Annotated in this window: 104 protein-coding genes, 1 riboswitch and 1 other annotated feature (1 of these 106 only partly in view); of the genes, 21 read left to right on the plus strand and 83 right to left on the minus strand. The window is 48.3% G+C overall.

The genetic code is table 11. The features are described 5' to 3' along the window. Positions 1 to 1,204 carry the 5' end (the start) of a S8 family serine peptidase gene (locus ACFVS2_RS11525; protein WP_390233905.1) on the minus strand. 2,528 nt of this gene lie to the left of the window's left edge, so the window shows 1,204 of its 3,732 coding nt (coding positions 1–1,204); its start codon is at positions 1,202 to 1,204; its stop codon lies beyond the left edge, outside the window. Between the two features lie 189 nt (positions 1,205 to 1,393). Between ACFVS2_RS11525 and ACFVS2_RS11530 the strand changes: the two genes are divergently transcribed. Then, positions 1,394 to 1,837, plus strand: coding sequence for a MarR family winged helix-turn-helix transcriptional regulator (locus ACFVS2_RS11530; protein WP_390233908.1), 444 nt, complete (start codon positions 1,394 to 1,396; stop codon positions 1,835 to 1,837). 507 nt (positions 1,838 to 2,344) lie between these two features. Here the strand turns inward: ACFVS2_RS11530 and sdhB are convergent. From sdhB to ACFVS2_RS11545, 3 genes are read right to left on the minus strand one after another with little or no spacing between them, the layout of a single operon-like run. Continuing rightward, on the minus strand, positions 2,345 to 3,094 hold the full coding sequence (sdhB, locus tag ACFVS2_RS11535) for a succinate dehydrogenase iron-sulfur subunit (protein WP_007722466.1): 750 nt from the start codon (positions 3,092 to 3,094) through the stop codon (positions 2,345 to 2,347). Between the two features lie 18 nt (positions 3,095 to 3,112). Then, the gene (gene sdhA, locus ACFVS2_RS11540) at positions 3,113 to 4,867 is read right to left on the minus strand and encodes a succinate dehydrogenase flavoprotein subunit (protein ID WP_007722462.1); all 1,755 of its coding nucleotides are present in this window, start codon (positions 4,865 to 4,867) and stop codon (positions 3,113 to 3,115) included. 19 nt (positions 4,868 to 4,886) lie between these two features. Continuing rightward, positions 4,887 to 5,498 (minus strand): succinate dehydrogenase cytochrome b558 subunit, encoded by a 612-nt coding sequence (locus ACFVS2_RS11545; RefSeq protein ID WP_390233911.1) that lies wholly within the window; start codon positions 5,496 to 5,498, stop codon positions 4,887 to 4,889. A gap of 429 nt (positions 5,499 to 5,927) precedes the next feature. Between ACFVS2_RS11545 and ACFVS2_RS11550 the strand changes: the two genes are divergently transcribed. Continuing rightward, entirely contained in the window at positions 5,928 to 6,380 is a 453-nt protein-coding gene (locus tag ACFVS2_RS11550) for a YslB family protein (protein ID WP_390233913.1), read from the plus strand. A 53-nt stretch (positions 6,381 to 6,433) separates the two neighbouring features. Here the strand turns inward: ACFVS2_RS11550 and ACFVS2_RS11555 are convergent, their stop codons facing one another. The 18 genes from ACFVS2_RS11555 to ACFVS2_RS11640 form a co-directional block, all read right to left on the minus strand. Then, the gene (locus ACFVS2_RS11555; protein WP_173619064.1) at positions 6,434 to 7,675 is read right to left on the minus strand and encodes an aspartate kinase; all 1,242 of its coding nucleotides are present in this window, start codon (positions 7,673 to 7,675) and stop codon (positions 6,434 to 6,436) included. A gap of 230 nt (positions 7,676 to 7,905) precedes the next feature. After that, positions 7,906 to 8,093: riboswitch (Lysine riboswitch) on the minus strand. A 103-nt stretch (positions 8,094 to 8,196) separates the two neighbouring features. Beyond that, on the minus strand, positions 8,197 to 9,978 hold the full coding sequence (gene uvrC / locus ACFVS2_RS11560; RefSeq protein WP_390233916.1) for an excinuclease ABC subunit UvrC: 1,782 nt from the start codon (positions 9,976 to 9,978) through the stop codon (positions 8,197 to 8,199). 38 nt (positions 9,979 to 10,016) lie between these two features. After that, entirely contained in the window at positions 10,017 to 10,268 is a 252-nt protein-coding gene (locus tag ACFVS2_RS11565; RefSeq protein WP_173619066.1) for a DUF2164 domain-containing protein, read from the minus strand. A 125-nt stretch (positions 10,269 to 10,393) separates the two neighbouring features. Further along, the gene (locus tag ACFVS2_RS11570) at positions 10,394 to 11,107 is read right to left on the minus strand and encodes an ABC transporter ATP-binding protein (RefSeq protein ID WP_390233920.1); all 714 of its coding nucleotides are present in this window, start codon (positions 11,105 to 11,107) and stop codon (positions 10,394 to 10,396) included. Between the two features lies 1 nt (position 11,108). Continuing rightward, the gene (locus ACFVS2_RS11575) at positions 11,109 to 11,870 is read right to left on the minus strand and encodes an ABC transporter ATP-binding protein (protein WP_390233924.1); all 762 of its coding nucleotides are present in this window, start codon (positions 11,868 to 11,870) and stop codon (positions 11,109 to 11,111) included. A gap of 1 nt (position 11,871) precedes the next feature. Next, the gene (locus ACFVS2_RS11580) at positions 11,872 to 12,843 is read right to left on the minus strand and encodes a branched-chain amino acid ABC transporter permease (RefSeq protein WP_173619068.1); all 972 of its coding nucleotides are present in this window, start codon (positions 12,841 to 12,843) and stop codon (positions 11,872 to 11,874) included. A 5-nt stretch (positions 12,844 to 12,848) separates the two neighbouring features. Continuing rightward, a complete protein-coding gene (locus ACFVS2_RS11585) occupies positions 12,849 to 13,715 on the minus strand; it encodes a branched-chain amino acid ABC transporter permease (RefSeq protein ID WP_173619069.1) in 867 nt (288 codons plus the stop codon). 147 nt (positions 13,716 to 13,862) lie between these two features. Then, positions 13,863 to 15,050, minus strand: coding sequence for an ABC transporter substrate-binding protein (locus tag ACFVS2_RS11590; RefSeq protein WP_390233927.1), 1,188 nt, complete (start codon positions 15,048 to 15,050; stop codon positions 13,863 to 13,865). 182 nt (positions 15,051 to 15,232) lie between these two features. Then, positions 15,233 to 15,550: a thioredoxin gene (gene trxA / locus ACFVS2_RS11595; protein ID WP_007722428.1), complete on the minus strand. Its 318-nt coding sequence runs from the start codon at positions 15,548 to 15,550 to the stop codon at positions 15,233 to 15,235. 140 nt (positions 15,551 to 15,690) lie between these two features. After that, positions 15,691 to 15,957, minus strand: coding sequence for a hypothetical protein (locus ACFVS2_RS11600; protein WP_173619071.1), 267 nt, complete (start codon positions 15,955 to 15,957; stop codon positions 15,691 to 15,693). A gap of 108 nt (positions 15,958 to 16,065) precedes the next feature. Then, positions 16,066 to 17,025, minus strand: coding sequence for an electron transfer flavoprotein subunit alpha/FixB family protein (locus tag ACFVS2_RS11605; protein ID WP_173619072.1), 960 nt, complete (start codon positions 17,023 to 17,025; stop codon positions 16,066 to 16,068). Between the two features lie 20 nt (positions 17,026 to 17,045). Next, a complete protein-coding gene (locus tag ACFVS2_RS11610; protein ID WP_390233931.1) occupies positions 17,046 to 17,813 on the minus strand; it encodes an electron transfer flavoprotein subunit beta/FixA family protein in 768 nt (255 codons plus the stop codon). A 52-nt stretch (positions 17,814 to 17,865) separates the two neighbouring features. Beyond that, positions 17,866 to 18,639: an enoyl-CoA hydratase gene (locus tag ACFVS2_RS11615; protein ID WP_173619073.1), complete on the minus strand. Its 774-nt coding sequence runs from the start codon at positions 18,637 to 18,639 to the stop codon at positions 17,866 to 17,868. Positions 18,640 to 18,756: 117 nt separating this feature from the next. Beyond that, on the minus strand, positions 18,757 to 19,347 hold the full coding sequence (locus ACFVS2_RS11620; RefSeq protein WP_173619074.1) for a fatty acid metabolism transcriptional regulator FadR: 591 nt from the start codon (positions 19,345 to 19,347) through the stop codon (positions 18,757 to 18,759). 151 nt (positions 19,348 to 19,498) lie between these two features. After that, positions 19,499 to 21,199, minus strand: coding sequence for an AMP-binding protein (locus ACFVS2_RS11625; protein ID WP_390233934.1), 1,701 nt, complete (start codon positions 21,197 to 21,199; stop codon positions 19,499 to 19,501). A 204-nt stretch (positions 21,200 to 21,403) separates the two neighbouring features. Then, a complete protein-coding gene (locus ACFVS2_RS11630) occupies positions 21,404 to 22,393 on the minus strand; it encodes an LCP family protein (protein WP_390233936.1) in 990 nt (329 codons plus the stop codon). A 53-nt stretch (positions 22,394 to 22,446) separates the two neighbouring features. Beyond that, entirely contained in the window at positions 22,447 to 23,622 is a 1,176-nt protein-coding gene (locus tag ACFVS2_RS11635; RefSeq protein ID WP_390233939.1) for an acetyl-CoA C-acetyltransferase, read from the minus strand. Between the two features lie 64 nt (positions 23,623 to 23,686). Beyond that, entirely contained in the window at positions 23,687 to 24,610 is a 924-nt protein-coding gene (locus tag ACFVS2_RS11640) for a 50S ribosomal protein L11 methyltransferase (RefSeq protein WP_173619078.1), read from the minus strand. A gap of 430 nt (positions 24,611 to 25,040) precedes the next feature. Here ACFVS2_RS11640 and csaB point away from each other — a divergent pair, with 430 nt between their 5' ends. Then, positions 25,041 to 26,138, plus strand: a complete 1,098-nt coding sequence (csaB, locus tag ACFVS2_RS11645) for a polysaccharide pyruvyl transferase CsaB (RefSeq protein WP_173619079.1) — start codon at positions 25,041 to 25,043, stop codon at positions 26,136 to 26,138. A 24-nt stretch (positions 26,139 to 26,162) separates the two neighbouring features. Further along, positions 26,163 to 27,014, plus strand: coding sequence for a class I SAM-dependent methyltransferase (locus tag ACFVS2_RS11650; protein WP_390233943.1), 852 nt, complete (start codon positions 26,163 to 26,165; stop codon positions 27,012 to 27,014). Between the two features lie 57 nt (positions 27,015 to 27,071). Here the strand turns inward: ACFVS2_RS11650 and ACFVS2_RS11655 are convergent, their stop codons facing one another. Then, positions 27,072 to 28,724: a putative polysaccharide biosynthesis protein gene (locus ACFVS2_RS11655; RefSeq protein ID WP_173619081.1), complete on the minus strand. Its 1,653-nt coding sequence runs from the start codon at positions 28,722 to 28,724 to the stop codon at positions 27,072 to 27,074. A 246-nt stretch (positions 28,725 to 28,970) separates the two neighbouring features. Between ACFVS2_RS11655 and ACFVS2_RS11660 the strand changes: the two genes are divergently transcribed. Continuing rightward, positions 28,971 to 30,347 (plus strand): phenylacetate--CoA ligase family protein, encoded by a 1,377-nt coding sequence (locus ACFVS2_RS11660; protein WP_390233946.1) that lies wholly within the window; start codon positions 28,971 to 28,973, stop codon positions 30,345 to 30,347. On the opposite strand, the gene murJ is transcribed toward ACFVS2_RS11660, so the two are convergent. Then, positions 30,322 to 31,848, minus strand: a complete 1,527-nt coding sequence (murJ, locus tag ACFVS2_RS11665; RefSeq protein WP_390233948.1) for a murein biosynthesis integral membrane protein MurJ — start codon at positions 31,846 to 31,848, stop codon at positions 30,322 to 30,324. The genes ACFVS2_RS11660 and murJ overlap by 26 nt on opposite strands. A 188-nt stretch (positions 31,849 to 32,036) precedes the next feature. Between murJ and ACFVS2_RS11670 the strand changes: the two genes are divergently transcribed. The 3 genes from ACFVS2_RS11670 to ACFVS2_RS11680 are packed head-to-tail and all read left to right on the plus strand — an operon-like array spanning position 32,037 to position 35,743. Further along, positions 32,037 to 33,299, plus strand: a complete 1,263-nt coding sequence (locus ACFVS2_RS11670) for an O-antigen ligase family protein (RefSeq protein ID WP_390233950.1) — start codon at positions 32,037 to 32,039, stop codon at positions 33,297 to 33,299. Positions 33,300 to 33,303: 4 nt separating this feature from the next. Then, the gene (locus tag ACFVS2_RS11675) at positions 33,304 to 34,932 is read left to right on the plus strand and encodes a hypothetical protein (RefSeq protein WP_390233952.1); all 1,629 of its coding nucleotides are present in this window, start codon (positions 33,304 to 33,306) and stop codon (positions 34,930 to 34,932) included. Then, positions 34,925 to 35,743, plus strand: a complete 819-nt coding sequence (locus ACFVS2_RS11680) for a hypothetical protein (protein ID WP_390233955.1) — start codon at positions 34,925 to 34,927, stop codon at positions 35,741 to 35,743. Before ACFVS2_RS11675 ends, ACFVS2_RS11680 begins: the two co-directional genes overlap by 8 nt. A gap of 150 nt (positions 35,744 to 35,893) precedes the next feature. Here ACFVS2_RS11680 and ACFVS2_RS11685 read toward each other — a convergent pair whose 3' ends face one another. Next, positions 35,894 to 37,243, minus strand: a complete 1,350-nt coding sequence (locus tag ACFVS2_RS11685) for a glycosyltransferase family 4 protein (RefSeq protein WP_390233957.1) — start codon at positions 37,241 to 37,243, stop codon at positions 35,894 to 35,896. Positions 37,244 to 37,454: 211 nt separating this feature from the next. On the opposite strand from ACFVS2_RS11685, the gene ACFVS2_RS11690 reads away from it, so the two are divergent. Together ACFVS2_RS11690 and ACFVS2_RS11695 are read left to right on the plus strand one after the other, a co-directional pair. Continuing rightward, positions 37,455 to 38,588 (plus strand): glycosyltransferase, encoded by a 1,134-nt coding sequence (locus ACFVS2_RS11690; protein WP_390233960.1) that lies wholly within the window; start codon positions 37,455 to 37,457, stop codon positions 38,586 to 38,588. A gap of 162 nt (positions 38,589 to 38,750) precedes the next feature. Next, positions 38,751 to 39,578, plus strand: coding sequence for a M55 family metallopeptidase (locus tag ACFVS2_RS11695; protein WP_173619089.1), 828 nt, complete (start codon positions 38,751 to 38,753; stop codon positions 39,576 to 39,578). A gap of 253 nt (positions 39,579 to 39,831) precedes the next feature. Here the strand turns inward: ACFVS2_RS11695 and ACFVS2_RS11700 are convergent, their stop codons facing one another. From ACFVS2_RS11700 to ACFVS2_RS11725, 6 genes are all read right to left on the minus strand, one after another. Further along, positions 39,832 to 40,032: a cold-shock protein gene (locus ACFVS2_RS11700; RefSeq protein ID WP_007728493.1), complete on the minus strand. Its 201-nt coding sequence runs from the start codon at positions 40,030 to 40,032 to the stop codon at positions 39,832 to 39,834. Between the two features lie 106 nt (positions 40,033 to 40,138). Then, positions 40,139 to 40,906 carry a DUF4179 domain-containing protein gene (locus tag ACFVS2_RS11705; protein WP_390233962.1) on the minus strand — a complete coding sequence of 256 codons (768 nt, stop codon included), beginning with the start codon at positions 40,904 to 40,906 and terminating at the stop codon, positions 40,139 to 40,141. Continuing rightward, the gene (locus ACFVS2_RS11710) at positions 40,885 to 41,472 is read right to left on the minus strand and encodes a sigma-70 family RNA polymerase sigma factor (RefSeq protein ID WP_390233964.1); all 588 of its coding nucleotides are present in this window, start codon (positions 41,470 to 41,472) and stop codon (positions 40,885 to 40,887) included. The genes ACFVS2_RS11705 and ACFVS2_RS11710 overlap by 22 nt, the downstream gene beginning before the upstream one ends. 146 nt (positions 41,473 to 41,618) lie before the next feature. After that, a complete protein-coding gene (locus tag ACFVS2_RS11715; RefSeq protein WP_390233967.1) occupies positions 41,619 to 42,917 on the minus strand; it encodes a nucleotide sugar dehydrogenase in 1,299 nt (432 codons plus the stop codon). Positions 42,918 to 43,197: 280 nt separating this feature from the next. Then, positions 43,198 to 43,608 carry a DUF350 domain-containing protein gene (locus tag ACFVS2_RS11720; protein ID WP_007728502.1) on the minus strand — a complete coding sequence of 137 codons (411 nt, stop codon included), beginning with the start codon at positions 43,606 to 43,608 and terminating at the stop codon, positions 43,198 to 43,200. Positions 43,609 to 43,625: 17 nt separating this feature from the next. Then, entirely contained in the window at positions 43,626 to 45,983 is a 2,358-nt protein-coding gene (locus ACFVS2_RS11725) for an endonuclease MutS2 (protein WP_390233970.1), read from the minus strand. A gap of 245 nt (positions 45,984 to 46,228) precedes the next feature. On the opposite strand from ACFVS2_RS11725, the gene ACFVS2_RS11730 reads away from it, so the two are divergent. Next, positions 46,229 to 46,603: a phage holin family protein gene (locus tag ACFVS2_RS11730; protein ID WP_390233973.1), complete on the plus strand. Its 375-nt coding sequence runs from the start codon at positions 46,229 to 46,231 to the stop codon at positions 46,601 to 46,603. 96 nt (positions 46,604 to 46,699) lie between these two features. Here ACFVS2_RS11730 and zapA read toward each other — a convergent pair whose 3' ends face one another. The 3 genes from zapA to pheS all read right to left on the minus strand — a co-directional run bounded on the left by zapA (position 46,700) and on the right by pheS (position 50,530). Next, positions 46,700 to 46,975, minus strand: coding sequence for a cell division protein ZapA (gene zapA / locus ACFVS2_RS11735; RefSeq protein ID WP_007728510.1), 276 nt, complete (start codon positions 46,973 to 46,975; stop codon positions 46,700 to 46,702). An 81-nt stretch (positions 46,976 to 47,056) separates the two neighbouring features. Beyond that, a complete protein-coding gene (pheT, locus tag ACFVS2_RS11740; RefSeq protein WP_390233977.1) occupies positions 47,057 to 49,480 on the minus strand; it encodes a phenylalanine--tRNA ligase subunit beta in 2,424 nt (807 codons plus the stop codon). A 15-nt stretch (positions 49,481 to 49,495) separates the two neighbouring features. Further along, positions 49,496 to 50,530 carry a phenylalanine--tRNA ligase subunit alpha gene (gene pheS / locus ACFVS2_RS11745; RefSeq protein ID WP_390233979.1) on the minus strand — a complete coding sequence of 345 codons (1,035 nt, stop codon included), beginning with the start codon at positions 50,528 to 50,530 and terminating at the stop codon, positions 49,496 to 49,498. A gap of 485 nt (positions 50,531 to 51,015) precedes the next feature. On the opposite strand from pheS, the gene ACFVS2_RS11750 reads away from it, so the two are divergent. Continuing rightward, the gene (locus ACFVS2_RS11750) at positions 51,016 to 51,735 is read left to right on the plus strand and encodes a DUF2225 domain-containing protein (protein ID WP_390233981.1); all 720 of its coding nucleotides are present in this window, start codon (positions 51,016 to 51,018) and stop codon (positions 51,733 to 51,735) included. On the opposite strand, the gene ACFVS2_RS11755 is transcribed toward ACFVS2_RS11750, so the two are convergent. Then, a complete protein-coding gene (locus tag ACFVS2_RS11755) occupies positions 51,732 to 52,559 on the minus strand; it encodes a TrmH family RNA methyltransferase (RefSeq protein WP_173619096.1) in 828 nt (275 codons plus the stop codon). The two genes, ACFVS2_RS11750 and ACFVS2_RS11755, sit on opposite strands and share 4 nt — an antisense overlap. A gap of 4 nt (positions 52,560 to 52,563) precedes the next feature. Next, a complete protein-coding gene (locus ACFVS2_RS11760) occupies positions 52,564 to 53,217 on the minus strand; it encodes a potassium channel family protein (protein ID WP_007728524.1) in 654 nt (217 codons plus the stop codon). 170 nt (positions 53,218 to 53,387) lie between these two features. Here ACFVS2_RS11760 and sspI point away from each other — a divergent pair, with 170 nt between their 5' ends. Then, positions 53,388 to 53,624, plus strand: coding sequence for a small acid-soluble spore protein SspI (gene sspI, locus ACFVS2_RS11765; protein ID WP_390233984.1), 237 nt, complete (start codon positions 53,388 to 53,390; stop codon positions 53,622 to 53,624). A gap of 43 nt (positions 53,625 to 53,667) precedes the next feature. On the opposite strand, the gene ACFVS2_RS11770 is transcribed toward sspI, so the two are convergent. The 10 genes from ACFVS2_RS11770 to ACFVS2_RS11815 all read right to left on the minus strand — a co-directional run bounded on the left by ACFVS2_RS11770 (position 53,668) and on the right by ACFVS2_RS11815 (position 64,428). Continuing rightward, positions 53,668 to 54,798: a GerAB/ArcD/ProY family transporter gene (locus ACFVS2_RS11770; protein WP_390233986.1), complete on the minus strand. Its 1,131-nt coding sequence runs from the start codon at positions 54,796 to 54,798 to the stop codon at positions 53,668 to 53,670. A gap of 13 nt (positions 54,799 to 54,811) precedes the next feature. Beyond that, the gene (locus tag ACFVS2_RS11775) at positions 54,812 to 55,942 is read right to left on the minus strand and encodes a Ger(x)C family spore germination protein (RefSeq protein WP_390233987.1); all 1,131 of its coding nucleotides are present in this window, start codon (positions 55,940 to 55,942) and stop codon (positions 54,812 to 54,814) included. Next, positions 55,935 to 57,095, minus strand: a complete 1,161-nt coding sequence (locus ACFVS2_RS11780) for a GerAB/ArcD/ProY family transporter (protein ID WP_390233989.1) — start codon at positions 57,093 to 57,095, stop codon at positions 55,935 to 55,937. The genes ACFVS2_RS11775 and ACFVS2_RS11780 overlap by 8 nt, the downstream gene beginning before the upstream one ends. After that, a complete protein-coding gene (locus ACFVS2_RS11785) occupies positions 57,092 to 58,630 on the minus strand; it encodes a spore germination protein (protein ID WP_390233992.1) in 1,539 nt (512 codons plus the stop codon). Before ACFVS2_RS11785 ends, ACFVS2_RS11780 begins: the two co-directional genes overlap by 4 nt. Before the next feature lie 124 nt (positions 58,631 to 58,754). After that, complete coding sequence (gene kynU, locus ACFVS2_RS11790) at positions 58,755 to 60,035, minus strand: kynureninase (protein ID WP_390233995.1); 1,281 nt, start codon at positions 60,033 to 60,035, stop codon at positions 58,755 to 58,757. Between the two features lie 95 nt (positions 60,036 to 60,130). Continuing rightward, positions 60,131 to 60,514 (minus strand): DUF1294 domain-containing protein, encoded by a 384-nt coding sequence (locus ACFVS2_RS11795; protein WP_007728533.1) that lies wholly within the window; start codon positions 60,512 to 60,514, stop codon positions 60,131 to 60,133. A 3-nt stretch (positions 60,515 to 60,517) separates the two neighbouring features. Beyond that, on the minus strand, positions 60,518 to 61,135 hold the full coding sequence (locus tag ACFVS2_RS11800; RefSeq protein WP_173619104.1) for a DedA family protein: 618 nt from the start codon (positions 61,133 to 61,135) through the stop codon (positions 60,518 to 60,520). A gap of 173 nt (positions 61,136 to 61,308) precedes the next feature. Beyond that, complete coding sequence (locus tag ACFVS2_RS11805) at positions 61,309 to 61,977, minus strand: DNA alkylation repair protein (RefSeq protein ID WP_390233997.1); 669 nt, start codon at positions 61,975 to 61,977, stop codon at positions 61,309 to 61,311. Positions 61,978 to 62,020: 43 nt separating this feature from the next. Continuing rightward, positions 62,021 to 63,799: a B12-binding domain-containing radical SAM protein gene (locus ACFVS2_RS11810; protein ID WP_390234000.1), complete on the minus strand. Its 1,779-nt coding sequence runs from the start codon at positions 63,797 to 63,799 to the stop codon at positions 62,021 to 62,023. A 122-nt stretch (positions 63,800 to 63,921) separates the two neighbouring features. Continuing rightward, positions 63,922 to 64,428 (minus strand): MogA/MoaB family molybdenum cofactor biosynthesis protein, encoded by a 507-nt coding sequence (locus ACFVS2_RS11815; RefSeq protein ID WP_390234003.1) that lies wholly within the window; start codon positions 64,426 to 64,428, stop codon positions 63,922 to 63,924. A 177-nt stretch (positions 64,429 to 64,605) separates the two neighbouring features. Here ACFVS2_RS11815 and ACFVS2_RS11820 point away from each other — a divergent pair, with 177 nt between their 5' ends. Beyond that, on the plus strand, positions 64,606 to 66,048 hold the full coding sequence (locus ACFVS2_RS11820) for an aminotransferase-like domain-containing protein (RefSeq protein WP_173619107.1): 1,443 nt from the start codon (positions 64,606 to 64,608) through the stop codon (positions 66,046 to 66,048). Between the two features lie 86 nt (positions 66,049 to 66,134). Further along, on the plus strand, positions 66,135 to 67,481 hold the full coding sequence (locus tag ACFVS2_RS11825; protein ID WP_390234006.1) for a TrkH family potassium uptake protein: 1,347 nt from the start codon (positions 66,135 to 66,137) through the stop codon (positions 67,479 to 67,481). A 70-nt stretch (positions 67,482 to 67,551) separates the two neighbouring features. Here the strand turns inward: ACFVS2_RS11825 and leuB are convergent, their stop codons facing one another. From leuB to ACFVS2_RS11875, 10 genes are all read right to left on the minus strand, one after another. Beyond that, the gene (gene leuB / locus ACFVS2_RS11830; protein WP_173619109.1) at positions 67,552 to 68,646 is read right to left on the minus strand and encodes a 3-isopropylmalate dehydrogenase; all 1,095 of its coding nucleotides are present in this window, start codon (positions 68,644 to 68,646) and stop codon (positions 67,552 to 67,554) included. A gap of 78 nt (positions 68,647 to 68,724) precedes the next feature. Beyond that, positions 68,725 to 70,263 (minus strand): 2-isopropylmalate synthase, encoded by a 1,539-nt coding sequence (locus tag ACFVS2_RS11835; protein ID WP_390234008.1) that lies wholly within the window; start codon positions 70,261 to 70,263, stop codon positions 68,725 to 68,727. Positions 70,264 to 70,319: 56 nt separating this feature from the next. Beyond that, positions 70,320 to 71,342: a ketol-acid reductoisomerase gene (gene ilvC, locus ACFVS2_RS11840; RefSeq protein ID WP_390234011.1), complete on the minus strand. Its 1,023-nt coding sequence runs from the start codon at positions 71,340 to 71,342 to the stop codon at positions 70,320 to 70,322. Between the two features lie 56 nt (positions 71,343 to 71,398). After that, on the minus strand, positions 71,399 to 71,905 hold the full coding sequence (gene ilvN / locus ACFVS2_RS11845; RefSeq protein WP_173619111.1) for an acetolactate synthase small subunit: 507 nt from the start codon (positions 71,903 to 71,905) through the stop codon (positions 71,399 to 71,401). A 1-nt stretch (position 71,906) separates the two neighbouring features. Continuing rightward, a complete protein-coding gene (ilvB, locus tag ACFVS2_RS11850) occupies positions 71,907 to 73,643 on the minus strand; it encodes a biosynthetic-type acetolactate synthase large subunit (RefSeq protein WP_173619112.1) in 1,737 nt (578 codons plus the stop codon). Positions 73,644 to 74,320: 677 nt separating this feature from the next. Continuing rightward, positions 74,321 to 75,460, minus strand: a complete 1,140-nt coding sequence (gene sat / locus ACFVS2_RS11855) for a sulfate adenylyltransferase (protein WP_390234015.1) — start codon at positions 75,458 to 75,460, stop codon at positions 74,321 to 74,323. Continuing rightward, a complete protein-coding gene (locus ACFVS2_RS11860; protein ID WP_390234017.1) occupies positions 75,442 to 76,143 on the minus strand; it encodes a phosphoadenylyl-sulfate reductase in 702 nt (233 codons plus the stop codon). Before ACFVS2_RS11860 ends, sat begins: the two co-directional genes overlap by 19 nt. Before the next feature lie 237 nt (positions 76,144 to 76,380). Then, a complete protein-coding gene (locus tag ACFVS2_RS11865) occupies positions 76,381 to 76,614 on the minus strand; it encodes a hypothetical protein (RefSeq protein WP_390234019.1) in 234 nt (77 codons plus the stop codon). A 160-nt stretch (positions 76,615 to 76,774) separates the two neighbouring features. Further along, positions 76,775 to 77,014, minus strand: a complete 240-nt coding sequence (locus ACFVS2_RS11870; protein WP_173619116.1) for a hypothetical protein — start codon at positions 77,012 to 77,014, stop codon at positions 76,775 to 76,777. 157 nt (positions 77,015 to 77,171) lie between these two features. After that, complete coding sequence (locus ACFVS2_RS11875; protein ID WP_304502533.1) at positions 77,172 to 78,065, minus strand: R2-like ligand-binding oxidase; 894 nt, start codon at positions 78,063 to 78,065, stop codon at positions 77,172 to 77,174. 212 nt (positions 78,066 to 78,277) lie between these two features. Here ACFVS2_RS11875 and ACFVS2_RS11880 point away from each other — a divergent pair, with 212 nt between their 5' ends. Further along, entirely contained in the window at positions 78,278 to 78,964 is a 687-nt protein-coding gene (locus ACFVS2_RS11880) for a helix-turn-helix transcriptional regulator (RefSeq protein WP_390234022.1), read from the plus strand. A 407-nt stretch (positions 78,965 to 79,371) separates the two neighbouring features. Here ACFVS2_RS11880 and rplT read toward each other — a convergent pair whose 3' ends face one another. The 9 genes from rplT to ACFVS2_RS11925 all read right to left on the minus strand — a co-directional run bounded on the left by rplT (position 79,372) and on the right by ACFVS2_RS11925 (position 89,016). Further along, positions 79,372 to 79,731, minus strand: coding sequence for a 50S ribosomal protein L20 (gene rplT / locus ACFVS2_RS11885; RefSeq protein WP_007728568.1), 360 nt, complete (start codon positions 79,729 to 79,731; stop codon positions 79,372 to 79,374). A gap of 91 nt (positions 79,732 to 79,822) precedes the next feature. After that, positions 79,823 to 80,020, minus strand: a complete 198-nt coding sequence (rpmI, locus tag ACFVS2_RS11890; RefSeq protein WP_007728569.1) for a 50S ribosomal protein L35 — start codon at positions 80,018 to 80,020, stop codon at positions 79,823 to 79,825. A 30-nt stretch (positions 80,021 to 80,050) separates the two neighbouring features. After that, positions 80,051 to 80,557 (minus strand): translation initiation factor IF-3, encoded by a 507-nt coding sequence (gene infC, locus ACFVS2_RS11895; protein WP_035984450.1) that lies wholly within the window; start codon positions 80,555 to 80,557, stop codon positions 80,051 to 80,053. Between the two features lie 263 nt (positions 80,558 to 80,820). Continuing rightward, positions 80,821 to 81,840 carry a GTP 3',8-cyclase MoaA gene (gene moaA / locus ACFVS2_RS11900; RefSeq protein ID WP_390234025.1) on the minus strand — a complete coding sequence of 340 codons (1,020 nt, stop codon included), beginning with the start codon at positions 81,838 to 81,840 and terminating at the stop codon, positions 80,821 to 80,823. Between the two features lie 171 nt (positions 81,841 to 82,011). Further along, positions 82,012 to 84,066, minus strand: coding sequence for a methyl-accepting chemotaxis protein (locus ACFVS2_RS11905; RefSeq protein ID WP_390234027.1), 2,055 nt, complete (start codon positions 84,064 to 84,066; stop codon positions 82,012 to 82,014). Positions 84,067 to 84,200: 134 nt separating this feature from the next. Then, a complete protein-coding gene (gene thrS, locus ACFVS2_RS11910) occupies positions 84,201 to 86,114 on the minus strand; it encodes a threonine--tRNA ligase (RefSeq protein ID WP_007728574.1) in 1,914 nt (637 codons plus the stop codon). 60 nt (positions 86,115 to 86,174) lie between these two features. Beyond that, positions 86,175 to 86,411, minus strand: a binding site (T-box leader). Positions 86,412 to 86,436: 25 nt separating this feature from the next. Further along, positions 86,437 to 87,357, minus strand: coding sequence for a sporulation protein YtxC (gene ytxC, locus ACFVS2_RS11915; RefSeq protein WP_390234029.1), 921 nt, complete (start codon positions 87,355 to 87,357; stop codon positions 86,437 to 86,439). Positions 87,358 to 87,539: 182 nt separating this feature from the next. Beyond that, positions 87,540 to 88,646, minus strand: coding sequence for a cyclic dehypoxanthinyl futalosine synthase (mqnC, locus tag ACFVS2_RS11920; protein WP_173619122.1), 1,107 nt, complete (start codon positions 88,644 to 88,646; stop codon positions 87,540 to 87,542). A gap of 145 nt (positions 88,647 to 88,791) precedes the next feature. Beyond that, positions 88,792 to 89,016, minus strand: a complete 225-nt coding sequence (locus tag ACFVS2_RS11925; RefSeq protein ID WP_173619123.1) for a hypothetical protein — start codon at positions 89,014 to 89,016, stop codon at positions 88,792 to 88,794. Between the two features lie 243 nt (positions 89,017 to 89,259). On the opposite strand from ACFVS2_RS11925, the gene ACFVS2_RS11930 reads away from it, so the two are divergent. Continuing rightward, positions 89,260 to 89,826: a YqaA family protein gene (locus tag ACFVS2_RS11930; protein WP_390234032.1), complete on the plus strand. Its 567-nt coding sequence runs from the start codon at positions 89,260 to 89,262 to the stop codon at positions 89,824 to 89,826. Positions 89,827 to 89,878: 52 nt separating this feature from the next. Here the strand turns inward: ACFVS2_RS11930 and ACFVS2_RS11935 are convergent, their stop codons facing one another. From ACFVS2_RS11935 to ACFVS2_RS11945, 3 genes are read right to left on the minus strand one after another with little or no spacing between them, the layout of a single operon-like run. Beyond that, positions 89,879 to 91,690, minus strand: coding sequence for an acyl-CoA dehydrogenase family protein (locus ACFVS2_RS11935; protein WP_390234033.1), 1,812 nt, complete (start codon positions 91,688 to 91,690; stop codon positions 89,879 to 89,881). Further along, positions 91,687 to 93,258, minus strand: a complete 1,572-nt coding sequence (locus tag ACFVS2_RS11940) for a class I adenylate-forming enzyme family protein (RefSeq protein ID WP_390234035.1) — start codon at positions 93,256 to 93,258, stop codon at positions 91,687 to 91,689. Before ACFVS2_RS11940 ends, ACFVS2_RS11935 begins: the two co-directional genes overlap by 4 nt. Then, positions 93,255 to 93,671 (minus strand): MerR family transcriptional regulator, encoded by a 417-nt coding sequence (locus ACFVS2_RS11945; RefSeq protein ID WP_390234037.1) that lies wholly within the window; start codon positions 93,669 to 93,671, stop codon positions 93,255 to 93,257. The genes ACFVS2_RS11940 and ACFVS2_RS11945 overlap by 4 nt, the downstream gene beginning before the upstream one ends. A 167-nt stretch (positions 93,672 to 93,838) precedes the next feature. Here ACFVS2_RS11945 and ACFVS2_RS11950 point away from each other — a divergent pair, with 167 nt between their 5' ends. The 3 genes from ACFVS2_RS11950 (at position 93,839) to ACFVS2_RS11960 (ending at position 95,190) form a co-directional block, all read left to right on the plus strand. Next, entirely contained in the window at positions 93,839 to 94,261 is a 423-nt protein-coding gene (locus ACFVS2_RS11950) for a cell wall hydrolase (RefSeq protein ID WP_173619128.1), read from the plus strand. A gap of 32 nt (positions 94,262 to 94,293) precedes the next feature. Further along, positions 94,294 to 94,746, plus strand: coding sequence for a spore coat protein GerQ (gene gerQ, locus ACFVS2_RS11955; protein WP_173619129.1), 453 nt, complete (start codon positions 94,294 to 94,296; stop codon positions 94,744 to 94,746). A gap of 126 nt (positions 94,747 to 94,872) precedes the next feature. Further along, positions 94,873 to 95,190 (plus strand): hypothetical protein, encoded by a 318-nt coding sequence (locus ACFVS2_RS11960; protein ID WP_047070940.1) that lies wholly within the window; start codon positions 94,873 to 94,875, stop codon positions 95,188 to 95,190. Here the strand turns inward: ACFVS2_RS11960 and ACFVS2_RS11965 are convergent. From ACFVS2_RS11965 to ACFVS2_RS12030, 14 genes are all read right to left on the minus strand, one after another. Further along, positions 95,187 to 96,329 carry a DUF2087 domain-containing protein gene (locus ACFVS2_RS11965; RefSeq protein WP_173619130.1) on the minus strand — a complete coding sequence of 381 codons (1,143 nt, stop codon included), beginning with the start codon at positions 96,327 to 96,329 and terminating at the stop codon, positions 95,187 to 95,189. The genes ACFVS2_RS11960 and ACFVS2_RS11965 overlap by 4 nt on opposite strands. 116 nt (positions 96,330 to 96,445) lie before the next feature. Next, entirely contained in the window at positions 96,446 to 96,922 is a 477-nt protein-coding gene (locus tag ACFVS2_RS11970) for a PilZ domain-containing protein (RefSeq protein ID WP_173619131.1), read from the minus strand. A 77-nt stretch (positions 96,923 to 96,999) separates the two neighbouring features. Next, on the minus strand, positions 97,000 to 97,173 hold the full coding sequence (locus tag ACFVS2_RS11975) for a hypothetical protein (protein WP_007728597.1): 174 nt from the start codon (positions 97,171 to 97,173) through the stop codon (positions 97,000 to 97,002). Positions 97,174 to 97,263: 90 nt separating this feature from the next. Continuing rightward, a complete protein-coding gene (locus ACFVS2_RS11980) occupies positions 97,264 to 98,514 on the minus strand; it encodes a GNAT family N-acetyltransferase (protein ID WP_390234041.1) in 1,251 nt (416 codons plus the stop codon). Positions 98,515 to 98,661: 147 nt separating this feature from the next. Next, positions 98,662 to 100,098, minus strand: a complete 1,437-nt coding sequence (locus ACFVS2_RS11985; RefSeq protein WP_390234043.1) for an MDR family MFS transporter — start codon at positions 100,096 to 100,098, stop codon at positions 98,662 to 98,664. A 155-nt stretch (positions 100,099 to 100,253) separates the two neighbouring features. After that, the gene (locus ACFVS2_RS11990; RefSeq protein WP_390234045.1) at positions 100,254 to 100,883 is read right to left on the minus strand and encodes an NUDIX hydrolase; all 630 of its coding nucleotides are present in this window, start codon (positions 100,881 to 100,883) and stop codon (positions 100,254 to 100,256) included. A 132-nt stretch (positions 100,884 to 101,015) separates the two neighbouring features. Beyond that, complete coding sequence (locus tag ACFVS2_RS11995) at positions 101,016 to 102,590, minus strand: glutathione ABC transporter substrate-binding protein (RefSeq protein ID WP_390234047.1); 1,575 nt, start codon at positions 102,588 to 102,590, stop codon at positions 101,016 to 101,018. Positions 102,591 to 103,431: 841 nt separating this feature from the next. Beyond that, the gene (locus ACFVS2_RS12000) at positions 103,432 to 104,655 is read right to left on the minus strand and encodes an amidohydrolase family protein (RefSeq protein WP_390234050.1); all 1,224 of its coding nucleotides are present in this window, start codon (positions 104,653 to 104,655) and stop codon (positions 103,432 to 103,434) included. A gap of 35 nt (positions 104,656 to 104,690) precedes the next feature. Further along, positions 104,691 to 106,262, minus strand: a complete 1,572-nt coding sequence (locus ACFVS2_RS12005; protein WP_390234052.1) for a glutathione ABC transporter substrate-binding protein — start codon at positions 106,260 to 106,262, stop codon at positions 104,691 to 104,693. Positions 106,263 to 106,361: 99 nt separating this feature from the next. After that, positions 106,362 to 107,948 (minus strand): glutathione ABC transporter substrate-binding protein, encoded by a 1,587-nt coding sequence (locus ACFVS2_RS12010; RefSeq protein WP_390234054.1) that lies wholly within the window; start codon positions 107,946 to 107,948, stop codon positions 106,362 to 106,364. A gap of 316 nt (positions 107,949 to 108,264) precedes the next feature. Beyond that, a complete protein-coding gene (locus tag ACFVS2_RS12015; RefSeq protein WP_390234056.1) occupies positions 108,265 to 109,869 on the minus strand; it encodes a glutathione ABC transporter substrate-binding protein in 1,605 nt (534 codons plus the stop codon). 225 nt (positions 109,870 to 110,094) lie between these two features. Further along, a complete protein-coding gene (locus ACFVS2_RS12020; protein ID WP_390234059.1) occupies positions 110,095 to 110,727 on the minus strand; it encodes a sterol desaturase family protein in 633 nt (210 codons plus the stop codon). A 25-nt stretch (positions 110,728 to 110,752) separates the two neighbouring features. Next, the gene (locus ACFVS2_RS12025; protein WP_390234061.1) at positions 110,753 to 111,469 is read right to left on the minus strand and encodes a GntR family transcriptional regulator; all 717 of its coding nucleotides are present in this window, start codon (positions 111,467 to 111,469) and stop codon (positions 110,753 to 110,755) included. A gap of 241 nt (positions 111,470 to 111,710) precedes the next feature. Next, positions 111,711 to 112,784 (minus strand): branched-chain amino acid aminotransferase, encoded by a 1,074-nt coding sequence (locus ACFVS2_RS12030; RefSeq protein WP_173619142.1) that lies wholly within the window; start codon positions 112,782 to 112,784, stop codon positions 111,711 to 111,713. 231 nt (positions 112,785 to 113,015) lie between these two features. Here ACFVS2_RS12030 and ACFVS2_RS12035 point away from each other — a divergent pair, with 231 nt between their 5' ends. Continuing rightward, positions 113,016 to 113,798 (plus strand): SDR family oxidoreductase, encoded by a 783-nt coding sequence (locus tag ACFVS2_RS12035; protein ID WP_390234064.1) that lies wholly within the window; start codon positions 113,016 to 113,018, stop codon positions 113,796 to 113,798. A gap of 57 nt (positions 113,799 to 113,855) precedes the next feature. On the opposite strand, the gene ACFVS2_RS12040 is transcribed toward ACFVS2_RS12035, so the two are convergent. Beyond that, complete coding sequence (locus ACFVS2_RS12040; RefSeq protein WP_390234066.1) at positions 113,856 to 115,325, minus strand: amidohydrolase family protein; 1,470 nt, start codon at positions 115,323 to 115,325, stop codon at positions 113,856 to 113,858. Positions 115,326 to 115,343 lie beyond the last annotated feature (18 nt).

Consider the following 115,343-nt stretch of genomic DNA (forward strand, 5'->3'; position numbering starts at 1 on the left):
AGACAGAAACAGCCGGGATTTGTTTGGCATGCTCTGCACTGATAATGAGTGGTCCCATTTCATTGTTGTAGATGATTGCACCAACTGCTCCTGCTTCTTTGGCAAGGCGCAGCTTATCGTCGAATGAAATGTCGCCTCGCTCGAGCAATACCACCTTATCTTTTACGGAAACATTGTAGTCTTCCTTCTTCCCTTTCCCCATATAGACAAGCGGATACGGCTTCATCAGTGTCATGACTGGGTTTATTGCCCCCCCGCCTTCCACGTATCCCGATAAATACACGACTTTCTCCATACTGGGTACCCCTTGCACCGTGAAGCTATAGCCAGCAAGTGCTGTAGCATTGACAGAAGCAACTGAAAACGCATCAGGACTCAAGCCTGGAGAACCGATCATGGCGATATCCGGATTCTGTGCTCGTACCTTATCACTGCCGAAATACGCATCATTACCCGCGGCTGCCACTACTACGATCCCATTATCGACTGCTCGCTTTACTGCCATTTGCTCCACATTGGTTTCATCCACATAGCCCGCTGAGGAACCGAGACTCAAGTTGATGACATCTGCTTTTTTCGTAATGGAATCATTGATCGCAAATAAAATCGATTCACCTAGCCCAGGAACTTCGCTTTGATAATTGGAAAATACTTTTTGGCTGAGGAGCTGGGCTTCAGGAGCAACCCCTTTTACTTTTCCGTTCGCACCAATAATTCCCGCCACATGGATACCATGCTGAGATTCCGATACGTCTTCCGTTGTTTGCGTACGATCAGCCCAGTTAAAGCCAGGGATCACCTTCTGGGAAGAGCCTGACTTTTGCATGGCTGAACGCTTATCATGCGGGGCAGGCAAATCGGGATGGCGCGGATTGACGCCCGTATCGATCACAGAAACGAGCATCCCTTCCCCTTTTACCCCCGATTCCTCCCAAGCCTTAGTCGCCTCAATCATTTCCAGCGAATCGACAGGCGCGGATTTTAATTGCTCACCTCGCAGTAGCAGTTCTTGCCGTTGCCATTCATCTGCCTTTGTTTTATATTCCTTGTCCACCTTGCCTGTATGTAATGGCTCGTGCATTTCCGCGAGATCCTGCAAAATCTGCGTACGAATGGTCGCCGTTCCTTCAAACGCTGTTGTGCTGACAGTCGTTGCGGGAAGCAAAGCCAATATCAATCCAATGCTGCATACCTTTTTCTTCATCGTTTGCCCCCTTGCTGGAAGTCATTCCATTATGTTTTCAGTTTTCACTAGGAATCGCTTGGGTATTCCCTTCTTTTCGCAAAGGTTGACAAACGAAGTATTTTCAGCCTATATTTAAGTGCGTTAAATATTACATATCAAATATTCCCGATAACGAAGAAATAGATCAAATAAGGAGAAGATACGAGCATGCCCTCCCCCTTAACAGATACGCTTGAGCGCCTGCAGGAGGCGTTTCGTACCATTATGCGCACGATGGGAACGCAATTAGCCGAACCTGTCTCTGGTTTAACTGGCCCGCAATTTTACATTCTTCATCAGTTGGAACAGAAGGAAAAATGCACCGTTGGAGAATTGGCTGAATCAATGGGGGTCAAACCGAGCGCAATCACAGCGATGGTCGACCGTTTGGATAAACACGGCTTCGTCGCCCGTGATCGTGATGAGGAAGATCGCCGAGTGGTTTACATCAGCTTGCGCGATTCTGGCAAAAAAATTCTGCAAGTAGCCAAGCAGAATCGGAGAGAAAAGCTAAATAAAATGTTCTCTCACCTCAGCGAAGATGAACTCCAGCACTTCGTCCTCATTTTTGAAAAGCTGGCGATGGCGGCGGTCATCGAGACGAGTGAATAAACTCCTTGTGCGTTGCTGTTGTGGTGGGGAGAAAACAGGAGAAAACGCTCAGCTTCTAGGGCCACCCCCTAGGGGATTGACTGCACGACTCCATGCAAAAAGCGAAACCGCGTCCAAAGTGGTCCTTTCAGGATGCTTCTCAGAGGTGGACGCTTAAGAACGTGTTTCGCTTTTTGCATTGCGTCTCGGTCGGTGTACCAAAGATCTTCGCTTTTTTCTCCTGTTTCTTCTACGATCTTTCCATGTGATCCGATTTTTTAAATCCTTCAAAGAATGAAATACCTCATCTGTTACGACAGAGAAGAATATTTCCTGGCGTAGCGACTTGTGGAGTCCTACCGAGCGGACAGTCTTATCCCCCAGCAGGACGGAGCCTGGAGCCTAGCCTGGAAATATTCTTCTCTCCACTACAGCCACATATAAAGAAAGCACTTAAACAAACTTTTCTAAACTGAAAAAAGGCGTGCATTCCGGATCACCGGTGCACGCCTTTTCTATTGCAAACAATTAGGAGAAGAAGAACTTCTTCACTGCATGTTTGGTTGTTTCTTTGTTCATGTGAGCGATCGAGGTTGTCAGCGGAATGCCTTTTGGACATGCTTGTACGCAGTTTTGCGAGTTACCGCAATCACCGATACCGCCATCTTCCATCAGGGCTTCCAGACGCTCATGCTTGTTCATCATACCCGTTGGATGCTGGTTGAACAGACGAACCTGCGAAATCGCGAACGGACCGATGAACTCAGCCTTTGCATTCACGTTCGGGCAAGCTTCCAAGCAAACACCGCACGTCATACACTTCGAAAGCTCGTACGCCCATTGACGCTCAACTTCCGGCATGCGAGGACCAGGTCCCAGATCATGCGTACCATCGATCGGAACCCACGCTTTTACGCGTTTCAGCGCATCGAACATGCGGCTGCGGTCAATCGACAAGTCACGTTGTACAGGGAAGGTGCTCATTGGCTCAAGACGAATCGGCTGTTCCAGTTTATCAACCAGTGCCGAGCACGCTTGGCGCGGTCTTCCGTTAATAACCATCGAGCACGCACCGCATACTTCTTCCAAGCAGTTCGATTCCCAGTTTACTGGAGACGTTTTTTGACCTTGTGCGTTGAGTGGATTACGTTGAATCTCCATCAAAGCACTAATCACGTTCATACCAGGACGGTAAGGGATTTTGAACTCTTCCTTGTACGGAGTGCTGTCAGGGCTATCTTGACGAGTGATAATCAAATGAATCAATTTTTCTGCCATGATCAGTTTCCTCCTCTCTTATTTCTTGTCAGACGTATAGTCACGTTTACGTGGTGCGATCAGGGATACGTCGATGTCTTCATAGTAGATTTCAGGCGCAGTCGTTTCAGCATTGTACTTCGCCATTGTCGTCTTCATGAAGTTCTCGTCATCACGCTCAGGGAAATCAGGCTTGTAGTGAGCACCGCGGCTCTCGTCGCGCTTGAGAGCACCGATCGTGATCGCGCGGGACAGTGCGAGCATGTTCCAGAGATGACGGGTAAACGCAGCACCAGAGTTGCTCCATTTATTTGTATCGTTGATGTTGATTTTCTTGTAGCGTTCCATCAGTTCAACAATCTTATCATCCGTTTTTTGCAGACGGTCGTTGTAACGTACTACCGTTACGTTGTCAGTCATCCACTCACCCAGTTCCTTGTGGATCAGGTAAGCATTTTCTGTTCCGTCCATTTTCAGGATGCTGTCGTATTTCGCTTGCTCTTGGCTAGCAAAGCCGTCGAAGAGCGTGGAAGACAGATCATCAGAGGATTTGTTCAAGCCTTTGATGTACTCGATTGCTTTTGGACCTGCTACCATACCGCCATAGATCGCGGACAGGAGGGAGTTCGCACCCAAACGGTTTGCACCGTGCTGAGAGTAATCGCACTCACCTGCTGCAAACAGACCAGGGATATTGGTCATTTGGTTGTAGTCTACCCACATACCGCCCATGGAGTAGTGAACCGCAGGGAAAATCTTCATTGGAACTTTACGTGGGTCATCCCCAACGAATTTTTCGTAAATCTCGATAATACCGCCCAATTTTACATCCAGTTCTTTTGGATCTTTGTGGGACAGGTCGAGGTATACCATGTTTTCGCCGTTGATACCCAGCTTCATATCTACGCAAACGGAGAAGATTTCGCGAGTCGCGATGTCACGCGGAACCAGGTTTCCGTATGCAGGGTATTTATCTTCCAGGAAGTACCAAGGCTTACCGTCTCTGTACGTCCATACACGGCCACCCTCACCACGAGCAGACTCGGACATCAAACGCAGCTTGTCGTCGCCAGGGATTGCAGTTGGGTGAATTTGGATCATCTCACCATTGGAGTAGATAACCCCTTGTTGATACGCCGCAGACGCTGCTGTACCTGTATTGATAATCGAGTTCGTCGATTTACCGAAGATGATACCAGGTCCGCCTGTTGCCAAAATAACGGCATCCGCACGGAAGGATTGAATTTCACCGGAACGCATGTTTTGCGCAGTAATCCCGCGACAGGTTCCTGTATCGTCCAAAACGGCTCCGAGGAAATCCCAATATTCGTACTTGGTTACCAGACCTTCAGCTTCATAACGGCGTACTTGTTCGTCCAATGCGTACAAAAGCTGTTGTCCAGTGGTCGCACCCGCAAAAGCGGTACGGTGATGTTTGGTTCCCCCGAAACGACGGAAGTCCAACAGACCTTCTGGCGTACGGTTAAACATAACGCCCATACGGTCCAACATATAGATGATGCCAGGTGCTGCATCGCACATTGCTTTAACTGGCGGTTGGTTTGCCAAGAAGTCTCCGCCATATACTGTATCGTCGAAGTGCTCCCATGTGGAGTCGCCTTCCCCTTTGGTATTTACCGCACCGTTAATACCGCCCTGCGCACAGACAGAGTGGGAACGTTTTACCGGAACCAGGGAGAACAGCTGAACAGGAACGCCTTTTTCTGCTGCTTTGATGGTAGCCATCAAGCCGGCCAAACCTCCACCGACAATGATCAGTTTACCTTTTGCCATGTGTTTTGTCCCCCTATCCCTACAAAATGAAAGCCGACATCGCACGCAAGCCGATGAAGGTTACAATTACGAATACGCCCAAAGTCAGGAATGTTGCAATGCGTTGGGAACGCGGCCCAACTGTAATTCCCCAGTGAACCAGGAACGACCACAGTCCGTTGGAGAAGTGGAAAGTCGTGCTAATAATCCCGATTGTGTAGAATACGATCATTGCAGGACTGCTCAAAATGTTTGCCATCATGTCATAATCCACGTGTGCACCCAGTGCTTTTTGGATACGGGTTTCCCAAACATGCCAAACAATAAAAATGAGGGTAATGACTCCTGTAACGCGTTGCCACAAGAACATTTGGTTTCGGAAGTAACCGAAGTTCCCTACGTTATGCTTCGCTTGGAACGCAATGTAGAGACCGTAAACTGCGTGAAACAGGATCGGGAGGTAGATCAAGGCAAATTCAAGTACTAACAGAAATGGAAGGTTTTCAATGAAGCCTACTGCCTGGTTGAAAGCTTCAGGTCCACGAGTCGCTTGATAGTTGGCGGTCAAGTGGAACACGAGGAAGAGCCCGATCGGAAACAAACCAAGAAGTGAGTGTAGCTTGTGACTGAGAAAGCTATGGCCTTTCGCCATACAATGGTCCCCCTTTCAATGTATGTAACTCTCAATTCTGTGAAAAACGTCAAGCATCACCGCAAGCGGTCCAAAACGGTTTTCGTCCGTTTTGATAGACCTTTCCCCAATATCCTAACCCATTGCCTCACCCATTAGACATAGCAAAACCGCCACGATCATTTTATGAAGAGCATCTTGACGCTGTTCACAAAAAGACTGCGTTTGCTAGATCATATGAATTTGTCGGAATGTGTCAAAATTCGAGAAAAAGTTGGGCAAAACTTTGACCAAATCCAATTGTACTCTTGTCGACACAGAGCGTCAAGACAATCAATGTACTAAATACATTGATAGAATAACTTTGTTTAGTCTAGCTATTTTTTCTATTAAGATGTCATAAATGTGAGCCCCTCCTCATAATCTAGTACAGACAGGAGGGAGGCACATATGAAAGAGAAGGATCAGCTTGCAGCACTGTTGCCGCCGGAGACCATTCCCTATGCGGAAAGAATGAACATGCCCTATCTTGGCTATCATCTTCTACGCGAAACGCTGACCAGCACCCTGCTAGGTGATAGTGAAAACCATATTCTCTATTGGATAGGAAAAAATATGGGCCGCCAAATCCCCATCCAATCTGCAACTGGCCCGATTATGCCTTTTATTCGGCTCGGATTAGGCCAACTAGACATCGTGGAGGAGACCAGGCAAACTATCGTCTATTCGCTCACTCATTCTATTTTTAGCTATCAGTCTATAGAGAGACTAGGATGTAGTCTTTCTTTTGAGGCTGGGATCATAGCTGGTATGATTGAGCAGTGGAAAGCAAGAGAAGCGTTTAGCAAAATCGAAATGGAAAGCCCTTCAGACATACGTATATCTGTACAAGTAGCGTCATGAAGAAAATGCCCCCTCTACCTGTAACAAAGGGAGAGGGAGCATCCATCCATGTTTTATACTCCGTGCACGACCGCGGTTTCCTCGACATCCAGACCATATGCCGAATGAAGACTGCGAACAGCCAGCTCCGTCAAAGCTGCGGGAATAACGCAAGAAACCTTGATATCAGACGTAGATACCATTTTAATAGAAATTTCTTTTTCTGCCAGGACGCGGAACATTTCGGCAGCTACCCCTGGATTGTTGATCATACCTGAGCCAACAATTGATACCTTGGTCAAGCCTTCCTCGAAATCGACTTTTTCAAAGCCAAGCTCGGTTTTGTTTCTGTCCAGCGTATCCAGTGCTTTTTTCAGATCATCCGCTGCAACGGTAAAAGAAATGTTCGTAACAGACGCATCATAGGAGCTTTGGATAATGATATCGACGTTCACCTGATTGTCCGCCAACGTATTAAACAAACGGGAGAGCGTCCCGACCTTGGCAGGCATGCCGACAACCGTAATTTTGGCTACATCTTCATCGTGTGCAACTCCACTTACTACTCTTCCTGTTTCCATGTTGGCAACCTCCTCAACGTACGTACCATCTTCGGCAGTAAAGCTGGAGCGGACGACCAGCCTTACCTTGTATTTTTTCGCAGCCTCTACTGACCTTGGATGAAGAACCCCTGCACCGAGGTTCGCCAGCTCCAGCATCTCATCATACGAGATCGTATCCAGCTTGCTCGCAGCTGGAACCATTCGCGGATCAGCTGTGTATACCCCGGACACGTCCGTAAAGATTTCGCATTTCTCAGCGTTCAAGCTCGCTGCGAGTGTAACCGCAGATGTATCCGATCCACCGCGGCCGAGCGTCGTAATTTCACCTTCGTCACTGATCCCTTGGAATCCTGCCACAATCACCACACGACCACGGCCGAGCTCGGATTGAATCCGCTCTGGATCAATCTGCTTGATCCGTGCTCTTCCGTGAATCGCCTCTGTGGTAATTCCAGCCTGCCAGCCCGTCAGAGAAATGGCGTCGTAGCCTTTTGTATGCAAGGCCATCGACAAAAGCGCGATCGATACCTGCTCCCCCGTGGTCAGCAGCATATCCATTTCACGCTCGGATGGGTATGCGCTAATCTGCTTGGCCATGTCTACCAATACGTCAGTAGATTTCCCCATTGCAGAAACAACGACTACCACATCATGCCCTTCCTCTTTGTAGCTGATAATTCGATCCGCAACTCGTAAAATTCGCTCAATGGTACCTACAGAGGTGCCTCCGTATTTCTGCACGATCAACCCCATGCGGCTTCTCTCCCTTTTCTCATATCCAATGTTGGTATTTATCTCGTATCGTATGGTTTTTCACTATTCTCTCTATAAGGAAAAGTCTTACATTTTTATTTTACAAAAAAGGCACCGACAAGGAATAAGACCTGCCGCTGCCTATTGTTTCGACATACCGGTTCCTCCCTCCCAATACACGCGGACAACGAAGATTGACAGTAAACACCATCAAAACTCACATTGACACACCGTGAGATAGCTCTCCATCTGACAATTGGTCATTGTACAGATGACAGTCCTGCATTTGTTCAACGCAGACCCAGCATGGAGAAAAGCGGGTTTCCCTCCACACTTCGGCGAATTCCCCTTTCCCGTCCCCTTCACAGATACCCGATCTCAGGGTGGTACTCTTGGTTTTCGCGCCTCTACCTCACTCCATAATGGAAGTGAGGCTAACTATTCTGTTTGAATCGGATTATATCATGAGTCTAAAAATGGATCAATTCCTTTTTAAGAGGATGTTCCAAAAGTTACATTTGCTATGTGTCCAGCTTGCGCAGATGCCCGATGATTTCTTTTGCCAGCTTGTCGCCGATCCCTAATTGGCGGAAGTCTTCTACCGTCGCCTCTCGCATTTTTTTCAGCGAGCCAAAATGAGAGAACAACAGCTTGCGTCGCTTCTCACCGATACCCGGGATCTCATCTAATTGCGAAGAGAGCATCGTTTTCGTCCGGGATTGTCTGTGGAACGTAATAACAAAACGGTGGACTTCATCTTGGATGCGCTGCAACAAATAAAACTCATAGCTATCACGCCTAAGATTTACAGGCTCTGGCGGATCTCCGTACATGAGCTGAGCAGTGCGGTGCTTCTCATCCTTCGCGAGTCCACAGACGGGAATATAGAGACCCAGCTCGTTTTCCAGCACGTCCATAGCGGCACTGATTTGACCTTTTCCACCATCGATCACAATCAGGTCGGGCATCGGCTGGTTTTCTTTCAGCAGACGAGAGTATCGACGGAGAACGACTTCGCGCATGGAGCCGTAATCATCTGGTCCCTCGACGGTTTTGATCTTGAATTTGCGGTACTCCTTTTTGTCAGGGCGGCCGTCTGTAAACACAATCATCGCAGACACAGGCTCTGTTCCCTGAATGTTGGAGTTGTCAAACGCTTCAATTCGATGAGGAACCGGAATCCCTAAAATGTGACCGAGATTGTGTACCGCTTGGACCGTACGAGCATCGTCCTTGGACATCAGCGCGAACTTCTCCTGCAAAGCAATACGGGCGTTCTCGGAAGCCATGTTCACGAGCTCATGCTTTTTGCCTCTTTTGGGAGCGTGGACTTTGATGCCCAGCCACTCACTCAAAAGCTCCGGTTCACTCTCTTGCGGGAGCAAAATTTCTTTTGGCAGCGCATTTTGCTTGTCGTAGTAGAACTGGCTCACATAAGACATGAAGTCTTCGGTTTCGCTACCGTAGTATGGAAAGGAAGTCGTCTGACGCTCGATCATCTTCCCTTTTCGCATATAGAACACCTGAATGCACATCCAGCCTTTTTCCACAGCAAACCCGATAATGTCGCGGTCTACCGTATCAGCGAACGTGATCTTCTGCTTCTCCATCACCGCTTCGATGCTCTTGATCTGATCGCGATATTCCTTGGCGCGTTCGAACTCCATGTTTTCTGCGGCTTGCAGCATTTTTTCCGTGAGAGTTTGCTTCATTGCATCATGGCCACCATCGAGGAACCGGCTGATTTCATCCACCAAACGCTGATTTTCCTCTGCCGATACCTCGTACACACAGGGCGCTAGACATTGTCCCAAATGGTAGTAAAGACAAACCTGCTTGGGCATATTGCGGCATTTGCGCAACGGATAGAGGCGATCCAGCAGCTTCTTCACCTCGGAGGCATCTCCGGCATTCGGATACGGACCGAAATACTTGGCTTTATCTTTTAATACCTTACGGGTAATCTCCAGGCGAGGCTGCGCCTCATTCGTAATTTTGATGTACGGATACGTCTTGTCGTCGCGGAGCATGACATTGTAACGCGGATCGTGCTCTTTGATCAGGTTGCACTCGAGGATGAGCGCCTCAATCGCTGAGGATACCACAATGTACTCAAAGTCCACGATCTCACTGACCAACAGCTGCGTCTTCCCGTTATGACTGCCTGTAAAATAAGAGCGGACGCGGTTTTTCAGAACCTTGGCTTTTCCTACGTAAATGATTTCCCCGCTCGCATTTTTCATCAGGTAGCAACCTGGCTTATCTGGAAGGACGGCCAGTTTATCTTTTAAGGAGCTGTTCATGGCTGCTCCCTCCTCTTTGCTCTATATCTGCCTTGTATCTATTTGTTCTTGTGGATTGGCTTTTCCAATACATACAGTTCATCTTCTAAGGAACTCATTCGTTCCATCAGCAGCTTGCGGCTGTCTTGTACCCCTTGATTGTAATAGAAGGGGCCGAGCTCTTTTGAGAAAAAGGCAATCAACTCTTCCGTCTCCAAATTGCCGAGTGTCTCCGACCGTTCTTCTATAAAATAGCGCTGTACTTGATGAACAAGATATTCCATTTGCTCTCTCGTCAATTTGGTTGGCATCGTATCCAGCTTCCTTCCCTTTTTCGCATCATAAGAGAATATACGTTCTACCCTTCATAGTACCATGGAATCAATACGAAAAAAACTGCCGCCTCATTCCATAGCGACAGTTTTTTATAGGTAGACTAGTGCTTGCGACCGCCCAAATATGCTTCTTTTACACGCTCGTCGTTTAACAATGATTCTCCTGTGCCGTCCAATACGATTTGCCCTGCCTCCAGTACATACCCGTAATCAGCGATTTTGAGGGCCTGTTTGACATTTTGCTCTACAATGAGGACGGTTGTACCTTCCGCATTGATTTCTTTGATCACCTTGAAAATGTCCGCCACTACGATGGGAGCCAAGCCCATCGACGGCTCATCCAAAAGTAACAGCTTCGGTCGAGACATCAATGCGCGGGCAATGGCTAGCATTTGCTGCTGACCGCCAGACATCGTCCCTCCCAATTGAGAAAGCCGTTCCTTGAGGATAGGGAACCAGGTCATCATCTTTTCCATGTCGTCCTTGATTCCTTGTGCATCGTTGCGCTGGAATGCACCCATCTCCAGATTTTCCAGCACGGTCATCTTCCCGAGGATCGCACGCCCTTCTGGTACCAAAGCCAGTCCAGCTTTTACGATCTGATGAGGTCTCGAACCCTCTATACGTTGACCACAAAACGTAATCGTCCCTGCTTCAGGCTTCAGTTGACCTGCGATCGTACGCATGGTTGTGGTTTTGCCCGCTCCGTTTGCCCCGATTAGCGAGACGATTTTGCCCTCAGGCACTTCCAACGTGATCCCACGAATTGCCTTGATTTGACCGTAGGAGGTCGTCAAGTTTTGTATGTTCAGCATCTTATTCGTCCTCCTTGCCGAGGTAGGCTTCAATCACATCTGGATTGTTTTGTACCTCTGCCGGGGTGCCGTCAGCAATTTTGACCCCAAAGTTGATACATACGACCTTTTCACACAGGTTCATGACCAATCCCATATCATGTTCGACCAACAGGACCGTCGTCCCGTCATCGCGAATTTTTTTGACCAGCTCCATGAGCGCTTTTGTCTCAGTCTCGATCATTCCGGCAGCAGGCTCGTCCAAAAGTAAAAGCTTTGGCTCAGTAGCCAGTGCCCGTGCAATCTCCAGGCGCCGTTGTTGACCGTAGGCCAAAGTATCCGAGCGCACATCTGCAATGTCAGACAAGCCTACGAATTCGAGAAGCTCCTCTGCTTTTTTGGTAACCGCCTTTTCTTCCGCACGTTGTCCGGGTGTTTTCAAAAGGGATGCCCAGAAGCCCGCCTTCATGCGCGAATGGCAGCCTACCTTCACGTTGTCCAGCGCACTCATGTGACCGAAGAGGCGAATATTTTGGAACGTCCTCGCAATCCCCATTTCGGTAATTTTGTTCGGCGCTATTCCATTTAGCTTTTGTCCGGCAAACGAAAAAGTACCCGTCGTTGGTTCGAATATACCCGTTGCCATATTGAAAATGGTCGTTTTCCCCGCACCATTCGGTCCGATCAAGCCGACAATTTCGCCCTCTCTGACGGAAAAAGAAACGTCACGAAGAGCGGTGATGCCGCCAAAGCTTTTTCCTACGTTCGCAAGTTCCAGCAACATCCTATACTCCCCCCTTCGCTTCCTTATCCGATGACTTGCCCCGACGACGCTTGAACAGCTTTTGGAACGTATCGGCACCGATCAAGCCATGCGGGCGGAACGCCATTACACCGACCATGATCAAACCGTACATGAGCATTTTGTACTCGGCCAAACCACGCAGTACCTCTGGCAATGCCGTGAGAACCAAGGCACCAAACAGCGGCCCCCATACGACTTCGCTGCCTCCGATCACGGCATAAGACAGAATTTCTACAACTTTATGGTAGTTAAAATCATCTGGCGTAATGGTCGTCGTAATGTGAGCGAACAATCCTCCACACACCCCTGCCAAAATTGAACCGATCACAAAAGCAAGCATTTTATAATAGTTGACTTGCAATCCCATCGCTCGTGCCGCCGTTTCATCTGCTTTGATCGCTTCAAAAGCACGCCCGAGACGCGAACGGTTCAAACGCAGCGTCAGGAAAAGAACGAAGGCAAACAGGAGTAGCATAAACACAAAGGTCGATAATGACTTCATTTGCATGACCGAAATGCCAAAGGTTTGTGCTTTTAACCCCATTGCTTTTTCAAAATCGTACAAGTAATTGCCAATCGATTGAAGTCCGGTCAATCCGAGGGCGCCATTCGTAATTTCCATATTAAGAAAAATAACGCGGATCACTTCACCAAAGCCAAGCGTAGCAATAGCCAGGTACAAGCCATGGAGCTTCAATGTCGGAGCACCGATCAAGAGTGCAATCAGCCCCGCCGCTAGTCCTCCGATTATGATGGCGATAAACAGAGGCATGTCCGCTTGCTTTGTCAAAATACTCGCCGTAAAAGCACCAATGCTCATAAACCCCGCATGGCCCAAGGAAAGCTGGCCCGTCGAGAGCGTAATGTAAATACTGATCGCTAAAATACTGTTTAACAAGATAAAAGTCAGTACCTGTAAGTTATATGGATTGAGAATGTCCAATGTCTGCACCTCCCTTACGCTTTGCGTCCAAATAGTCCTTCCGGCTTCAAGAGCAAAATGAGAATGATCAAGCCAAAAGCAACCGCATCCCGATACGACGAGTCTCCGTACGCGACGGTAAACACCTCGATAATCCCGAGCAATACGCCACACACCATGGCTCCAGGAATGCTGCCTACTCCGCCTAATATCAAAACAGCCAAACCTTTGAAGCCAAGCGTCATCCCCATCGTCGGAATGAGAGCAGAGTACGCCATCCCGATCAATATTCCGGCGACGCCTCCCAATGCCGAAGCAAGCATAACGGTCACGACAATGACCATGTTCGTGTTAATCCCCAAAAGATTTGCCGTATCCGTATTTTCAGCCGTCGCGCGAATGGCTTTTCCCATTTTCGTTTTTTGAATCCAGAAATGCAGGACAAACATCAGCAACACAGAAATCCCCAAAATAACGAGATCGACGCTGCGAATTTGAATGAGCCCCAAGTCAAAAGTGGTATCCCCAAAGGATTGTGGGAACGCACGGGAGTCAGCACCGAAAAACTTGTGCATGGCTTCCTCCATCAAAATGGCAAATCCGATCGTACTGATCAAGGATGCCAGATGGGGTACATTTTTTTTACGAAGGGGGCGAAGCGCTGTATACTCCAGCACGAGACCCAAAATGGCCGATATCACGATCGCCACGATCAGCGCTACCCCTAAAGGCATATTCAGGCTGGTCATCAATACCAAGCCAACCAGTGATCCAAAAATAAAAATTTGGCCGTGTGCCATATTAATGATTCCCAAGACACCAAAAATGAGCGTATAGCCCAATGCAATCAATGAATAAGTGCTACCAACTGTCAAACCGTTGACTAATTGCTGCCAAAACAAATGCCTCACCTCACTGTTAAGTGGTTAACATCCAACGATGATTGAGTTATTCTCGCTGGATCAGCAAGCGAAGAACTTCATCTGGTACTTTCTGATCCAGCGAGATAACTATAGAAAAAGAAGCCCGGAGCGACCCCGGGCACGATCCTATTCAAACGGGACGAATTTGCCTTCTTTTGCGACAACGACAACCGCATCACCAATCGGATTGCGTTTCTCGTCAAAAGACAGTTTGCCGGATACACCCGTGAAGTCTTTCAGCTGAGCCAATTGTCCACGCAACTCTTCGCGATCTGCTTTTCCTGCGGCAAGCAGTGACTGCGACATGATATACAGCGAGTCGTATGCTTGGGCAGCGAACTGGTCAGGCTTTTTGTTATATTTGGCTTCGAATGCTTTTACGAAGGCTTGTACTTTATCATCTTTCTTTTCAGGGCTGAATGGTGTCGCAACGATTAAGCCTTCAGCAGCTGGACCTGCAATTTCAAAAACTTTCGGATTATTAAAACCATTTCCACCAAGAATTGTCCCTGTAAAGCCCAGCTCACGTGCTTTTTTCACAACCATAGAGCCTTCTTTGTACAAAGCGGACACTAGCAAAGCATCTGGGTTTGTTTGCTTCAGCTTGGTCAATTGTGCCGAGAAGTCCACATCTCCATTTGCGAAAGTCGCTTCACTGGTAATCTCCAAGCCTAGCTTCTCAGCCGTTGCTTTCATGACCTTGTAGCCATTCACGGAGAAGTCATCGTTGGAAGCATGGATGAGTGCTACTTTTTTCAATCCATTTTTCTCAACGGCTGCTTTCATAGCTGTCGGGATCGCAATGGATTCAGGCAAAGAATTGCGGAACACGTACTCCCCGATATCATTGATTCCTTCTGAAGTGTTGGAGATACCAAAAATCGGGGTTTCCGCCTCGTTTGCAACAGGTCCTGCTGCAAACATTTCACCGGAAAGCGTCGGTCCGATGATCGCTACGACATTATCCTGATTAATCAGTTTATTTACCGCATTAATCGCGCCTTCTTTTTCTCCGGCGGAGTCTTCAAACTTCAATTCGATCTTGAGCTTGCCTTTGTTCGCTTCATTCAGCTCGCCCAACGCCAGCTCCAATCCTGCTTTTTGTGCTTCTCCATAGGCTGCGCCAGATCCTGAGAGGAAACCAACGACACCGATTTTTGCTTGAACCTCTTGTCCATCGGCGCTAGCTGCTTGTCCAGAGCCACCTTCTCCTGCTGCAGGAGCACTTGTATTTCCTCCGCTCGAACATCCGACCATCAATACCGCCCCTAGCGAGATCGCCGCCAGCGAGCGCATCAAATGAAATCCCTTCATTAGAAAAGCCCCCTCTATTTTCGAAATAAATTGAATACAAGAAGTTTAATCAAAGTATTCTAAAAACGCAATTATTTTCGCTCAAGTAAACTTAATTTTTTGACAAACGATCGTTCAGAATTCCGCATCTAACCATAAAAAAAAGCGGCACATTACATGCCGCTTTACTCATTGCATTGCTCTTACAGATGTTTGCCTACAGTTGCCATGAGCGCTTCTTTTGGTTGGAAGCCGATCACTTTGTCAACTGGTTGACCGTCTTTGAATACGATCAGCGTTGGGATGGACATTACGCCAAAACGACCAGCAGAATCTGGGTTGTCATCCACGTTTACTTTGACGATTTTGAGCTGGGAACCCACTTCACCGTCGATTTGCTCCAGTACAGGAGCGATCATTTTGCAAGGGCCGCACCATGGAGCCCAGAAGTCAACCAGGACTGTACCGCCTTGCTCTACTTCCTGGGAAAAGTTTTGGTCGGTAGCATTTACAATTGCCATAGAAGTTACCTCCTTGAATTTCAATTACTAAATAAAGGTTCCTAACGGTTATCAGTATATCATTCAAACAACAAATTGACTACGCCGCTCCACACTTTGCCCTGCACTTCTCGCTATAGTCTGTCCAGTCTGGCCGCACCTTATTGCCCGACTTGTTTGATCCGGTTGATCTCCCGTTCGTGGTCACTAACTTTCCGATGCAGCAGATCAAGGTCTGCATCGATATGTTTATTTTGGCGTTCCACTCTGTCTAAACGGCGCGTAGCGTCATCGCGGAATTCGTACATCTCATCCCGAAAATCATACATTTCTTTCTTAAACTCGCGTAGCTCCTCCTGCGTTTCTTTAACCAATCGGTTATTCTCCGCCACCATGTGTATCAGTTGTTGCAAAAGCTGTTCGCTCATCCCGCTCACCTCTCCATACTGCCTATTATACCAAGCAAGGAAAGAATAAAGTAAGCCTTGCGGACAAAAAAAGCGCCCCAAAAGGAGCGCCTTGTTACTGTCTTTCTGTTACACCAATACTTTTTTAAACTCTGCCGTCAGCAATGGCAGCACTTCGAACAAGTCACCTACGATACCGTAATCAGCCACTTGGAAGATTGGCGCTTCCGGATCTTTGTTGATGGCTACGATGACTTTCGAGCTGGACATACCAGCTAAGTGCTGAATCGCTCCCGAAATCCCGCATGCGATATACAGATCAGGTGTAACAACCTTACCTGTCTGTCCGATCTGCATGGAGTAATCGCAATAGTCTGCGTCGCAAGCGCCACGAGATGCACCAACAGCTGCACCGAGTACTTCCGCCAGATCGTACAACGGCTGGAAGCCTTCTGCACTCTTCACTCCGCGTCCACCGGAAATCACGACTTTTGCTTCGGAAAGATCTACTTTGCCGCTTGTTTTTCTTACAACATCTTTTACGATCGTGCGCAAATCCTTGATATCCAATTCAACTGGTACCACCACTGCCGTTTTCGAAGGGTCAGCAGCGCCGATGGCAATGTTGTTTGGACGAATCGTAATAAATGTTGTTCCATCAACGAATTTGCGTGATTGCGTCGCTTTTCCTGCATAGATCGGGCGAACGAAGACAGGGCCCGCTTCTACACTTGTTACGTCCGAAACCAGACCATAACCGAGTCTCGCTGCTACGCGAGGTGCGATATCACGACCGATCGCGGTGTGACCCAAAACAACTGCGTCTGGAGAAGCCAGTTCAATCAACTGCGCGAGTGCCTGCACATACGCATCTGGCGTGTACTGTGCCAACGCTGTATGATCAGCCGTATATACCGTGCTCGCACCGTGATGACCCAATGTCACTGCATGCGTTGCTGCATTTGCTCCGAATACACCTGCTACGATTTCGCCGCCCTCAGCCAATGCTTGTGCTGCAGTCAATGCTTCCAGCGACACGTTGCGAAGTTGTCCGTCACGTACTTCTGCCAATACAAGTACTTTTTTCATGGATATCCTCTCCCTCTCGCTTAGATCACTTTCGCTTCATTGCGCAACAGTTGCACCAATTCCGACGTTTGAGCTGCCAATTCGCCAGAGAGAATGCGACCCGCCTGCTTTTTCGGAGGCAATGTCTGATCGACGATTTCTGTCTTTGCTTTTACCTCATCCGCAGTAATTCCCAAATCGTCTGCGCCGAGTCTATCCAATGGTTTTTTCTTCGCTTTCATAATACCTGGGAGAGAAGGATAGCGCGGTTCGTTGAGTCCTTGCTGAGCCGTAATCAAAACAGGAAGGCTCGTCTCCACAACTTCCAGGTCCCCTTCTACATCGCGCTCTAAGCGTACGTTCGTCCCGTCCACCTCTAGCTTCACAGCAGTCGATACATGGTTAATTCCCAGTTCTTCTGCCAGACGAGGACCGCCTTGGCCAGCCCCGGAGTCTACAGCCATTTGTCCACCAATGATGATATCGAAGCCAACCTTTTTCGCTACTGCAGCCAATACTTTGGCGATCGTGAATTCGTCTCCGAACAGAGACTCGTCATCCACCAAAACAGCCTTGTCTGCTCCCATTGCCAAAGCAGTGCGCAGTGCACTTTCCGCACGGTCTGGGCCGACGCTGATTACGGTTACTTCGCCGCCGTGATCTTCCTTGAGCTTGATCGCCTCTTCTACAGCGTACTCATCGTAGGGATTAATGATGAATTCAACGCCATCTTCGGAAATTTGTCCGTTTTGGATGACGATTTTTTCTTCTGTGTCAAACGTTTGTTTCAACACAACCACGATATTCATCAGGATGCCTCCTCCTTAGTGGTACCTCATACTTGTGAAGCTATATGCTTAACTACCGATCTGCGAATTGCGGCTTGCGCTTCTCGAGAAAAGCAGTCACGCCTTCTTTTACGTCCTCCGTCGCAAATGCATCGCCAAATAGCTTTGCTTCTTGCTCCAAGCCTTGTGACAACGAAAGCTCCGTTGTGTTATGGATGGACGCTAGGGCAAGCTTCAGGGTAATCGCGCTCTTACTTGCGAAAACAGCCGCCAGCTTTTGCGCTTCTGCAAGCAACTGCTCTACGGGATAAACCGCTTCCACAAGACCGATACGCAGAGCTTCCTCGCCACCGATCATCTCAGATGTAAGAATCATTTGTGTCGCTTTGCCACGACCAACCAGACGTGGTAGACGTTGCGTACCACCGTAGCCAGGAATGAGTCCGAGATTCAACTCAGGCAGCCCGAGTTTGGCTTCAGGTGCTGCAAAGCGGATATGGCATGCCAACGCAAGCTCCAATCCTCCCCCAAGGCAAGCACCGTTAATTGCTGCAACGATTGGCTTCGGGAACGTTTCCAAGCGATTGAACAATGCTTGACCCTTCTTCGCCAGTTCTTCCGCATTATCCCGATTCAGTTGGGTAAATTCTTTGATGTCCGCTCCTGCAATGAAAAACCGACCTTCGCCAGTCAAAACGATTGCTTTGATTTCATCGTTATTTTCCCACTGGTCCAAAAGTTCACTCAATTGACCGAGTACTGCTTGACTGAGTGCGTTAGCAGGCGGGTTGCTAATCGTAACCGTAGCAACGCGATCAACGATTTCTACATTCCAATGCGACGCCATTCCTCTCCCCCCAAACTCTCCCCATATATAAAAACAGCTACTTTTTAATCCGAGCGATCGCTCAGTCTTACTGTTTCCATTGTAACAAACGTTTTCATGCAAAAAAAGCTTTTCTTTTCATTCTTTTCCCTTCATACCAAGCAGGAAGAGGTTATGAATGGAATCAACATAAGAGACAAGGTCGTACTTGCACTGTTTCATCACCCAAGATGTCGTCACTTCGTCCAGCGTTCCAAAAATCATTTTTCGCGTAATCCGCACCTCAAGATCGGATCGGAATACGCCCTGTTCCATACCCTCTACGATCACTTCGTCAATGAGGTTGAAATACTGCTTCATCACGTTGCCGATTCCTTCACTAATGATCGGACTGGATTGGCGTAGCTCGATTTGCGTCACTTTCGCCAGATCATGGTCCATGGATAGCTGGCTCAAGTGTGCATGAATGAGTACATACAGCTTTTGCTCAATGGTCGTCGCTTCCGAAATGCGTTTGCGGTTTGTCTCCACAAACAGGCCCATCTTTTCGTTAAACAGTGAAATCAAAATATCATCCTTGTTTTCAAAATAGAGGTATATGGTGCCGTCTGCTACCTTCGCCTCTTTCGCAATTTTCGATACCTGGGCACTGTAATAGCCCTGTTTGGCGATTACTCGAACAGCAGCATCAATAATGGCTTGATACTTTTCCCCCGTTTTCTTTGCCATAACTACCTCCATGTTTACTAACATTGATGATGAAATGAATGATCACTCATTCATAATTAGTGTAATACAGGGCCACTCCTCTGTCAATCGCAAGAGGTCAGCAAAAAAGGCCGCTTTCCGCCTGGGATCGCAAGCCTCAAAACATCAGCTACTAGCTCGTTTTGATTTCTTCCTGGGCTTCTCTTTTCTTCTTGTCTTCTTCTTGTAATTGACGACGTAATACTTTTCCGACCATGGTTTTAGGCAAATCTGTACGAATCTCGTATTGTCTCGGAATCTTATAGGCGGCAAGTCTCTGTCTGCAATGCGCTTCCAGATCCTCTTCACTCGCGAGCTGTCCATCCTTGAATACGACGTATGCTTTGACTGTTTCGCCCCGGTACGGATCTGGGACACCGATGACTGCTGCCTCCTGGATGGCGGGATGCTCAAACAGAACTTCTTCTACTTCGCGCGGATAAATATTGAAGCCACCGGCAATTATCATGTCTTTTTTGCGATCTACGATATAGAAATAGCCGTTTTCGTCCATATAGCCCATATCTCCCGTCAAAAACCAGCCATCCTTCAATACGGCAGCAGTATCTTCTGGGCGATTCCAATAGCCGAGCATGACTTGGGGTCCTTTTACGGCCAACTCCCCGACCTCGCCTTGGGGCATCGCTTCTCCTGTTGCCGTATCTACAATTCGGCAATCCGTATCTGGCCATGGCATTCCGATGCTTCCGGTAATGCCTTTTTCCCAAATGGGATTAGAATGTGTTACAGGAGAAGCCTCCGTCATCCCGTAACCCTCGACCAGCTTGCCGCCCGTCAACTCCTCAAATTTGAGCTTGACTTCGATCGGCAACGGGGCTGATCCACTGACACATGCGTCGATGGAAGAAAGATCATGCTTCTTCAAGTCCGGGTGGTTGATGAGACCGATATACATGGTGGGTGCCCCTGGGAAAAGCGTAGGCTTCCGTTTATCAATCATTTCAAATATTTGTTTCACGTCGAATTTGGGAACGAGAATAATTTCTGCTGCGATACAAATGCCTTTGTTCATCACGGTAGTCATCCCATACACGTGGAACAGTGGGAGCACACACAGAATCCGTTCCTGTCCCTTTTTTAGCTTGTAAAGGACCGCTTGGCACTGGACTGCATTCGCAATGAGGTTGGCGTGCGTCAGCATGACGCCTTTGGCAACACCTGTTGTCCCCCCTGTATACTGGAGGAGTGCGATGTCCTGGGTCGGATCGACTGGTACTTCAACAGGCTTGGTAGCGCTTTCTTTTAATACAGAAAGAAAAGGCTCAATATCTGCGCTGTATGTAACCTGCGGATTTTGTCCTTGTTTCTTCTGCACGAACGGATATAGCCATTTTTTCAATAAGGGAAGGAAATCGCCAATGCTTGTGATGATGATTCGTTGAAGTGAGGTAGATGCACGGACTTGGGTAACACGTTTGTACAACAAATCCAGTGTGATGATGGTCTCGGCGCCTGAATCGTTCATTTGGTGAATCAATTCTCGCTCGGTATACAGCGGGTTGGTCATGACCACGATCGCGCCTGCAAAAAGCGCTCCGTAGTAGCTGATGACGGCTTGAGGAGTATTTGGCAGCATAATCGCCACGCGGTCGCCTTTCTTTACACCGCGCTTGATCAATGCATTGGCAAATTGGTATGACAACTGCAAAAGCTCTCGATACGTAATGCTTTTTCCCATGAAATAGATCGCGTTACTGTCTGGATACATAGCTGCAGACTGCTCCAGAAAATGCGTCAAAGGAACACGGGGGTAATCCAATGACGGCGCAGTTTCGGGCGGGTAATTGGCAATCCAAGGCTTGGCATTTGACATGGTCATTCCCTCCATCCCTTAAATGGCCTTGCCTCTCCCTATGATCTACATTCATAATCTCTTCCTAATGACTATTGTATTCGAAACATATTCAATTTTCCAACTAAAATCATGTACTTTCCATCTGGGACAAGACCATTCGACGAAAAAAAGGACGCAGCCCTTGATGAAAGCCGTGTCCTCTGCCCTTATGCTCTATATGTCTTACCGTGTTACTTCCTTGATAATTTGCTGGCGTGCTCTTTCCCGTTCAGCTGTGGGGACGAGATGATACCAGCCAACGATGCCATTATGCCAAATGCGCTCATCCTGCCCGACCAATGTATCAGCTTGAATGGAGTTCGGAGTGCCATCGCCATAGGACAATAACAGAGAGGCGATTTCCTGCTCCGTGAGGTCCGTTTTCACATGCTGACCCAGTATTTCCATGAGTGAAAACGCCTTGGTATACACTTGGAGCGAGGTGCCTTTAGAAGCCAACGCTTTGAGAATCTCCTGCTGTCGGTCAATCCGCATGTAATCACTGTCTTCCTTGCCGAGATCACTTTTGCGATAACGGGCGTAATCCAATGCCTGCTCACCTGATAAAGTCTGCTGCCCTGGTTGAATGTCGATGTACGTGTCGTCGCTCGGATCGCTGTACTTCATTCGTTTCTTCACATCGACAGTGACACCTCCCAGCTCGTCCACAATTTGACGGAAGCCATCGAAATCTACGGAGATATACCGATCAATTTTTAGTTGTAAAAATTTTTCCAGCGATTCTTTCACCATCTTTGGACCACCAAAAGCCATCGCATGGTTCACCTTGTCGTATCCTTTTCCCGGGAGCTCCATGTAGCTGTCACGCGGAATCGCCAAAAGGTAGACGGATTGCTTCCCGGGATGAATCGCCGCAAGCATCATTGTATCTGAACGTGCACTTTCCCCGTCTCGACTATCCACACCAAGAAGTAGGGCGACGAAAGGCTTCAATGGTTCTGTTCCTGTCAAAAGATCACGTGGAGGAAGGGAAACAGCTGCCTGTTTTGCGCTCCCTTTGGCTCCATCAATCGGAGCATACCACTGATTTGTCATTTGCTTATATTGATAGGCACTGTAGGCAACCAGCAGCAACGCCCCGATCGCCAAACAGGATAAGGTATGAAACGCAATCTGTTTTCCATGTCGCTTGAAAAATGACCATATAAACATGACAAAGCCTCCCCCTTTGCTTCCATTTTTAACAGGGGAGACCTCGTTTAAACCTATGTGCGTTCGACAACCATCGCCATACCCATCCCGCCGCCAACACAAAGGGCAGCCAAGCCTCGTTTCAACTGTCGCCGCTTCATTTCGTGCAGCAAGGTTACGACAATTCGGCAGCCAGTAGAACCGACAGGGTGACCTAGCGCGATGCCGCTTCCGTTCACATTCGTTATTTCCCGCTGTAGCTCTAGCAGTTTTTCCACGGCGAGGTATTGCGCGGCAAAGGCTTCGTTTACTTCGATCAGTTCGATATCCGCGAGCGTCAAACCGGCTTTTGCCAATGCACGCTTCACTGCTGGAACGGGTCCATATCCCATCAAATCAGGCTCTACCCCCGCTACCGCCCACGAGACAATTCTGCCGAGTGGTTCGATACCGAGCTCTCTCGCTTTTCCTTCTTTCATCAAAACGGCTGCGGACGCTCCGTCGTTGAGCCCGGAGGCATTGCCTGGCGTCACTGTACCATTGTCACGAAAACTGGGTCTTAGCTTCGCGAGACTTTCCAAGGTCACTCCCCTGCGAGGGAATTCGTCTTCCGTTACGACGATTTCTTCGGAGCGCTTTTTAATTGGGACCCCGATAATTTCTTCGGCAAACATACCGCTGTCTATGGCGCGGATTGCGTTTTGCTGACTGCGCAAGGCAATCTCATCTGACTCCTCGCGCGTGATCCCATAACGATCGACCAGACGTTCTGCCGTCTCGCCCATCAGGATTTGATGGTGGGGGTCTGTTAACAACTCCCACATCGCATCGGTCATTTCCCCATGTGTTAATCGTTTGCCCCAGCGCGCATTTTTCAGGACATACGGGGCGTTGCTCATGCTCTCTACGCCGCCTGCCAAGACGATTTCACTGTCGCCTAAAAGGATTTGGGAAGCGCCGCTCGCAATCGCTTGCATGCCGGACGCACATTGACGTTGAATCGTGAAGCCCGTCACTTCTTTCCCCAATCCTGCATCCAATGCTGCCACTCGCGCTATGTTCGGCTCGTCTGTACGTTGAATGCAATTTCCTAAAATGACTTCATCGATTTGAGAAGCTTCCAGGCCAGATCGAGCCATGACACCACGAATGACGGTTTCTGCCAGCTTGCGAGCGCTTACATCTTTCAGGACACCACCAAACGTACCGATTGGCGTACGTCCGGCAGCAGCAATGACAACCTGCTCCATTGGTTTTCCCCTCCATTGAGTAACCTTTTTCTTTATTGTCTCACACGGAAGTTACAGGACGGTTCTAAGCGATGTTTTTCAATACAACGGTGACCCATTCGTCTTGTTGACTTTCTTTCTCTACTTGGAAGCCTGCCTGTTCAAATGTGGCGATGACAGCTTCCCGATTCCATTCGACAATTCCGGAGAGAATCAAAGTTCCTCCAGGTGCCATTCGTTCCGTAATCATCGGAAGCATCGCGACATTTTCATCGCCTCCGATGTTGACCAGAATGACATCAGCTTGGTCAGGCAATTGGGATTTCACTGCGTCCTCGCTCGCATCTCCAATCACGACTTGTACAGCGTGGTCAGGAAGGTGGTTATTCGTCGCATTGACGAGAATCTGATACTCGCTTTGTGGATTAATATCAACGGCCCATACAGGATGCTTCGTTCCATTCAAAGCGCAGTACAAAGAGAGAATTCCTGAGCCAGCTCCTATATCAATGACTTGCTTACCCTCCAGATCCATTTCTTGCAAAAACAAAAGAATGTCCTGCGTCGTTCCATGATAGCCAGTTCCGAAGGCTGCACCTGGATCGATCCATAGGATATGCCGAGCTGACTCCAGCGCTGCGGGGTCCGTCCACGTTGGTGCCACCCACCAGTCTCCTATCTTGACTTCCCGGAACTCATCTTTCCACGATTCATTTTCTTCAGCTACGAGTTCTACTTCTTTTATGGTGACTTGTCCATTCCAGCGTTGAATGTAGGTCTTCAGGCGAGCTACATGCTCCTCTTCAAGATCGTTCTGGGGTTCAAACAAATAGCCAACAAGTGGACCTTCCGTATTTTCTGCGTAATCATATCCGTTTTCCGTTGTCAGTACTTCGATTTGCGGTTCGATCCAGCCAAGCGTGTAGGAGCTGGTCAAAACCTCTGCCACAAATAAATCCTCAATCTCTGGTTCCACTAGTAATGTGTATTTGAGCCACATGCTTTCCATGATGAAAAATGCTCCTTCCCTTTTGCTGTTATTCGCCCCTATTCTTGCGGACATCTATTCACTTATATGTGGATGGCAAGGATGATAGAGAACATGGTATGATAGTAGAATGGACTAACATAACCGCAGGGAGGCTTACCATGTTTGACGAATTTTTTTACCGTCGCCGCAAAAATAAGGGGCTATTCATCGTCATGATTGCCCTCATTGTTCTTGGCATCGGCATGTTCGGTATGGGTTTCCTCTATATGTTCTCGTAAGTCGGAACAACATCATTATACCCTACGAACAGCGCTGCACCCACTGTATCCGTCCAAACAATTGGGGCGTGAAGTTTTCTACTGTGGTTGCTTTACTTCCCCTTGTTTACTCGATTATACTTGAGAATGTATTTTTCCTGTACGTTTGATATAGAAAGAAGGTTCACTCCATGTCGCGAATTCTCATCTCCGGGTACTACGGCTTTAATAATGCCGGAGACGATGTGGTCCTGTACGGCATCATCAGCTCTCTTAAGCGGGAACAACCAAATATCTCTCTCGCCGTCTTGTCCAATCAGCCTGATCGGACTGCGGAATTGTTCGGGATTGAAGCCTATAACCGCTGGAGCTTTGGAACCATCGTCCGCGAGCTTTCGCGAAGTGACATGCTGGTGATGGGCGGCGGTACACTGATGCAGGATGTAACTAGTCCTCGCAGTGTCCTCTACTATTTGGGCATCGTCACCATTGCCAAGCTTTTAGGTAAACCCGTGGTCTTTTACGCACAAGGATTTGGCCCCATCCTCCAATCGCTCAGTCGCACGATGATTAAACGCGTGGTGAATCACGTCAACATCATCACGGTTCGCGACTACGAATCAGGGGAGGACTTCAAAGCCTGCGGCGTAAAAAAAGCCCCTATCTATATTACAGCTGACCCTGCTCTGACGATATCCCCAGACGATATTGCAGATCAACGGGGAAAAGAGCTGCTCCACGGTATGTTTGATGATCCTTCCAAGCCTTTAGTCGCCATCTCTGTCCGGGACTGGAAGCAGGAACAGCACTTCAAACAGAAGATAGCCCGAGCAGCAGATTGGTTTATCATGCGCGGATGGAATGTTCTCTTCCTGCCGATGCATGTCCCTAGCGATTTGGCACCGTCTCAGGAAATCATGGACCAGATGAGCCAACCAGGAGCACGTCTTCTCGATGCGCCTGTAACTTTTCATGACATTATGTCCGTACTGAAGCAATGCAACTACGTCGTTGGTATGAGGCTTCACTCGCTTATTCTTGCGTGCATGCTGCGAATCCCTTTTATCGGCATCTCCTACGATCCGAAAATTGATCGATTCGTAGAACGCGCTGGAATGCCCAATGCTGGTCATATTACTGAACTCGATGAAACTACACTTTTGACCTTGCTCGCTGAAAAACTGGACAACCTCGATCACGAAATTGATGTGGTAACAAAGCATTCCCATCTGTTAGCAATCGAAGCTTCCAAAAGCAGTGAACTTGTTCTACAGGCGCTGCGTAAATAAGGCTGACCTGGAAAGGAGGACATCATGTCCTTTTCTTCACAAGTGTTACTTGGTTTAAATCGATTATTTCCTCTCCCCGTTCACCCTTTCAACCTGGCAAACAACGGGGAAATGAGCTATACCGAATGGCAATTTCAAAAAGGGGATCAAACTATTCAGTTTTTCCTCCCCTTCCATTCACAGGAGCAAATGTTCCGTGACAAAACGGTTTTGGACATCGGCTGTGGCGGTGGGGGAAAAACCTCCTACTACGCCACGTATGGCCCTAAAAAAATGATCGGCATCGACATCGTCCCCCACTACGCGAAGGAAGGAAATGAATTCGCGAAGAAAAAAGGACTGGATCATCTTGTCTCCTTCATGACTGGTGATGCCGCGAGAATGGACTTCCCAGACAACACTTTCGATACGATCATCATGAATGACGCGATGGAACACGTAGGCGAACCGGAAAAGACGCTGGAGGAATGCTTTCGGGTATTGAAGCCTGGCGGGCATCTCTACATCAATTTTCCGCCGTATTATCATCCATACGGTGCCCATTTGTCAGATGCGATCGGCATTCCTTGGGTGCATGCTCTCTTCTCGGACCAAACCTTGATTGATGCCTATAAAAAGCTAGTCCGTGACTTGCCAGACGGTTCTGACCGGATTGCTTTTCGCTTCGACAAGCTTCCTGATGGCAGAGATACGATCTCGTACATCAATCGCATGACGATCAAACGGTTTCGAAAAATTCAACAAGGCGTGGTGCAGCCTGCGGTTTACCAGCGAGAGATTCCGTTGCGTAATCAGTTGCAGTCCTTGGCGAACTTACCTGCTACCCGTGAATTTTTCGTAAAAATGGTCGTATGTGTTTATCAAAAAGCGAAATAAGCAAGATCACATAAAACCCCTTCCTCCGTTTGTGGAGAAAGGGGTTTTTCGTTTAGATCAATCATTATGCGTATTAGACTTTAACGAGGAAGCCTGCTTCTTCCGAATGAATTGGATAAAGGCGCGCAGCTTGTTTCCGCCTGGTAGCCAGTCCAGTTCCTTATCCTCAATGAGTGGAATGATGATAAGCAGTCCCAAGTAGACAACAAGTCCTACACCGACTCCAGCGACGGTCTCTATCGCTCCCAAAATACGCACTGGTTCTCTTCCTCTGAACAGGAAATCTACTGCCTCAGTCGCTCCCCAAGCCAGAATCAGCATGAGGTTAGCCACCAGTAACGGATAAATGGTATCGAAGCGCCAGTTTATCGGAATCGATACGTAACGGTTGATGACGCGCATATTGAGTACGCAGACAAATGCAGTAGCAATCAGCCATGACAGGGACAAGCCGTCCATACCAAACATCGAGGTAAACACGAGTGTCGCCAGTACTTTTACAATGACACCATACAGCAGATGACGCGCAGGGATTTTTTCTTTGCCGATCCCTTGCAAAATTCCGTTTGTAGCAAGCAACAAGGAAAGCGGGATCGCCGTGATGCCTAAAATCGCCATTGCACGCGTGCCTTCCATATCACCATACAACGCCAGATTGGCCCCTTCAGCTACAGCAGTCAGTCCAAGACCTGCAGGTAGACCGATTAGCCAAGCAAAGCGCAGGGAGAGCTTGGTCAAGGTCGTAATCCGTTCCTGATCCTTTTGTCTGATCGCTTCGGCAATAGCAGGCACGATCGAGAGGGCAATCGACGAACCGAACAAGCTCGCCATTTGCAGAAGAGGTCCTCCCCTGCTGTAAATGCCAAACCACGTATCCGCCGTCAAGCCGTCCACATTCCATATGTAGCGGAAGATGTTAATCGCCAGAAAGGAATCGGTCAGGCTGAAAATCGGGATAACCAAGGCGCTGACACAAATCGGCCAGGCAATTCGCCACATCGAGGCGAAGAAAGCACGATCATACCACCAACTAAGGCGCCCCCACTCTGCCCCACTAAATACGGAATTTTTCCGGTTGTGGAGCCACATGAGTAACGCTAGAAACCCGAGACTTAAAAATGTACTGATCATCGTACCGAAGTTGACACCGGTAATCACCGTATCCGTATCTTCACCGAGTGACACGAGATACAGGGAAGCTACCAAAATAAATACGACACGCAACGTCTGCTCTACGATTTGCGAGAGCCCGACAAACAACATTTTTTGATGGCCGTAGAAAAAGCCACGAATAACCGCAATCAAGGGAACGAACAGCAGCGACATAGAAATCGCCCGAATTGGCTCAATCAAATGCGGATTCCCCATGAGCTTTGCGATCAGTGGGGAGCTTACGTACAGGAGTGCAAACAAGACAAGTCCGATGGCGCCCATCATGACCATGCTACGGGCCAAAATTTGTCCAATAGAGCCTTGTTTTCCTTCAGCCAATGCCTCTGCAATCACCCTCGACAATGCTACTGGCACACCTGCTGTCGCCAATATGAGAAAGGTCAGGTAGAGAGGATATACTTCCTGATAGAGTCCGAGACCTCTGTCGCCCACTATCTCCTGAAGCGGAATCCGATAAAACATCCCGATAACTTTTGACAAAATCCCCGCTACGGCTAAGATCAACGCTCCCGCGAGAAAATGACTTTTTTTCAACATGGGTAACTCCTTTATTCGTCTCTTTGACTGGATACCCGTGGGGCAGCACCAATCGACATGAACCCACTTTCTATCCTACTATCATTTCCCTCTTCCAGCAAACAGGTATATCGATGGAATTTCGCAGGAATACTGGTGAAAAACAGATTCCATTGATTTTTGTGAAAAACGTGTCGACGTTTTTCATTAGACAGAATGTGACCGCTTGCGGTCTGCCTGTGTGATCTGTGAGTAGGAGGGAATATTATGCCCACAACCGGATTTTTGATCCGCCATGTACAGTGGCCGTTAATGGAGGCTTTGAAAGGAAATCTCATCCGTCCTTACATGAAAGAATTGCAAGCAGCTCAGCATCTATCTGCCGAAGAACTTAACGTGCAGCAGCGAGAAAAGCTGGTGCAGCTACTCGATCATGCGATACAAAACGTACCAGCCTACACTACCTTCGCCCCAGACTGGAGAAAAATGCGCGAGATGCCTGAACGTTTTTTGCAGCGTATTCCTGTTCTGACCAAAGCACACTTTCGGCAACACGCTGATCAATATATGAGCCAAGGCCTACAAACAAGCGGGCTCATTGGAAATCGTACAGGAGGCTCCACAGGTGAGCCTACCCATTTTTATCTCGATCGTCCAACTGTCGAGCGATATGAAGCTGCGCGCTGGTTGGGGCTATCCTGGTACGGCATTCGCATAGGTGACCCATGTGTGATGATTTGGGGTTCGCCACTCGAATTAAACGCCCAGCAAGCTCGCCGCTATCGCTGGAAGGAGCGCTGGTTGAAAAACCGCATGATGATTTCTGCCTATGAACTGGACGAAAGACATGTAGAAGCAAACCTGCGCCTCATCCGGAATTTCCAACCAGTCTATTTGTACGGTTACGCCTCCGCACTTCATACGCTCGCCACGATGATGCTACGACGCGGCTTGACACTCGGAATCCCACTCAAAGCCGTGGTCTCTACAGCAGAAAGCCTGCACGAACACCAACGGCAAACGATTTTCCAAGCTTTTGATGCGCCTGTTGTGAATGAATACGGCGCCCGTGACGGCGGAATTATCGCCTATCAATGCAAGGCAGGGAGCATGCATGCCTTTTCAGGGAACTGTTATTTGGAGGTAGTCGATCCCATTACGCATATTCCCGTCTACAAAGGGCACCCAGGAGCACTGCTTGTCACAGACCTGCACAATACCGTCATGCCTCGCCTGCGCTACCAATTAGGAGATGTCGTCGCGCTTTCTGATTCAGCCTGCTCATGCAATCTCCCTTTTCCACTGCTTGCTACGATCGATGGCAGAGAAGACGACATGTTCCTATCGCAAAACGGACGGTACGTGCACGGACATTATTTCAATCACATCGTGCGCAATATGGATAGCTTCCGCACCTTCCAGATCGTTCAGCATGAGCCGGAGCGACTGAGCCTGAGACTGGTAAAGGAGCCCGAACGTTTTTTACCTGCCGATGAAGCCAAGCTTTTGGCAGGAATTCGCTCGGCGTTAGGTCAAGTGAGCATCCAAGTTACTTACGTGGAGACCATTCCCCCTGCAAGCTCGGGTAAGACTCGTTATGCAATCCGGGAATTCCCGCTTACGAGCGCCCTCCCGCTGGAGTAGACCGCTTGCGTACTTTTTGCAGCAGCTCTGATACAAGTGGCTCGCGAACCAAAATGAGCACCACGAGATATAAAAGAGCCGCACCAATAATTCCTAGCGGCAAGTACAACCAGACAGGCCATACGGATAACCATGGATCGACGAGCAAAATAGCACCGGCCATAACTGCGCAGCCCAAAATGGTTTTCCCGGCAGTCATGAGGAAATTCGCCCGTACAGGACTGCCTACCACCCTCCATAGCAAAACAAACAGCAGCAGTGCTTGACTGATAGCCGAAACTGCATTAGCCAGGGCAATTCCGCCATGACCAAGCAATGGAATAAGCAACCAGTTGGCAAGGGCATACACACCGATCCCGATCGCCCCGATAATAACGGGTGTCTTCGTGTTTTCCAGTGCATAAAAGGCGCGAGTCAACAAGTCTCTCGATGCTAAAAAGAAAAGTCCCACGCCGTAAAACGGCAGTGCCCACGCTGTCAAAGCGACAGAACGCTCATCAAACGCACCGCGCTCAAAAGCTAGTCGGATGATAGGCTCTGCGTATAGCGCAAGTCCGACCGTCACGGGCAACAGCAAAATGAGGAGATAGGCAAGTCCCTTTTGCAAGATTTGCTTCATCTCTGTCATTTCCCCCCGCTTGACGTGACTTGCCAACAGTGGGAATAACGGCAACGTAAACGCCCCAACAAAAATAGCCAGAGGCAATTGCATGATCTGGTTCGCATTGGCGAGAGCGGAAACGACACCCGTTCCGAGACCTTCTGCGAAGCCTCGCTCTAAAAAGGTTGTGGCCTGAGCTACAACCGCACCAATCAAAATCGGAATAACCCGCTCACCCATGCCTTTGAGAGAAGCGTCTTCACGCCAAGCGAAAGAGAAGCGGTGCTGATAGCCGTATCCGCGCAAAGTCGGGAGAATCGGCAACAGTGCAGCCAAGTAACCGATTGTCGTAGCCATCGCCAATCCAATGGGACCATACATCGGCACGAGCACATACATGCTGACAATCACCAAAGCTCCATTGACTACCGTTCCAAGCGTCGGTGTAAAGAAATGCTGGTGAGCATTGCAAATACTCGACCACAGCCCTGTTAACCCGATGAAAATAGCTGATGGCCACATCCATTGCAGCATGCTAGCCGTGAGTTCCAGCTTCTCACCTGTCAGTCCGAACATCGCAGCAAGCTGGTAAGAAAAGACCACTCCTAAGACAGACAGAGCAACGAATACGCCCAAAATGATCGTGAGCATCTTCTGATACAACTCAGTCGTCCGCTCTCCTTTTTCCATCATGCCGCGCATCGTCGGAATCAGTACAGCATTGACCGCTCCCGGTATGACCAAGAACAGCGTCAGCGGGATCGTTGCCGCGATATTAAACGCATCTGCCTCCATCCCCGTACCGTACAAGCTCGATACATACACACTGCGAAAAAAGCCTAGAAGCCTTCCAACGAGAGTCAGCACGACAATCATGGAAGCGATTTTTAACAAACTCATGTCCACTTTTCTCCTATCCCTATTCGAAACCCTACGTTCCAGGCTTGGTTCTAACCCTCAAACTACCTAGTTATCATATCTTATTTCTACCTTTCCTACCAACCTCTTTCCCCCCGGCTTGCTACTGGGTTGTCAGATTCATTATAATAGGTAGGTTAATCCCTACCTGTAGGAGGACTACAATAAAAATGAGAGAAACCGTGTTGAAGTGGGGAAGCCAATCATCTACGTGGTTGTATTTGCTGTTGGCCTATCCAGTAATCGATTACGTCTTGCGACAGATTCTACCGATTCCAGTCATATCTTCTTTGTGGGATGAAGGACTGCTCATCGTTCTGATGCTGTTTACATTCGTTGCGTTTTTACAGTCAAATCGGACGATGCCTGGAATCAAACATTGGCTTGGAGCCTTTTTCATCCTCGGAGTTGCCATCATGGTGACAGACATGGCGAACTGGGAAGCGAGCGTAGAAGGATTCCGTTCCGTCTACCAGTACATCCTCGCCTTTTTCATGGGCTTCTATTTATTGAGGTCGATGGAAGACCTGGACAAGTTCATGAAGGGACTTGTGCTGGTTGGTTTCGTAGCGGCACTGTATGGTATCTTGCAAGTCATCGTAGGCGTCAAAACACCTGAATCATGGGTGCAGGAAGGGGAAGCAGTTACAACGCGTGCATTCTCCTTCGTAACAAGCCCGAACGTATTGGGCAGCTATATGGCGTTGGTTACACCGATTGCCGCTGGTCTATTCATGACAGCGAAGGATCGCAAGCAAAAATGGATTTGGGCCATCGTTGCGCTGACGACTTTGCTCGCCATGCTGTTAACAAGTTCCCGCGGTTCTTGGTTTGCCCTTGCCTTTGCTGCATTTGTTTGCTTCTACATATGGAACAAACGAGTAGCAGGATACTTGGTGATCGCAGGAATTATCGGGATTGTAGCCCTATTCTTCGTTCCTGATTCTGTTCCGCTTGTCGGAAAAGTAAAAGATCGCATTTTCACGCTGTTTACACCTGAATACTTCGAATCTAGCAGCCAAGGCGGACGTATTGGTCGTTGGGGCGAAGCCTATGACAAGATGCGCATTGAGCCATTGTTTGGCGTCGGTCTCGGTCATCACGGCGGTGCAGTTGCTACGCGCCATTTCGGAACGATTTATTCAGATAGTTATTTCTTCAAAAGCTTGGCGGAATACGGTCTGATCGGGATCATCCTGTTAATCGGAACCGTGATCACCATGTTCAAGTATGGCGCCGGACTTATCCGCAACCTCCAAGGCTCGCCGCACTTTTTCGCGATTCTCGGACTGCTGGGCGGATTAATCGCGATAGCAACGCATAACCTCGTGGAAAACATTTTCGAGGTGCCGTTCATGGCCCTCTATTTCTGGCTGTTTGGCGGCTTCCTGTGCGCATTATTCGTCGACCAGACACAAAACAAAAGGTGGTGAGGGCATGCGCCGGAATCCTATTCTCGAAACGATAAGCTGGGCGCTGTACGCCATTGCCCTGTTTCTGATTTACCATTTGCTCGTGAAACCAGCGTTCCTTGATTTAACATGGATTGCTGTACTCATTTTCCTGCCACTGCTAGCTTTTTGCTACTTCGTGGTCCATCCGTCAGAACGTCGTCAAGTGCTTGTGTTTACCATCGGCTTCTTGCTCTTGGATCGTGCGCTGACACGCGTCGATGTGAAAACGACTGCTGCTCTGTTGATCGGTGGAGCAATCGCAGTCATCGTGATTGCCCTTCTCGTGAAATGGTATGGGCGCCTCAACTGGCGTGCAGTCGGCTCGTTAGTTCTGATCGCCCTCTTGGCGAATGTGACGTTCAACAGAGATACACTGACTGCACTGAGCAACTTCACTGTGAAATACGAGTCTGAGCGTTTATACAACGGAGATTGGGTGGATTACTTCCCGCTTACGCTGCATGACGTCAATGGCGATGGCAGCATGGAGATCATCACGTACGGCAATGCCGAGGAGCTTCCACTTCCTGAAGAAATTGAAAAGCCAGAGACAGAAGAAGAGAAAAAAGCAATGGCGGAAAAGCTGCGCCACTTGCAGGCGGAACCTGTTTCTCTTTACGTCCTGACCTGGAAAGACGGCCAAATGGTGCGGATGCCGAATGACCAGATCCCAGCAGATACATTGGAGATCATCAAGGAAAAATTGCCGACCGATTACCCGGGCTTCCCGTATTACACGATGAAAGACGGTCAGTTGGTACCGAATGTACAACGCCAACCATATGCAGAAGGCATGATGCAAATCGGAACGGCACCATATCGTGCGTTTATGCTTGATATGGAAAATATCGCAAACCTGCTGGTGGAAAACGAAGGCAGTATGGACCTGCGTCAAACCATCGGCTCGAAATACACGGATCTGCATATCAAGGATGGTATGCTGACAGGAAACTACGATGGCAAGCCTTTTGGCGGCACGACAAAAGCAACCAAGCTGATGACCACCATGATGCTGCCAGATGGCCGCGAGGGACTCGTTGTCATGGGCGAGCACCTGAGTGTACTGTCTGTCGAGCCCGATGGCACACTGACAGAATCGTACACACTGACACGCAAACAGGCTGAATTGGCAACAGGCGAGTTCATTCCTGCCGATATCGACAACGACAAGGTCGATGAACTACTCGTTGCAGGAAAGCCTTCGTACATCTTGAAGCCAAAGCCAGACGGCACGTGGGAGATTTTGTGGGCTAGCGGAGATCGCGACAAGAGCTTCCGCTTCTCTAACTTCGCTACCATCGGCAACAACGCAAAGCCTGAGATCGTAGCCAAAGCAAAGAGCTGGGTAAGTACCACAGATTCTCGCTATTTGGCTGGCTATGACTACACACCAGAGGGTCTGAAACAAAACTGGCGCATTTACATGCCGCTGATCAATGTCCAAATCGGAGATATCGACGGCGACAAGAAAAACGAAATCGTTGCGAACATGTACAATACACATCGCATTCTCGTGTTCAAGCAGCACAACATTCCGGTATTCGGACTCACAATCGCACTATTCGTGGGACTCTTGGGATACGGAGTCGTAAGGAGGTTCCGCCATGCGTAAAGCTACGAAAGCATGGGCACTGCTCGCTGCCATCTGCACAGCCTCCCTGCTCGGTGGCTGCACCTATGAATCAGGGACGAAGGCTTTTGCCACCACCAATTTTGACCAGAAGCCAGATCAAACGACCACCGTCCAAACCGAGTCAGGTGCGGAGTGGCTGAAAACGGCACTCGAACGTGGGAAAACGGATAAGGTGGCACAGACCTATTGGTACAAAGGTCATGTAAAAAATACGATCCTGTCCCGCTCCACAACGAGCATGTTCAATGGAGCTGTCATCAACGGGAAAGGCTACAATGTGGATGCACGCATCGCAGCCCAACCGTATTCGTACTATCGGATTCACGACAAACGCTACATCAAGGCAAACGAGCAGTTTGTAACCGCTCCGGATGAGCCGCTTGCCTTCGACGTATTGAAAGGCTTCGAGGACTGGCTGCCTTTCATGGACCAGGCCGTCCAATTACCTGAGGAAAAAGTAATTGGCGTCGTCAGCGTTCCGTTTCAATTGAAAATGACAGGAGCAGAATGGCTGAAAAATAGCCAAAGCCCACTGTTTGAACCATTGAAAAAGCAACTGGGAGAACGCCCTGATCTGGATTACATCTTGAAGGAATCCACGATCAAGACAACGTTTTGGTTCGGCAAGGAAGATCGTCTGATCCACCAGTACGAGACGTGGATCATTCTGCCGCTGCCTGAAGCCGGAACGATGGACCAACAAGTGATGTTCAACCTGTTTAAATACGACGATACTGGTGGAATTCACATCAAAGAACCGGAAGAAGTAGAAAAATATTTGCTGTACTAAAAAAGCCTGCTACATTTGCGTGGTAGCAGACTAATCGGTACGAATCAGGACCTGGCGATCATCGTCAGGTCCTTTTATTTTGAAGCAGAAAAAAGTATGTTTGTCATGAAGAAACCCCGCAGCCTTCATTGGCTCCGGGGCTATGCTGTCCTATTTCTTTACCAATTCATTCATCAATTGCGCCAATTGCTTCGCCTGTTCACGGCGTTCGTACGGTTTCACACGCTCTGCAAAATCCGCTCCGCGTTCCTCGCTACCCGTTTGTCCTTGGGCTTTCCACTCCTGATACAACTTCAAGTACGCTTGCTTGATCTCGTCTTTTTGCTCTGGATCGGCTACTTGTCCGAGACGGAAATCTTCAATAATCTCTGTCGCTTCGCCTCTTTTGTTCAGAGCAAGAATCGGGTTGCCGATCCCCATGTATTCGTAGAGCTTGCCCGGAATATACGCTCCGGCGTCAGCGGACACATCCCCGATCAGCAAGAGGGCATTCGCACCTTTCATCAGTCCGAGCGCTTCTTTATGCGGCAGGTTCCCCAGTACGCGAACGATGTCACCCAGCCCCAATGCTTCTACACAGTCGCGATTTTCGGAATACCCCGGATAATCGAACACCCCGGCAAAGCTGAGCAAGAGATCATTTCGGTCTATTGCTTTTTCATCGATGAGTTCCCGGATGGCTTGCAGGAGAAGGCGTGGGTTGCGCTTTTGATACAAAATACCTGCGTACACCGCATGAAATTTGTTCGGAGCAGCATGGCTGGCAGCCAAACCTTGAAAATCAGCCTGATCAAACCCATTGTAGATCAGCTCCATCCGCTTGATGCGGTCCTGGTGCTTCTCGCGAAAATTATAGGCGAAGGTCGCGGTAACGGTCGTGATCGCATCCGCTTGGGACATCACCGCCTCCTCCATGCGCTCTTCCATGCGCTCTCGCCATTCGATGCCAGAGGTGTGCATATTTTGCGTCCACGGATCACGGAAATCCGCTACCCATTTGCAGCCAAACTCACGGGAAAGCTTTTTCGCAACCAAATGGTTCGTTACTGGTCCCGATGTGGAAAAAATCACGTCGATCTTTTCACGGCGCATAATCTCCCGCCCCAGTTTGAGCGCATTCGGCATCCATAGGATTTGGTCGTCTGGAATCAACAAGAATGGCTTTACTTTTTTCAGCACATTGACGACCTGTTTTTTTACCTTCGCCTTGAACGAAGGCTGCGATGGTGTGGACGTTGTATTGGCACTAGCTGATGCGGCTTGTCCCCCTCGATTCGGTAGCAACTGCCACTCCTTCGCACGGTGAATGGTGACATCACTCGGCAGCTGTGCCAAAAGGGATGGATCGAGCGTCGCATGATAAGCAGGATCTACTGTCAGCACATGGACATTCCAGCCAAACTCCCCCAAATATTTGGCCATTTTCAACGGTCTTGGCACGCCGCCTCCACCAATAGGAGGAAATATGTAGCATATGATCAACACGTTGTGCGTATTCATTTACGTAACCGTCCTTCTCCATTTCAATTTTCCATCATCAACGATACCATAAGTGCTGTCTTATTGCGAATCTAGCGGGCATCTGCTATAGTGAAAATGGCTTTGTTTATAAATGATCGTTCATTTTTTTGGTACACCGCCTCTATTCGGTCGTACCTCCATTTACATACCTCGGTAAGAGGTTTTTTAATTACGATTCGGGTGAATTCAGATGAGCAAATTACGAGTCCTCCACGTGATTGGCGGGGGGGAATTTGGCGGTGCTGAACAACATATTCTCAATTTGGTCACTACTTTTCCTGTCGACGAAGTAGATGTCGCAGTCGTATGCTTCTATGATTCTCTATTCGCGAGTAAATTGCGGGAATCAGGCATCCAAGTCATTACACTGAATCAGTTCGGACGTTTTGACTTACGATTGCTGCAGGCTCTGCGGAATGCCTTTTCCACATTCCAACCAGCGATCATCCATACGCATGGGATTAAAGCCAATTTCTTTTCCCGACTGGCTGCTCGCGGTATGAAGATGCCTTTGCTGACCACTGTTCACAGCTCCCTCCGTTATGATTATACAAGCTCCTTGGCCTATGCCATTGTCAGCATAATGGAAATGAGCACGAGACATTGGAACCGTCATTATATCGCGATCAGTGGTGCGATTGCCGATATTTTACGGGGGCAGGGTGTTCGTTCGGCTGACATTAGCGTGATTTATAATGGAATGGACATGAAGCCTTATCGGCAAAACCATTTACGAGCGAATGACCGCAATCGACTGCGTGCGGAATGGAACATACCAGAGGACGCCTTTTTGTTCGGGACAGCAGCTCGCTTTGTTCCCGTAAAAGGTCTCCCGATTCTGCTCGATGCTTTTCATACGCTTATGACGGACAAGAAAGAGGCCCCTTATCTCGTGTTGATTGGAGACGGCTCTGAACGTGCTGGTCTCGAAGCCAAGGTAAAAGAACTGGGGCTGGAATCACGTGTTCGCTTCGCTGGATTTCGGCAAGATATTCCTGCGTGCTTGCATGCCTTAGATGGTTTTGTCCACTCTTCTCTGTACGAAGGGCTAGGTTATACGATCATTGAGGCGATGGCTTCGGAGGTTCCTGTCGTAGCAAGCAGTGTCGGCGGTGTGAAAGAGTTTGTTTTCGATGGCGAGACGGGGTTGATCGTAGAACCGGGAAATCCCGCTTTGTTGGCGCAAGCAATGGAACGGCTATGGACTTCACCACAGTTGCGTGAGACCATGGTGCAAAACGCGCTGAACAAAGTAGAATCCACTTTTACCATTCAACTCATGACCGAACAAATTGTTGCTCTATATCGTACGTTACTGAAGTAACGAAAAGCACGGTGAAACGCGAACAGCGGGCATCGTGCTTTTTCATATGATTTGTTTGAAGAATCTGTTTTTATGGTTGCCTACTTATGATCAATCTGGTTACATATGAATTGGAACTATTTTGTATAACAAGCTGCACCAGACAGAAAGGGTGAAAATGAGATGAAATTATTTCTTTCGGTAGACATGGAAGGTATTTCAGGTATTGTGGATACGAGCTATATTAACCCAGATTCGGGGGTTAACTATCAGCGTGGCCGCCAGTTTATGACGGACGATGCCAATGCGGTTATTGAAGCTGCACTTGAGTCTGGCGTAACGGAAATTGTTGTAGCAGACAGTCACAACACGATGAACAACATTCTCTGGGAAAAGCTCCATCCAAAAGCGAGACTGTTGGCAGGTTCTCCACGCGATTCATCCATGATGCAAGGACTCGATGAGAGCTTTGATGCAGCGATGTTTATCGGCTATCATACCCGCCAAGGGATTCCTGGCGTGCTCAGTCATACGATGTCCGGTGTTGTCCACAATATGTATATCAACGGACAGGTCGTCGGTGAGTTCGGCTTTAACGCCGCAATTGCGGGCATGCACAACGTTCCTGTTGTCATGGTGTCTGGTGATAATCTCATCGCCGTCGAAGCACAGGAACTGATTCCAGGCATTCAAACAGCGATCGTGAAAGAAGCTGTATCCCGCACAGCTGCTATCTGTCTCTCGCGTGAAGAAGCGACCGCTGAACTGAAGCGCAAGACGGCCAATGCCTTGCGCAACCGGAACAACATCCAGCCATTCCGTACAGCTGTACCTGTAGAACTGGCGATGGAATTCTCGCATGCAGGACAAGCCGAGATGGCCGCAATTGTCCCGGGCACGCGCTATGAAACAGCAACAAACACGATTTATTACAATGCAGCCAATCCGCAAGATATGTACAAAACGATGCGCGCCATGCTGAACCTGGCGTCGGGTGCTGAATTTTTTTAAAAAGCTAAGGGAGGAACGGAAGGGCTGAAATCAGTTCTTCCGTTCTCTTCTTTTTTTCCATTTTTTAATTGGTTTTACGAAGCCACTGAGAAAGAAGCGCATTTCCAGTCCTAGCGCCTCTGGAGCCCACCCTAGCTCAGCAGGGCGTAGGCCGAAGCGTAGACTGGAAATGCGCTTCTTTCCTCCACTGCAGCTACTTCAACCAAATTAAAAAAGCAGACCCATCACCTGAGTCTGCTTGTCGTTTCAGCTTTTATAGTCTCCGAACGTTCGTCGCCTGAGGACCGCGTTGACCGTTTTCTACGTCAAACTCCACCTCTTGCCCTTCGTCCAAGGATTTGTATCCTTCGCCCTGAATAGCGGAGAAGTGAACGAATACGTCATCTCCACCATCACGCTCGATAAAACCGAAACCTTTTTCACTGTTGAACCACTTTACTCTTCCACGTTCCATTTTTGCCTCCTAGCATGTAACCCTTACATGACATTTGAAATATTGTCTTACCTCGGTTACTATTGCCATTTACGAGGCTTATTATACGTGGTCTAGTTTTTTTCTCCTATTTCGCAGCCTTTGTTGCTTCTTCTGCTTTACTCTGGTCCACAATGATTTGTCCCTTCCAGTTGCCCGCTGTTTTGCCGATCCGGTTCACATCGACATTCAAGGTGAGTGGCTGCGGTAGCTTGAATCCACTCGCAAGGAAGGCAAGAACGCCCTCTGGCTTATCGTGATCCGCTATTCCCACCTCTACTTCCTTACCAGACTCGTCAGTTAAGTAGAAAGGCAAATGATCCTCTTTGCTGGTCCCGATAAAGTTTAGGACACTCGTACCTTCCACGCCTTTATCCTGGTACACGGGATTGCCATTTTGTTCGCCTACCACATCTAATCCTGTCGTATCGAACTCGAAAGGCACCAGTTCGCCGTTTTGTTGTTCGATACGATAGTGCAGCAGAACTTTGGATTCTTCCGCATACACTTCCGTAAAATGAATGGTAAATCCTTGATCGGTTATTTTTTGATCGATCGGAATGGACAGCCCTTCTGCCGCTGCTCGCTTAACCCCTTCATCCACCAAACTGTTCAAGTCTTTTGGTTTGTCTGCAAAATATGAAGTTCCATTTAAAGCCGCATATACGCCAGTCGGCAGTACAATAGCAGCAACCAATCCCATCATAACTAATCTTTTTTTCATCATCGTTACAGGCTCCTTTTTTTCGTGATAGCGATGAAAGGACTGCCTGACTCGTTGGTCTACTACATCAGGGATCCTAGTCTCGTCAATTTGTTTGGTGATCGACTGTTTTACGATTTTTTCGATAGACATGTTTGGAGTTCCTCCTCATTCCATTCGACGTCAATCCACTCTCGGATTCGCTTTAATGCCAGATGATTTCTCGATTTTGCTGTCCCTACTGGTATTTGCAGCAGTTCAGCAATCTGATCGTACGTATAATCGTAGTAATACCGATAAATCACGACGATGCGCAGCTTGAACGGGAGCTTTTGGATTGCTTGCTGCATCTCTGTAGCAGACTCCATCGCAAGCATCGGCTCATCCGGAGTTTCGACATGTTGCTCTTCTTCCAAGCTCTGTTTTCGTTCTAACAGACGGAATCTTCTCCAAATCTGTCTACGCCAGTTTTTCACCTGTCTAATGACAATCCCATTCACCCAGAAAAGAAACGGACGCTTGCGATCATAGGCAGGCAGTGATCTCCATAGCTGATAGTAAATTTCGCTTACAATATCATGAACATCTTCTTTATTCGTGACCATGGCTGCTACGGTACCGTAAATTTTTGTCCGCGTCATGCTGTAGACCACCTCAAAAGCTTCCTGGTCTCCATCAAGCAAACGGTCCAGCCACAGTTCTAACATTTGATCATTCATCGGAGGGCCCCCTGAATTTGTATACACCTTGTATTGGCTCTCTCGTTCAATATGGTTCACTACTTTATGAAAAAAAACCTCTCCAAACGCTTCTACGCGCGTTTAGAGAGGTTTTCTCGTACGAATCAGTGGAGCTTATTCAAGAATTAAATGCGCACCACAGTCGCCTTGCTGACAAGGTCACGCGGGATGCGGTTCTTCGTATCGAAGAGGATCGGCGCGTCAGCCATCTTGTCAGCGACATTGACCCAATCCGCCTCAGCAAATTCCTTTTGGACAGCAGTCAGGAACAACGCATCTGCTCCATTCACTGCTTTCTCCAGACTGTCAACCTTGTGATCATACACAGTCGGAACAGCCGGATCGTAGGAACGAACGTCTACTCCTTTTGCTATGAGCACCTTGATCAGGTCGTGGACAGGGCTTACGCGGTCGTCATTGGAAAAGTCTTTCATCGCCATCCCCAATACAGCTACGCGGCTTCCTACCAATGTCTTGCCATTATTCTTCAAGGCTTGCTCGAGCATGCCAATCAACACTTCTGGTACTGCATCATTCGTGTTGCGAGCCAGTTGCAGAATCGGCAGGTTTACTTCCAATTCACGTGCCTTAGGCTGCAAGTAGTACAGCGCATTTGGCAAGCAGAAGCCACCTACACCCGGTCCTGGCGATAACAGGTTTACACGCGTGTGCGTATTGGCAACCTTGATCAACTCGAACGTATCGATGCCGAATGCCTCGGAGAAACGAGCGAATTCCTGTACCATCGCAATGTTCACATCACGCTGGATGTTCTCGATGACTTTTGCTGTCTCAACTACGCGGATATCCGTGATCGTAATGTCCGTCTCGCTGATGAAGGACAACAACTCTTTTCCTTTTTCAGCGCTTTGTTCATTGATACCACCCAGAACGAGCGGCATATGGATGAACTCTTCAAAAGCACGCCCCTCTGCAATTCGCTCCGAGCAGTATGTCAGGAAGAAATCGACACCAGCAACAAGACCGCTTGTTTCCTCCAAAATCGGCAGAATCACATCTTCTGTCGTTCCTGGTACGACGGTACTGCGGATCATGATGGTATCGCCTTTTTTCAGTACGCGACCGAGCGCTTGTGCACAGCTTTTCAGCGGTCCGAGATCTGGATCGCCGTTATGAACAGGCAATCCGACTGTTACAATATAGTTATGGACTTCCGCAGCCGCTTCCTCATAGGAGGACGTTGCACGGAAACGTTTTGCTTCAATCTGCTCTTTGAGGATCTCTGGCAACGTTTTTCCCTGATAGGACTCCAGGTGATGGGAATGTGCCGCATTGATCTCATCGACGACATGCGGTAAGACGTCAATACCGATGACGTTTGCTCCTTTCATGGCATAGGTAAGCGCCAACGGCAGGCCTACAAACCCCAATCCCACAACAGCTACGCGTACAGGTTGAGTCATTGCGTATCTCCTCTTTCACATTCTCTAAGTAAGGTCCGTATGACTGTAGTAGTCACGCGCCCAACTTGCTCATTTTTTAGGACAGGTAGTAAACACCTGCAGCGATAAAAAGCACACACAATCCGATGAGGACCTTGTACAACGTTTCCAAGGCTGTTCCTCCCCCATACAATCTTGGCTTGTCCTCTTTTTCGTAAAAAGGACTTTGATTGGGCAGAATAGTTTGGTACTCTTTCGCCAAATCAAATTATACTCTCGTTTGAAATATCGTTCAACCCGTCTAACGAGGCAAGGATGCCCCTATGATATACGAAAAACCGATGGACAGGACCATCGCAATAAAACCAATGGCCCTGTTATCTTTTGCAATTTCCTGATCGACATTAAATGTAGGGGTCATGAATTCAAAAATGAAGTAAGCAGACAACAACAGGAAAAATCCGAATGTCGCCCAAATCAAGGCTTCGCCCAAAGACAAATGCGCCTGAATGGAATAGCGGAAAATGTTCGCGATCCCAAAAATTTTCCCGCCTGTTGCCATTGCTACTGCCATGTTCCCACGCTTCAATTCTTCCCAAACACGATAACGCGTCACTAGTTCAAAAATGGCTAAGAATAACACCATCGCCAGTCCAGACACAGTAAAATAAGCTGCAGTTGCAAAATATGGATTGTGTAGAAGGCTTTCCATATGTCCCTCCCGACCTCTTATTTCAATTCGGCAATGGTAGCACCTACGCCGCCTTCTCCTTGACCACCTAAGCGGAAGGATTTTACATTACGATGATTTCTCAAATACTCGTGCACGCCTTTGCGCAGTACCCCTGTCCCGTGTCCGTGAATAATGGAGACAGAGTGCAAGCCTGCCAACAGCGCATCATCTAAAAACTGATCGATTTCCCGAATGCTGTCCTCGACGTTGTAGCCGCGCAAGTCGAGATCCATCTTGATATTCTCACTGCGACGCTTCACAGAGGTGTACGGAGCCGCTTGTGGTTTTTGCTGGATCGAGTTTTGTACATGCATATCATCGCGCTTCACTTTCATTTTCATGATCCCGATCTGCACGAGGAATTCTTCATTGTTTACTTTTTCCAGCACGGTTCCTTTTTGTCCGAAGCTCGTCACCATTACCTCGTCGCCCACCTTGATCTGTGTGGCACGAACTGCTTTTGCCGGCTTCTTCACCTTTTCCTTCTCCAGCTCAAGGACGGCATTGCCCAAGCGCTTCTTCGCATCAATGAGACGATGCTCCTTGATTTCCATGCCTTCTGCCATCATTTCGCGCAGCTCGCGAATGATCGTTTCAGCTTCTTCTTTTGCGAGTTGGACAGCAATTCGCGCTTCGTCCTCTGCTCGCTCCATTCGCTTGTTTTTCTCTTCAGCAAATTGCGCGCGCTCTTCTTCCAGCTGTCTACGAAGCTCTTCCGCTTCCTCGCGTGCCGCTTTTGCCGCTAACCTGTCTGCTTCCGCCGACTTGCGATTACGCTCCAACGAAGCGATCATGCTCTCGACCTGATTGTCTTCCTCACTGATTGAGCCGCGCGCTACATCAATGATGTGTTCTGGCAATCCCAGACGTCTTCCGATGGCAAACGCGTTGGACCTACCTGGCACCCCGATGAGCAAGCGATAAGTAGGACGCAGCGTCTGTACGTCAAATTCTACGCTGGCGTTGATGACCTCTGGTCTATTGTAGGCATACGCCTTCAATTCGCTGTAGTGAGTCGTTGCGACCAATCTCGCGCCGGAATCAATCACATGGTCGATGATGGACATGGCCAGTGCAGCACCCTCTGTCGGGTCTGTTCCTGCCCCTAGCTCGTCAAACAGAACCAAGCTCTTGTCGTCCATTTTCGCCAAGATTTGAATAATATTGGTCATATGGCTCGAGAATGTAGACAGGCTCTGCTCGATGGATTGCTCATCCCCGATATCGGCAAAAACGGAGGAGAATACAGTCATCTCGCTCTCTTCCTCTGCCGGAATATGCAAGCCTGCCATGGTCATCAAGGATAGCAGTCCGATTGTTTTGAGGGAAACGGTTTTTCCGCCTGTATTCGGGCCAGTCACAACAATCGCCTGATACTCTCCACCTAGCTCCACATCTACAGGAACGACAACTTCTCGTGGAATGAGTGGATGACGCGCTTTTCGCATGTTTACGTATCCGCGATCATTGATACGTGGGCAAATCGCCTTCATGCTCCAAGCAAGCTGAGCCTTGGCAAACATAAAATCGAGCTCTGTCAGCGCTTCTGTGTTCTCGATCAAAGCCTCTACCGCAAAGGATACCTGCTCCGTCAACACATACAGAATGCGCTCCACTTCACGTTCCTCGCGCAGGCGTAGCTCGCGAAGCTTATTGTTCATCTCGACGATCACTTCCGGTTCGATAAAGAGCGTCGCTCCAGATGCCGACTGATCGTGAACAATTCCGCCAAATACAGAACGATACTCCTGCTTCACCGGAATAACGAAACGATCGCCACGAATCGTAACGATGTTTTCCATCAGCATTTTTTGGTAAGTAGACGAGCGTGTCATTTGATCGAGCTTTTCGCGAATGCGCGACTCGAGCTGTCTAATCTCCTGACGTACCTGTCGCAATTCAAGACTCGCGCTATCCAAAATGTCGCCATTTTCATCAATACAGCGGCGAATTTCGGTTTCCAACTCGCGCAGGCCCTCAATACGCTCTGCCTCCTGTTGCAATAATGGCAGCTCGTGATCCTCACACATATCGAGCAAAAACGTTTTGAGCCTGCGTCCGGCCATAACGGTGCTGGCGATATCCAGCAATTCCATCGGGGCGAGCATGGCGTTCAATCTGGCGCGCTGTACGGGACCGCGGATATCGCGAATGCCACCGAGAGGCACGCTGCCTTTCAAGCGCAACACGGTTGCTGCTTGTTCAGTCCCTTGCTGAGCAGTAATGACTTCATCCAAGCGTAAAAAAGGAATCAGTTCTGATGCTTTTTCTTTACCATATGTGCAAGATGCCTTGTCAATCAACAGGGCGACTATTTTATCGTATTCTAACGTCTTTAAAACCCGTTGTTCCACTGTGCTCCTCCTTCTTTATCCAGCGGCGACCGTTGTACCGTGCGGGCGGGAGCGACGGTCTATACCGGCAATCATTACGATATCTCCCCATTATAGCATGGCAGCGGAGCTTAGAAAACTTGGGCAACGGATAGCTTCGGACAGGCACCACCGGCGAAGGATAATTTTACACGTTTTCGTTTAGCATAGTTCTACTCATTGCGTGAGAGAATGAAAGGTGAAACAACCCTAAAGGAGGAGTACACTTGACGATCATGCGCCATATCGTCCGCTTTATCGTCGCTGCCGTAGTCCTGATGTTTGTCGGCTTTCTGGTCCCCGGCTTTTCGGTTAGCAGTTTTTGGACAGCTCTGTTCGCGGCCGTTGTCATCGCACTGATTGGCTGGGCCGTAGAAGCCATTTTCGGAGATCGAATTTCGCCGTACAATCGTGGTATTATCGGCTTCTTGGTCAGTGCCGTCGTGATTTATCTCACTCAGTTCATCGTCTCTGGCTTCCGCGTAACGATTCTTGGAGCGCTTCTGGCTTCCTTGGTGATCGGGATCATCGACTTGTTTATTCCGATCAAAAACCATATGGATTTGCGTAATGGAGATGCCGGGAACAAGCAGGAGACATAGGCAAAATGCAACAAAGAGCCATCCCATCAAAGACGGGGTGGCTCTTCTCATTTTTACCCACAACGTGAAAAGAGAGGCATTGCGCCCCTCATTTCCTTAATCTATCGGTTTAGCCTTTGCCTCTTCCTGAATGATTTTCAGCAGTTCTTCGTACTCCTGACGCAAGCGGAAGTATTCATCCGCGATATTAACCGCAGAAAGTACGGCAATTTTGGCAGTATCCAGTCGATGGTTGCCGTTTGCGATTTCGTTCATCTTGTCATCAACGAAACCGGCCACCATGCGTATGTGATTGACACTTGCCTTGCCACTGAGCCGGTATTGTTGGCCAAAGATGTCCACCGTCAAACGATTTTTCCCATCACCTTGCACGAGAGGTACCTCCCTACTGCGACCTTTGCTCTACTTTATCCTTTTTAGGTTACTGAAAATGTCAGTTTTCGTCAAGCAATCTTACATGCGCAGTTCAGCGCCTGTGTTGTTTTTCAAGGCTTCGATGACAGCAGTAGTCACTTGTTGAATCTCTTCGTCCTGCAAAGTACGCTCTGCGTGACGGAATACGAGGGCAAATGCCATGCTCTTCTTATCTTGGGCAATACGCTCACCCATGTATACATCGAACAAGGTTACGGACTCGAGCAGCTCACCTGACGCTTCACGAATCGTTGCTTCCAATGCACCAGCAGCTACACTGCGATCCACAACGAGAGCCAAGTCACGCGTTACCGCTGGGGACTTCGGCAACTGATTGTAATGTCCTACCTCGGCAGACACATCAATCAAAGCAGCTACATCAAATTGGAATACGTACGTTTCGGACAGATCATACGCTTTTTCTGTGCCCGGATGAACTTGCCCCAGATAGCCCAGACGTTTTTCGCCTACCCATACTTCTGCGGTACGTCCTGGGTGCATACCTGCGATGTCCTGAACCGCTTTGTATTCGGCAGCTTGGATACCCAAACGAGCAAAGAGTGATTCGACAATCCCTTTGGTTTGGAAGAAATCAACAGGCTGTTTAGCGCCCATCCAGTTTTGTGTGAGCAGTTGTCCAGTCAATGCACCCGCTACATACAGACGCTCTTCTGGAAGCTGCGTGAGTGTTTCTTCTTTCGTCAAGAACACACGACCCAATTCAAAAATCGCGACATCGTGGTTTTGGCGGTTTTTATTGTAAGCGACTGTTTCCAAGAGGCTTGGAATCAAACTCGTGCGCAGAACGCTATGGTCTTCACTCATTGGCATCATGAGCGCAACAGGGTTTACTTTTTCCTGGTGCAGACCCGCTACTGCCTCGACACGATCTGGATGAACCAGTGCATAGGAAATCGCTTCATTCATTCCAGTACCGATTAGGTGATGACGGATGGTACGGCGCAATTGCTGTTCTTTTGTCAACTGTCCCTGTGTAGTCGAACCGGAAGGCAAGCTGGTCGGAATGTTGTCGTAGCCATACAGACGTGCAACCTCTTCCACCAAATCCTCTGGCAGCGTAATGTCGCCACGTCTCGTTGGAACGGTTACCGTCCATTTGTCACCCGCTACTTCATACGGGAATTGCAAACGCTCGAAAATCGGCGATACTTCAGAAGCCGACATATCGGTTCCGAGATGCTGATTGATTTTTGTAAGCGTAACGGAAACAACAGCAGGCGCAGCTTCGCTTACAACAGCAGAGCTGATTCCTTTGGATACCGTCGCCCCAGACAATTGCTGAATCAGAGCAGCAGCACGCTCTCCCGCTTCCTGCACACGCGCTTGGTCAACGCCTTTTTCCCAACGCACGCAGCCTTCTGTACGCATGCCGAGCATACGAGCTGTGCGGCGTACAGTTTTTGGCGTGAACCAAGCTGCTTCGAGGATGATTTCGCTCGTCTCGCCAGTAATTTCGGAGTTCGCTCCACCCATTACCCCTGCGATCGCCAAGCCTTTGGTCTGGTCGGCAATCAGCAAGGTTTGCTCATCCAACGTGCGCTCTTGATCATCCAATGTCACGAGCTTTTCGCCCTCTTTTGCCAGTCGAACGACAATAGAGCGATCAGCTACTTGTGTCGCATCGAAAGCATGCAGCGGCTGACCGTACTCGAGCAGGACATAGTTGGTCACGTCTACCACGTTGTTGATCGGACGAATTCCCGCTGCCATCAGGCGATTTTTCATCCATTGCGGAGATGTCGCGATTTTGGCGTTAGTGAAGTGACGACCGTGGTATTGATAACTTTCATTTGTAGCCTCGATCTTGACTTGGATCGGGTTTTCGCCACCATTTTCGGTCAGCTCGATTTGCGGGAATACCACTTCTTTGCCCAAAATAGCGGCTACCTCGTAAGCAACCCCCAGCATGCTCAAGCAATCCGAACGGTTCGGCGTCAATCCCAATTCCAGCACATAGTCATCCAAGCCGAGGTAGGAAATAGCATCCATTCCGATTTCCGCATCCGCTGGCAAGACCATAATGCCTTCTTGCTGATCTTTTGCCAGAAGCTTGTCGTTTAAGCCCAATTCTTTTGCCGAGCAGATCATCCCTTGGGATTCTACACCGCGCAACTTGGAACGCTTGATGTTAAGTCCATCTGGGAGCTTCGCACCGATCATGGCAACGAGAACTTTTTGTCCCTTGTCTACGTTCGCTGCACCACATACGATTTGCAAGTCTTCTCCTTGTCCTGCATCAACGACGCATACGTTGAGACGGTCTGCATCCGGGTGCTTGCTGCGTTCTTTTACATAACCGATCACAACACCGGATACACCTGCGTTGCGCGATTCAACTGCGTCTACTTCAATCCCGCTGCGAGTCAGCTTTTCAGCCAGCTCCTGGGGCGTCGTTCCACTCAGATCGACGTATTCAGATAACCATTGGTATGATACCTTCATCTTTGCCTCTCCTCTCTAGCCTCGATTGAACTGACGCAGGAAACGAACGTCGTTGGTATAAAAATGGCGGATGTCCTCTACCGCGTATTTGAGCATCGCAATTCGTTCTACACCCATACCGAATGCAAAGCCGCTGACTTCCTCAGGGTTGTAGCCGGCCATTTCCAGTACGCGTGGGTGAACCATACCAGCACCCAAAATCTCGATCCAACCTGTTTGCTTACATACACGGCAACCGTGACCGCCGCAGTTGAAGCATTGCAGGTCTACCTCTACGGAAGGCTCCGTGAACGGGAAGAAGCTTGGGCGCAGGCGAATTTGTTGGTTTTCCCCGAACATTTGACGGGCAAACGTCAAGAGGGTACCTTTCAAGTCACTCATCCCGATTTTTTTATCAATCACGAGACCTTCGATCTGCGTGAATTGGTGGGAATGTGTCGCATCGTCATCATCGCGGCGATACACTTTACCCGGACAGATCATTTTGAGTGGGGTCTTACCTTCTTTTTTCAACATCGTACGTGCTTGCACAGGAGATGTCTGCGTACGGAGCAGCAGCTCTTCTGTAACGTAGAACGTGTCTTGCATATCGCGTGCCGGGTGATCTTTCGGCAGGTTCAGCATCTCGAAGTTGAAGTGGTCCATTTCAACCTCAGGACCTTCTGCCACCTCAAAGCCCAAGCCGATGAAAATGTCTTCGATCTCTTCAATGATCCGAGAGAGTGGGTGCATGGTGCCTGCTGGTACTGGACGTCCTGGCAGTGTCACATCGATCGTTTGAGAAGAAAGCTTGGCAAAGAGAGCCGCTTCTTCAAATGTTTGTTGTTTGCCGGAGAACGCTGCTTCCAGGGCTTCCCTTACTTCATTCACCAGCTGACCGACAACTGGACGCTCTTCTGGGGACAAGCCGCCCATTCCGCGCAGCAGTTCTGTCAACTCGCCCTTTTTCCCCAGGTATTTGACGCGCAAATCCTGAAGTTGTGCGGCTTCTGTCACTTGGCTGATTTGGCCCAGTGCGGACTCTTTCATTTCTTGCAACCGAGTTTGCACTTCGAATCGCTCCTTTTTTCATTTGATAAAATAACCTCTATCGAGGCTAACGTAAAAAAAAAGAAAAACCCGCCCCAGGAAAGGGACGAGTTACTTTTTTCTCGCGGTACCACCCTTGTTAGACAATTCACTTCCAGCCTGTGACAAATACATGACAATATCACTAGTGGAAAGAGACATTTGTCTCACTTCAGATCATTGGTAACGGGTATGACCCGGCTGCTCCTACTGCGCGAAAAGCGGTTCAGAGTGCGGCTTTGGAGTGAATTCGGCAGCTATCATGTTAAAGATGCTCGCAGTCTGTGACATCTTCTCCCTGAAAAAACAGATAGGTCCTGCGTACTAGTCTCCGTCATCGCTTTACGTTATAATTGTTACGTAAGGAAAATTATAGCGCAACAAGAGAGAACTTTCAATTCTACAAATGTTACATATCAAGAGAGTGTTTTCATGTATATGTTACCCATTCGAAAGGGGATTTTGACATGATTGATAATGTTTCCGCCCTTTACGATAAGACAATCAACTGTCGCCATTGCCAAGCGACCTTTTCGACCAAAAGGATCAGAAGCGGAACGTTGACGATGGTCAATCGCGACAGCGATTTTTATACCACCTTTAAAGAGCAATCTTTAAATCCCATTTTATATACCGTCAATGTCTGCCCTGAATGCGGCTTCGCCTTTACGGATCAATTCCGGGACAAGCTCGCCCCTTGGCAAAAGCAGATTGTGGATGAACAAATCTCCTCGAAATGGAAGCCAAAAGATTTTGGGAAGGTTCGTCATGTACCAGAAGCCATTGTCAGCTACAAACTGGCCATTTACGCAGCTGAACTAACGGATCAGCCCCATTCCGTAAAAGCGGGTCTGTATTTGCGTCTCGCATGGCTTTATCGATTCCAGAAAAATATCGCGGAAGAAATGCGCTTTATTGATATGGCCGTGGAAGAATATGAACAATCGTATATTCATTCCGACTATACACGCGGCGACAAGGAAATGACCGAAGTCCGCTTGCTGTACTTGATTGGTGAACTCTACCGCAGACTCGAAAAGTTTGACTTAGCCATCAAGTATTTCGGCAAGGCACTGGCTTTTCGCAACCACACCATTGAGAGCGGCATTATCCGGATGGCGCAAGATCAATGGCAGCTCGCGCGCGAAGAGTACAAAGAGAAAAAAAGTGAGCAAAAGATCGGCTAAGCATGCCGATCTTTTCTTTTGCGTTGTGCCTCGTATACAAAAATTCCTGCCGCGACTGCTGCATTCAATGACTCTGCGCCGCCATAAAGCGGAATGTGAACGAATTGATCTGCCCTGGCAAACATCTCTTTGGAGACGCCTCTTCCTTCATTTCCGATAACCATTGCCGTCAGACCAGCATAATCAGCCTCGTCATAGGAAACACTGTTTTGCTCCAAGGAAGAGATCAGAACTCGCCCTCCCTTTGCCTTCCATTCATCTGCCGTCTCGACTAACGATTGTGTAAAGACCGGGATGCGGAACAGTGCCCCCATTGTGGCCCGTACCACTTTTCCATTGTAAATATCGACACTTCCACTTCCAAGTACGACACCATCAACTGCTGCCGCTTCTGCTGTACGCAAAATCGTGCCGAGGTTGCCCGGGTCTTGTATTTCGTCCAAAAAGAGGAGTAGCAAGCTGCCTTGTTCCTCTCTCTTCTTATCTACCCATTTTGCCCAATCTGCTGCTGTTTTTTTCACTTCGGCCACAATTCCTTGTGGTGACTTGGTTTCGGACAGCTTCGCCAGTACTACTTCTGATGCCGCAATGACCTGGACAGCTTCCGGATGATTAGCCAGAGCACGCTGACAGGCAGGGTCCATGTCACGCTGCTGATCGTAAATAACGGTGACTACCTCCGCCCCGCTTTTTAACGCCTCCTCTACCAGATGCGCCCCTTCCACGAGAAAACGCTGCTGCTCTTCTCGTCCTTTCCGAGACAGCAACTGGTGCAATCGCTTTACCAGAGGGTTTTGTACCGAAGTAATGATTTCATTTGTCATAAACCTATGCCCGCTCCTCAAATTCGCGTAAGTCTTTGTTGTTCCCGATCACCACAAGCACGTCGCCGTATTGGATGACTTCATCCGGGCTAGGAGCGATGTTGAATTTATCTCCACTTTTGATGGCAATAACGTTGACCTCGTATTTTTTCCGAATATCCAGTTGCCGCAAGTTTTGACCGACCAGCTTGGACGACACGACTACCTCCGCCACGCTGTAGTCCTCTGCCAGCTCAATAAAGTCAAGAACGTTAGAGGAGATCAGATTGTGGGCGACCCGCACCCCCATGTCACGCTCAGGGAATACGACACGGTCAGCTCCTACCTTGTACAATACTTGTCCATGACGCTCATTCTGTGCTTTTGCCACGATCTTTTTGACACCCAAGTCTTTCAGTGTCAATACCGTCAGGATGCTCGCCTGAATATCGACCCCAATCGCCACGACGACTACGTCAAAATTGCGAATGCCGATTTCCTTCAAGGCGCGTTCATCCGTAGAATCAGCTGCTACCGCGTGCGTTACGTACTGAATATTTTCGTTAATACGCTCCTCGTTCTCATCTATTCCCATGACTTCATAATCCATCTCGTACAGCGTTCTCGCCACGCTAGAACCAAAACGTCCCATCCCAATAATGGCAAATTGCTTGGACATATTAATCTTCTCCTTTACGGAACTTACCAATATCAAGCATTATAGCACATCCAAAACATCCGCCACAAAACGGTCATGAACGTTTTGTTCGAAAAGCATGGTATGCACAAATCAGCGTTTACAAATACTATTTCTTGAATTCATTCTCACAAGAGAGGTGTAGCACGGTCATGAATATTGCCTCACTCAACTTACGTCAAGCGATCATGTACAAAATGCAAGGCTCAGATCCAAGCGCAGTCGAAGAAACCATCAGTGATGCTATTTCGAGCGGTCAGGAGAAGACGCTCCCAGGTTTAGGCGTTTTGTTTGAAGTGCTGTGGCAAAACAGTGATGCTTCCTCACGTCAATCCATGATTTCGACTATCTCGGAACACTTGCCTGAGCAAGCCGAAAAACCGATCTAACCACATCTTCTTTGAAAAAAGCATGCTACAAAGGGAGGGGCTCTTATGTCCCTCCCTTTTCATTGTTCACTTCCCGACCTTTGTTGAACTGATTGCGCATGAATTGGGTGATGGCCAGTAAGATCGGAATGAAGATGGTTACCATATACCCCATGGTGGTCAAGTGTTTTAAATATGAATACAACTCCACCATATTTTGCGGTATTAACGAAAAGAAAAAAAGTGGCACCATCATCACGATCGCGCTAATTCGTTGAAAACGAATGCCTTTTCGAAACCACTGCCGTAATGAAAAAATCGTCGCATAAAACATATTCCCGATCGTTGTAAATACAGAAGCAACCCAGATCGCAAGAAAAGCGGACTCAAAACGCTCCAAAAACCAGCCAGTTCTCTGCGTGACCTTGACCAGTTCAAGCGTAGGCCAAATCAGCCGCTGTAATTCTTCATACCCAAATACAGTGATACCTGCGATAACTGTAATCAAATAAACGACAAAGGCAAAGCTCATACCTGTAATGCTTGCCACTCCAAGCCTTGCACCTGGCATCGCGAAAGCAAAATAAACCATTAATAGCTCATATCCGGTATAAAGCGTGTATGTATCCAGACCTGTTTTTACGACATCTGTCCATGACTCTATATGAAATGGCAATAAATTGTACCAATCTGCGTTCATGAAGGAGACGAGCGGAATCAAGAGAGACGGTAACAGGAGGAAAGGAATCAACAGCTCATTTATCCTTGCCACTACTTCAATCTCATGACAGCATAGAAACACGACCAACAAAAGCAGTGTGACTACAATTGCCTCCAACGGTGTATTTGGCAACACGGAGGTCACCACGACTTCCCCAAACACTCTGGCTGTTATACCTGCATTGAAAAACTGATAAAGAATGAATAGAAAAATACACAGGGTGCCTATGACAGAACCAAATATCCGCGGCATAAATTCGACAAAGGTAAGGCCAGGAAACTGATTACCTAAATACACGATAGCCGTCACTGCCGTGGCGGCTATTAAGGCACCTGAAATAGGGCCTATCCACCCCGCTTGTTGAAGAAGAATGGTGGATGTTCTCGGGATGGTGAGAATCCCCACCCCGATCATCGAACTGATCATAATGCTTGTAATTTGCCAGGTACCAAAATTACGTTGCTGATTATCCACAGTGATCGCTCTCCTATTGCATTTCCATACCAAGACGGCGCAGCTTGATGGTGTAAGTAACGCGGACCGGAAAATCCCTGAAATCTTCCTTCCAGTCGTGAGTCTTCCAGTAATCTTGGTAATGCCTCGCACGCAGTGCAAGGCCCAGCTTCAAAATGTCGCTATTGTACTGCTTTTGTAATTGCTGCAAAAGCTTCTTTGAACGCTTTTCCATTTCTTTTTTTATCAGCGCCTGCATTTGTGTGACGAATTGCTCTGGGGAAATATGCAGGTCTTCTGTGAGTTCGACAATATCCCCTTGGAGCTCGCAATGAAAAGTAGCGGAAAAGTCATCATGAATGGTCACCTTTTTTTGTGCGAAGTGCGGACGAAAGCTTACATATCCGTTCTTGGTTTTCGGCAACGCAATCACAATGTCTCCACCCGGTTTTTCATTTCGTAGCTGGATCAATGCCCATGTTTGCAGGTGATCCAGTATCCCCATCATCTTGTGTCCACGAAAAACAGCAACCCCTTTCCAGCTCACCTCATTTTTACTTGCCTCTACATAATTCAGAAACGGCTCCATGGTAAGATTAGAGGTCTGATTGAAATAGTCGCCCAACGTTTGATCCGGAATTCTGCCTAATTTCATGCCATTTTCGATCAGCCCCATCAAAAAGACGACCGGAATTGGCTCGATCCTCGGCTTGATTTCCAGCAAGGTAGACGCTTTGCCCTTTACGACGATGGGCCACAGGAGTCGCCGTATTTGCGGTTCGCGACGAAAACTGTCCATGATGTCTTGGATCCCCTTTCTAGCGATCTCCTCACTCAAAGCGAGAACACGCGTATGTCCAAGAAACAATCGTTGGTTCAGCCGCATTTGCAAGTTGTTGGCAGCATCTGTCACCGTTCTTCCTGTCACGCTCATGATTTTCACGGCATCCGCACCACTCCCTCCCCCCTTCCCGCTGCTCCCCGCGATTTTGATGGGAATCGGAATTTGGACGGTCATTTTATACAGATTTTTATTCTTTTCATCCTGATCAATCGCAATAGCCAATACCGATGCGCGTTCCTCCAATTCCCGTCTGTCCCAGCACCCCGTCAGCAAGATTGTACAGATGATCAGCAAAGCGAAGTATCTAAAAGACTTACCCATCGATATTCCGCCCCTCTCGTCGGGTCACCATGTCACGGATGAGGATTGCTACCCAGTAAACGACGGGGAACAGCAAATTAATAACCAGGCTAGACAACCCCAGCAACGACGCCCACTTAAATACTTCTGTAATGTTTTGGGGAATGAGGGAAAAGAAGAATAAAGGGACGAGAAGGGCAGAAGCCACGATTCTTTGAAACCTGATTCCCTTGCGAAACAACTGTCTCAGTGAATAAACAACAGCGTAATACGCATTGGCTACCGTAGTAAAAACAGCCGAAACCCACACAGCCAAAAAAGCGGACTCCAATCGTTCCAAAATTAATCCAGGCACTTGCGTCGACTTGACCAATTCAAGCGTCGGCCATGTCACCCTCTGCAGCTCCTCGTATCCGAATACCGAGATACCAGCCACCACAATTAGCATGTAGAGCAGTGCTGCAATCAACAAGCTGTAAAATCCCGCTAATTCTTTGCTCGTGTTTTGATTTGCATAAGCGAAAAAGACGAACATGATTTCAAAACCGGAATAAGAATAGATCCCCTCGTATACTCCCTCCGCCGTTGAACGCATCGACACATGATTGATCGGCAGGAGATTTCCAAATTCCGCTTTTTGAAACGACGCAATCGCGATGAAGAGAAGAGGTAGGATGATAAAGGGAAACAGCAGCTCGTTCACTCGCGCTACTACTTCCACCTCATGCATGCACAAAAATAGGACCAACAAAAACATCGTGATGAGAATAACTTCCAACGGAGTCTGCAAAAGTACGGAAGTTACTACCACTTCACCAAATACCCGCGATACGACTGCCGTGGAAAAATACAGGTATACCAGATAGATACAAATCCAAGGGAGGCTGAATACTTTGCCCACCCAAGGCCGTCTGGCGGATCCCCATACCTTGTGACTGTATTCAATAAAGGTTTCCCCTGGGTAACGCTTGCTCAATTTGACAATCAACCATAAGGAAACAAACGCACCTGCAGAGCCAATAAGGGGGGCGATCCAGCCTGCCTCAAATAATTTCGAACTGGTTGTACGAGGAAGGGTCAACACGCCGACACCGATTAAGGTACTTGTGATGAGACAAATTTGCTGCCACATCGATAGAGTCTGGTGCCAGCCGTGCCCCTCCCTCCTGTTCATTTCGGGTTATCCTCCTCTCTGATCCGGATTTTATCTTGGACATGAAACATCATCGGCCTTGTTTTGAAGAGATGATGAGGAGCCCTTATGAACAAGTCCTTCATTCCATTCAGGTTGAGCGGACTAAGTGGGCTCATATAGGGTACTCCAAACGATTTCAATGAAGACAAGTGAATGAGGATGACGATCACAAACAGCATAATACCGTAAAGACCAAACATCCCTGCCAAGATCATAACCGGAAAGCGGAGCATCCGAATGGCAATCGCTGCACTGTAACTCGGGGATGCGAACGAGCCGATTGTCGTCACAGCTACGATGATTACCATGACAGGACTGACAAGCCCAGCAGTTACCGCCGCTTCCCCGACCACGAGTGCTCCAACAATCCCGATCGTAGGACCTATTGGCCCCGGCAGCCTCACGCTAGCTTCCCTCAATATCTCAATGGCCAACTCCATAATCAGGGCTTCGACTAGAGAAGGGAATGGAACAGTAGATCGTCCTGCCGCCATCGCAATGACCAGTCGAGAAGGAATCATCTCCGGATGGAACGCACTAAAAGCGATATAAAGAGACGGCAACATCAAGGCGATGCTGATACTGATAATCCGAATGAAACGAATCAAGGTCGCGATGTAAAATCGCTCGTAATAATCCTCGGGACTCTGATAAAACTGCGAAAATACAGCCGGGGCAATCAAACCAAACGGTGTCCCGTCAACCAGAATGCCTACCTTCCCTTCCAAGAGATTGGCCACTACTTTGTCAGGGCGCTCCGTGTTTTGAATCTGCGGAAATGGGGACCATCTCCGATCCTGGATCATTTGTTCGATGTAACCACTCTCCAGCACAGAATCCACATGAACGTTCTCAATTCGCGCAATCACTTCTTCCACCATCGGGGGATACGCAATGCCGTCGATGTACATGACGTAGATGTCAGTCTGTGTTCGTTCACCGACAACCATATGACGCACTCTGAGATTAGGGTCCTTCAAGCGAAAGCGGATCAGCGCTGAATTCACGCACAACGTCTCACAAAAACCATCCCGGGGTCCTCGGACGACTGACTCCGTCTGAGGCTCTTCCACCGAACGCCTGTCCCATCCTCTTGTGTTATTCAAGTAAGCATTTTGACACCCATCAATGATCAGCACTGCACATCCAGACAAAATATTTCGGACGATCTGCCTCAGTTTGTCTGTCAAATCCAGCTCATTTGTAGCCGGATCATGATAGGTGATATCGGGAGTCGTCATATAGCGAATAATAAAATCACTGATGACATTGCGATCCACCATGCCATCTATAAAAACGATAGCGGCCTGAGCCTTTGACTTTGTTTGAAAACGACGAATGACGAGATCGTCACACTTTCCAAACTGCGCTTCAATCAATTGAATGTTTTCTTCCACATTTGTTGTGAGCGTAACATCTGATACGCTTTCCATGCTCTTGTCGGCGTACTGCTCCAACGATTTTGACTGGAGGGCTTCTTTTCTTTTTTGCCATGCTTGAAAAAACTGGCTCAAGCTGCTCACCCTTCCATGGAATGTAGCCTGCCTACAGGTACGGATAGTGTGCCCAATAATGGAAAGGAAATCCCGTAAAAGGCGTACTCAAAAAGAAAAGCAGGTCCAACCTAAGTCGGACCTGCTAAGCAACTACCTCGCGCTTGTTCTCAAATTTCTCGTAGCTCTTCTCTTGCATGATCGTCTTTAATATCTGGACACTTTCCCAAACCTCTGTATACGTCGTATAGAAAGCAACGGGGGCTAATCGGATGATGTTTGGTGCACGGAAGTCAGGAATAATGCCCGCTTCCTTCAAAGCCTTGCATATACGTATGGCTTCATCGTGTTCAAGGCTGACATGCCCACCTCGGCGATCATCCTGCTGTGGGTTCGCAATCGTAAAGCCCATGTCTGCCAGCTCCACCTCGATCAAATCCATCATGAACCGCGTTAAGCCGAGCGACTTGGTACGAAGCTTTTCCACGGACGCCTCCTGGAACATTTCCAAGGAACCAAGCAGTGGGGCGAGACTCAGCATATGCGGGGTACCAATCTGGTAAGCGCCCGCATTTTCACATGCATCCAGCGTATGTTCCATGTCAAATTGCTTATCCTTTTTCGAACTGAACCATCCTGCCAAACCCGGAGCCCTGCCAAAATGCTTTCGGTTCACATATAGGCTGCCCACGCTTCCGGGCCCTGCATTTACGTATTTGTAGTTGCACCAGTATGCAAAGTCCACTCCCCATTTGCTGAAGGAATGCGGGATCGCGCCTACAGAGTGACATCCGTCAAAACCAATCAGAATGCCTCTCGCATGTGCAGCTGCTGTCAACCGTTCGATATCGAGCAGTTGGCCGCTGCGATACAGGACCGTCGGGAGGACTACCAGTGCTACTTCATCTGTCATCACATCGATAATGTCCTCTTCCTCGATCAGGCGGCCATCTCTTGACGCTACCCGAACCAAATGCTCTTCCGGGTCCAGTCCATGGAGCTTCATTTGACTCTGGAGTGCGTATATATCAGTAGGGAAATCCAACTCGGTTGCAATCACCTTCGTCCTTTTCCCAACCGGATGATAGAAGGTAGCTGCCAACTGATGGAGGTTGATCGTCGTAGAACCCGTTACGATCACTTCCTCGGGGCTTGCCCCTACTAGTGCTGCGCTCATCTCCCCCAATTTCTCCGAGAAGAAAAACCACGGATGGTTACCCGTTGTCCAGCCTTCCACACCCAGCTCCTTCCAAGACCGCATCAGATCCATGACACTCTTTTCCGCTCTTTTTGACATGAGACCAAGCGAGTTTCCATCCAAATACAGGCTCGGAAGCAAATAAAACTCTTCGCGATAGCTCGCGAGTTCGTCCTGTACATCCAATTGCTGTGCGTGCGCTTTCGTTAGGGGGCTTGATTGAGACATAGCTACCTCCTCAGCTTGTTCTATCGTTCCCCTTTATTATAGGCTGAATTTTCAAACAAGAAAATCCCATTCGCAAAAAGAAAATCCCGTGCCACCTACGACACGAGATTTTTATCCAAGTATAGTTGCGTTAACCAAATGACTAGCAAGATTTGCGCGATGCAAAAGAGCGGGACCAGGATGAGAAAAGAGGTATGCTTGGTCTTATGCCGTTGAATAAGCATGCCCTCAAGCGCACCGATCCCTCCTCCTAAAAATGCGACCAGCAAAAGGCTCAGTTCCGGAACCCGAAAACCTTTTTCCTTAGCCAGACGCTTGTCTGTCTGCATCAAGTAATAAGCATAGCCATTCAGCAGTAAAGCTCCTGCCGCCAGCACCCAGACATTCGAATTGAAGTATCCTACCAAGAGGAGGGCCCAGCTTATGACGAGCACCAGCACGAAATTGCGGCGATGGGCAGCTAATTGTTGATGGTACATTTCTTAATCTCCTTTTGCCCGATATGCCCGATTTCCCATAAACTGCTTGCGTACAAAGAATACCACACCCAAAACAACCACGATCACCAGCAAAGCGTAGAAACCGTATTTACGGATGACTTCGATAATGGCTTCCACATTATTACCGAATACATGGCCGAGAAAGTAAAAGGCGATGGTCCAAACCAACCCGATTGGATAAGACAGCATCGCATAACGACGGAACGTCATACCGCCAAGCCCAACCAAATAAGGTACCACATGACGGACAACCGGAAATAAGTAGCTGATGCAAAGAGCAGTAGTACCATACTTCTCCAGCAAGCCCGTTGATCGATTCACCGCGTTCCTCATTTTCTCGGTTTTGCACAGCCATTTCAATATCGGTTTCCCAAAGTACTTTCCAAGTAAAAAGCCAATCGTCAATCCGGAGGCAACCCCTAAATATCCCGCCAAAAAAGAATACCATGGGTTTAGCACGCCGATGGAGGCAAGAAATCCTCCTGTAGCGACAACCAGTTCATCGGGAATCGGCAAACCTACAATCCCCAGCCAAAGCAGGAAAAAAATCGCTACGTAGCCGTATTGCTCTATGATTGACATCAGCAGGTCGACTTCCATGAGGCAAAATCCCCTATCCTTGCCACAGTGCGGTCATTTCTTGACATACTAGCAGCTATGGCATCGCACGATATCTGACTCTATGTATTACGTATGAACCTAAAAAAAGGTACTTGTTTATTTTGCAATAGATTTACGTATTTTATCAAGCACAGATATGCCAGACGACTCTATCATGATAGATGTTTGAGCGCTTCACGTCTGGACAAACTCGCGAGTGACGTCGCTTCTACAAATTCACGTACGGCGTCGGGATTTGTTTTCGCATACTCTCTCAACGCCCAGCCGATTGCCTTCTGAATAAAAAACTCTTTGGAATCCGCGCATCTTTCCACCAAGGAAAAGAGCAGCCGCTGATCTGTCTTGTCTTTATATGACAACTGAAATAAAATCGCCGTTCGTTGCAGCCACATGTTGGTTCCATTCATCCAGGCTGTCGTATTCGATTCGATCAGTTCGGGATGCAAGGCAAACAATCTGCCCATTGTATGGGAAGCCAAATAATCCACGGTATCCCACCACGATTTTGTCGTGATAAGTTCGACAACGAACGGGAGATGGTCAGGGGTGAGACGCTTTTTGGACTTCTCGAGTACGTCAAGCGCTACATACTGGTACTCGCGCGCTGGCAAAGCCCACAAGGAACGAGCGACCTGCTCCCAATTTTCGGGTACGCCATAATCACGAAAGATTTGTTTCGTCAGTTCTTTGCGCTGTGGTGATTTAATCCCCAGAAAAGGAAAATGATTTTTCATGTACTGCTCCATTGGACCAGCCAGAATCGAATCACCATGTGCACGCAACAGTTCCTCGACAACCTCCGTATACTCGCTTGCGTTCATCTGCGTCTCCTCCCCCCCCCAACTCATCAGATAATCCGGTAGTTTAGCCTGCTGCTTGGACGTCCTGCTTGACGACAGCAAAAGCATTTTGCTCTTCATCTTTGTACGGATAATACACGACGAGTGTAAAATCTCCCTCGACAAGCTCACCGGTCTCCATCCATTTTTCAATGTCAAAGGTCACCTTGGCAGTCAGCGTGTGCTTGAAGTAGTCTTTTTCCAATGCAGCATGTGCCGCAAAATCATCGCGGAGTCGCTCACGCTGCTCTGTTAGGACAGCGAACGTCTGTTGCATCTCTTCCTTGTCCATGACATCCTCCCACCACAGCTTGCGCGGGCGATGCTTCTGGTTGCGCAGGAAATCGAATTTCATCATGCTGAGCACATGCCCCATACCGTCCACTTGCTGGATTTGCAAAAACTTCTGCAAACGCATGAACAAATCCTCTAATTGATGACCGATACGGCTCCAGCCTTGATTTTCCCAATAGTCACCAAATGTCTGGAAGAAGTCAAAAGCCGTTTCGAACTGATTCGCCAACAGCCACTCCACTGTATAGTCCATCCGGTGCGCATTCCAGTACTTTTCCAGAATGTCTTCTACACGCTTGATTCTTTGCATGTCATCAAAGGAAAGGACGTTATTCCCCAAAATTTCGTAAGGAGCCTCATCCATAAAGACATAGCCATGATTAGCCGCACGCGCACGAACGCCTGTCCCGCGGAGCATTTTCAAAAAGCCGAGCTGAAGCTCTTCCGGGCGTAGACCAAACACGTCATTGAAGGTTTTGCGGAAGGATGCATAATCTTCCTCAGGCAAACCAGCGATCAAGTCCAGATGCTGATCGATTTTTTTCGAATCCTTGATCTGTGTCACTGTACGCGCAAGACGATCAAAGCGCTGAATCCGCTGAACAAGGCGGTTGGTTTCATCATTTGTGGACTGAACCCCAATCTCGAAGCGGAAAATGCCTGGCGGTGCGTTCTCGGTCAAGAAGTCGAGTACGTCCGCTCGCAAAATGTCTGCTGTGATCTCGAATTGGAAGACCGTTCCATTGTGGTTGTCGATCAAAAACTGAAAGATTTCCAGCGCATATTTTTTATTGATGTTAAATGTGCGATCCACGAACTTGATCGTTTTGACGCCGTGATTGATCAAACGCATGAGATCTTCTTTCACTCGTTCCAGACTGAAATAGCGTACGCCGTCTTCAATCGAGGACAGACAGTATTGGCATTTGAACGGACAGCCACGGGATGCCTCAAAATAGACGACGCGGTTGTTCAGCTCGTCCAAATGGTCCGCGTATGGTGAAGGAATGCTGTCCATCTCTTCCACTTGCGCACGCGGCATGGAAAAACGCACGTACTCCTCTTCGCGATATGCGATTCCGGCTACATCACGCAGGCGTGGAGGCTGCTTGGTTTGCAATGATTCCTGATACACCTGCAAAAGCTCCAAGAAGGTCTGCTCCCCTTCACCAATGCAGATGACATCGATTTCAGGATGCTTCTTCATCCATTCGTCCGCATCATAGGTCACTTCTGGTCCCCCGAGGATAATCGGAACATCCGGGCATATCTTTTTCAGCGTGCGCATGACACTGAGCGTCTCACGAATGTTCCAGATATAACAGGAAAATGCAACGACATCGGGCTTGCGCTTGTGTATATCTGCTACTATATTTAACGTCACATCGTTGATGGTATACTCCACCAGCTCAATCGAAGGAAATGCTTCCTGGGCGTAGCTTCGCAAATAACGCAAAGCGAGTGAGGAGTGAATAAACTTGGCGTTTAAGGTCGATAGTAAAATCTTCATGGATGGGTCTACTCTCCTTGCAAAATTCGGCACCAAAAAACCATCTGCAATCGATGGTTCATGGTCTGACCGATCTTTTTCCTTTCGTAACAGTACCATACGAGACTACTAACGGCAAATCGTTAACGATTTAATTCGCGCACCACATGCCCCAGCTCTGGCACGATCAACCGATTCATCGCCAGTCGCACCGCACCTGTCGAGCCTGGCGTGGAAAAAATCATTTTCCCTTTCCGCGTCCCTGCAATCGCACGACTGAGCATCGCTGCGGAACCGATGTCCTCTGTATAGCTCAACATCCGAAACAGCTCACCAAATCCTGGCATTTCCTTATCAAGCAAGCCAGAAACAGCCTCAAAGGTATTATCTCTTGGCGAAATGCCAGTACCGCCATTGAGAAGAATGACTTGAACGTCGTCATGTGTGATTCCCGCTTCGATTGCCGCAATGACTTGTACAGGCTCGTCCTTTACAATTTGATAAAGCGCAATGCTGTGACCGGCTTCAGTCAGCAGCTGCTTCATTAACTGTCCACTTTTATCTGTATCCTCTGTCCGAGTATCGGAAACGGTTATGACCATGCATGTGACTTGCTTGGGCGATAGCGCCTTGTGTTCCTGCGTACTCATCCGTAATTTCCTCATTTCTTCAATATATATATCTATTTCTCATGATACCATGTTCAGGTTTCCAATACCCTCGTCGTTCCGGCAACAATTTCTTCACTCCCTATACCCGAGATGCTTCTCTTTCCTATATAATGCTGATGACTGCTATTTTTTCGACAGACAAGGAGGCGTGCGCGAATGCCAGAGCGACCTTATTTTTCTTTTCATTTCCACAAACAATCGCACACACCGATCTATGTACAACTCGCTGAACAATTAAAAACAGCGATTCTTCGTGGTGCCTTTCTTGTAGATGGACAACAATTAATATCACTGCGAGATATGAAAACAATTAGCGGCTGCTCGTTAGAGACAGTCAAAAAAGCATACGATCATCTTGCTTTGGAAGGCTGGCTGGAAGCTGTGCATGGCAAAGGCTATTACTTGACGCAGCTTGCCAAAGAAGCTCGTTTGGAAAATCGCCTCCCGCTCACAGATATTCCAATCGCTTCTCTGGCTGATTCCTCCCCTCGTCCAAGCGAAGAGCTGGTGAAGCGATTGCGTGGTGCTTTTTATGAGAGCCTGACCGTATTGGATGAACCGTCCGCGAAGAAGAAAATCATGCGAACGCAGGCTACCAAAGTTTTCGCTGATCATCTCAGCCGCAGGGGACTGCCACACTCACCTGAACGCCTTCTGCTTTTTAACAGAAGCACGAGCGGCTTCGCCTTCCTAGCACAGCGGATCATGAATGCGCGCGATGTCGTCTATGTGGAGGAGTATAGCTATCCCGTATTCCTGCGCTTACTGAGCCAATGCGGTATTACGGTTCGACCGATTCGTATGGATGAAGAAGGCGTTTGTATTCAAGCCCTCAATGAAGAGCAGGAGCATTACCCCGCCAATTGGCTGTTGATTAACCCGCATTACCAATTCCCTACGGGCATCAGCTATTCATTGAAACGAAAAGAAGAGCTGCTCGAATGGGCACAGAATCATAACGTACGTCTGATTGAAAACGACCATTATGGAGATCTCTGGTTTGAAGAGCCGAGCGTTCCCCTGTACCACATGGCTGTGCAGGCAAAAAGCTCTGTCGAGGTCTACTATTTGCATTCTTTGTCCAAAACACTGGCTCGCGACCTGCAATTGGGCGTGTTGATGCTTCCTTCTGATTTATCGGATGATGAATTGGAGCGCTACAGCCAGCTTGTTTCCATGACCGGAGCGGAACCTTCCCTGCTCGTCGTAGAGGCAGCCGTTCAACTCCTCGATGATCCTTGGTTTTACGAAGAGTTTCTAGCAGATCGACGTGCCCTGTTCCAGGCCCGCTTCCTACGACTCTGGCAGGAAAGACGGCAAGCACTCCCCGAACACGCACGAATGTACCCCATTTCAGGTGGCTTAAATACGTGGATCAAATGGGGCACGCCAACCACAAGAGCAACCGAACAAGAAGAGAGAGTCGTCGCTATTCTTCGAGAGGAGGGTCTCGAGCTGACTGGCGGTCATGCTTTTCGCGTAGCGGATGAGCCTGCCGATATTCTGCGCTGCCCGGCTGTCCGTTTCCCGCTTGCTCCACTGGAAGAACGAGAATTGAAGCATTGGCTTCACCGATTGGGCGCTGCTCTACTTCGGTAAGTTTTCCAAGGGAAATGCCATACTAAGAGATGGATTTCCCTTCTTCTCATACACAAGACTCGAAAAAAGCCGAGGTATAACCTGCTATGATTAAAAAAATCGTAGAAAAGCTTCACCTTGATCCACCAAAAACGCTTGTTCTTGGGTTTGCCTTGATTATCTTCCTGGGAGCACTGCTTTTGACACTCCCGGTCGCTACAGTTGATGGACTTGGCCTGCATTGGCTTGATGCTCTGTTTACAGCCACCTCTGCTACGTGTGTAACAGGCTTGGTTGTCGTCGATACTGGAACGACCTTTACGATCTTTGGTCAGCTTGTTATTTTGTCTCTCATTCAAATTGGCGGTCTCGGATTTATGACGTTCGCTACCTTCTTCGCACTGATTATGCGTAAAAAAATCTCATTGCGTGAACGGCTCATCCTTCAAGAGTCGCTGAATCAGATATCGATAGAAGGTGTCGTACGTTTAGCCAAAATGATTTTGATTTTTACTGCCCTCACTGAGTTTATAGGTGGAGTGCTCCTCTCTATTCGTTTTGCATTTGACTTTCCTCTGTCAAAAGCGATATATTTTGGCTTTTTCCATGCGATTTCTAACTTTAATAATGCTGGGTTTGATCTGATGGGGAATTTCGCCAGCTTAACTGCTTATGTAGATGATCTGCTCGTCAATCTCGTCGTCTGTTTGATGATCATTCTTGGCGGTATTGGTTTCATTGTTGTGAGTGAATTATACGATTATCGTCAAACCCGCCGCCTGTCTTTACATACGAAAGTGGTACTGGCAACAACCGGTCTCTTGATTACGGCTGGGACCGTGCTTATCTTCATTTTGGAGTATAATAATCCGAAGACTTTGCAGCCCCTTTCCATGATGGGCAAAGTGCTAGGCTCCTTATATCAGTCGGTTACACCTCGTACGGCAGGTTCGAACACATTGAATATCGGGGATATGTATCAGTCGTCCCTCTTCCTCATTATCATCCTGATGTTCATTGGTGCGTCACCTGGTTCAACAGGAGGCGGAATCAAAACGACGACCTTTGCTACACTGATTGGTGCTGTTATCGCTCAAATTAAAGGGAAGGAAGATGTCATCTTTTTCCGACAACGAATCTTGCCACACATGGTCTACAAATCACTGACGCTGACCATGATCGCCCTGTTCATTGTGCTTGTCATGACGATGGTGCTCTCGATTACCGAGACAAGTGCCCGATTCGAGATGATCCTGTTCGAGGTCACTTCTGCATTTGCTACGACTGGACTATCTATGGGGCTGACCCCAAACCTTACTCCCATCGGTAAAGCGTTAATCGTTATGACGATGTTTGCTGGTCGCTTGGGACCTCTCACGATTGCCTTTGCCCTCGCACAGCGCAAGCAAAAGGAATACTTCCGCTATCCCAAAGGGAAGATCACCATCGGATAAGCAGTATAAAAAGGTAAAACCCTGCCAAAGCACCCGAAGGACTTTGGCAGGGTTTCGTTTTGTGTATGATTTATTGTTTTTGCCACTGTTTGGACAGCTCGTCGCGAACGAGTTGGCCCATCTCGATTGTACCAATCGCTTTGCTTCTGTCTGCCGCGATATCGCCAGTGCGATGTCCTGCTTCCAGTACGGACCAAACTGCGTTTTCCACTGCTGCTGCCGCTTCATCCATACCGAGCGAGAGACGAAGCATCATCGCGACGGATAGAATGGTTGCCAGCGGATTGGCAATGCCTTTTCCAGCAATGTCAGGGGCAGAACCATGAACCGGTTCATACAGGCCAAAGCTGCCTGCTGCCAGACTCGCCGAAGACAGCATCCCAATCGAACCAGTCAGCATCGCTGCCTGATCGCTCAAGATGTCGCCAAACATGTTTTCCGTCACGATGACGTCAAACTGTTTTGGTTCACGCACGAGCTGCATCGCGCAAGAGTCTACCAACTGGTGAGACAGCTCTACATCTGGATAGTCAGCCGCTACTCGCTCGGCTACCTTGCGCCAGAGGCGGGAGCTTTCGAGGACATTTGCCTTATCTACAGATACGAGACGCTTTTGGCGTTTGCGCGCAATGTCGAAACCGACTCGAATGATTCGCTCGACTTCCGCTTCATGATAGATGCACTGATCTTCTGCGACTTCACCGTTTGGACCGTCGTAGCGTTTTTTCTCACCGAAATAAATGCCCCCGGTCAGTTCACGTACAACGATCAAGTCAACGCCAGAAACGACTTCTGGCTTGAGGGAGGATGCATCCACCAGAGAGCTGTGCATGGTAGCTGGGCGAATGTTCGCAAACAAACCGAGCGCTTTGCGAATGCCGAGCAGCCCTGTTTCTGGACGAAGATGCCCAGGATTCTGATCCCACTTCGGTCCGCCAACGGCTCCCAAGAGTACAGCATCCGCTTGCTTAGTCAGCGTTACCGTTTCTTCTGGCAATGGTGTTCCATCCGTATCGATTGCGATACCACCGATCCTGCCTTCTTCACATGTAAAAGTGACATCTTCAAGTTCCCCTACGAGTGTAAGGACTTTGACCGCTTCCTGCATGATTTCTGGTCCAATACCGTCTCCAGGAAGAACGGCGATGCGATAGTTTTTCTTCATCGTTTATCCCGCTTTTCTATACGTAATGGTTTCCGAACGCTGCTGGTTCCTATGATCCTATCCACATTTGACCTATCTTTATATCGTTGCACTGACGGGCATAGGCTCGCCACGACGCTCCATGATCTTGTTCACTGCCCGTACATAGGCGATTGCGCTCGCTTCCAGCACATCTGTGCTCACACCGCGGCCGGTAACGATCAGATCGCCCTGCTGTAGACGGACGAACACTTCACCCAACGCATCTTGTCCGTGAGTAACGGAAAGGATTTTGTAATCGACGAGGGTAACTTCTTCTCCGGTAGCGCGGTCAATCGCTTTGTAGATGGAATCAACCGATCCATTTCCACATGCGGCTTCTTCGCATACCGATCCGTCGGCACGAACCAGTCGCACACTCGCTGTCGGAACGGAAATGTTGCCGTAAGCGAGCTGTACGGATTCCAGCTGGAACGCTTCTGGTCCGCGAACCATCTTGGAGTCGACCAATGCGAGGATGTCGTCATCCGTGATTTCTTTCTTCTTGTCGCACAATACTTTGAACGCTGCAAACGCTACGTTTACCTCTTCTTGCTCCAAGTGATAGCCCAGATCAACCAACTTTTCTTTGAAAGCATGGCGCCCAGAGTGCTTGCCAAGAACCAGTTTGTTTGACTTGAAGCCAACCGATTCCGGACGGATGATTTCGTACGTAGTGACTTCTTTTAACACACCATCCTGGTGAATACCGGACTCGTGGGCAAAAGCATTTGCCCCCACGACTGCTTTATTTCCTGGCACGATCATCCCTGTCAAACGGCTCACCAGCTGGCTGGTCCGTCCGATTTCTTTCAAATTCAACTTGGTCGTCGCCTGGTAGTAATCCTTGCGCGTCTCCAATGCAAGCGCCACTTCTTCCAGAGCAGCATTTCCAGCGCGCTCTCCGATTCCATTGATGGTGCCCTCCACTTGCGTAGCGCCACCCTCGACTGCAGCGAGACTATTGGCCACTGCCATCCCGAGGTCATCGTGGCAATGGCAGCTCAGACGAATCAGATCCGTAGAAGGTACCCGAGTTTTCAGCTCACGGAAAATGTTTCCATACTGATACGGCGTCATGTAGCCAACCGTATCTGGAATATTTACCGTAGTAGCCCCTGCCTTGATAACCGCCTCTACAACCTCTGCCAAAAATTCGATCTCGGTACGCGCCGCATCCTCTGCGGAAAACTGAACTTCCGTAAAGTACTTTTTCGCATAAGTAACTGCTTCCACCGCCCGAGCAAGGACTTCTTCCTTGCTCATGTTCAGCTTGAACTGACGGTGAATCGGAGATGTTGCGAGAAAGACGTGGAGGGAAGCGTTTTGTGCGTTGCGAAGCGCTTCGTATGCCTTATCCATGTCGTCTTTTACGGCACGAGCCAGACTGACGACGGTTGCATTCTTCACCCGTTTTGCAACTTCGGCCACAGACTTTTGGTCACCTGGGGAGGCAGCAGCGAAGCCCGCCTCAATTCTGTTTACGCCCAGCTTCTCGAGTTGAAGGGCGATCTCCACCTTTTCGTTCGTGCTAATATTGACGCCCGGAGACTGCTCCCCATCGCGCAGTGTCGTATCAAAAATCTCAATGGTCCGCATGAACTTTTCACCTCCACATTTTTCCCTACATTGTATATAGATTTTTCACACGGCAATTATTGGCCGATTTTCGCTTCTTCTTTTTTCGTATCTTTGTTGATCCAAGACATCATGCCACGCAGTTGCTCCCCTACTACCTCGATACCATGCTCGGATTCCAGACGGCGACGGGAAGTGAAGCCAGGACGGTTTGCTTGGTTTTCCAAGATCCAATTGCGAGCAAATGTACCGTCTTGGATTTCTGCCAGTACTTTTTTCATTTCTTTGCGAGTTTCATCTGTGATGATGCGACGACCAGTGCTGTAGTCACCGTACTCAGCTGTGTCACTGATGGAGTAGCGCATACGAGCCAAGCCACCCTCGTACATCAGGTCAACGATCAGCTTCAGCTCATGCAAGCACTCGAAGTAGGCGATCTCAGGCGCATAACCTGCTTCCACCAATGTATCGAATCCTGCTTTTACCAGCTCACTTGCGCCACCGCACAATACTGCTTGCTCACCGAACAAGTCTGTTTCAGTCTCTTCACGGAAAGAAGTTTCGATTACGCCTGCTTTTGTGCAACCGATACCGCTGGAGTAGGCGAGTGCGAGATCTTTCGCGTTGCCAGTTGCATCTTGGTAAATTGCGATCAAACCAGGTACGCCGAAGCCTTCTTGGTATACGCGACGAACCAGGTGACCCGGGCTTTTTGGCGCTGCCATGATTACGTCTACATCAGCTGGTGGCACGATTTGCGCGTAGTGGATGTTGAATCCGTGAGAGAAGCAAAGTGCAGCGCCGGATTTCAGGTTTGGAGCGATCTCGTCGCGGTATACTTGTGCTTGACGCTCATCTGGCATCAGGATTTGAACCACGTCAGCGCGTTTGGTTGCTTCTGCTACTGTCAGAACTTCAAAACCGTCTTTTGCTGCAACATCCCAAGATTTTCCTGAACGAAGACCCACAACTACTTTATAACCGCTGTCGCGCAGGTTTTGTGCTTGTGCATGACCTTGGCTACCGTAACCGATGATTGCGATTGTTTTTCCACGCAGTACCTCTTGTTTTACGTCCGCTTCATAATACATTTTTACCATTTGTATAGCCTCCCTAAAATTGTTTAGTTTGAATTTTTATTCTGAAATTTGGCAATTTAAACCGTTGCTGCGGCTGTTGCTGGAACAATACTGCGCGCCATCGCTACTGAACCTGTTCTTGTCAATTCAATAACGCCGTAGTTTTGTAGTAGTACGAGCAGCGCATCAATCTTTTCGGTGTCACCCGTTACTTGCACGATCAGTGAGCTAGGACCCACATCGACGATCGCGGCACGGAACGGCTCGACAATTCCGTTTAACTCTGCCAGCTGGCTGGGCGATGCCGTCACTTTAATCAGTGCCAGTTCCCTTGATACAAAAGGGTTTTCACTAAGATTCGTGACTGAGATGACATCGATCAGCTTGTGCAATTGCTTCATGAGCTGATTGATTTGGCGGTCATCTCCCCCAGTTGAAATGATCATCCGGGACAGCCCCTGTTCTTCCGTGCCTCCCACCGTAATGCTGTCGATGTTGAAGCCGCGTTGGCCGAACAGTGTCGCCACTCTGGTCAAAACGCCTGGTTGGTCGTTGACGAGTACGGAAATGGTATGTTGCTGCATCCTAATCGTCCCCCAATTCCATCTGATCTAATGTGTTGCCTGATGCAACCATCGGATATACGTTTTCTTCCTGTGCAACGCGGAAGTCCACCACGACTGGTCCATCATGCGCAAGCGCCTCTGCCCAAACTGCTTCGGCTTCTTCCGGCGTGCTTGCTCGCAAGCCTTTTACGCCATATGCTTCTGCCAGCTTGACAAAATCCGGGCTGCATGTCAGATCGATTTGGCTGTAGCGATTATCGTAGAAGAGCTCCTGCCATTGACGTACCATTCCCAAGCACTGGTTGTTCACAATCGCTACTTTGACCGGAATGTTGTATTGGGAGACGATTGCCAGCTCCTGGTTGGTCATCTGGAATCCGCCATCTCCAACGACGGAGATTACCGTGCGATCCGGGTGAGCGATCTGTGCGCCAATTGCTGCCGGGAAGCCAAAGCCCATCGTGCCGAGACCACCGGAAGAGATAAAGGAGCGCGGGTGCTTGAACTTATAGTATTGAGCTGTCCACATCTGGTGTTGTCCAACGTCTGTTGTGACGATCGCTTCCCCATCTGTGGAGTTGTACAAGAGTTCAATGACTGCTTGTGGCTTCAATACGTCGCCATCTTTTTTGTACTTGTACGGATATTGTTCTTTCCACTCTTTCAACTGGCTGATCCACGCTTCCGAATCACAAGCTTTGGCGAGCGGAATTGCTTTTGCCAGCGTGCTCTTCACGTCGCCCGCTACTGTGACGGCTGTCTCTACGTTTTTCCCCAGCTCTGCTGGATCGATGTCGACGTGTACGATGCGGGCTTTTGGTGCGAACTCTTTCGTGCGTCCCATCGTGATTCGGTCATCAAAGCGTGCTCCCAGACCAATCACGCAATCTGCATTCAAGAGCGCTTGATTCGCTGTGTAATTTCCATGCATCCCTGGCATTGCCAGCGACAGCTCGTGTGTTCCAGGGAAACCGCCCAATCCCATGAAGGTGTTGATCACCGGGATGCGTGTTTTTTCAGCAAAGTCGCGCAATTCTTTCTCTGCTTGAGCTGCAATGATTCCCCCGCCCGCCAAAATGACTGGACGCTTCGCTTCGCTAACGGCTTTTACAAACTCTTGTACTTGTTCGTCGCTTGGTACGAGTGAAGCGCGGTAGCCGCGAATCTCCACTTTATCCGGGTAGGTAAATGGAGCCTTCTCATTGGCGACGTCTTTGGGAATGTCGATCAATACTGGGCCCGGACGACCGGTTGTCGCGATGTGGAAAGCTTCCTTCACAATCCGTGGAAGATCGCGAATGTCGCGGACAAAGTAGCTGTGCTTCGTAATTGGGATGGTAATTCCCGTAATGTTCGCCTCTTGGAACGCGTCGGTACCAATCAGCGACTGTGCCACGTTACCTGTGATGCAGACCAGCGGAACCGAGTCCATCTGAGCGGTTGCAATCCCTGTTACGAGGTTCGTTGCTCCCGGACCGGAAGTGGCGATACATACACCCGGTTTGCCTGTTGCTCGGGCATATCCGTCAGCAGCGTGGATAGCGCCTTGCTCGTGGCGAGTCAAAATGTGCTTGAAGTAGCTCCCGTACAGGGAGTCATAAATGGGGAGCACCGCACCGCCTGGATAGCCGAAAATGTATTCGACCTGCTCCAGGATTAAACAGCGCAGCAGCGTTTCTGCTCCTGACACTTCTTCCCCGAACTGAATCGGTGGAATGCCGTTCTTTTTCTGCAATTCGGCCATTTCAACACTCATTGACCTCTCCTCCTCCCAATTCTCAACAGGTATTGAAAATAACTATAGACACATAGAAAAACCCTTTCGCCCCGACACGGTTTTATTTCCATGTCTTTTGGGGCGAAAGGGTTCGCGGTACCACCCAACTTTATCGGCGCCTCACGGTCAGCCGATCTCAGCCAGTCACAACAAATGTGGACTGTAACACGTTAACGGGTGTTAAGCGGTTTGGCCTACTACCTGCAAAGCAAGTTTCAGCTAAACGGCTCGGAGGTGAGCAATGCGACGTACCCAATACCCGTTTCTCAGCATCAGGGCTCTCTGTAAAAGGGGTAACGCGCACCATCCTCGTCATGGCCTACTATTAAAACAATATTTTCAATATTGTTGTTGTCAGAATAAAGTGTTACGTCTGATTATAGCTAGGCACCTAGGGGGTGTCAACGAAAACAAAAAGATTTTACTGGACTTTCGTCCGAACGAATGCTCAGTTGGAAATGGCTTTATAGCGCGGTTTTTGCGTGAAAGCGGATACAACAAAACGATCAAAACCGTTTTGTTGACCGCAAGCGGTCGCGGATACTTTTATGAAAAACGTCGAGACGTTCTTCACTGAAAACAGGAAAACTTGTCCAGTTTTTCGCAACGGAAAAAGAACGGCATTGCCGTCCCTCTCCTGCTTTTTCGGTTCCGTTTTATTGCGAGGATTTCAATCCCTCTATCAAAATCGTTGCGACTTCCGGGCGTGTAAATTCCGGAGGTGGCGTGATCCCGTTTCTCAACATTTCCCTCACTTTTGTTCCCGATAAGGTCATATGAGAGTCTTTGTCATGCGGGCACGTCTTGGTCGTTGCCATCCCTTGGCATGCCTTGCAGTAAAAGCTGTGCTCAAAAAAGAGCAGCTGGATACCGAGCTCACCTGGCGCAAACTCGGAAAAGATGTGCTGCGCATCATACGTGCCGTAATAATCGCCTACCCCTGCGTGATCGCGGCCGACAATAAAGTGTGTACAACCGTAATTTTTTCGTACCAATGCGTGGAAGACCGCCTCACGCGGACCCGCATATCGCATGGCAGCCGGAAAAGCACCGAGCAGTACACGGTTGCGTGGATAGTAATTTTCCAGAAGGGCGAGATAGCTTTTCATTCGCACTTGTGCAGGAACATCGTCTGATTTCGTTTCCCCCATCAATGGGTTGAGAAAAAGGCCATCGACAATCTCCAATGCCGCCTTTTGAATATATTCATGCGCCCGGTGAACGGGATTCCGCGTTTGGAAACCAACCACCGTTTTCCAGCCATTTTCTCGAAATCTTTCACTCGTTTCTGCCGGCGTCAAATAAAAATCAGAGAAGCGCTCAGGCTGTGGCTTTTGCAGTATTTCTACAGGTCCACCCACGTATAGATTTGGCTTTTCAAACAGCTTTTTCACACCGGGGTGAGCGAGATCCACCGTGCGAAAAACGAGCTCGGCCTCCCGCATTTTATCTGGCACAAAGCAGCTATTCACCTGCAAAATCGCATAGTCCACTCCATCTTCCCCACGTAACAGAATACTGTCGCCGGGCGCAAGATCGCCGTGCTCATCTGCATCAACAGCTAATGTCACTGGCAATGGCCAAACCGTTCCATTGGCTAGACGCATCGTTTCCACGACAGTGTGGTAATCCGCCTCTTCCATGAATCCAGTTAACGGAGAAAATGCTCCGATGGCAAGACATTCGATGTCCGACAGGGTCCATTTGTCCACGATCATGGCTTTTTTGATCCCGTGCGGCAAAATCGTTTGCTTCACATCTTTCCCTCCTGCACTGTTCATTTGTGCAGACCGCATTCGGTCTTTTCGAAGCCAGCCCACCGTCCGGATCGAGAATCTTGGCCAGGCATGACAGCGCGCGTGCATACTCGGCAGCCAATGCTTGGATAGTTCCGGTCGTGCAATGGATTGTAAGGGACATCATTTGCATGGATATATTCCCACACCTGGGCCTCCGTCCAATCTGCTAGCGGATTGAATTTAACCAGGTTGAATTTTTCGTCCCACTCCACTTTTTTTGTATTCGCTCGGGTAAGTGATTGTTCGCGGCGAATGCCTGTCATCCACGCCTGATAGTTGGACAGGACGCGCTTTAACGGCTCTACCTTCCGAATCTCGCAGCAAAGATTCGGTTCTCTCTCCCACAGTTTGTCTCCGTGTTTTTCTGTCTGCTCGGCTAACGTCAGCTGTGGCTGCACTTGAATAAATGTCGTTCCGTATCTGGCTTGCAGCTTGTCACGCGTATCATACGTTTCAGCAAAATGAATGTTGGTATCGAGGTAAAATACAGGAATGGTGGGAGCCAATTTGTGCAGCATGTCGATTAAAACGACATCTTCAGCGCCAAAGCTGGCAGCTAGGATCAGACTGGCTGCATAGTTTTCCACGGCGTTCACAAGCACGTCCTGCGGCGCTTGAGCTTCCAGTCGGCTTGCCCATTCCTGTATTTCCTCATCCGCCATTTTCTGGCGATTGCTCATCAGCGAAGCTCCTCTCTTGCTAGGATTCACCCACCATCATATGCCTAGTGACTGGAAGTGGCGCATCGTCCACCTATATCCAACTCGCCCAAACCAAACGGTCAGTACCGTTTGGTTGACCGCAAGCGGTCGCATCCACTTTTATGAAAAACGTCGAGATGTTTCGATCCCCCAATGAGAGGGGACGTTTTTCACAAAAAAAAGCCGCCAGACAGGGTCTGACAGCTTTTTGCTGCTTTATTTCTCCTCTTTTTCGTTTACTGTCGGGGCGAAAATAAAAGAGGCTCCGGTTTGTTGCGTATTTTTGGCCTCGGTTTTTTGAACCGTTGGTACGGCGTACGAACCAGGGTTTACCAAGGAAGGTGTCACGGTGTAAGAATCATCCTTTTCTTTTGCAAAAGCTCCTGGCACGAGCAATGCTGAACAGATAACTGCTGTTACACCCATCATCATCCATTTTTGTTTTCTCATCTATGTCTCTCTCCCTATCCAATGTTTTCCTGTAACGCTTTTTATTGTATGGCATTGGAGAGTCTGCTCGACACGGACGAAAGATTGTTTTTTTCTCAGACTTGAGACGGAATCGTTTTTTACAAAAGAAAAAGCATCCTGTACGGATGCTTTAACCCCATTAGTTTTCTTCTTTTTCGTTTACATTTGGAGCGAAAATAAATGCACTTCCTGTTTTTTGCGTGCCTGTCACGGCATCTGTTTTCTGGACTACAGGTGCCGTCGTGTACGGAGCAGGGGCAAAGAAAGTATTCGTCACGGAATGTGCGTCGTCTTTCTCTTTGGCAAACGCCCCTGGCACAACCATCGCTGAACAAACAACTGCTGTAATTCCCATCATCATCCACTTTTGTTTTCTCATTTTGATCTCTCTCCCTATCCAATGTTTTCCTCTTATGGCTTTATTGTAAGGGATCAGCCAGGCTGTCTAACACGGACGGGAGGTTGTTTTTTACTCAGACCTTGGGCGGATTCTACTTTAGGACCAGAGCCTAGTTCTGCAACTGGATCTATTTTTCTTACACATCGATCGTTGTTCTTGTATGCTTATACAGCTCTTCAATCGTCTGCCCTTTTGCTCGGGCAAGTACCTCCATGCGCACACTCAGTTGCTTTTTCGCAAACTGCTGCAAATCAGTGACCTTCACCCCGAATGCACTCACCCCTTGGGGGTCATCCATCCAGTCGTACAGATGACTTGCCATTGGAGCCAGCTCATCCATCTTTTTGGCAATGACATCGTAAATATGGGGATGCTCACAGATCAATCGCTGCAGCAGGAATGTTCCGTAGCTGATATGCCGCGATTCATCTGTCTTCAAATACCCAATTCCTTGCATTAAACCAGGCATGAGCCCCGTTTTGCTGAGTGCTTCGTAAAACGCATAGTAGCCTGTCTCTGCGAGCACGCCTTCTACAAACATGTTGTAGACAGTAGAAGCTTCTGCGATGGCTTCGGGGGATTTATCCGTCAACAGACGATTGAGTGCATTCGGCAAGATCTCATGGAAAATTCGCTTGTACACATCATCGTGAAAATGATGCAAGTCTCCTGACTCGCCGATGTTGTCGAGAACCAACCGGAAAAACTCGGTATGCTTGGCCTCTTCAAAGAGGAAGGTTGTCAAATACATTTCTTCCTCCAATCGCCCTTCCTCTGCAATGACCATGATCAAAGGTAAAAGATCGAGGGTGACAGCCTCTTCCCCACCAAGAAAACCAGCAATTCGTCCCAAGGTTTCTTCCTTCTGCTCCAGATTCATATTTGCGTAATCTTCGCGGTCTTGCGTAAAATCAATGTCCTGCGGGTTCCAAATGCCGTATCTCTTCGCTTTTTGATACAATTGGTACGGCAGTAGCTCCTGATTCAATCCTTTTTGGCTGGTCGAAACAAAACCATTCCTCATCCCCATCCAACCTTTCCTTTTCTCATGCGCCTTCTATTCCAAACGAATGAAAGAAGTCATGAAATTGTTAATTTATCCCAAATCCATTCTTTACGCTCCGATTAGCGGTTTGATAAAATGAAGGCGCTGTATGTAGATTATAGGTCAGACTGAACGATCGTTCATATCCCCAAAAATCAGGGGGTGTTCATCACTCAAATGGAGGTGGCAATCACTCCATGGTCAGTCCAGAGCTGAACATGTACATCGACCGAATCGAAGAAACAACATTTTATGAGGAGAAACTGGTGCTTGCTGTACGCGGCTTCGTGGATCTCTTTCCTTTCATGGGAGCCATTCTGTGCAATTACTCGACGCTCAGTCAAATGGGTGAGGGACTATGGTCGATCCTCGACCAAGAGTTATGCTCCATCCGCGATATACGGGTGGACATGCGCAATATGCCCCTCATCCAGCATGCGATCCGTGAACAGAAAGCCGTCCTGCTAGATTCTGAGGCGATTCGTCAGTTCCCGCCCAATTTAGTGTATGGCGCCCCTTATGCGCTCATTCTCCCCATCAGCTATGGGCCTAACGTACTCGGCTACGCCGGTATTTCCTGGCATCAGGATGGCTGTTCCGGCATCAACCATCAATTGGTACAATCCTTAAGCGCATACTGTTTGATGCTGGGGAAAGTATTGGCAACCGACTCCCTTCGCCCTAAAACCGTCAAGCTTTCACGCCGAGAAGTCGAAGTCATGCAGCGGATGTCATGGGGCGAAAGCATTAAGGAGATGGCAGACTGGATGGGAATTAGTGAGTTTACCGTGCAGGATTACATCAAGTCTTCCTTAAAAAAGCTCGGTGTGCAAAATCGCGCACAAGGTGTGGCAGACGCTATTCGCCAGCGAATCATTTGTTGAATAGAAATAGAAAAAAACAACCGAATGTGATCTCGGTTGTTTTTTCTTTGACTTAAACTTCCATTTCTACGTTCTGATTTCTACCACGTTTCTCGGTGCTGTTCTCGTCCGTTGAATCTCCCTGATTTGAGAAGTGGTCATGAATTCAAATGCTTGACACTGTCGGACTGCTACCCCACGTCTGCGAAAACGAATACGACGAGCTTCAAAGTTTCTGCCTGCCCATAGGCTTACTCGTCATTGTGCCATGCCACTTACCTCCTTCTATCTTTGCTGTAAGATATGACAAGGAGATTGATAGCGTGTGGACAGGTGTAGGATGCTATTCGTTTGATTTTGCTATCTAGACCACAACAAAAAAGCCAACCTTGCCCTCAATCGGGAAGATCGGCTCTTCTATTCAAAAATTAAGCGTTCAGTTTGCTTTTTGCAACTGTTGCCAGTTCGTTGAACGCAGCTTTGTCGTTAACAGCCAAGTCAGCCAGCATTTTGCGGTTAACTTCGATGCCAGCAACTTTCAGGCCGTGCATCAAACGGCTGTAGGACAGACCGTTCATGCGAGCTTGCGCGTTGATACGAGTGATCCACAGTTTGCGGAAATCACGTTTCTTTTGACGACGGTCACGGTATGCATACAGCAGGGATTTCATAACCTGCGCATTAGCGGATTTAAACAGGCGATGTTTGGAACCGAAGTATCCTTTCGCCAGCTTCAGGATTTTCTTATGACGACGGCGTGTAACAATGCCACCTTTTACTCTTGGCATACTAAACTCCTCCTGGTCTTTCCAGCATGGCGGCCTACTGCTAGGCGCTTAGGGAGCTCATGCTGCGTAATGGTGTGTAATAAAGAAAAACTTACATGTAAGTGAGCATTTGCTCAATACGTTTTTGATCGCCTTTGGAAACGAGTGCAGCTTTGCGCAGGTGGCGCTTAGCTTTCGTCGATTTGTTAGCGAACAAGTGGCTACCAAACGCACGGTCGCGCTTCAATTGGCCGCTTCCAGTCTTTTTGAAACGTTTCGCAGCGGCCTTGTTGGTTTTCATTTTAGGCATCTGAAAAATCCTCCTGTCTAAACTACTATCTTACTGCTTTTCCGCTTTCGGAGCCAGAATCATGATCATGCTGCGACCCTCGATCTTCGGCTTGCGCTCAGGCGTAGCGAGATCTTCACACTGGGCAGCAACACGTTCCATAACGCCTAGTCCAATTTCGGAGTGGGTGATTTCACGTCCACGGAAACGGATCGTACACTTCACCTTGTGTTGATCCTCCAAGAACTTGCGGACGTTGCGAAGCTTTGTTTGAAAATCGTGTTCCTCGATGTTAGAAGAAAAACGCACTTCTTTCAGCTCGATGATCTTCTGGTTTTTACGCGCTTCTTTTTCCTTTTTCGCCTGCTCGTATTTGAACTTTCCATAGTCCATGATACGGCATACAGGCGGCTTGGCTGTAGGAGCAACGTTTACCAGATCCAATTCAGCTTCCTGGGCAATGCGCAATGCTTCCCTAAAAGGTACGACTCCCAATTGGCTCCCGTCAGCACCGATTAAACGGACTTCACGGGCTCGGATCGCTTCGTTAATTAACATTTGATCCTTGCTAATACTTGCCACCCCCGTCAATTTCGAGAAGGAACAAAAATATGCGAACGCAATCTGCGCCCGCACATATCTCACCTAAGCAATTTCATCAGATCCGAGGATCCTTGCGTAAGAGTTACCTGTCAACAGTCGTATACGACGTCGACCCAGGTGAGAAGCTGTGCGCCTCTGCTTGTTCTCGAAGTATGAAGTGTTTATACACGCAACTTATATTACAAGGTAGCTTGGGTTTTGTCAAGGCTAATACCTAATTATCCCCCGATATGGGACATTTCAACCTTATCACGCTTGGCGAGACCAGGCGTTTCACTTAGTCGTTCCTCCGAGTAGCGCACGTCGCGCCGCTCCCAGATCGCACGTATCAGCTCGCGAATCTCCTCATCCGTGCGTCCATCGCGGACTGGCTCGCGCAAATCATCTCCGGATGAAGCGAAGAGACAGTTGTACAATTTCCCTTCTGCCGACAGGCGAGCTCGCGTACAAGTGGAGCAAAAAGCTTGGGTCACCGATGAGATTAACCCGATCTCCTGGTCCGATCCCTCATAGTGATAGCGAGAAGCCACCTCTCCATAGTAGTTCGCTTCAGTCGCTACCAACGGCATCTCTTCATGGATCATGCGCACAATTTCACGGGAAGGTACGACTTGATCCAGCCGCCAGCCGTTACTGTTTCCCACATCCATGAATTCAATAAATCGAAGGGTGTGCCCTTGCTCACGGAAGTACCGTGCCATCGGCAAAATATCTTGATCGTTGACTCCGCGTTGTACCACCATGTTGATCTTGATCGAAAGCCCGGCATCTGCCGCAACACGAATCCCTTCCAGCACGGTATCGACCTGATAACCTCTACCGTTCAACATCCCAAAGCGCTCATTATCCAAGCTGTCTAAGCTGACCGTGACCCGATCCAGACCTGCTTCTTTTAGTGCTTGCGCATGGCGGGACAAGAGAGAACCGTTGGTCGTCATCGCGATATCTTGAACGCCTTCCACTTCACGTATCATTCGAATCAATTCAGGCAAATTTCTGCGCATTAATGGCTCTCCGCCGGTAATGCGGATTTTCCCGACCCCAAGCGAAGTAAAGATCTGGGTCAAACGGGTAATCTCCTCAAAGGTCAGCAACTTACTTTGCGGCAAAAACTCAAAATCCGGTCCAAAAATTTCGGCAGGCATGCAATAACGACAACGAAAGTTACATTTATCGGTGACAGATATTCGTAAATCCCGGAGAGGACGGTTCCGCAAATCAAGCACTTTTTCTGGCATAGATGTTCACTCTCCTTTTATCGCATTTCGACTTAGTACCAGTCTATTATCATAAATCGAAATAGCCAAATTTTCAAACGTAAACCGCACATTGTGTCATAAATGGGACCACTTTGCAAAAAAAGAGTACGAATACCTCCCGACATTCGCACTCTTTCCGTTAATGCATTCTTATATCTTAAATTTACTGATCATTCTTTCCAGTTCGCGAGCCATATGATTCAAGGATTCAAATGAAACGGAAAACTCTTCCATAGTGGCCAATTGTCCTTTGGAGGAAGCAGCCAGATTTTCAGCATTGTGCGCTGAAATCCTTGCAATTTGAGCAGTCTCATCCACAGATGCTGCTACTTGTTCCGATCCAGCGGACATCTGTTCAGAGACAGCAGATACCTCCTGAATTTGATCGGTTATCTGTTGAATTTCTTGTAAGATGCGTTGGAAGGCTTCTCCTGACTCCAGTACAGTAGACAATCCATCCTGAACATCTTGATTGACTGAATCCATCGCGTTGACCGCCATGGTCGTATCTGCTTGGATCTCCTTAATGAGGTTGGCAATTTGCCGAGCAGACTCATCAGATTGTTCAGCGAGTTTTCTCACTTCATCTGCTACGACAGCGAACCCCCGTCCATGTTCTCCCGCACGGGCAGCTTCGATGGCTGCATTGAGAGCAAGCAGATTCGTTTGGGAAGCAATTCCCGTAATCACATCAATGATTTGCACAATTTCTTTGGATCGCTCACCCAATTGCTTGACTACGGATACGGAATGTTCCACAGAGTCACGGACGGAGTCCATTTGCTGGATAGCTTTTTGGATGGACTGGTTTCCTAGCTGCGCTTCATCCGCCGTACATGTAGATGCTTCCGAGATGATGGAGGTTGTTTCCGCCACACGCTGGATGCCGATCGACATTTCTTCCATCGCTCTTGCGGATTCTTCCGTACCTCTGAGCTGATTTTGCGCCCCGCTCGCTACCTCCTGTATGGTAGTAGATATCTTGTTCGTAGTATCTACATTGTCTGCCAAGCGAACCGATATGTTGTCTGACGAAGTAGAGAGGGTGTTAACCGCTTTTTGGACTTCCCGAATGAGTCCTTGGATGGATACTTGCATCACCTGAATGCTCTGACCAAGCATGCCGATTTCGTCTTTTCTTTCCAAAAGGTTTTTGGGCAATTCAGCAGTAAAGTCACCACGTCCGATCTGGGCAATCTGGTCAACGATGGCAAGCAATGGCTTGGTGAATTTGTGCGAGAAAAGAACGGAAGCGACAACCGCTAGTAAGGCAAACAAAATGCTTAACATCCCGATGATGAAACCGATTTGATGGGCTTCAGCAGAGAGCTCAGCTTTTTCAATAAACGAAATATATTTCCAGCCGGTTTTGTCTGAAGTAAAGACGTTCGCCAAATACTCGGTATCGTTCATCGTGACCGCAAAGCTGCTGGGGGTATTCTCTGCGATAGCAGCCAATTCAGGAATTTGCGTATCTTTCAGTTTTTTCGAATTGAGCTCGGGGTTCTTCGGATTAGCCAAAATCGTTCCGTCTTTGCCAACCAGCATGAGATAACCCGTTTTCCCAATCTTAATTTCTTTCAAAATGTCGGTTAGCCCTTTTAAATTCACATCCAGTCCAACGACGCCCAGTGGTTCACCCTTGTCATCCTTTAGCATTGTCACGTTACTGATCACGATACTGTTGTCGCCTAAATAGAGATACGGATCTGTGGTGATCACTTTTCCGGGATTCTCCATTGGGGTTTTGTACCAATCCCTTGTACGCGGATCGTAATTCGGAATGACATCATCTGTCGGCCACTGTATGTATCCTCCGTATTTTGTCGCTAAATAAATAAATGCAGTATTCGGATGAGAATCGACAAATCGTAGGAAATCTTTAAAAACGGCCGCCTCTACCCCGCCATTTTGCAGTGGGGTATGCTTGGTTTTGGTTGGTTTGTCCATATACGTCGTGATAGTGTTATCTGCACTTTTTAATAAGGGACTGCCTGCTATCAGGTTTACGTTTTCACGAATCGAGTCGAAATACAAGTTAATCGCGTTGTCTACTTGAGCCACTTCTTTTGTCGAGGATTCAATAAAATAAGTCTGGATTCGCTCCTCCATACTGACATATACAAATGAGCTGATCACTCCAATCGGGATTAAAATAATGGCAAGAAATGCTGCTATCAGTCTTTGCTTGATGCTTACCCGCATACGTATCCCCCGCAGTTCTTCTTGATGTCCATAAGAACAATTACCCTACATCCTTTTCCCGTTCTTTTTTCCAAGTAAACGTATAATGAAAAAAGCCGCCCAAAACTTCAGGGCGGCTCTACTTTTATACGCTTTTACTTCATTTCATTGATTTCAGCGCGGATTTTTTCTACAAACGCATCCACTGTCATCGCGCCTTCATCGCCCACTCCGCGTTTGCGGACGGACAGTGTACCGTCAGCCACCTCTTTTTCACCGATGACCAGCATGTACGGGATTTTTTCAACTTGTGCTTCACGGATTTTGTAGCCGATTTTCTCATTGCGGCCATCCAGCTCTACGCGAATGCCAGCTTGTTGCAGTTTTTCTCTTACTTGTTCTGCATATGGCATATGCACTTCGCTGATGTTCATGATGCGTGCTTGGATCGGAGTCAGCCAAATCGGGAATGCACCTGCGTAGTGCTCGATCAGGATACCAATGAAGCGCTCCATGGAGCCGTACATCGCACGGTGCAAGACAACTGGACGATGCTTCTCGTTGTCTTGACCGACATAAGTCAGGTCGAATTTCTCAGGCATTTGGAAGTCCAGCTGGATCGTTCCACATTGGTGACGGCGTTTCAGAGCGTCGGTAATTTGGAAGTCGATCTTCGGTCCGTAGAACGCACCGTCTCCGTCTTTGATTTCATAGGCCATACCGAGCTCATCCAACACTGTTTTCAGAGAGCTTTCTGCTGCTTCCCATAGCTCATCAGAGCCCATAGAATCTTCCGGACGAGTGGACAGAGCCACACTGTATTCGAAGCCAAATACCTTGTAGATGCTATCAATCAAAGTGATCATGCCTTTGATTTCGCTCGCGATCTGATCAGGACGAACAAATACGTGCGCGTCATCCTGGCAGAAGGTGCGCACCCGCAGCATTCCATTCAATGCCCCGGAGTACTCATGGCGGTGAACTTGCCCGAACTCGGAGTAACGGATCGGCAGGTCGCGGTAGGAATGCATCTCGTTTTTATAGATCAGCATGTGACCTGGGCAGTTCATTGGTTTCAAGGCATAAGTCGCGTTGTCTACTTCAGAGAAGTACATGTTCTCTTTGTAATGATCCCAGTGACCAGATTCTTTCCAGAGACGCTCGTTCATGAGGAACGGAGAGCGCACTTCTGTGTATTGTGCCAATTGTTGCAGACGGCGGGAGAATTGCTCCAGCTCGTTGCGAACAGTGAAGCCTTTTGGCAGGTAGAACGGCATACCTGGTGCTTCCTCGGAGAACATGAACAGTCCCAGTTCTTTACCCAATTTGCGGTGATCGCGCTTTTTCGCTTCTTCGATGAAGTGCAGATATTCATCCATGTCTGCTTTTTTCGGCCAAGCTGTACCGTATACGCGTTGCAGAACTTGGTTTTCTGCTTTTCCGCGCCAGTATGCACCTGCCACGCTCATCAGCTTGAATGCTTTGATGAAGCCAGTGGACGGCAAGTGCGGACCACGACAGAGGTCGAAAAATTCGCCTTGCTCATACATTGTGATAGTCGCATCCTCTGGCAGGTCGCGAATCAGCTCCAGCTTCAGGTGATCGTTCAGTTCTTGAAAAATCGCAGTTGCTTCTTCGCGGCTTACGACTTTGCGGCGAATCGGCAGGTCTTCCTTCACGATTTTTTCCATTTCTGCTTCGATTTTGCCCAAATCCTCTGGGGAAAGGGAAACTGGAATATCCATGTCGTAGTAGAAGCCATCTTCGATCACAGGACCGATTCCGAACTTCACTTCAGCGCCGTAAATGCGTTTTACCGCTTGAGCGAGCAAGTGAGCTGTACTGTGGCGGTATACTTCCAACCCGTCGGCAGAATCGAGGGTAACGATTTCAATCGCTGCGTCATCTGTGAGTTCTGTGTACAGATCGACAACCTTGCCGTCTTTTTTACCAGCTACTGCCTTTTTCTTCAGGCTAGAGCTAATGGAGCCTGCGATGTCTTCGATAGTAATCCCAGCGTCGTATTGACGAACGGCTCCATCTGGGAAAGTAACATGAATTTGTGCCACTGTGGATTCTTCCTTCCTGTATCTTGTTTGGTTGAGAAAATAAAAAAACACTCATCCCCAAAAAGGGACGAGTGTGTTCTCGCGGTACCACCCTACTTCAAGTCTGTTCACAAAAACAGACTCCTCATTCCATGTAACGGTATTTAACCGGCATACCGATAGTAAAAGCCTACGCTTCGTTCCCGGTAGCTACTCGAAGGTGGTAGATCAATAACAGTTCGCAGCGAGCTTCCAGCCTGTTGACCCGCCTCTCTAGAGCGTCCTAACTATTGTCCGTGTCCTTCTCATCGTATTTATAAGCGCTGTAAAGTTGTTGTTGCTATTATAGTTTAGAGGGATTATTCCCGTCAAGTACACGTCGCTCGGATAGACAAAGCGAACAAGAGTGGCAAGTAACGAGCCGACTGTCAAAAATACTGCGGATCGTCTGTGCAAGCCCAGGCTTTTCGGAAGCCATGTGGAGCACGATACTCTCAGGAGCCAGTGTAACCAAAGCACTGACCAAATAATCCTCGTCCCTGCATTTTTGTTCGTCCATGTTCAGAACGGTATCCAACTGTTCAAGCCAAAGCCGATCCCCTTTTTTATCATAAAGATGGAAAGGTTTGTCCACACTAGGAACGACATGAACGACTTCCTGCTTGGTTTCCTGTACAGCAATGAAATAGCGCAACAACTCGACAAACTCTTGGTATTGCTTGTCTTCCAGATATTCATCAATGCCAGTTTCCACGAGTTCGAATAGCTCGTTCCAATGTTCCTGTAGTCGAAACCGGACGAAGCCCAAGACGTTAATTGTTCTCTCCCACTCCAAATAGGTGAAAACGTCGCGATATACGTTTGCCTTGCGTGTTGTAGCCGTTAACAGTTCCCTGCCATCAAGCTCGACTTCTTGGCACATGCGTTGAATATAAGGAAAAATCTCTGCCCACTCTGTCTCCATCTGTTCGGCAGCGAGTAAGTCAGCGGCCATTTCTTCCATAATTTTCGGTTCCTTCACCTGAATGACCCATTCGGCTAATGTAAGAGCAACGAAGGCTCTCGCCCACTCGATGGTCTGCGCGTCATACTCAGTCTCACACCAGCTTTGAAAGTAGAACAAGAGGTATCCATTCTCTTCTTGCTCCCTGTATGTAATGCGCACCGGTGCAGTGTTGACCCGCTCCGTCATCTCATTTACGATAGCCCGATACGTGTCACAATGCTCAGGGACATTCTCCAGCAATACGCGAAACGTCTGCATAACCATCCCCCCAACCGCCATTGTAGTTACAGTATATGTCCCGTCAGGAGCGATATACTTTTAAACGGTTGGAAACTCAGGGAAGGTTGCAGGTAAAAAGTTCCTGATTAAATAACCAAAAAACGCCCCCCTGCCGATTTCCCTTTGTTAGGAGGGGGGCAGAGAAGCGTTTTTTTGGTTTATTAGTTTTGCATGACAAAATCACGTTCTGCCATCTCGCCGTCTTTGAAAACGCGCAGAATGTCATACTGTGTGTTGCGCTGTGCAGGGATTTTGCCTGCGCCGCGAATGAGCTCCAAAATTTGGTTCGTGTTGACCTTGTACGTACATGCCGCTGCGGAAACAACGTTTTCTTCCATCATCGTTTGACCGAAATCGTTCGCTCCATAAGAGAGAGAAAGCTGACCGTAATGCGGGCCCATCGTCACCCAGGAGGATTGGAAGTTTTTGATATTATCCAGCATAAGGCGGCTGATTGCCAGTGTTTTCAAGTATTCCTCTGGCGTATTGTTGACAGCCTTCATGTTGGTGTTGTCCGGCTGGAAGGTCCAGACGATAAACGCTTTGAAGCCGCCTGTCTCATCTTGTGCATCACGAATGCGCAGAAGGGACAGTACACGCTCTTCCATCTCTTCCCCAAAACCAATTACCATGGTAGCTGTACCAGGCAAGCCTGCACGGTGTGCGGCTTTTTGAGTATCAATCCATTCAGTCCAAGAACCCTTCAAGCGGGAAATCTTCTGACGTGTACGATCATCGAGGATTTCGCCACCCGCTCCCGGCAAGGAATCGAGACCCGCTGCCTTCAGCTCTTTCAGCACTTCCTCGACAGACATGTTGGAAACTTCCGCGATTTTCATCACTTCCGCTACAGACAGAGAGTGCATCGTAATATGCGGGAAGCGCTGCTTGATCTCACGCAAGAGGTCAGTATAATAATCCAGTTTCAGATCCGGATTGGTACCGCCTTGCATCAAGATTTCTGTACCGCCAACGTCCACGGTCTCCTGAATTTTTTGGAAAATCGTTTCTTTTGGGAGAACGTATCCTTCAGAAGAGCCCGGGCGACGGTAAAAGGCACAAAAACGGCAATACGTGTCACATACGTTCGTGTAATTGACGTTGCGACTGATGACAAAAGTCGCAATCGGTTCTGGATGATGCTTTTGCATGACCAGATTGGCGTAATGTCCGATCTTTTCGATTTCATTGCTCGCAAACAAAGCCAGACCGTCTTCGAGACCCAGTCGTTCACCTGCGAGAGCACGTTCCAATATAGAATCGATCATAAGGATCACTCCTTGTACCATACGTAAATTCCATCCCACATCATAACACAATACCAGGACATCGGCTATAGCCCGAGGTGCTGGCAGATTCGCTCCGTACGCGAAAAAACCCTGCAAGAGACAGGGCTTGGAATCGCAATGATTCTTATTGTTCTTCATATCCGATCTGTTCGTATACTTCTGGCTCCCAGTAAATCACGGTTTGCGCGAGTGGCAAATTCGTTTCGCGTGCTCCGTTTGGTTGGCCATTAAAATAGATGATTTCTGTTATGGCTACCCGATCACCACGAACGTCAATTTCCCCTGACAATTGCAAGTTAGTCCCGTTTGGCGCATAGAAAACGACTTTTCCCGAACCCAATGTTTTCATTGGTTCCTCCCATGATGTTTGTCCTGTTTCCCTACATTTTAGTGGATAATCTTTCCTAGCGTCAATGAAAAAACAAGGACTTCACTACCAATATTCGACCTAGGATACACTCATTGGACCACGCTACTAACCATTTTACTGGCCCAGCGATTCCCACTCGACATCTAACTTCAGTTGTGGTCTTTCTTTGGACAAACTGGCATAGGATAGCTACAATAGAAAAAACCTTCTAAGGAGATGCTCATGCTCGAACATATCACACAGCTATTCATGCAATATGGGATGTGGGGACTTGTTGCCATGGCATTTTTGGACTCATTTATTAGTCCGATTCCTCCGTTTTTTATGCAAATTGCGATGAGTCTGCTCGATCCAGGCTCAGCGATTCAGTTTGCAACAGTAGCCTTTACTGCTTCCGTCCTCGGCGCCCCCATCGGATTTTTGTTGGGGAGATGGCTGGGAAAACCACTTTTGCACAAGATTCTCCCTGAAAAATGGGTGATTGTAGCGACGGAAAAATTCGTAAAAAACGGGGATGCTGCCGTACTGATCGGAGCTTTTACCCCCATTCCTTTCAAGGTTTTCACTGTGCTCTCTGGCGTATTCAATTACTCGCTGACCAAGCTCATGTTTTATGCGATTATCGGGCGGGGATTGAAGTTTTATTTGATTGGCACCTTGTTTTATTTGTACGGAAAACACGCAAAGGTTCTGATCGATGAATACTTTGAGATCACGCTGCTGGCGATCGCAACAGTGGTTGCTGCGATCTGGTTTATTTGGAGTATGCGCCGCAAGCGGTATGCATAAAAATCAAAAGCGCCTTCGCCACCTCAACAAGTGGTCTAAGGCGCTTTTTGATTTATCGGGTCTGAACAATAGCGGACTGTTGGGCCCAATCTTCAACGCTGACAAACTGATATTCCACCAGTTGGGTAAAGAACTGTACATCCAGCAAAGAATCGGCTTGAATCCCCCGCTTTTCTTGTGAATGGAAATGCTTTTCGGCATACAGCTTTGCCAAAATGTATTTGCGGGCATTTCCCTCACGCGTCACCTGATCCTCCGCTTCACTGACGATGCATGATAAGGTGTACAAATCTACCATATGGTCCGCGAGCGTTTTTAATTTGTACGTTACATAATCGTGGGTCTGTTGCATGAGATAGGCGATATTTTCCTCCAGGATGGCCAGTTCTGTCCGAATCAACTCGGCGTACGTCTGTGAAAAGGCATGCTTCCAGCCAGCTATGCGCTCCCGAAGCAATCTGCTAAACGCTTCGTGGCTGTTTTCTTTTTGCATCACACGCAAAATATCGAGTGCGAGTATATTCGAGGTGCCTTCCCATACGGTCAAAACTTGCGCATCACGCAACAGACGCGGCGTCACGTATTCCTCGATATATCCGTTACCACCATGAATTTCAATTGCGGTATGGGTCGATTCGACAGCCTCTTCCCCTGTACGGTATTTCAGCAAAGGAATCAGCAGGCGAGCAAGCGCGTTATCCTCTTTGCTCGCTGAATGAGACTGCAAGCGATCATAAACAGCAATCATATCAAACACCGCACCCGTGCTGACCTCCGTATCCATTAAGAGGCTCACCAGCATTTCTTTTACCATCGGGTACTGATCGATTGGATTCCCGAATGCACGACGTTGCTCGGCATAATACCTCGCTTCGTAAAAAGCTCGACGCATGATCCCGATCGAAGCAATCGCGTTGCAAATGCGAGACAGATTCAGGGCTTCTGCCATGTACTTGAAGCCGTTCTGAGGCTCCCCGATCAAATAGCCCTCTGCTCCGTTCAACAGTATCTCCGCAGATGGTACGGCGTTGACGCCCAGCTTATCTTTCAGGCGGCGGACCTGGATGTGATTGCGTTCGTTGTCAGGCTTTATCCAAGGCACCAAAAACAGTCCGAGCCCTTTTGTCCCCAGTTTCTCCTCATCGATTCTCGCCAAAACAGTCGCAACAAATGCTCCAGCATTGCTCGCAAAAAACTTTTCTCCTGTCAATCGGTACACACCAGGCCGACCTGTTACTGGCTCTGCTACAGTCAAATTCGCACCGACATCCGAACCACCCTGTCTCTCCGTCAGCCAAGTAGCCCCTTCATACAGGCGAGTGCGATCACGAGAGGTCAGTCCTGTCAGGTACTGCTCCTTTTGTTCTTCGCTGCCATAGCGGTCAATTAAATAAGCGGCTGACATCGACAAGGTGACAGGGCAATAGAAGCCCGGCTCAGACTGACTCACGAGATAGCCCATGAAAAAGGAATAGCTATACGGCGCTTTTCTGCCCAACTCAGGAATGTCTTGATACAAGTAGCTGACGATGCCTGCTCCGTAAACTTCTGCTACTGTTTCCTTATACCCTTCATTGGTAATGATCTCAGAAATGTCCTCGCCCAGTCGATTGTACTTGCGCAATCTCGGCTTTCCTTCTCTGTCTGTATAGGCGGCACGCTCATCGATGGGTCCTGCCACTTGCGTACCTAACCAGCTCAACTGCTGTCTGGCCCATTCATGCATGGAAGCAGGGAGATAACGTTCCAGCAAATAATCGAGGTTGGGATCTGCTTTGAAAAAGTTTTGCGCCTGTGGCGTACGCGGGTGCGGGATGTTGTCGCTGTATGTTCGCTGATCGATGCTCGTTTGCAAATCACTCATCGTAGTTCCACTTCCTTTTGGGAACTGACATCACGCAATACATGCTTTAGGACTTTTCCGCTCGTGTTCCGCGGCAACGCAGGAACGATATTCACCTGTCGCGGGAGCTTGTAATCGGCGAGATGACCACGCAAAAAGCCTTGGATTTCCTCTAGCCACTCTCGATTGGTATCAACTCCTGGTTTCAGAACCACATAGGCCGTAACCGTCTCACCCCACTCAGGATGTGGCAAACCTACAACAGCTACCTCGCCAATCGACGGATGACGCTCCAACAACTGCTCGATTTCCTTAGGGTAGACGTTTACCCCGCCTGTAATCATCACGTCTTTTTTGCGACCAATCATCCACAGAAATCCATCCTCATCCACGCGTGCAATATCACCAGTGTACACCCAACCATCGCGTATGGTTTCTGCTGTAGCCACTGGATCGTTGTAGTATCCTTTCATTGTCCCTTCTCCGCGCAAGCGAATTTCGCCCGCTTCGCCACTGGCGCATCGCTCTCCTCGCTCGTTTACAACCTCCATTTCGGCGAACAATACACCTCGATTGCCTATACTGCCGATTTTGTCCGGATGCTCTCGATGCAGGAGACACATTCCGGTCGGCCCTGCCTCCGTCAAGCCGTAGACGCACGCCAGTTTATCGCGTCCATAAGCCCCTTCCATAACCGAAGCCATCTCTTTGGACAGAGGAGCCCCGCCATACATCCAATGTTCGATGGAAGTCAAATCGTACGCCGTAAACTCGGGATGCTTCATCGTCAGCAAATACGCCACTGGCGCTCCGAAGAAATGCGTAATCCGATGCTGCTGCACCAAATCCAAAAGTAGCTGCGGCGAGAAGGTCAAGGCCATTACCTGGGTGGCGCCAAGCATAAGCACTGCAATGAAAAAGAGATGGAGGGGAGCCGAATGACTCAGTGGCATCAAATGCAAAATTCGCGAATGATGAGTCATCGTCAGTTCAATCGACATCATTTTCGCGACAGTCAATAAGTTTCTATGTGTATAAAGCACCCCTTTAGGGCGTCCAGTCGTACCAGAAGTATACAGGATGCTGACCTCGCTATCTTCGTTCATGTTCGCCAAATACAGCTGCGAAGAAAGCGCATTCATTTTATCAAAAGACACGTCATTGGCATCCCAGTCAGCGATTCCATGCCAATTCCCTTGACTCACACCTGTTTTGATTGCCACAAGCTGTGGCGTTTGAAGGACCCACTCATTCACGATAGGTACGAGGGCATCATGAACAAGAAGTGCCTTTGCACCGGCATGTTCACATATATGTCGTACTTCTTCTTGGGTTGAGCGCGCATTGATCGGTACGACGAGGGCACCACTACGAATGACGGCGACGTAAAAAATAGCAAACTCCGGGCAATTGGGCATCAGCATGACAACCCGATCCCCTTGCTCGATGCCAAGCTCTTGTAAATGGCAAGCCCACTGAGTAGAGCGTGTGTCCCACTGTGAAAAGCTGATCTCTACATCTCCTGCAATCAGCGCGGACTTGTCAGGGTATTTCCTTCCGTTTGCTGTGAGCAGAGCTGATACGTTCATCGTTTCTCCTCCTCATTTTCTTCAAGCAATTTTTGTTCAAAGTTTTGCTTGTAGACGAGAATGTCTTCTCTCAGTTGTCGGAGTTCCATGATTTTCTCGTCGATCTCAGCCAGCTTTTGGTTGCCGTACTCAATCGTTCGCATAAGCTGCGCACGACCTGAACGGTCCTCGTCGAACAGCTCAATCATTTCGCGAATCTGATCCAACGAAAATCCGAATCGCTTCCCTCGCAGAATGAGTCGCAGCCTGGCACGGTCCTTGCGGTTATAGTGCCTGCTTCCCTTCTCTGTCCGACTGGGGAAAATCAAGCCGAGCTCTTCGTAGTACCGAATCGTTCTGGTGCTGACATCTAATTGTTGAGCAAGATCAGAGATGGTCCACGATATTTCCTTCTGTATTCCTTCTCTGCTCATGTCCAGCGCCCCTTACTTACATTTATAAAATTCACAATTTACCGAATAAAATGATTGTAACTGCCGTTTACGTAAACGTCAACTTGATGAAAATTTATCGGGCCAATCACCAATCTATTATTCGCCCATATATTGTTATTGTGATTTTTGTGGAAGGAGGTGAAGCAATGGCCGTCATCAAAGCGAACTCCAGTGATGTCGATATGCTTGCCAGACTGATTCGGGCCGAGGCTGAGGGTGAAGGTGAGTTGGGCATGTTGATGGTTGGCAACGTTGGGGTAAATCGGATTCTAGGTAACTGCCTTGACTTCAAAAACATTCGCAGCATGCGTGACATGGTCTATCAATCTCCGGGAGGATTCGAAGCGATCCAGAAGCCGTATTTCTATCAACGGGCCAGGGAAAAAGACAGAAGACTGGCACAGCGCGCAGTCAATGGAGAGAAAACCCGCCCCGCGAGCAACGCATTGTGGTTCTACCGTCCTGCCGGAAACTGTCCTCCTACTTGGTGGGATCAACAAAACTCCGGTCGCTATAAGGCACACTGCTTCTTCGTTCCAACACCAGCAGATTGCCCACGCGTCTATTAAAAGAATGAGATAGATAAAGGAGCGAGTTCATCATGAGTCAACAAATGCCTTACACTGGTTACCCTCAACAACAATACGGATACGACATGTACCCATCCGCACAGTTTCCATACGGCATACCTCAGCAACAGCAGCAGATGATTCAGCAGCAGCAACCTCAACTGGTTCCGATGCAGCCAAGCGGATCCTTGATTCCTGGAATGCCCATTACTCCTGGGCAAGTGATGGAAGAATCGTACATCGAAAACATCCTTCGCCTGAATCGAGGCAAGGTCATTACGGTGTACCAAACGTTTGAAAACAACAGCCAATGGAACGCCAAAATTTTCCGTGGCGTCCTCGAAACAGCTGGCCGCGACCACATCATTATCAGCGATCCGCAAACCGGCAAACGCTATTTGCTCCTCATGGTCAACACCGATTACATCACCGCGGACGAAGAGTTAAATTACATTCCGCCTCAGCTTCCAACAGGAGTTCGGTAAGCAACCAAGCACAAAAAGACAGTTTCCGTCGGCTATCCCCGGGGGAGAACTGTCTTTTTGACGTTTATACCATTCCATGCTATTAATGAGTGAGAAACACGACCGCTTTGCAAAGGATGAGGAAGAGTGGCATTTGGGATTACACGAGACGAACTGAACCGTTGGAAGCAAGCCGTTAGTCGAGGCGAATTGGCATTTCTCACTCACTATTGGCTGGACCCCCGGTTTCCCGGAATCAAAACCGTTACAAAAGTAGGCTGTGCCAATTATTCGTTACTGACAGACTGGTGCCTTGCCAACGGGCTCGATCCTGTCTACATCCATAACCGTGCACCCTTCCCACATTTTGATTTACTTGGCGAAAAACAAATCCAGATCTTGCAAAAGGAAGGTCTGTGGGATCACTTGGAGCGCTTCCGCATGCTGGATGATAGACGAGACTAGGATGGATCTTTTTGCACGTGATAGCCTCGATCACCATATGGCGCCAGCTTTTTCATCCATTTATCTTCGAGTTTTTCCAGTGCATCCTTCCCATCAAAATACGGATGGTCTTTCTTCTCAACCTTTTCTAGTACTTCGATTTCAAAAGCGTCCGAACCGTATTTATCCCAGTCTTTTTGCAGCTCACGATTAGGATGCGAGCCATGCTGAAGCATGAACTTTCTACCGTTGATCGTTTTTAGGTTATTCGTGCTCGCGATGAACACTTTGTCGTTTTGCTTGTTCTTAATTTGATAAACGCCTGCATCGGTTTCTACTTCCTTGTACATCTGTTTGAGCTCTTGCTTGCGATTCATCTGTTGCGCTCCCCGTTCCTCTCCTTCATTTTCCACAGCGATCCGCCAATATTGACTCCCGTCCGCCTGTCTATCCATCAAACCAACATCGACTAAATATCTCCGCAAGGTCACATAATCATCGTAGAGACCTTCCAAAATCTCATTCACTTCCCGCTCGGTGTAGAAACGATCGAGCTCAAATTTTTTAGAAATCTCTTCGAGGAGAATGAGTTTATGCTTGTGCTTGCGCGGGAATCGTTCTAATCGACCTGATAGTCCATTCGGCAAGAATTTCTTTACGATCGCGGCATACTCTGCAGCATCGCCATCTTTCGAGGTATTCTTTTGCTTGCTTGATTTGGCATCGTTGGACGATTGATTTTTATCCGCTTCATGCAGTAACTCCATCATGACCAGGAACACCTTGGCCTGACGTTCTTTTTCCTTGAGTGCAAAGCGGTGATTACGGATCGTCGATGCACTGCCGATCCCCATTTCATTTTGAACCTCAGTGTCTGTCTTGCCCTGGTAAAAGAGGCGAAGCAAATTAACCTGATGATCAGACAAGCCCGTCAATCGTTTATCCAACTGGCTCAGGTGAGTAAAGACAGAACCGTGCGTAGCCTCGATATGATGGCGCATAAAGCGGGACGCTTCATACAGGACACCCTCCACTGGATAAATAATTCCTTTCTCCACCTGTTCCCCACAGAGCAAACACATAAAATGTTCGTCTTGTTCGATGTAACCTTGCTTCCACTCTTGAAGGGAAGCGCTCCAGAATGCTTCATGAAGACTCATATATAAACACAACCTTTATTCGTTTGATTTATTATAGATAACTTATCACCGCGTTTGTTTTATGTCAAACAAAAAAGCCCTCTGTTGTGTATTCGCACAACAGAAAGCCTTTTTGTCTATGCTTCACTGGCTCGCATCGCAAGACTTGCTTGAGCCAACTCTTTTAAAAATGCCAGACGATCACCTTTAAAGAAACGTCCTTCTGTTGCTGTCCGATTCTGCCGATAGCGGATCGCCAATCGGTTTACCAAGCGATTAATCTCCAGATGTTGTTCCTCTTCCATAGTAAACCGTACAGCGTATTCGTAATAGTCCGTTTCCCACGGAATCGTGCGGACTACGTGTCCGTACATTTTCAGAGCCTGTCCGCACAATTCCGTCGCAAACTGCAGAACGAGCTGGTCATTTGCCGGCATTTTGAGATGAGAGAGAAAACGAAGTCCACCTGCCCCGATATCCTCGATCAATACCTGCGTGCTCCCAATCTCCATGGTTTTCCCTTTGACCAGCACAATAGTCATGTCTGCACAGAGGGCGTATTCTAGACGTAAGCGAAAAAATTCACGTTGATGCCCCTCTGATCTACCTGGCATTGTTTTCTCCTTCTTTCTCTTCTCATAGTGGGTAAGACGCAAAAGAAAGAGCGCCTGTCACCTTGGCGCCTTTCTTTTTATTTTTTGGGCTTTCGGTATTTGATCTCCTGCTCTTTCACCTGAAAGCGATTCCATAATTCTCTCTCATCATGTGTAATGGAATCATGCTTTTCCAGTCGGAAGAGGAGTCTAACGACCACCCAAACAATCAAAAGAAACGCAAAAAAGATAACCAGTGTAAGAAAGATCATAAAACCTGCCTCCTCCCGTTTACTAACAACATATGGGAGGAAGCAACATAAGATAACCAAATGTGTCAAAAACGTGACAATCCTTCTTTTCTAGAAGGTAGTCACACTTCGCGGCTTCTCAGGAACAGCGAACAGCCTATCCAAAATCGGAAGCTTTTCTGGAGCATCCAGCTCCAATTGGCCGTATTGATACAGTTTTTGGGCAGTTACTACCCCCATCACGAGCGAAGAAAAATCCGAAATATCTAGCTGTACCGAAACGTCAGGCTCCACTGCCTCTCCTAATTCCGGACGTCCATCGACAAACTTGATGACCCATGTTCCTTCATTCTCAGGCAGGAACGAATCGCGGATCGTCAGCTTTACATTTACCGTTTCCGAACCAAAACGGTGGTGGGACAACTGACGGAAAAATCCCGGCACATCAATGATCCGATACATCAAACCGACTCCAGATACATGGCTCTCATGATAAATGCTCCACAATATCGCATCCGTTCCATTGCCTGGATCAGATAGCAACAAGTGAAAATCTTCGTCATGCGTCGTAAATTCGATCCGTTGAATCTGATCGGCCTGGCTACGCAGGAAAGAGAGCAGTTGTGCAAGTGCTTCGCGCCTCTCATACTGAAGCTCTCTTACTTCTATGTTGTTGAAGAGTTTGTTTTTTTCATGGGCGCTCTGGAACTGGAAAGCGAGATAGCCGCCTAGCCTCCCTTCCTTTTTGTAGCCGACGGTAATCATTTCAGGACTATCGAGGAGTCTGTCCCACTCTCGATCTGTTCGCTTGATCATGCCATGTGTTTGACGGGCGATTCGGTGATAGCAAGCAGACAGTTCTTCTTTATCCTCTTTTCCTATATAGACGATTTTGTCCTTGCCTACAAACGGCAGGCTGGACGGCTTGAACTTGTATTGGTGAACCTTGGTCCCTATTCCAAAACCCATTTGCTTGTAAAAATCAACACGAAACGGATAGAGAGAGACCAGCGAGATTCCCCGCTCCCGATAGCTGGAAAGAAAACCTTGCAGCATCGTCATGGCCACTTTTTCCTTTTTATGCAAAAGGTCTACGGCGACCATCCCAATACCGCCAGTCAAAAGCAGTGTACCGTGAACATTCATAGGAAAATCGTACCATTTCATTATACCCGCTAGTCTTCCATCACGGTAGCATCCGTGGTAGCTGACATGTGGGTCGTTTTCGATCGTCTCCCTTACGCGTTCGGCAAATCGCTGTCTGCTCTCTGCACCCAGTAGATTGCTTCCAGGGTAGCTCATCGCTGCAATCCTAACGACCTCATCGATATCGTCAATTGAAACCGGTCGAATCTCCTCCATCGTCTCATGCACTCCTGTCAGCAAAAATTTGGGCATCTAGGAAAATAGTATCGATGAATGCAACAACTGGCAATATGAAGTTTGTATTTTTTGGAAAACTGTAACCAATTATTGAAAAAACGTCCGCACTCGGCGGACGTCTTCGAATTAGTGTGTCTGTTTGACTCGGCTTCCTTTTGCGATCACAAGCGCCAGAACAAAGCTGCCTATCGCAAGCACTAATGTGCCTGTGAAGACCACATGAACACCGCTAGCCAATAAGTCTCGGATCTGTGCCAGCTGTGCCACTGGAATCGATCCGTGTTCAAAGGAAGCTCCTAAATTCGCATGACTACTTGCTACAGTCACCATGTTGAACAACATTCCGAATACCGCTGCCCCAAAGGTTTGACTAAATGTACCCGTGAATGTATTGAGGGCAACCGCTGTCCCCCTCTTGTCGACTGCAACGGACGATTGAATTTTTACCATGATGATCGGAGAAATGAGCCCCATTCCCAAACCAATTAAGCCTACAGCCACATAAATAAGGTATCCCGCTGACTGAGCGGACAAGAAGCTCAACAATGTTGTCGCTACGGTCAGAACGGCTGTCCCTGCCATAAACAATTGTTCAGCTCGCAGCTTGCCTAACAAGTTCCCGGCAAGGATAGAGCCGATCGTCCAGCATACCGGCATCGGTGTCAGGACAAAGCCAGCCATTGTCGCACTTTCTCCCAAGACTCCCTGGCTCCAGATCGGCAAGTACACCACCATGCTGATTACAATTCCATTGGTCAAGAGCGTCAGCAGATTGGTCATGGCCACGTTTCGATTGGTAAAAAGCGAAAGCGGAATCAGCGGCTCAGGCGATTTCTTCTCCACCGATATAAACATCAGATAGGTCACCAAAGCAAATACGATCAAGGAAATCGTCACCGGACTGGTCCAGGATTGATTTTGGCTACCTGTTAACAAGGCATACAACAAGGCGATGGTCCCGAGCGAAAAAATAAGCGCGCCTGGATAATCGATATGGCGCTTTTCTTTGACGGAAAGCTTTTCCTTATACAAAAAGACGAGCATGAAAAATGATACGAGGCCAAAAGGCAAGTTAAGAAAAAAGATATAACGCCACGTCAGTGTATCGACTAAAAATCCTCCGACCAACGGACCTGCCACACCGGAAAGTCCCCATACAGCGCTAATCCAGCCCTGCGCTTTTGCTCTGGCAGTCTGCTCGGTGTACAAATCTCCAATGATAGTCATCGTAATCGGCATGACTGAACCTGCACCCAAGCCTTGAATGGCACGGAAAACAATGAGCTGCCACATCGACGTCGCCACTCCACAAAGCGTGGAACCTAACAAAAAGATACCGATCCCGATTAACAATACGTTTTTTCGGCCAAATAAATCAGCCAGCTTGCCGTAAATGGGAGCAGATACGGCAGTGGCAAGCATGTAGATGGCGTATACCCAGCTCACCTGTTCAAAGCCTGCCAAATCACTCGTAATACGTGGTACGGCTGTACTCACAATCGTTCCTTCCATCGCAGCAAGGAATGTCGAGAGCATTAGGGCAATCATAATCTGTAGTCTCATCTCGATCTCCTCTCTCTATCTACGCATGATCGCGAGCAGCGAAAAAACATTGTCTAGTATATCACATTAGGGAACATGTTTTCGCCAATCTTTCTCACCCAACGAAAAACCTCGTTTTGTCGATGACAAACGAGGCATTGTTTTTCTGATCAGGGTTATCGATTAGCTGCGCGTAGTTTCACAGCTGCAAACACCTGCTGGTAATAATGCACTTCATGTGGAACAAAGTCAGCGTTGGCCGCAATCATCGCTGTATCTTTTTGCTCACCATCTTCCGTTAGCAAAAATCCATTCACCGTCATCTGCCCGATCTCGCCCGCAAACAACCGCTCTAGCTCATGCAAACTGACCCAAAACAGCCCTGTGACTTCTTCTTCCTGTACCCGGTACTCGCGTAAGGGTTGATCGCATTCATACAAAAATGTATGGCACATTTCCTTATCAATGATGGAGGGGGCAACCATTACATCACGAATCACGCCTAGCTTGTCCAATTCCTCAAAGCTCACGGATAAGCCCAGCTCCTCCTCCAATTCCCGTACGCCGTCACATGGCTGTTCCGAAGCGAGAAGATGACCGGCAGAGGTAATGTCGAGCAAGTTCGGACAAGTATCCTTTTGTGGATGTCTTTTTTGGAACAACAATTCGATCTGGTCATCTACTACGCGATAAATCCAGCAGTGAAAGGTTTGGTGCCACAACCCCAAACCGTGTACTTCGCTACGCGCTTCTACCCCGATGTGCTGTCCTGCTTCGTCAAAAATGTCTAGCTGCTCTTCCTGCATGTTTTCCACCCCATGACTTGTCTCTTGCGCATTTCTTTTCCCCAAGTTAGATTCCCGGTCCAGAGCGTAAATTCCTCTCTATTGAAGTGACGAAAGAAGGGACAGCGACAAACGCCATCCCTTCTATCACCATTAGTTGATCGATACTTCATCCAGCATCAAGTAACCAACAGGGCTCAGCCAGAAGCCGTTTACATTCTTGGATGTAACCGCCACATGGTCAATCGTGCGGATGGGAAGGATCGGTACTTCCTTCAGCTCGATTTCTTGCAGCTTTGCGTAAATTTCATTGCGTTTTTGTACATCTTTTTCGCGACGTCCTTCTTCAATCAGCTTGTCTACCTCTGGGTTGTTGTAGAACGCCATGTTACCTGCGCTGCCTTTCGAAGTGCTGTGGAAGACGTTGTACTGGTTGTAATCGCCATCCCCTGTTGCATTGCCCCAGCCCCCGATGAACATCGCATGCTCACCATTGTCTGTGTGCTCCAGATACGCACCGTATTCCATTACTTTGATCTCCAAATCAATGCCGATGCCTTTCAACTGTGACTGGATGACTTCTGCTACGTTCATGCGCTCTTTACGGTCGTCTGTCACGATGGACGTCTTGAAGCCGTTCGGGTAACCTGCTTCTGCGAGCAGTGCTTTTGCTGCATTGACGTCATACGAGTAATCCTGGAGATTCGGGTTGTAGCCGATTACTTTTGGTGACATCGAGGAAACAGCTTGTGTTCCTACATTGTTGTATACCCCTTGTACAATGGCTTGTTTTTCGATAGCATGCGCGACAGCTTGACGTACGCGTACATCATCAAATGGCTTCTTCTGCACGTTAAAGCCGATATAATCCACACCCAAGCCTTCTGCACGCACCATGTTCATGCCAGGAGATGCCTGTGCACGCTCTACTTCCGTCACTGGAAGCTGATCGCCGATGTGCGCTTCGCCTGCTTCGATCATCGCTACGCGTGTCGTATCTTCTGGCACGACCTTGTACAATACTTCATCTACCTTTGGCTTTTCACCCCAGTAGGTATCATTTTTCGAGAGTTTCATATCTTGACCCGGTGCCCACGATGTAAATTTGAAAGGTCCGGTTCCTACAGGCTGCTTCGCCAATGTATCGGAATGCTCGGCGATTGCTTTCGGGCTGATGATGCTTCCTTCTGAGCTAGCCAAGATGGAGAGCAGCGGTGCAAAAGGATACTCCAGCACGAAATGTACAGTCTTGTCATCCACGATCTTGATTTCTTTAATCATGGAGAAGTTGGATGCACGCGGTGATGCCACCTTTGGATCGAGTACACGTTCGAACGTCTTTTTCACAGCTTCTGCTGTAAAGGGGGTACCATCGTGGAACGTAACGCCCTCACGGAGCTTAAACTCCCATGTCAAGTCGTCGAGCTGTTTCCATTCAGTAGCGAGTGTAGGCTTGTACTCGCCGTTTTTATCACGAGACACCAAGCTCTCATACACTTTTCCATACACATAGTTTGCCGAAGGAATATTAGAAATGAAATGCGGGTCCAAATTGTTGGCGTCTGCCTTGCGGGCTACAATCAGGGTTCCCCCTTCTTTCGGAGCTTCTGTAGCAGTTGTATTTGTTGAACCGGATTGCTCCGAGCTCGCACCACCACATCCAGTCAGCGCAACACTAACCGTCAATGTCAGAGCCAACAAGGAACCGACCATGCGCGTTTTCTTCATTTGTGTCTACCCCCTGTAGAATACTGTCGAAAATTCTGAATGTATTTCTTATTTGCATTATACGGTAGATTTTCAACCGAACCTTTCAGCATCTTTACATCAATTTATAATATTTTTACTTTTATTTAATTTTGTACAGATGAAAATACATTGATACCGTAGCTTCGGTGGAGAAGCGTGTTTCCAGTCTTCGCTTCGGCCTCCGCCTCTCAAGGGGTAACAACTGTCCGCTCCGGTATGAATGACGGGAGCCGCTTCAAAAGTGGTAGCCTCGATGACGTATTCGCAGGTTGAAGCTAAAAACGCTCCCGTCATTCATCCCTCCGCTCGGTCGGGCTCCAGAGGCGCTATGACTGGAAACACGCTTCTTTGACGTTGCTTTTGTCTATTTTTCGATCTATGTATGAAAAGCAACAAGAAAATGTTTGAAGGTTCTTCATGATTGTTCTTCTGTAGCATTCTAATGTATGGATTTGCTATGAAAAACATTTTATAGTTAGTTAAGTAATTAATTGTCGCCTTGAATCTACTTTCAAGATGTTACCAAAGCTACGCCGGAAGAAGTGCATTTCCAGTCCAAGCGCCTCTGGAGCCCGCCCCAGCGTAGGAATTAATGGTGGGGAATTTCAGCTTCACTTATGAACTACCTCCTCGAAACTTCTACGTTTGAAGCGCTCCCGCCATTTATTCCGAAGCGAGCAGTCAATCCCCCCTTGCGGGGCGGAGGCCGAAGCGTAGACTGGAAATGCGCTTCTTCCTTCACTACGGCTACTTTTATTAACAAATGAAAAATCCGACCTCCCCAAGAAGCCTTGGAAGATCGGATCACATCTTACTATCTTTATGATTGTTTCTGCCAAACCATCTTGCCCGAGAAAACCACCGCTTCCTTCGGAGATAGTCTAGCCACAGCCTCGGCGGAGCATTTGGCACGGACGAAAACCGCATTTGCTTCGTCTCCGACTTTTGGCCAAACTTGATTCCCAGCTTGGTCCAGTGGAGTCAAGCCACCTGTAACGAATCCCAGTGCTCGCGATAGAGATCGCTCATCGATCCAACGGAACCGTTCAGCCAGACGGTTTGCTTTTTGCAGCATATCTCCGGTTCCAAATGGGTCCCAGTGATCGGTGATGTTGTCATTGCCCAATCCAACATGGACACCTTTGGCATAAAGCAACGGAATCGGGATGGTCGGCATATCAATGGGAACAGCCGACATGACAGCGATTTGCTGTTCGGCAAAAAGCTCCGCAACCTCTTCTACCACAGCAGTCGGAACCTCTCCTAGCCCATAAGCATGACTGACAGTGACTCGACCTTGCCACCCCGCATCCTTCGTCATAGCAGCCAGTTTTTTCATAATATAAACACCCAAATGTCCAGGCTCGTGCAAGTGCAGGTCAACATCCGCATTCGCTTCCACCGCTATGTCCATCATCGTATCAAGAGATTTCTCGATATCATCGTCAAACGTGGCAGGATCGACACCACCGACGAGGCCGGCTCCATGCTTCATCGCCTCACGGACGAGGGCAACGGAATCACTGCGCAGCAAACCATGTTGGGGAAACGCGACAATTTCCCAGGAAAGTTTTTCACGGTAAGTTGCCAATGCTTCCAATGTGGCTTCCAGGTTCTTCAACCCAATGACCGGGTCAATGTTGCAATGGGTTCGCACGTGAGTAGCACCGTGTGATTGCACTAACTCCAGCAGCTTTTCTGCACGCTCACGAGCGACGGGAAGCTGGCGGGGCAGCAATTCCTGCTCTTGTTCGATTCGAAAAAAACGATTGGGAGCAGGAAGAACGGCTTGCCACGGACCTCCATAAAATGTTTTGTCCAAATGAATGTGCATTTCCCGGAAAGAAGGAAGCATCAGTAAGCCTTGTGCATCCCACACAGATACCCCATCGGGTATATCCGACGAAGCAGGTACGATTTTCTCCACGCGACCGTCCGTGAGCAAGACATGAAAACGCTCCGTCTTTGTTCCCGTCACGATGCCATTCGCCTCTGTATAACCACATTCCAGACTCGCATTTTTGATCCACAAGTTTTCTTTCATGCTCCGTCCCATCCTTTTCTCTCTAAATGTTTGCGTTATTCAATCGTAATGCCATTGATCATCATGTACCCAGAAGGGCTGATCCAGAAGCCTTTGATGTTTTTGGCGACTGCAGCGACATGCTCAAGATTGCGGATTGGGACGATTGGTGCTTCTTGCTTTTCAATCTCTAGCGCCTTTGCATAGATTTGCTTGCGCTTTTCCGTATCCTGCTCGCGGCGCCCCTCTTCGATCAGCTTGTCCACTTCTTTATTCACGTAGAACGTTGTGTTTCCACCTTTGCCCAAAGAGCTGGAGTGGAACAGATTGTACTGGTTGTAGTCAGCGTCACCAGTGGCATTGCCCCAGCCGCTGATGAACAGCTCTGTTTCACCGTTGTCTTCAGCATCTAAATAGGCTCCATACTCAAGCACTTTTACCTCTACTTCAATGCCGATTCCCTTTAACTGGGACTGGATTACTTCAGCTGCATTAATCCGTTCCTTGCGATCGCCTGTCCACAAGGTTGTCTTGAAGCCGTCCGGATAGCCTGCTTCTTTCAACAGGTCCTTTGCCTTGTTCGGATCGAACTCGTATCCTTTTAACGCCTCATCGTATCCAAGAACCTTCGGACTCATTGCGGAATTCGCTTTCGTTCCGACATCGTTGTACACACCTTTGATGATCGCATCGGTCTCAATCGCATAGTTGATCGCCTGGCGAACACGGGCGTCGTCAAACGGTTTTTTCTTGGTATTGAACCCGATGAAATCTGTCCCTAAGCCCTCTGTCCGATACAAGCTCATATGAGGGGAATTACTGACGCGGTCTATTTCTGTCACCGGCAATGGTTCAGCGATGTGCGCCTCTCCCGTCTCTACCATGGCTACGCGTGTCGTGTCCTCTGGTACGACTTTGAAGACGGCCTTCTTGAATTTTACCTTTTCTCCCCAGTAGGTATCATTTTTCACGAGTACGATCTCTTGGCCAGGTGTCCACGATTCGAATACGAACGGCCCTGTACCGACGGGATGTTTGCTCAGCTCCTTGCCGTATTGCTCAATTGCTTTTGGACTAATGATGCTGCCTTCGTGGTTGGCGAGGATCGACAGCAATGGGGAATACGGGTAGGCTAGCTTGAAATGAACGGTGTAATCATCCACTACCTTGACTTCCGATACCATCTTGAACTGAGTCGCACGTGGAGAGGCGACCTTTTCATCGAGGACGCGTGCGAATGTTGCTTTCACCGCCTCGGCGTTAAACGGCGTACCATCGTGGAAGTTGACTCCCTGACGCAGCTTGAACTCCCAAGTGACATCATCCAACTGCTTCCATTCCGTGGCGAGCATCGGTTTGAACGCCATGTTATCATCTCGCTGGACGAGACCTTCGTACACTTTGTGATGGACCACACTCGCTGCATTGATCGCTGATATAAAGTGCGGGTCTAGATTATTTGCGTCAGACTGACGTGCAATCACCAGCGTCTGATCTGTTGCGGGAGCTTCCTTTGCAGCCGGAGTCCCTGCCGCACCTTGCTCTGTACCTGATGAACAGCCTGTAAGCACGAGGCCAACGCTCAGGATACCTGCCAGCATTGAACCTAGCATCTTCTGTTTTTTCATAGACTCGCCCCCATTTTATTCCACTTTGTATAATCAATCAGCATAGCTCGTTCCCAATGGGCGAAGCTATGCTGATCATGAAGCACTTTTTGCTGAAAATTATGGCAATGTTACATCGTCGATCTCAATGTGTCCTGCTGGGCTGATCCAAACTCCCTCTACACCTTTTTGGATCGCTGCGAGGTTTTCTGAGAAGCGGTATGGTACCATTGCGGCTTCGTCCATTTCGATTTGCTGTGCTTTTTCGTAGATTTGCTTCCGTTTTTCTTCGTCTTTCTCTTTGCGGCCCTCATCGATCAGCTTGTCCACTTCCGGATTGCTGTAGAAAGCATGGTTGCCGGCTGCTCCTTGCGACTTCGTGTGGAACAGGTTGTATTGGTTGTAGTCTGCATCGCCTGTGGCATTGCCCCAACCACTGAGGAACAATTCTGTTTCGCCTTTGTTGGCTGCTTCAATATAAGCTCCGAACTCTAGCACTTTCACTTCCAAATCGATATTGATTTGTTTCAGCTGTTGCTGCAACACCTCTGCCAAGCTAACTCGTGCCTTGTTATCATTTAAGTAAATAGTTGCTTTGAAGCCGTTCGCGTATCCAGCTTCTGCCAACAGTTTTTTGGATTTTTCCAGATCGTAAGGCAAGTCTTTTACATTTGGGCTGTACCCAACCATAGACGGGGTAATGGAAGAATGAGCAACCGTACCGACATCGTTGTAGACCCCTTGAATGATGGTCTTCTTATCGATCGCATGTGCAATCGCTTGACGAACGCGCACATCATCGAATGGCTTCTTCGAGTTGTTAATCCCGATATGATCGCTAGCGAAAGCAGGGTAACGACCAAGTGTCATACTCGGAGAATTTTTCACCCGATCGACTTCTGTCACTGGCAATTGCTCAGCTACATTCGCTTCTCCTGTCTCGACCATCGCGAGTCTGGTCGTATCCTCTGGAACGGTCTTGAAGACGACTTTGTCCAGATTCGGTTTGTCACCCCAATAGCTATCGTTTTTCACCAGGACGACTTCTTGACCAGGTGTCCATGATTCGAATTTGTAAGGGCCTGTTCCCGTTGGATGCTTGGTCAATTCTTTTCCATACTGTTCGATCGCTTTTGGTGACAAAATTCCACCCTCTGCACTGGCGAGCACGGACAGGAGTGGTGCGTATGGATAGTGCAGGATGAATTGAACCGTTGTATCATCCACGACCTTTACTTCTTTGATTGCTTCAAACAAATTGGCGCGGTTAGAGCCTACTGCCGGGTCTTGGACACGAGCAATCGTCTTTTTCACAGCTTCCGCATTGAATGGCGTGCCATCGTGGAACGTCACACCGGAGCGAAGCTTGAATTCCCATGTCACGTCATCGAGCTGCTTCCATTCAGAAGCGAGTGAGCCTACATATTTGCTTTCTTTGTCCATCCGAACAAGACCCTCGTATACCTTGTGATGAATGATGGCAGCGGAATTGATTTGCGTTAGAAAATGTGGGTCAAGGTTGTTCGCATCAGACAAGCGGGCGATGACGAGTGTCCCGCCTTCTTTCCCAGCTGCTGCAGAAGCATTTGTTTGCCCTGAAGAATTGGTACTCCCTCCTGCTTCAGGTGCTTGTGAGCAGCCTGCCAACGCTGTAGACACCACAACGGTCATGGCAAGCAGCGTCTGGAAAAAGCGCGTCTTTTTCATGTAGTTATCCCCCTGTTTTGTGAAAAACGTCTCGACGTTTTTCATAAATGTTGATGTGACCGCTTGCGGTCAAAAAAACGGTGGTGACCGTTTTTTGCGCCCGATGCACTTGAATATTTTGACCATTCGCGCATATTTCATTTTACCCACTATTCTGTCATTGTATTTTCACTCTCTTTACTTGTATTTTCACTTTCTTTACTCTTTTGTTCACTTTTTCTACTTTTATACGAACAGTGCGTGTTCAAAAAGTCGACTTTTTGACCAACCACAAAAAAGACCCTCTCCATTTGTTGGAGAAGGTCTCATGCTCCTGCTATTGAATCGTCACTTGGCTCACGTCAATGTACCCGGATGGACTGATGTACACACCCTGTACATTTTTTGCAATGGCTGCGAGATTTTCACTGCTGCGGAATGGCAGCAACGGCACCTCCTCCATCTCGATTTGCTGCGCCTCTGCGTAGATTTCCTTGCGCTTCTCTGGATCTTTTTCCTTACGACCCGCTTCAATCAGCGCATCGACTTTCGGATTATTATAGAAGGAATGGTTGCCTGGCACACCTGCTGACGTGCTGTGGAAAAGGTTGTACTGGTTGTAATCTGCATCCCCGGTCGCATTGCCCCAGCCACTAATCAACATTTGCGCTTCACCTTTTGCCGCCAATTCCAGATACGCGCCGAACTCCATCACTTGAATCTGCAAGTCGATGCCGATTCCCTTCAGCTGGGATTGCAGCACTTCTGCCACATTGATTCTTGCCTTGTTGTCATTAAGATAGATGGTTGCCTTGAATCCGTTGGCGTAGCCTGCTTCGGTGAGCAATTGCTTCGCTTTGTTCAAATCGTATTCTGGCGTTTTAATATTCGGGCTGTAGCCAATGACTTTTGGCCCTAATGACGAGATGGCTACTTTTCCGACATTGTTGTAAACCCCTTTAATAATCGCTTCCTTATCAATCGCATGGGCGATGGCTTGACGGACGCGAACATCGTCAAATGGCTTCTGCTTGACGTTCATCCCGATGTGGTCAACTGCAAATGATTCGAACCGTCCCAAAGACATGCTCTGCGAGTTCTGTACCCTTTCCAGTTCAGTGACTGGAAGCTGTTCTGCGACATGGGCTTCACCTGTCTCCACCATGGCTACGCGTGTCGCATCCTCAGGAATAGTCTTGAAAACGACTTTTTCCAGCTTCGGTTGGGTGCCCCAATACTTCTCGTTTTTCACCATGACGATTTCTTGTCCAGGCGTCCATGATTCAAAGATGAACGGCCCCGTACCTACTGGTTTCTTGGACAACTCTTTGCCAAATTCCTTAATCGCCTTCGGACTGATAATGCCACCCTCGGCACTCGCCAGTACGGACAGTAGCCCTGCGAACGGATAATGTAAAATAATTTCTACCTTCAGTGGGTCAATGATCTTCACTTCTTTAATCATGCCAAACATGTTTGCTTTGGGAGTCGGATTGTCTTTGTCCAAAATACGGTCGATCGTCTTCTTCACGGCTTCAGCATTGAAGGGTTCCCCGTCATGGAAGGTAACACCGTCACGCAGCGTGAACTCCCAGGTGACATCGTCTTTTTGTTTCCATTCCTTTGCCAAAAGAGGTTTGTACTCACTATTCCGATCCATCATGACCAGACCTTCATAGAGCTTGTGCTGCGTCACTGCCATGGAATTAATCTGGGTACTGAAATGCGGGTCCAGATTATTCGCATCGGACAAGCGTGCAATAATCAAGGTACCGCCTCCACCCGCTACGGCCGATGAAGACGCGGGGCTAGTCGAAGCTTGATTGGAGTTGGACGCGGAATTCGTCCCACTGGATGTCTGACTGCCACCACAGCCTGCCAAGACTGTAGAAAGCAAGACGGACAGGGCGAGAATGGATCCTAGCATGTGCTTCTTCTTCACTGTGAATGCCCCCTTATTCTGGATGATAGAATGAAAAGAATATGGCATGACTAAATATTACTAATTTTCTTACTATTAATCTTTTCAATATCTTTACCTTTCTTTTCATTTTCTTTACCATGTGGTTTTTTAATGTTCAAAATAACTCTATTGAAGCTACCTACATAGTGGAGGAGAAGAAAAAAACCATCCCTTAAAAAGGGATGGCCGTGCATGAAAGACCATTTACAGTTCAACATCTTTGTCCCAGCGTCTTTCCAGATCCCTCACCGTCGAACTTTTCTCGACATCCTGTTCATTCTTGTAAGTTCCCAGCATGACGTCAAATACAGGGCTGGTGACACCGTACCAATAGTGTTCATTTTTAAAGTGATGCCATAGATGGAGCTTTTTCATCCAACGCCCCCATGGAGATATGGGTTGAACCGGACGATGGGCGATGTAATGCGTCCATTCATAAAATAGCAGAAATCCTATCACACCTGTAACAAAGGCATTGGTCACAATTACGTCGGAAGTAAGCAGATAACAAATGGCTCCGGTTCCTGCAATGAGCGGCAAGCTGTACCACACGGGCAAAAACAACAGGTGCAAGTTGTTCGGATCAGCGTGATGATCGTAATGTAAGCGCTTTAACAAATGGAGAAAAAATGGATTTCGAGGCGGTTTAAGGTGAAAGAGAAATCGATGAATCAAGTATTCGCTTGCTGCATATCCAATCATCCCCGCCACGAGTGCCACCCATGTTTCCAACACGTACCATTCAGAAATAGTGAAAGACAAGCTAATCAGAAGTAGAATGCTCATGATGAGGATATCCGGAAACGTAAAGAATTCCTTCAGAAACTTTGCCTTCAACAGAACGCCCTCCTCTTGTGTTCCTTCACTTGTCTTGTTCCAACACGGTTCGGTTTTTCCACAGCTCCAAACTTTTTTCCATTGCCTTTTTGGCTACACGCTCTGCTTCGATGTCATCTCCCTGTAAAGCGACGTTCAACAGTTCATGGTAATACTGCCAAGATGCTTCGCGGTGTTCCGGGATGGAAAAATACCTTCGCGCCATTTTTAGGTAAAAGGAATCAAAACTGTTTACAATCAGTAAATAGATAGGATTTGGGGAAAGCCTCGTCAGATTTTTCTGCAGCTCCCAGTCAAACGCTGCATAAGAATCAGCATCAGGTTTCAGTTGATCGAGATTGGCAAGCAATGCGACTACCTTCGGCTGATGAGCAGCAACTGCGTTACGAATGTAAACAGGCGCCAACGATATCCGCAGTTCCAGCAAGTACGAAATAAACTCATCCGTAACATTGTCGTGGTTTTGAATAATATGAACAAGGGTCATTACATTGCCTTGATGCCAATAATCGTTGACAATTGCCGGATGTCCTTTCCGCACAGTAATCCAGCCATCTCTTTCCAAGCGTTGCAGTGCTTCTCTAACGGTTGGCCGACCTACCCCGTAGTACTCTGCCAACTCCCGTTCCGGCCGCAGCGTACTTCCTGTAGGATACTCTTTGGTCAAAATTGCCTTGATTAATTTCATCTCAATTTGATCCGACGCCCGTTCTTTCTTTCCCCCTTTTTTCTCCAATGTCATGATCGCCTCCCTACCCTGCTGGTCCTACAACAAATTTTTGTGGTATTACCACAAATGGTAGTATTTTACACAATCACTGTCAAGAGGTGAAATACTGCAACTTACCAGTTACCTGCGCGAAATTGAATGTTCCTTCTCCCGCTTTCGTACGGTGAAGTGTTTGAACTTTCCTACACGATCAAAAAAGGCATAGCCCTCTCCCGAAAAAGAGAAGGCTATGCCTCTTGTATTACTGGCTTGATTATTCTGTCACTTCTACCGACCAGCCAAACTTGTCTTCACGCTCACCGTACTGGATTCCTGTCATCTCGTCATACAGTCTCGTTGTTAATTCCCCTGTTTTTTCACCGTTAATGATCATCTGATGTCCGTTCCAGTTCAGATCACCTACTGGGGAAATAACAGCCGCTGTTCCGGTACCGAACGCTTCTTCCAGCTCACCGTTGACGTAAGCGGTATGCAGGTCTTCCATCGAGATCCGCTTCTCTACGACTGGAATTCCCCAGTCCTTGAGCAATTGAATGGTCGAATCTCTCGTGATACCCTCCAGGATGCTGCCGTTCAATGATGGGGTCCACACTTCCCCTTTTACCTTGAAGAACACATTCATACTGCCTACTTCTTCAATATATTTATTCTCTACGCCATCGAGCCACAGCACTTGCTCATAGCCTTTTTCTTTTGCTTCCACTTGTGCTTTCAGACCGCCCGCGTAGTTACCTGCTACTTTAGCGTTTCCTGTTCCGCCTCTTACCGCACGAACATAATTGTTTTCTACGTAAATTTTCACGGGCTTCATGCCACCCGCATAGTACGCTCCAACTGGAGAGAGCACAATCACCAATTTGTACGTATACGAGGCGCGCACACCAAAGCATGGCTCTGTCGCGATTACGAAGGGACGAATGTAGAGAGACTGTCCGCTTTCTGTTGGAATCCATTCTTTATCTACTGCAACCAGCTGTTTCAATGCCTCGACCATGAATTCCTCGTCGATCAACGGCATGCTCATACGCTCCAATGAACGGTTCATACGCTTGAAATTTTGATCAGGACGGAACAAGCGAACCTTGCCCTCTTGATTGCGATAAGCTTTCAAGCCCTCAAATACAGCTTGCCCGTAATGGAACACCATTGCTGCCGGGTCCAATGTCAGCGGAGAGTAAGGAACGATTTGTGGATCATGCCATCCTTTACCTTCTGTATAATCCATGGTGAACATATGATCGGTAAAATGAACACCGAACCCCAGCTTGTCAGAAGCTGGTTTTTCTTTTTTCTGTTCTGTCCGGGTAATTGTTAACTGACACTCCATCTTCTACATCTCCCTTAGTATTAAATCCACTATTTGAACAACTTCCTATATATACAAAATAGCAACAATTTTGCATGATTTCCAGCGTAAGTTTCTCCTACCCCTACAATTTATTGTTATTTAGCGAAAACTTCGCAAAATTTTCGTGATCGATTTTTTTCTTCGTATGCAGGATGAAAGGAATAGGTATCCCGAAAAGAATGGATAGTGACAGAATGAGGAGGGATATGTATGACCACACACCTTCACTTGCACGGAAAAATTGCCATAGTAACAGGAGCCAGCCGCCTTCAAGGGATTGGGGCTGCCATCTGTAAAATGCTTGCCTCACACGGGGCCGATATTTTCCATACGTATTGGACCGCCTATGACCAATCCATGACGCATGGGATTCAAAAGGATGAACCCGCAATCTTGCAGGACGAGATCAGACGCTACGGAGTCAGATGTGCCGGGATCGAAATCGACCTGTCACAGTCTGATGCCTACAAAGAGGTGCTCGACGCAGCTACAGCACAACTGGGCGAACCAATCATCCTCGTCAACAACGCTTGCTACTCGACAAATGACGGCTACGAGGCACTGGATATTGCCAGTTTGGACGCACATTATGCCATCAATGTACGGGCAACCACAATGCTCAGTGTGGAATTTGCACGTCGCTTCTCTCACCAACGCGGAGGACGAATCATCAATATGACATCTGGTCAGTCCAAAGGCCCGATGGTCGGTGAGATCGCGTATGCCGCAACAAAAGGAGCCGTGGATGCCCTGACGACGACACTGGCTGCCGAAGTAGCTACGCGAGGGATTACGGTCAACGCTGTAAATCCTGGGCCCACCGATTCAGGCTGGATGAACGAAGAAATCAAGCAAAACATTTTGCAGCGATTTCCTATGGGACGGATTGGACAGCCCGAGGATGCAGCGCGACTTGTCGCTTTTCTGGCAAGTGACGAAGCGGAGTGGATTACTGGACAGATTATGCATTCCGAAGGTGGGTTCATCCGGTAAGTGAAAAAAGCACAATCCGCCGTTTCTAGCAGATTGTGCTTCTTCTATTTATTCAGGCTATGGTTTGCTCACGATTGGGAAAGAAGGCTTAAACAACTCTTTTTCGCCCAGCTGTTGATAGTCGCGCTCTACGTAGCCCAGACGCATTTTGTCAAAGTAACGCTGTCCCTTTGCTTTGATCTCTTCCAGATCAACTCCTGGCATGAGGCGGTCTTTCATTACGGTGCGTCCAGCGATGATGGAGAGCTTCACATCGCGACCTGAGCCACACGTGATGATCGTACGGATTGGATCATCAACCGCACCCATGTGGAAACCGTCCAGATCGATGGCAATGATATCTGCTTTTGCCCCCGGCGCCAATCGTCCCAGATCATCTCTGCCAAGGAAACGTGCGCCGCCCAATGTTGCTGCGCGGTAAATATCCGCGTAGCTGGAATCCGCGACATCGCCTTCCACCAAACGAGACAGCATGCTGGCTGTGCGAATGTTTTGGATGAAATCAGGCGGAAACGTATCGGTACCAATCGCGATGTTGACGCCGCGACGTTTGTAACGGGCAAACGATTCGAGTGCCTCGCCATGGCGACCGACTACGAGCGGGCAGTGAATCACGGTCGTGCCTGTCTCTTGGAGGATCGCCAAATCGTCTCCCTCTCCGAATTTCGCTTTACTAAACCCTGGAATGAAATGTGCGTGCGGAATTGCCGTTTTCTTTCCGAGGAAGCCGATCTCATTCAGGAACTGAATCGGTGATTTGTTGTGTCGACGATGGATTTCTGTATATTCATAGAGACCTTGTGCAGCATGAAGACGGATAGGACATCCGAGCTCTTCGCTGTAGCGCTTTGTGTTGATCAGGTTCTCTACAGACTGTGACTCGATTCGCTCCGGCGCCAGCATTCCACGGATGAGTCCGTTGTGAGCCCCATCGAAATCTTTGACAAATTGTACGGCCCGCTCCAGACCTGCTTGTCCTTCCGCTTCGTTCCACAGTACTTCAATCTCTCCATTTTCCTTCACGACACGCATACCGGATTGATAGCTCGGCCCCATGTACATACGCAATCCCAAGCGTCCTGCATGATCGGCTGCGGCTGCCAGCTCCTCATACGTTTCCGCCCAGCGCTTGTAGAAGACGGATGTAATCGGCATCGCTGTCGTTACCCCATTTAGAATCAGTTGGCTGTAGGCGTAAAGGGATTTGAACGCCTCTTCCTCAGGGGTCATTACCTCATGGTAGCCTTTGCGGTAGTAGTCTTCAGACCAAAGCATGTTTTTGCTTCTCGCAGAAGCTTGCTCCAGATGTACGATGTCGTGATCAATATCACCCAACGCATTCAGGTCAATGAAGCCCGGGCTGACTACTGCATTGCCAGCATCGATCACTTCATCTACCTCGCCATCAAAATGGTGCCCCACATACACAATGGTGTCATTCTCGTAAACGACTTCCCCATCCTTGATAATCACATGATCTTCGCCGTCAAAACCGATGACATATTTTGCGGTTATTTTCTTTTTCATGATGATCCTCCCTACTCT

The organism is Brevibacillus sp. NPDC058079 (genome assembly GCF_042885155.1).
Classification (GTDB): domain Bacteria; phylum Bacillota; class Bacilli; order Brevibacillales; family Brevibacillaceae; genus Brevibacillus.

Bases quoted from the DNA above. Each gene is read 5' to 3' on its own strand.
- ACFVS2_RS11630 (WP_390233936.1), bottom strand. From the start codon at position 22,393: ATGTTTATATGGTCATTTTTCAAGCGACATGGAAAACAGATTGCGTTT.
- ACFVS2_RS11635 (WP_390233939.1), bottom strand. From the start codon at position 23,622: ATGGAGCAGGTTGTCATTGCTGCTGCCGGACGTACGCCAATCGGTACG.
- ACFVS2_RS11925 (WP_173619123.1), bottom strand. From the start codon at position 89,016: ATGAAAACATTGGGTTCGGGAAAAGTCGTTTTCTATGCGCCAAACGGG.
- ACFVS2_RS11590 (WP_390233927.1), bottom strand. From the start codon at position 15,050: ATGAAGGGATTTCATTTGATGCGCTCGCTGGCGGCGATCTCGCTAGGG.
- ACFVS2_RS11575 (WP_390233924.1), bottom strand. From the start codon at position 11,870: ATGTTGCTGGAACTTGCGAACGTAGGAAAAAGCTTTGGCGGCATCACC.
- ACFVS2_RS11760 (WP_007728524.1), bottom strand. From the start codon at position 53,217: ATGTCCAAGCAATTTGCCATTATTGGGATGGGACGTTTTGGTTCTAGC.
- ACFVS2_RS11835 (WP_390234008.1), bottom strand. From the start codon at position 70,263: ATGCGGACCATTGAGATTTTTGATACGACACTGCGCGATGGGGAGCAG.
- ACFVS2_RS11605 (WP_173619072.1), bottom strand. From the start codon at position 17,025: ATGAAAAAAGTACTTGTATTGGCAGAAGTACGTGACGGACAACTTCGC.
- ACFVS2_RS12005 (WP_390234052.1), bottom strand. From the start codon at position 106,262: ATGAAAAAACAGAAGATGCTAGGTTCAATGCTGGCAGGTATCCTGAGC.
- ACFVS2_RS11940 (WP_390234035.1), bottom strand. From the start codon at position 93,258: ATGAACGTATCAGCTCTGCTCACAGCAAACGGAAGGAAATACCCTGAC.
- ACFVS2_RS11755 (WP_173619096.1), bottom strand. From the start codon at position 52,559: ATGACAAATGAAATCATTACTTCGGTACAAAACCCTCTGGTAAAGCGA.
- rpmI (WP_007728569.1), bottom strand. From the start codon at position 80,020: ATGCCTAAAATGAAAACCAACAAGGCCGCTGCGAAACGTTTCAAAAAG.
- ACFVS2_RS11555 (WP_173619064.1), bottom strand. From the start codon at position 7,675: ATGGGGTTGATCGTGCAGAAATACGGAGGCACCTCTGTAGGTACCATT.
- ACFVS2_RS12010 (WP_390234054.1), bottom strand. From the start codon at position 107,948: ATGAAAAAGACGCGCTTTTTCCAGACGCTGCTTGCCATGACCGTTGTG.
- ACFVS2_RS11875 (WP_304502533.1), bottom strand. From the start codon at position 78,065: ATGGGGATGAGGAATGGTTTTGTTTCGACCAGCCAAAAAGGATTGAAT.
- ACFVS2_RS11550 (WP_390233913.1), top strand. From the start codon at position 5,928: ATGAAAGAGAAGGATCAGCTTGCAGCACTGTTGCCGCCGGAGACCATT.
- ACFVS2_RS11655 (WP_173619081.1), bottom strand. From the start codon at position 28,724: ATGTTGAAAAAAAGTCATTTTCTCGCGGGAGCGTTGATCTTAGCCGTA.
- ACFVS2_RS11870 (WP_173619116.1), bottom strand. From the start codon at position 77,014: ATGAGAAAACAAAAGTGGATGATGATGGGAATTACAGCAGTTGTTTGT.
- ACFVS2_RS11985 (WP_390234043.1), bottom strand. From the start codon at position 100,098: ATGAGACTACAGATTATGATTGCCCTAATGCTCTCGACATTCCTTGCT.
- ACFVS2_RS11775 (WP_390233987.1), bottom strand. From the start codon at position 55,942: ATGGGTAAGTCTTTTAGATACTTCGCTTTGCTGATCATCTGTACAATC.
- sdhB (WP_007722466.1), bottom strand. From the start codon at position 3,094: ATGGCAGAAAAATTGATTCATTTGATTATCACTCGTCAAGATAGCCCT.
- ACFVS2_RS11980 (WP_390234041.1), bottom strand. From the start codon at position 98,514: ATGGAGGAGATTCGACCGGTTTCAATTGACGATATCGATGAGGTCGTT.
- uvrC (WP_390233916.1), bottom strand. From the start codon at position 9,978: ATGAACAGCTCCTTAAAAGATAAACTGGCCGTCCTTCCAGATAAGCCA.
- ACFVS2_RS11675 (WP_390233952.1), top strand. From the start codon at position 33,304: ATGCGCCGGAATCCTATTCTCGAAACGATAAGCTGGGCGCTGTACGCC.
- ACFVS2_RS11660 (WP_390233946.1), top strand. From the start codon at position 28,971: ATGCCCACAACCGGATTTTTGATCCGCCATGTACAGTGGCCGTTAATG.
- ACFVS2_RS11810 (WP_390234000.1), bottom strand. From the start codon at position 63,799: ATGAAGATTTTACTATCGACCTTAAACGCCAAGTTTATTCACTCCTCA.
- murJ (WP_390233948.1), bottom strand. From the start codon at position 31,848: ATGAGTTTGTTAAAAATCGCTTCCATGATTGTCGTGCTGACTCTCGTT.
- ACFVS2_RS11530 (WP_390233908.1), top strand. From the start codon at position 1,394: ATGCCCTCCCCCTTAACAGATACGCTTGAGCGCCTGCAGGAGGCGTTT.
- ACFVS2_RS11640 (WP_173619078.1), bottom strand. From the start codon at position 24,610: ATGGAAAGCATGTGGCTCAAATACACATTACTAGTGGAACCAGAGATT.
- ACFVS2_RS11710 (WP_390233964.1), bottom strand. From the start codon at position 41,472: ATGAATGATCAAATGTTAGAACTGTGGCTGGACCGTTTGCTTGATGGA.
- ACFVS2_RS11820 (WP_173619107.1), top strand. From the start codon at position 64,606: ATGCCAGAGCGACCTTATTTTTCTTTTCATTTCCACAAACAATCGCAC.
- ACFVS2_RS11715 (WP_390233967.1), bottom strand. From the start codon at position 42,917: ATGACTCAACCTGTACGCGTAGCTGTTGTGGGATTGGGGTTTGTAGGC.
- csaB (WP_173619079.1), top strand. From the start codon at position 25,041: ATGTCGCGAATTCTCATCTCCGGGTACTACGGCTTTAATAATGCCGGA.
- ACFVS2_RS11650 (WP_390233943.1), top strand. From the start codon at position 26,163: ATGTCCTTTTCTTCACAAGTGTTACTTGGTTTAAATCGATTATTTCCT.
- ACFVS2_RS11975 (WP_007728597.1), bottom strand. From the start codon at position 97,173: ATGATCTTTCTTACACTGGTTATCTTTTTTGCGTTTCTTTTGATTGTT.
- ACFVS2_RS12000 (WP_390234050.1), bottom strand. From the start codon at position 104,655: ATGAAAGAAAACTTGTGGATCAAAAATGCGAGTCTGGAATGTGGTTAT.
- trxA (WP_007722428.1), bottom strand. From the start codon at position 15,550: ATGGCAATTGTAAATGCTACCGACCAAAACTTTTCCCAGGAAGTAGAG.
- ACFVS2_RS11795 (WP_007728533.1), bottom strand. From the start codon at position 60,514: ATGTACCATCAACAATTAGCTGCCCATCGCCGCAATTTCGTGCTGGTG.
- ACFVS2_RS11610 (WP_390233931.1), bottom strand. From the start codon at position 17,813: ATGAATATCGTGGTTGTGTTGAAACAAACGTTTGACACAGAAGAAAAA.
- ACFVS2_RS11865 (WP_390234019.1), bottom strand. From the start codon at position 76,614: ATGAGAAAACAAAAATGGATGATGATGGGTGTAACAGCAGTTATCTGT.
- ACFVS2_RS11620 (WP_173619074.1), bottom strand. From the start codon at position 19,347: ATGGCAAAGAAAACGGGGGAAAAGTATCAAGCCATTATTGATGCTGCT.
- ilvN (WP_173619111.1), bottom strand. From the start codon at position 71,905: ATGCAGCAACATACCATTTCCGTACTCGTCAACGACCAACCAGGCGTT.
- sat (WP_390234015.1), bottom strand. From the start codon at position 75,460: ATGCGGTCTGCACAAATGAACAGTGCAGGAGGGAAAGATGTGAAGCAA.
- gerQ (WP_173619129.1), top strand. From the start codon at position 94,294: ATGAGTCAACAAATGCCTTACACTGGTTACCCTCAACAACAATACGGA.
- ACFVS2_RS11705 (WP_390233962.1), bottom strand. From the start codon at position 40,906: ATGTCTATCGAAAAAATCGTAAAACAGTCGATCACCAAACAAATTGAC.
- ACFVS2_RS11945 (WP_390234037.1), bottom strand. From the start codon at position 93,671: ATGAGCAGAGAAGGAATACAGAAGGAAATATCGTGGACCATCTCTGAT.
- ACFVS2_RS11600 (WP_173619071.1), bottom strand. From the start codon at position 15,957: ATGAGCGAACAGCTTTTGCAACAACTGATACACATGGTGGCGGAGAAT.
- ACFVS2_RS11935 (WP_390234033.1), bottom strand. From the start codon at position 91,690: ATGAGTGATTTGCAAACGAGCATCGATCAGCGAACATACAGCGACAAC.
- sdhA (WP_007722462.1), bottom strand. From the start codon at position 4,867: ATGGCAAAAGGTAAACTGATCATTGTCGGTGGAGGTTTGGCCGGCTTG.
- kynU (WP_390233995.1), bottom strand. From the start codon at position 60,035: ATGTCTCAATCAAGCCCCCTAACGAAAGCGCACGCACAGCAATTGGAT.
- ACFVS2_RS11615 (WP_173619073.1), bottom strand. From the start codon at position 18,639: ATGGCGTCGCATTGGAATGTAGAAATCGTTGATCGCGTTGCTACGGTT.
- pheT (WP_390233977.1), bottom strand. From the start codon at position 49,480: ATGAAGGTATCATACCAATGGTTATCTGAATACGTCGATCTGAGTGGA.
- ACFVS2_RS12035 (WP_390234064.1), top strand. From the start codon at position 113,016: ATGACCACACACCTTCACTTGCACGGAAAAATTGCCATAGTAACAGGA.
- rplT (WP_007728568.1), bottom strand. From the start codon at position 79,731: ATGCCAAGAGTAAAAGGTGGCATTGTTACACGCCGTCGTCATAAGAAA.
- ilvB (WP_173619112.1), bottom strand. From the start codon at position 73,643: ATGAGTGTTGAAATGGCCGAATTGCAGAAAAAGAACGGCATTCCACCG.
- ACFVS2_RS11965 (WP_173619130.1), bottom strand. From the start codon at position 96,329: ATGAGTCTTCATGAAGCATTCTGGAGCGCTTCCCTTCAAGAGTGGAAG.
- ACFVS2_RS11690 (WP_390233960.1), top strand. From the start codon at position 37,455: ATGAGCAAATTACGAGTCCTCCACGTGATTGGCGGGGGGGAATTTGGC.
- ACFVS2_RS11625 (WP_390233934.1), bottom strand. From the start codon at position 21,199: ATGTCAAATGCCAAGCCTTGGATTGCCAATTACCCGCCCGAAACTGCG.
- ACFVS2_RS11825 (WP_390234006.1), top strand. From the start codon at position 66,135: ATGATTAAAAAAATCGTAGAAAAGCTTCACCTTGATCCACCAAAAACG.
- ACFVS2_RS11695 (WP_173619089.1), top strand. From the start codon at position 38,751: ATGAAATTATTTCTTTCGGTAGACATGGAAGGTATTTCAGGTATTGTG.
- ACFVS2_RS11995 (WP_390234047.1), bottom strand. From the start codon at position 102,590: ATGAAGAAAACGCGCATGGTCGGTTCCTTGTTGGCTCTGACATTGACG.
- ytxC (WP_390234029.1), bottom strand. From the start codon at position 87,357: ATGCAGACGTTTCGCGTATTGCTGGAGAATGTCCCTGAGCATTGTGAC.
- sspI (WP_390233984.1), top strand. From the start codon at position 53,388: ATGAATATTGCCTCACTCAACTTACGTCAAGCGATCATGTACAAAATG.
- ACFVS2_RS11780 (WP_390233989.1), bottom strand. From the start codon at position 57,095: ATGAACAGGAGGGAGGGGCACGGCTGGCACCAGACTCTATCGATGTGG.
- infC (WP_035984450.1), bottom strand. From the start codon at position 80,557: ATGTTAATTAACGAAGCGATCCGAGCCCGTGAAGTCCGTTTAATCGGT.
- ACFVS2_RS11565 (WP_173619066.1), bottom strand. From the start codon at position 10,268: ATGCCAACCAAATTGACGAGAGAGCAAATGGAATATCTTGTTCATCAA.
- ACFVS2_RS11950 (WP_173619128.1), top strand. From the start codon at position 93,839: ATGGCCGTCATCAAAGCGAACTCCAGTGATGTCGATATGCTTGCCAGA.
- moaA (WP_390234025.1), bottom strand. From the start codon at position 81,840: ATGCCAGAAAAAGTGCTTGATTTGCGGAACCGTCCTCTCCGGGATTTA.
- ACFVS2_RS11720 (WP_007728502.1), bottom strand. From the start codon at position 43,608: ATGGAAAGCCTTCTACACAATCCATATTTTGCAACTGCAGCTTATTTT.
- ACFVS2_RS11545 (WP_390233911.1), bottom strand. From the start codon at position 5,498: ATGGCGAAAGGCCATAGCTTTCTCAGTCACAAGCTACACTCACTTCTT.
- ACFVS2_RS11930 (WP_390234032.1), top strand. From the start codon at position 89,260: ATGCTCGAACATATCACACAGCTATTCATGCAATATGGGATGTGGGGA.
- ACFVS2_RS11990 (WP_390234045.1), bottom strand. From the start codon at position 100,883: ATGCAGGAAGAGCAGCTAGACATTTTTGACGAAGCAGGACAGCACATC.
- ACFVS2_RS11750 (WP_390233981.1), top strand. From the start codon at position 51,016: ATGATTGATAATGTTTCCGCCCTTTACGATAAGACAATCAACTGTCGC.
- ACFVS2_RS12040 (WP_390234066.1), bottom strand. From the start codon at position 115,325: ATGAAAAAGAAAATAACCGCAAAATATGTCATCGGTTTTGACGGCGAA.
- ACFVS2_RS11815 (WP_390234003.1), bottom strand. From the start codon at position 64,428: ATGAGTACGCAGGAACACAAGGCGCTATCGCCCAAGCAAGTCACATGC.
- ACFVS2_RS11670 (WP_390233950.1), top strand. From the start codon at position 32,037: ATGAGAGAAACCGTGTTGAAGTGGGGAAGCCAATCATCTACGTGGTTG.
- ACFVS2_RS11905 (WP_390234027.1), bottom strand. From the start codon at position 84,066: ATGCGGGTAAGCATCAAGCAAAGACTGATAGCAGCATTTCTTGCCATT.
- ACFVS2_RS11970 (WP_173619131.1), bottom strand. From the start codon at position 96,922: ATGCCAGGTAGATCAGAGGGGCATCAACGTGAATTTTTTCGCTTACGT.
- ACFVS2_RS11570 (WP_390233920.1), bottom strand. From the start codon at position 11,107: ATGCTGAACATACAAAACTTGACGACCTCCTACGGTCAAATCAAGGCA.
- ACFVS2_RS12030 (WP_173619142.1), bottom strand. From the start codon at position 112,784: ATGGAGTGTCAGTTAACAATTACCCGGACAGAACAGAAAAAAGAAAAA.
- leuB (WP_173619109.1), bottom strand. From the start codon at position 68,646: ATGAAGAAAAACTATCGCATCGCCGTTCTTCCTGGAGACGGTATTGGA.
- ACFVS2_RS11800 (WP_173619104.1), bottom strand. From the start codon at position 61,135: ATGGAAGTCGACCTGCTGATGTCAATCATAGAGCAATACGGCTACGTA.
- ACFVS2_RS11685 (WP_390233957.1), bottom strand. From the start codon at position 37,243: ATGAATACGCACAACGTGTTGATCATATGCTACATATTTCCTCCTATT.
- ilvC (WP_390234011.1), bottom strand. From the start codon at position 71,342: ATGGTAAAAATGTATTATGAAGCGGACGTAAAACAAGAGGTACTGCGT.
- ACFVS2_RS11700 (WP_007728493.1), bottom strand. From the start codon at position 40,032: ATGGAACGTGGAAGAGTAAAGTGGTTCAACAGTGAAAAAGGTTTCGGT.
- ACFVS2_RS11880 (WP_390234022.1), top strand. From the start codon at position 78,278: ATGGTCAGTCCAGAGCTGAACATGTACATCGACCGAATCGAAGAAACA.
- ACFVS2_RS11805 (WP_390233997.1), bottom strand. From the start codon at position 61,977: ATGAACGCAAGCGAGTATACGGAGGTTGTCGAGGAACTGTTGCGTGCA.
- ACFVS2_RS11680 (WP_390233955.1), top strand. From the start codon at position 34,925: ATGCGTAAAGCTACGAAAGCATGGGCACTGCTCGCTGCCATCTGCACA.
- ACFVS2_RS11860 (WP_390234017.1), bottom strand. From the start codon at position 76,143: ATGAGCAATCGCCAGAAAATGGCGGATGAGGAAATACAGGAATGGGCA.
- ACFVS2_RS12025 (WP_390234061.1), bottom strand. From the start codon at position 111,469: ATGACATTGGAGAAAAAAGGGGGAAAGAAAGAACGGGCGTCGGATCAA.
- mqnC (WP_173619122.1), bottom strand. From the start codon at position 88,646: ATGATCGATTCTATATTGGAACGTGCTCTCGCAGGTGAACGACTGGGT.